Origin of the sequence: Ilyobacter polytropus DSM 2926, assembly GCF_000165505.1 — a bacterium.
Lineage (GTDB): Bacteria > Fusobacteriota > Fusobacteriia > Fusobacteriales > Fusobacteriaceae > Ilyobacter > Ilyobacter polytropus.
On the sequence record NC_014632.1, the window covers coordinates 1,209,237 to 1,324,579 of the forward strand.

The following is a 115,343-nucleotide window of genomic DNA, read 5'->3' on the forward strand; positions in this document are numbered from 1 at the left end:
CAAGGGGAAATTATATTTTAATTAATTTCTTATCATTACCTTATCTTATAAAATATTTTTTTACTTTTCCATTTGATATATCAAAAAACCTGCCTTTATCAGGCAGGTTAAACTTTAAAATGTTTTTTTTATTAAATTCTCAGCATCAAGTCCGGTATTTTTTTTAATTTCAGCTAGTATAGTCTTTACTTCTTGGGAATTTTCATTTAATTTTTCCTCTATACTTTCCCCAAAGCCATTACTCTCCTCTTTTATCTGATCAAAATACTCTTGACCTTTTTCTCCATATTTCTCTTGAAGAGTACTAGCAACCAGTTCACCGTTTGATTCAAAAGAGTTTTTAAGTGAGGCTGCCAATTTTTCAGGTAGGTTACTGTTGATTTTTAGCCTTTTATTGATGTTATCATACTGATAATTTGCTTTTATATCTTTCAGATTATTTATAGCTTCTGAGAAAATAATATCTATAATTTCCTGTCCACTGACTTTTACACTCTCGTTAGAGCTAAAGTCCAATATTTCTAACTCTCCTGTCAAAACAGGGGTATTCCCCTTTATACTTAGCTTTTGGTCTAGGTTAAATACAGCATCACCAAAAGAAATATCTTTTAAAAATTCTGAAAGCCTTAAATTTACCAGTTTTAGATTCAGCTGCTGTTCATTTGAAATCAGATCTACAAAGCCATCAATATCAACCTTAGAATCACCAGTAATCCCATTGATATTAAAATCAATTGGCCCTCTGCTTTTGGCAGGATCGCTCGGTATATTTGTAGCCTGACCCTCTATAGATACTCCGGCTATATTCATAGTCATTCTCGCCTTTTCTACAAAGACATCCACAGGGGGCTTTTCTTTTTCCCCTTCGCTGCTTTTTATTTTTTCACTTATTCCGTTAAAATCATTGGCCACTTTATAGATACTATCTCCTAATTCCTGACCCAGAATACGATTAATAAGATCTTCCAGCCCCTTTGAATCCATTTTAATTAGGTTAGAAATCTGATTTTTATCCATAAGCGTTAGTTCTTTATATTTTTCAGGAAGCGCCCTTAGTTCGTCCAAGTCTTTTTCAAACTCTTTTTTATCTGCTTCCATACTTTTGTATAATTTATCTGCCTCAGAATATATTTCTTTTAATTCCTTTTCTTTCCCAATTATTTCAAAGGGATTTTTTGTTGATTTTATATCTTCTACTAATTTTTCAGCTTTTACTTTCAAATCTTCAATTTTATTTTTATTTTCATTTGTTTTGAGTTTGTTTTCCCAGTACTCTTTTTTCTTAGATATTTTCTCACTGTCTTGCTGGTATTCTGCAGAAAGCTGGCTGTCAAAGTTGTTTATTACCCTGTCTAGTTCATTTCTTATAAGTTCCTGAGGAGATAATTTTTCAATCTCACTTTTCTTAAGATTTCCCATAAGTTCTTCATAAGACGAACTCTCTTTTGATATATCAGGGGTAAGCCCTGCTACTTTACCATCTTTTTCTCTGTCAGTTCCAAATTTTATTCCCTTTAGAAAAATGTCTTTTACAATGACACTTTCTTCTAATATATCTCCAAGATCCACATCTACAGACAAGCCTTCAGCCTCTAAAAGGTTTTTACTGGTATCTCTCACATCTGATACCTGTATTCTCCCTGTTGTAAGTTCATTACCAAAAACTCCATAATTTAGTTTATCAACTTCAACCAGAGCTTTATTAACCTTAGTAGCTTCTTTTTCTACTATCCTAGTTATTATTATGTTTCTTATAAAATATGCTGCTACTATGACAATTAAAAAAATAATTAATATTTTTCCAGTTAGTTTTTTAAGCACGTCTTCATCTCCTTATTGTTTATATTTTTCACTTCAAAACTATTAGTCGTTTAACTAAGGTTTTTTGTCTAAATTTAAATACTTCACTTAGACAATCTCGGTTAAGCTTTTTAATTTAAGTTTTTACTTATATTTTTTCAAAACAACTCTTTGCTTACCTTTCTTACTGACTCCAGTCACTTTTTCAAAGATAAATTTACCTTTTCTCCTAACTGTAATTATATCACCGTCTTTTATAGATGCATCTTTTTCACGTCTCACAGAATAATTCAAACTGACAGTCCCTTCTCTTATCAATTCTGTAGCCTGAGATCTCGATTTTTCAGTAATAGCTGCAACTATACTGTCTAAACGAAGGGAAGAGACCAGATATGTTATTTCTTCAAATTCCATTTCAGGTATATTTTTTTCCTCTGTCTCAGACACTTCTACCTTTATTTTACCTATAACTTTTAAATTGTTTTCTAAAAAATTAAATAAATCTCTGAAAATAACTCCGTAGCACACTCCTTCCTTGACTATCAGGTCGCCTAGCATCTCTCTCTTTATTCCTAGCCCCATTATAGCCGCCAGAAAGTGTCTGTGCTCCAACTCTTTAAATTTTGATCCTCCTCTTATTTCAAAATAAGCAAAAGGATAATCTTCGAAGTATTCTCCGTAAGCTAATGGCTTTATCAGAATAACTCTTTTTTCAGACTCCTGTTTCACTCCCTTACTCTCCACCTCTATACCCAGTGAATTTTTCATATTTTCAAGAGTACTCCACACCTCAGGTGGAAAAAATATTTTTGTATGTATAGGATATTGTATTTTTTTACACAGTTCTATATCTTCATAGAGTGATGCAAGTGCACCTGTATCATCTAATGTAAAATTATTTAAAAAATTTTTTTTATCCAAAATTTACCGCCTTATAAATTTATTTTAATTTAGACTCAAGCCCCATTTCACGGTTTTTAAAGAGGAGTCATTATATTGATTTTATCTTATTTGTATGTTAAAATCAAATCACTTTATAAGCACAGGAAAGGTGATAAAAAAAAATGAACAGAATAGAAAGAAAATATCTGGCACCAAATGCTATAACAGCTGCTAACATGCTCTTAGGATATATAAGCATTACCATGTCCATTAAAGGCAATTTTACACAAGCTGCATGGTTTATTGTACTTGCAATGGTCTGTGACGGATTAGACGGACAGACAGCTAGAAGACTAGAAGCATATAGTGAATTTGGAAAGGAGTTCGATTCTTTTTGTGACGCCATTTCTTTTGGACTGGCACCTAGTATACTGGCTTACTCACTTTTAAACATTTATTCAACTATAACTCATATAATCATACCAATTTCTTTTATATACGCTTTATGTGGAGTTATGAGACTAGTAAAATTCAATATTGTTACAACTGCATCAGATGAAAAAGATGATTTTAGCGGTATGCCTATTCCTACGGGGGCTGCCATAGTTTGTTCTTATTATCTTTTCAGTCATTATTTATTTGGAAAGCTTATGTATATAGAAATTTTTCAGATTGTTACAATTATATCTGCAATATTAATGGTAAGCACTATACCATTTAAAACTCCCGATAAAACTTTTAAGTTTATTCCAAAAAAACTTAGAATACCTTGCTTTATCGGTGTTATTATTACTATAAAATATGCCCTCTTTGTTGTTACTTTTACTTATGTTATGATAAATTTATTTAATCATATGCAGAGCATAAATTCCGCTGAAAATTAAATAAGAGCCGAGAGGCTCTTTTAATTTGATTCAGCTAAAATTATAAGTTGTTTTTCATTCATTTATTTTAATATCCATAATATTTTTCATTCTTGATACAGTTTATTCTTTATGTTATAATCTAGCAAACACTGTAAAGTTGAATTTCACAAGGAGTGGACAAATTATGCCAAATAGTAACATCAGCGACATTATGAAAAATTTGCGTCACAAAAAACTAGAGCTTTATTTTTTCGGGGCTCTTGTTGGGCTGTTTACGGGCATGGTTGTAGTATTTTATCGTTTAGCCTTAAATTATGCAAGTGAACTCCACGAAATTTCTTTTAACGCCTTGAGTGAAAACCTTTCACCGGGAAACATTTTTATCACCATATTATTACTGATTCTTTTCTCACTGATCTTAGGCTATATAAACACCTATGTCCCAATGGCCAAGGGAAGTGGAATACCGCAGGTAAAAGGGGTTCTGGTAAGACAACTAAGCTTTGACTGGTTGAAGGAACTTATTGCAAAGTTCTTTGGAGGAGTTGTAGCCATAGGAACCGGGATGTCCTTAGGAAGAGAGGGACCATCAGTACATTTAGGGGCAGAGATAGGAAAAGGTTTTTTCAAAGTTTTCAAAAGAGAGGATCCAGAAAGAAAATATCTTGTATCATGCGGTGCCAGTGCAGGACTTGCTGCGGCATTTAACGCTCCCTTAGCTGGGGCTATATTTTCAATAGAAGAGCTTCACAAATTTATGTCTCCTCTTCTTATTACATGCGTACTTATATCGTCAGTTGTAAGTGATTTTGTATCAAAGTATTTTTTTGGTTTAGAACCCTCCTTTACAATAAAGGTAGAAAGTGGTTTTGGACTTCACGACTATCATCTTATTATCATTTTTGCACTGATAGTAACAATAATTGGAAAATTATTTGGTGACTGGTTAGTAAAATTTCAGGAGATATTTGCCAAAATTCCTCTGCCACCAATTATTAAACCAATAGTAATAATTTTTATAGTATTTATGGTCGGAATTTTCTTTAGAGACGTTACAGGAGGGGGGCACCATTTAGCAGAAGAAATTATAAATCACCCTTTTTCCTATAAAACACTTTTTTTACTTTTAGCACTCAAGTTTTTATTTACTCTTATATGTTACTCTTCAGGAGCTCCTGGCGGTATATTTCTTCCCATACTGGTTATAGGGGCTATAAGTGGTAAAATATATGGAATGCTCATGGTGGATTATTTCGGTTATCAGGAAAGTTATGTGATTTATTTTATAATTTTAGGAATGGCTTCTTTACTCACAGCTGTTGTAAAAGCTCCTATTACAGGAACAATACTTATACTTGAAATGACTGGTTCATTCGAACACTTTTTTCCACTGATAACAGTTACAATGGTTACATTCTTAATAACAGAAATTCTGGAAATGATTCCGATATATGATACTCTCCTTGAACGGATGCTTGAAAATCATGAGATTGAAGAGGGAGATATCCATAATAAACTCACCATACGAATACCTGTAGGTCCAGATTCATATTTTGAAAACAAAAAAATATGTGAAGTCACCTGGCCCAACGACTGCCTTATTGTCGGTATTAAAAGAGGAGAAAAAGAGATTATCCCAAAAGGAAAGCATAGTATTATGAGCGGAGATGTGCTTATAATTCTTACCAACGAATCTACAGCTAAGGTTATAAAATTAGATCTTTTGAAAAAAGCACAAGAAGTTATATTATAAAAACAGGCTGAAAAAATCAGCCTGTTTTTTTCTATTCCTATATTTAAATTCTTCTCATTTCACCCCTAAAAGAGCTCAGATAAGAGGTAAGAGGAACTGCAACAAGTATTCCGATACTACCAGATAGGGATCTTAAGACTTCTACAGCCATAAATTCAAAATTTAATATTCTTATAATAGGATACTCTGTTCTTTGCATAACAATGAGCATTACCGTAAATAAGGAGCTGCCTATATAAGCCAATATCAGAGTGTTCACCATAGTTCCGATTATATCGCTTCCTATATTCATTCCCGACTTAAATATCTCCATTGGATGAAGATCAGGATTTTTTTGTTTTATCTCATCTAGTGCAGAAGAGATAGACACTGCCACATCCATAACCGCTCCCATACTTCCCAAAATAACTCCAGCAGAGACCAGCTCTCTGACCTTTATTCCTACTAACATTGGAGCATAATTTAAAGCATCAATATCACTATAACCGGTAATCCCCATTTTGATGCTGAATATATAGGATAAAATACCTGCAAAGGCCACTCCCCCTATACTCCCTGCCATAGCCACCTTTCCTTTATGATTAAATCCAGATATAAGGAATATGGTGACAAGAGATGCAAAAAATGCCATTATTACAGATAATAAAATCGGAGAATATCCATATATCACCCCTGGAAGAAAGAACTTAAATATTCCTGCAACTGTAATTCCTAGAGCCAAAATTGCTTTTAGACCTTTGAACCTAGACAAGATAAAAGTAAGTACTATAAACAGACCACCCAATAAAAGCATGTTGTTACGTTTATCAATATCAGAGATATAATAGACATTTTTCCCGTCATCGGCTATCTCTGTGTAAAGAACCACATCCATCCCCTCTTTTAACGGAATATTAAATGCAGATTCACGGTAAATTGGAAAATCCACCTCTATAACCTTCCCAGAATCTATCCCATCCTCTATGATAACATTATACACGTCAACCTTTACAACCTCGTCTTCAAACTCCTGAGGCTCATAGGATCGAACCTTTTGGGTAACTCTTCCCTTGATATAGTTATCTTTCTGATCTGAAAAAGAGATGGCAGAAAGTACAAAGATAAAAAGTAGAACAAAAATCTTTTTCATATAACCCCCCCTGTATTTTTTCCCCTAATTTTAACACAAACACCTTTTGGTTACAAACAGTAAAAAAAGGGGAGTTATCCCCTTATAAAAGCTTTTGCTTTTTCAACTATACTCTTACTGTCTAGTTTGTATTCCTCTAGCAGTTCATCTGCTTTTCCAGACTGCCCGAATCTGTTTTCCACACCTATTATTTTAACCGGGACTGGATACTCTGCGGATAAAACTTCACATACAGCTCCCCCTAATCCACCTATAACCTGATGCTCCTCAAGGGTCATTATCTTCCCGGTTTCTTTAGCACATTTTATCAGCAGGTCTCTATCTATAGGTTTTATACTTGACATGTTGACCACCCTAGCCTCTATACCATCAGATGCCAAAACTTCCGCAGCCTCTAAGGCCTTAGATACCATTAGACCAGTACCTACCAAGGTGACGTCATTTCCCTCTCGCAGTATTTCACCTTTTCCTATCTCAAAAGTTTTCTCTGGATCTGTTATAACTGGGTATTTTGCCCTGGCAAGCCTCAAATAAACAGGGCCATTATAATCAGCTATCTTCTCTACCATCTTCTTGGTTTCCACTGCATCAGCAGGGCAAAGCACCACCATGTTTGGCAAGGCCCTCATAATAGCTATATCTTCAAGCATCTGGGCACTTCCTCCGTCTTCTCCCACAGTAACTCCTGTATGAGTAGCCACTATCTTTATATTTAGATTATTATAGCATGCTAGCATCCTTATCATATCAAAGGGTCTGGTGGTAAGAAAAGATGCAAAGGAAGATACATATGGGATAAATCCCTCTAAAGCATACCCTGCCCCTATACCCACGAGATCCTGTTCAGCTATCCCTACATTTACAAATCTATCTGAAAACTCCTTCTGAAAAAGTATTGCTTTTGTTGAATCCTGAAGGTCTGCAGAAAGTGCGACTATTTTATTGTTTTTCTTTCCCAGCTCTAAAAGAGTTTCTCCGAAAGCATCTCTTGTAGCTTTTTCCATATATTTATCAACTCCTTAATCTTTAGAATTATCAAGCTGCAGCAGTGCCTCTAGATACTGGTCTGTATTAGGTGCTTTTCCATGCCAGTTGTTGTCATATTCCATAAAGTCTATTCCTTTTCCCTTGACAGTATTTGCAATTATCACAGTAGGCCTTCCCTTCTCCACCATGAAATCATCTAGAGCCCTGAATATGTCATCAAAATCATGACCGTCTATCTCAATTACATTCCAGTTGAAGCTCTTCCACCTTTCTCCTAGAGGTTCTAGGTTTTTTATTTCATTTACAAAACCGTTTTCCTGAACCTTGTTATAATCGATAATTGCACATAAATTTGAAAGTTTATGATGACCTGCACTCATAGCAGCTTCCCATACACTTCCCTCTTGTATCTCTCCGTCACCCATAAGCACAAATACATTATAGCTGCTTTTTTTTAGATTTGATGCCAGAGCCATTCCAACTCCCACAGAAAGACCCATTCCCAGTGATCCTGTAGAAAGCTCAACTCCCGGTATGTTTCTGTAAGCATGTCCCTGAAGCATCTTACCAAATTTTCTAAATCCAGATAGTTCTTCCTTTGGAAAAAAACCTGCATCTGACAAAACTGTATAGAGAACAGGAGTGGCATGCCCTTTAGACATTATAAATCTATCTCGTTCCTCCCATTTTGGATTTTTAGGATCATATTTCATCCTCTCTTTATAAAGGGCTAAGAGTATTTCCACTGCAGACAGAGATCCACCTGGATGACCCGATTGTGCCTCATATATAACTTTTAATATATCTTTCCTTATTTCCACTGATTTACGTTGAAGTTCTTTTATATCCATTAAAACACCTCCCCTATAGATATTCAAAGGAGGCAAAGGTTTCCTTCTTTCATTTTTTATATCCTTCAATAAAAAAACCTGCCTTTCGGCAGGAATATAACTTATATTTTAAAACTTTGTGAAAAGATTTTTTATAAGGGATTCCTTAAACTGATCATGGGAAATTTTAAGGCCCAACTCTTTTCTAAGGTTCTCTATTTTTTCAAAACTCAAGTATTTTTCATCAATTGTACTTTCAAGCCTTATCTCCTCTAAGTCCTCCTCAGAAAATTCATTTATAGCATTTAAAAATATCTCACCGTAATTTTTAAACTTTTGATTCCCAACACCTCTGACCTTTAACATCTCCCATCTATTTTTAGGTTTTTTCTCTCCCATCTCAATAAGAGTAGCATCTGAAAACACAATATAAGGGGCGATATCCTCCTTCTGGGCTATTTTTTTTCTCAGATCATTAAGTTTTTCAAATAAAGGATCTTCATAATAATCAAAACTGATAACTTCATTTTTCTTTCTTAAGATTCCGTCTTCTCCCTTTAGCACAGAAAAAGATTTTTCATTTAATCGAAGCACTGGATAACTTCCAGCACTCTGATCTAAATACCCTTCAGAAGTAAGATAATTTATAAACTCTTCTAGTTCATCTTTTTTATAGTGTCTCAGAAGTCCGAAGGTAGATAGCTTGTCTAAATCCTTCCTCTCAATCTTTTTATCCTTCTCACCCATCAAAATTTTTGTAATGGTAAAGCCCCCTAGGCTTCCCTTTACCCTTCCTATACAGGACAGTATCTTCTGGGCATCTACAGTTAGATCCACAACATCTGTTGCCACATGGCAGTTTTGACAACTCCCACAATAATTTTTTATCCTTTTATCACCAAAATATTTCAATATATATTCTCTCAGACAGGTATTTATCGATGCGTAGTTTACCATGGCGTCGAGTTTTTTCATCCTCTCTTTTTTCATCTTAGTTTCTAGTTCTTCATTCATATCTATAAAATACTCTTGAGTTCCCACATCTTCCTCATTATACAGAAGAATACACTCTCCTGGAGCTCCGTCACGTCCTGCACGCCCTGCCTCTTGATAATAACTCTCAAGATCTCTTGGAATATTTCTGTGAATGACAAACCTTACATTGGACTTATCTATTCCCATACCAAAGGCATTGGTAGCTATCATTACCCTTATTTCATCTTTCAGAAACTTTTCCTGAAAATCCTTTCTTTCGCTTTCTGACAAACCTGCATGATATTTCCCTACACTAAATGATTTTATTCTGAGATAGCTGTATAGATGGTCTACCTCTTTTCTTGTAGAAGCGTATATTATTCCGGGTTTTCTTCTGTTTCTTTCCAGGTAATCTATTATATATTTTTCAGGATCTTCACCCTTTTCCACATAAAATGAGAGATTTCCCCTGTCAAAACCGTCTACATAAGCTAGGGGATTTTTTAAATTTAACTTGTCTACTATATCTTCTCTGACTTTTGGGGTTGCAGTGGCTGTAAAAGCTGCTACCTGAATATTTCTCTCTAGAGCCTCTATAAATTTGGGTATCTCAAGATAACTTTTTCTAAAGTCGTGTCCCCATTGGGAGATACAATGGGCTTCATCTACGGCTATAAAAGATATATCGACACTCTTCATAAGATTAATAAACTTTGGACTTAATAGCCTTTCGGGAGCTAAATAAAGAATCTTTGTCCTTCCGACCCTTATATTCCTCATAGTCTTTATAAATTCCTCTTTCGAAAGAGAAGAGTTTACAAATGCTGCTGATATCCCAAGGTTATTAAGGGTATCTACCTGATCTTTCATTAACGATATAAGCGGAGATACCACTAAAGTTATGCCTTTAAACATAAGTCCAGGTATCTGATAACATATAGACTTTCCTCCTCCAGTTGGCATTACAGCAAGAATATCCCTTTTCATAAGAACACCCTTTACAACCTTCTCCTGACCGTATCTAAAGGAGTCGTATCCATATGTATTTTTTAAAATTCTCCTCGCTTTTCCCAGCATTTTATACCTCTTTTTTTTTCTTTATACTAAAATTATAACAAATATGCTGATAATTTAACAATTAAAAATTATATCAGAGTCCTATAAATGATTTTATAGTTTTCTGATTTTGGCATAAACAGTTAAAATCATCCTAAGTCGCACTTATAATATAATATTTTATATTTTGAAGATATATACATTTTTCAATTACAAACCAAACGAATAAATAAAAAATAGATAAAAAACTGAATTTATTTTAGTTTTATTTTTTTTACAAAAATAGTATACTTTATCTTTAGAGAAATTTTAAATAAACCGATTAAAGGACAGGGTGCACTTATAAAATGAAAAAATTTAAAAAAATATATGTAGAAATAACAAATATATGTAATTTAAGCTGTCATTTCTGCCCTAAGAGTAAAAGAAAACTCGAATACATGAAACTTGATTCTTTTGGGAAAATTCTTCGTGAGATAAAACCTTTTACAGATTATATCTATCTTCATGTAAAGGGAGAACCTCTCTTACACCCTCAGTTAGAGGAGTTTCTAGACCTAGCTTATGTCTATGGATTCAAGGTTAATATCACGACTAACGGGTCATTTATAAAGGGTACAGGGGATAAATTATTAACAAAACCAGCACTTCGTCAGATAAATTTTTCTCTACACAGTTTTGGTGAGAATCCAGAAAATATTCATAAAAATAATTATCTCCGAGACATTTTATTTTTTTCCAAAAAAACTCTGGAAAAAACTGATATCATAATATCTCTAAGACTATGGAACTTCAATAAAAAGATTAAGGATGAAACTCAAAAGGGAAATAATGAAATCCTTCAAATATTAGAAAAAGAATTCAAACTAGACTATAAGATCTCTGATATCCTAAATCCTGGAAGAGGTGTTAAAATTTCTGATAAACTCTACCTGAATTCAGACTACCAATTCAAGTGGCCAGATAAAGATGATATCTATGAAGATGCAACAGGCTTCTGTTATGGTATGAGAACACATACCGCTATATTAGTTGACGGTACTGTTGTTCCCTGCTGTCTTGATGGTGAAGGAAGTATAAATCTCGGGAATATATTTAATGATAGTTTTAACAATATAATTAACAGCAACAGATCCAAGGCTATTTACAGTGGTTTTTCAGAAAAAACAGCTGTAGAGAAACTCTGTAAAAAATGTCAGTTCAAAATCTGATCTTCATAGAAAATTAAGATAGAAAAATCAGGCAGTGTATCAAAGATACACTGCCTGATATGTTATGTTATAAACTTCTATACAATATCTTCCTCAGATTTTTTAACCTTTTCAGATTTTTTAAATCTATTTTTTAGTTTTTCACTAGCTCCCATAATTATTATATAAAATACCGGAACAAAGAATATTAGTAGTAGTGTTGCAGAAAGCATCCCTCCTGCAGTGGCAGTACCTAGCGACCGACGACTTTCCGCTCCTGCTCCTGTTGCATAGGTCAGAGGTAAAACTCCCAATATAAATGTAAATGCTGTCATCAGTATAGGTCTGAACCTCAAACGGGAAGCTTCAAGGGCTGACTCAACGATAGACATTCCAGAATTGCTTTCCTCTTTTGCAAACTCAGATATCAAAATGGCAGTCTTACATGTCATGGCTATGAGAAGCACGATACCCAACTGGGTATATACATTGACATCCATCTGTCTTACTGACAAGGCAACAACTGTCCCTAAAACAGCTAAGGGAACAGTTAAAACAATGGTGAGAGGAAGAGTCCAGCTCTCATACTGAGCACATAGTACAAGATAGACAAACAGCACTGCCAAACCAAAAATAAACACTATATTTCCTTCGGCGGCCTTTTCCTGATATGACATCCCTGTCCATTCAAATCCCATGGAAGAAGGCAGATTTTCCTTAGCAAGTTCTTCCATAATCTGCATCGCTTCTCCTGAACTTGTGAAACCGGCACCTTGTCCGCTTATACTTGCTGAAGGATACATATTATACCTCGTGATAATCTGAGGACCTACAGCCTCTTCTACAGAAAGAACTGTTCCCATGGGTACCATCTCGCCTTTCTCATTACGCACTTCTAGTTTTTTTATATCTTCAGCTGTTGCTCTGTAGTCAGCACTGGCTTGGGCTCTAACTTGGTAATTACGCCCAAACTGGTTAAAGTCATTGACATATGTAGAACCCAAATTCCCCTGTAGAGTATTAAATATATTAGACAGAGGTATTTTCAAAGTTTTAGCCTGTGTTCTGTCTAAAACGGTTAATAGTTGTGGTACGTTAGCTCTGTAAGTACTATAAACCCTTGTGAGTTTAGATTGTGAATTTGCATTCATAACTATATTCTGAACTGCTTTTTCCAAGTTTGCAGATCCGGCACTGGATCTGTCTTGTACTTGCATCTGGAAACCTCCGGCATTTCCCAGGCCTCTTATTGGTGGAGGTGTAAATACCAGAATTCTGGCTTCTTGAATATCACTTATACTTTTAGATACTTCACCCATAATTTTATCCATGCTGAGTCCAGCCTTTTTACGCTCTTCCCAAGGTTTAAAAACTAACCAGAAAGCAGCATTGTTTGAAGCTGCTGCTCCGTCCATAATAGAATATCCTGAAATGGCTATTCTGTTTTCAAGACCTTCTACCTTTTCTAGACGTTTGGTAATTATATCTACAACAGCCTTGGTTCTAGTAAGAGACGCAGCATCTGGAAGCTGTACATTTATCATGGCGTATCCTAAATCCTCTTTTGGGACGAATCCCTTTGGAAGAGAGTCATATCTCCAAAATACTCCCAATGTTAGAATTATAAAAGCTAGTATCATAATTGCTCCACGTCTTACGACAGAGGTTAGAATTCTTGCATAACCCTTCTGAGTTTTGGAAAAGGCTGAATTAAATGCTCTTGTGAATATATTATGTTTTCTGTTAGGATTCTTTGGTCTTAAAAATATTGCACACAAGGCCGGACTCAAAGTAAGCGCATTTATAGAACTAAATATTGTTGCAGTGGCTATAGTAAGTGCAAACTGTCTGTAAAGTTGTCCTGTTATTCCCCCTAGAAATGCTGTGGGAATAAAAACTGACAGTAAAACAAGAGTTGTAGCAATTACCGGACCGGTTATTTCTTCCATGGCTTTTATAGCAGCATCACGAGGTTCAAGATTATTCTCATCTATATTCCTTACAGCGTTCTCTACAACTATTATCGCATCGTCTACTACTATACCTATCGCCAAAACCAATCCGAAGAGTGATAATGTATTTATACTTACCCCTAAGGCAGCCATTACTGCAAATGTACCTATAAGTGATACAGGAATAGCAATTGTTGGTATCAGAGTAGCCCTCCAGTCTTCAAGAAATAAAAGAATAGTCAGAAAAACTAAGATTACTGATATAAAAAGTGTTTCAATTACTTCATTTATTGAAGACTTTACAAATGTCGTTGTATCAAATGGGATATTAGCTTTCATTCCCTGAGGGAACTTTTGACTTAATTCATCAAGTTTTGCTTTTACACCTTCTGCTACCTTTAAGGCATTGGCTTCTGGCTGCAGAAATACTGCTATGGCTGCTGAAGGTTGGCCATTGAGTTGGTTAGATATATTGTAACTCTGTGATCCAAGTTCAACTCTTGCTATATCTCTGACTCTTATCATTCCTCCGTCAGGTGTTGTTTTAACTATAATATTCTCAAATTCTTCTGTACTGTTTAATTTACCTCTCATATTTACAGTAAACTGAAAATCCTGATCCACAGGTGACGGTTCCTGACCGATCTGACCTGCTGCTACCTGGGTATTTTGTTCTCTGACAGCATTTACAACATCAGTACTAGTAAGTCCTCTCGCTTTCAGCTTGTCAGGATATAGCCATATTCTCATACTGTAGTCCCCGGCACCAAAGACAGTTATACCACCTACACCTTTTATTCTAGACAGCTCATCTTTTATATTAAGAGTAGCATAGTTACTCAGAAAAAGATCGTCATGCATAGAATTTTCTGATGTGAGGCTGGCAAAAAGTAGTATATTTGAAGATCTTTTTTCTGTAGTTACTCCCTGACGCTGAACCTCTTCAGGTAAGGAAGACAAGGCTTGAGATACTCGATTTTGAACTAGGTTTTGGGCCACGTCCATATCTGTCCCAACCTCAAAGGTAACACTCAGTGAATACTGTCCACTGTTAGAACTGTTACTAGACATATAAATCATGTTTTCAACTCCGTTGACCTCTCCCTCTATAGGCTGAGCCACGGTACGTGATATAGTCTCTGCATTGGCCCCTGGATAAACTGCCGATACCTGTATTGTTGGGGGAGCAATTTCCGGATACTGCGCTACTGGAAGAGATTTCATCGTCACAAGTCCAGCAATAACTATTACAATTGATATAACTCCTGCAAAAATAGGACGCTTTATAAAGAATTTACTAAACATTATTTATTCCTCCTAAATAGATTGATTTTCCGTTTTAGGACTTTTATTTTCTGAGTTTTCTTCATCTATAGGAGAAACTTCACGTCCTGGATAAGCCATCTGAATTCCTTTTACTATTATCCTATCATTTGGCTTTATTCCTGATTTTATTACCCTCATTCCGTCTATGAGATCTCCGATCTCAATGTGCCTGTACTCGACAATATTTTCACTGTTTACAGCTAGAAGATAATACCCTTGCTGGTCTCTTCCGACTATTTGATCTGGTACAAGAAGAGCATTTTTTATGGTTTTTTCGGGTATTTTAATATTGGCAAACATTCCAGGCAAAATACTATTTTTACTGTTTTCAAAGACCCCTCTTACCTGTATATTACCTGTTTCCGGGTTTACTCTGTTATTTATGTAGTCTATTTTCCCTTTGTGAGAAAAATCTTTATTTAATAAGCCTAAGTATATATCAGAAGAATCAGTTTCACCATTTAACAGATCAGAATCTATAATATCTCTTTCATTTACATTGAAATACACGTAGATAGACTCATCTTTTATAATAGTTGCAAGGAGAGTATTTTCTCCTGACCCTATTAGATTTCCTGCATCTACAAGATTTCTGTCGATACGTCCGCTTATAGGTGCATGTATTGTAGTATAAGACAGATCAAGCTCTGCAGTTTGCACTGCAGCTTTTGCAGATTTTATGGCAGCCTTTGCCACCTCAACATCAGCCCTTGCCTGGATAACACTTACTTCACTTACTGCACGCTCTTTATAAGCCATTTCCATTCTCTGAAAAGTTGCTTCAGCAGCATTAAGTTTTGATATTTCTATTGCCAATTGTGCTTTTGCTTCTCCAAGTTTCGCCTTATAAGGACGCTGATCTATAACAAATAGCAGATCCCCTTTCTTTACAAACGAACCGGGCTTAAACATTACTTTTTCTAAGTATCCCTCTACTCGTGGTCTTATTTCTACTGAATCCATTGCCTCAGTAATTCCAGTAAATTCCAAATAATTTGTAACATTTTTCTGTATAGGTTTATTTACTGTCACCTTAGCAGGAGGCGGCGGAGAATAAGTATTTTCTTTTTTACATCCGGTAAAAAGTGTCCCCATAATGAGAAGTGTAAAAATCAGGGTATAAATTTTTCTGTTTTTAGAATCCATATAAATGCTCCTTTTAAATTGTATTTTTAATATTTAGAATCTATTTTTGATTTTTTACAATAGAATCAGGATTCCATCCTCCACCTAGGGCTGCATAAAGACGTACAAAGTCTTCTGCACTGTCTCCTCTAGCTTGGGCTAACCTGTCTTCAGAAGTAAACTGACTTAATTGTGAATTTAAAACATTTTCAAAATCTACAAGCCCCTGTTTATAGAGGTTAAGAGAAAGCTTTACTGTTTTTTTAGATGCTTCCACTGTCTTTTCTAAATGTTTTAGACGCATACTGTCTTCTGTATATGCTGTCATTGTATTCTCCGCTTCATTTAGTGCATTAAGTACTATGCTCTCATACTGAAGAGCTTTTTGACGTACAATTGCATCCTGCACGTCGATTTGATTCAATATACTTCCCCCGGAAAATATATTCCATCTCAAAGAAGGCCCTATTGAAAAATAATTTCCTCCTGAACTAAATAAATTTCCACTTGATACTGATTGATATCCAAACGACCCAGAAAGAGAAAACTGCGGATAAAGGTCTGCCTTGGCAATACCTACACGAGCTGTTTCTACTGCTAATTGACGCTCTGCACTTCTGATGTCAGGACGTTGTCTCAGAATGTCTGCAGGGACCCCTATAGCCGCATCTGCAGGAGGCACAGGTATTGATTTTTTTTCAGACATCAACTGGTTTAGTTCTCCAGGATTTCGTCCTAGTAAAACAGCCATGGTGTTTATAGCTTCTGACAACTGTATTCTAAGAGGTGGCACAGTAGCTTCAGAACTGGCGAGAGCCTGTTCCGCCTGAGCTACTTCTAGAGCTGTGGCCAACCCATACTTAAATCTTGATTCTGTTATCCTCAAAACTTCTCTCTGAAGCTCTATATTTGAATTTGAAGCCTCTAGCCTAGCCTGATAAGTTCTTATTTTTATATAGTTAAGGGCTATTCTGGAGTTAATTGATATCCTCACATCATTTCTATCTTCCTGAACCACTTCATAATTGGCTTTGGCAGCCTCTATACTCCGCCTCACACGGCCAAAAAGATCTATCTCCCATCCAGCCTCTAAGCCCAGTGCTTTATAGGTATTTGTAGTTCCTGTATATCCAGCATTTTCACTGGTTTTTTGTCTAAGAAGGTCTCCTTCTACACCTATTGAAGGGTATCTTTCACCTGTTACCACACCCAACCTAGACCGGTATTCATCTACACGTGCCATAGCTTCTTTTAAGTCTAGGTTACTGACTGATGCTTCTTTTATGAGTTCATCTAACATGGGATCATCAAATAATTCCCACCACTGTTCAGACAACCTATTTTCATTATTAAAATTTACTGACTTTTCTCCGTTCCATTTTTCCGGTACTTTTACCTTTGGCGAGACATAGTCAGGTCCCACAGCAGTACATCCAGTAAAAACCAGTACAGCTGACAAGGTCAAGGCTGCAGGTAATTTTTTTAATCTCAGCTTTTCTTTTCCCCTCATTCTTTTCAACTCCGATATTTTAATTTTTTATCTATTCAAAATTTTTTGAAAACTAAATTTAGTTAATTTTTAACTAACTATTTTTATAAAAAAAATCAACCAAATAGTTTTATAAATAGTTTTATAAAACTATTCACTTCTTCATCTGTTAGAGAATCAAGTCTTTCCTCTGCAAATTTTTCTGCTGCCAGTTCTTTTAACTTCACTATTTTTTTGCCTTTTTCAGTAAGCTTTATGTAAAAAACTCTTTTATCTAATTCACTCTGACCCCTGTAAACACATCCAAGCGTTGTTAGTTTATTGATAATTTCAGTGACTGAAGGCTTTGTTATGTTTAATATTTCTGACAGTTCACTAGATGTCATGTTTGGAGTTTTATCAATCAAGGTCAGATAGTGAAATTGTTTTATCTGCATATCATATGAACCTAGTTCTTTAGAAGTTTCTATACTGCACTTAGACAACTCATTATAAAATTTTATTATTAGATTTGTTAACTCTTCTTTTTTATACATAAAAACCTCTTTTGAAAATTTTGTTAGTTTCAAACTAAATAAATTAAAGATTATCACTTTTAATTTAGCATGTCAAACTTTTTATAAAAAAGGTCCGTAACCTGCCAAACACAGGAAACGAACCCTTAATAATTAATCTTATAAAATTTTATTCAACCATTTTCTTTATGTCATTTGCAATAAACTGGGCTTTTGCTCCAAATATCGCCTGAACTCCGTTTTTACCAACCTTTAATACTCCAGCTGCCCCTAACTTCTTGAGTTCTTCTTCATTTACTGTAGCGGTATCTTTCACTTCCACTCTGAGTCTTGTGATACAAGCGTCTGTAGAGACTATATTCTCTTTTCCACCTAGAGCTGATATTACAAGAACGGCAACTTCATTTTCAGATAATTTTATCTCACTGGCTGCCTCTTCTTCCTCTTCTCTTCCTGGTGTCTTCAAGTTAAACTTCTTGATGAAGAATGTAAACAGCATATAATAAACTACAAAGTATACTGCCCCTACTACGATAACTAAATACCAAGGTGTTTTATTTGGAAGAACTCCGAAGGAGATAAAGTCGATTAACCCTCCTGAGAATGTCATTCCTATTCTTACATTTAACATGTTCATTAGCATAAATGAAGTAGCTGCTAACACACAATGCACTCCGTACAATACCGGTGCAACAAATAAAAATAAGAACTCAATAGGTTCTGTGATTCCTGTAAGGAAAGATGTAAGTGCTGCAGATAGCAGTATTCCTCCTGCTATTTTTTTCTTAGATGGCTTTGCCTGTTTGTACATTGCAAGAGCCGCTCCAGGAAGTCCAAACATCATAAATGCAAACTTTCCTGTCATATATGCTCCTGTGCTTCCAAAACTAGCCACATTGTCTTGAAGTTTCGCAAAGAATATAACCTGGTCTCCTCTGAATACCTGACCTAAAGAGTTTGTCCACTCTCCAAATTCAAACCAAAACGGAGAATAGAATATGTGATGAAGACCAAAGGGTATAAGTGCTCTTTCAATTAGTCCAAATACAAATGTTGAGAAGGCTGTTGGATTCTCTCCGATTACTGCAAGTGAGGCCAATCCAAGTTGAATTGGTTTCCACACATATGGAAATACCAGTCCCACAAAGAAAGATAAAAATGCGGTAGCTATAGGTACAAATCTTTTTCCAGAGAAAAACCCTAGGTAAGCTGGAAGTTCTATTTTATTAAATCTTTTATAGATCATGGCTCCGATTACCCCTGCAAGGATACCACCAAAGACTCCAGTCTGAAGTGTCGGTATCCCCATAACCTGTGCAAACGCCTTATTTCCTAGCTCTATCTCTGCTGCCGCACCTGTGGTTACACCCATAACTGTATTCATAATTAGTAGTGATACTATAGCTGCAAGCCCTGCTACACCATCTCCACCTGCTAGTCCGATAGCAGACCCTACTGCAAAGAGTAATGGTAAATTAGCAAATATTACTCCACCTGCAGCTGCCATCAAGGTAGAATTTAATACATTCGGTTGTCCAAAAGCAAGTAATAATCCTGCTGCAGGCAGTATGGCAACCGGTGTCATCAAAGCTTTACCTATCTTTTGTAGTTGTGCAAATCCTTTCATCTTTACCTCCTATTTATTTTTCAACTTAACTTTCATTAACAAATCCCCGACTTTTACATCTCCAGAAGCCACAATTTTTAAGTCTTCTACTTCATCCATTGAATTTATTACTACAGGTGTTATCACAGACTTAGCATTTTCTTTTATAAATTCTAAGTCATATTTTACAAGCTCATCTCCCGGTTGAACCTTGGCTCCCGTTTTCCCTACTCTTTGAAAACCTTCTCCACCTAGTTTCACAGTGTCTATCCCAAAATGCACTATGAGCTCTAAGCCTTTTTCTGTTTCAAAACTAACAGCATGATTTGTGTCAAATATATCAACTTCTCCTGCGACTGGTGAGTAAACCGATCCTTCACTAGGATCTATGGCACATCCGTCACCTATCATCTTTTGTGCAAAGGCCTCATCAGGAACCATTGAAATGTCCAAAACCTTACCGTTTAGTGGAGAATAGATCTCTATCCATTCTTCCTCTTTTTTCTTTTTAAAAAAATCAAATAAACCCATATTGACTCTCCTTTCTTCGTTTTTAAATTTATTTTCAAAAATATTATCTACAACTTATGTTCTATACAATATTAAGTATTCATTCAAATAAAATAAAAATATTTTTCTAAAAATTTGATCTAGTTTTTTGAGCCATTTTTTTGTTCCTGTTTTGAAGTTTGTTTTATATTTGCTTTATATGTTTCATTTTGATCTTTATTATCCTTATTTCGTTATACTAACATAATATCCCCCAAAAGATTTTTTGTCAATATTTTTTTCAAAAAAAATGAGCCTTTTTTCAAAATTTTGATTTATTAAAAATAATAATACTATATTCGTATATTTGACTTTTTTTAATAAAAATAGTAGTATCATAGTAAGTTTTATAAAGGAAAGGGGTATAGTTTTGGGAACTAAAAAGGGACTTTCTAAAGAAAGATATAAGATCATAGAGCCTTTTTTTAAAAAAAGAAAAAAAGCTCAAAGATATTGAAAATGAAAAAAATATATCCTATGCCACGTTGAAAAGATGGGTAAAAGCATACAAAGAGAACGGTATAGAAGGGCTCATAAAAAAAGAAAGAAAAGATAAGAATCAGTATAGAAGCCTTGATGAAAAAACCTATGAGTTTATTAAAGAATCTTATGAAAAAAATCCAGATATTAAAATAAGCAGCCTTTATGAGAAATGCTGTAAATTTATAAAAACTTTTAGTGATAACACCATAAGTTACCATACTGTTTACAGAGCTGTAAACAATCTAGATGATTTTGTAAAAAATCACGCCTCCATAAACATAGAAAAAATAAAAAAGAAACACCAGGCCTATAGAATTGTTCAGACACCTTTAAACATAAATATAAGAGATTTTCGACAAAATTCCATAAAAAAACCTTATCTTTATCTGATTTATGATATATCTACTAATGATATCTTAAATTATTACCTCAGTTTTACCAAATTAGATCTCAAAAAATCCGCCGCCTTTTTAAGAGACACAATCATAAAAAATTATAAGCCCAATGAAAATTTCTTTATAAAGCCTCAAAATCTTTTGATCGACTCTTTTGAAATAAAAAACAAAAGAAAGATAGAACAGATAAAAGAAATATTGGATATAAAAATAGAAAATTATTATGAACCAAATAAAGATATGGAAAAATTTATCAATTTTCTCAAATCAGATTTAAAAAATCTTTTGAAAGAAACTCATTTTACAAACTCTTTACATGATTTAGATAAGATTTTGTACTCTTATATTTTTATGAATAATATCAAAAATTTGAATGATGAAAGCCCCTTTTCTTCTTCAGGAATATTAAAAGATATTGATAAATTAGATATTTTGTTGGGAAGTGCTAAAAGAAAAGTTCAGGAATACGGGATAAGATTCAGAAATGGAATATATCGAAATCCAGATTTAAAACAACATACGGGAAATATTCTGGATATAAAATACAATGTCAACGACCTAAAAGAAATAAAGGTTTATTTTAAGGGATTTTTTTTATGTATGGCGTATCTTTCTGCTAATGAAAATTTCTAATAACAGAAAAAGGTCGCTCATGCGACCTTTTTTTATTGACTTTCTTTGACATTGTTTTTTTTCATTTTTATCTTCATAAGAAGGTCTCCTGCCTTTATCTCTCCCCTTGCTAAAACCTCTATACTCTCCACATCATCCATAGAGGTTATTATTATAGGGCTTATGGCTGACTTGGCATTCTCCCTTATGAAATCTAAGTCGTACTTTACAAGTTCATCTCCTATGTGAACAAGACTCCCAGGTTCTCCCAACCTTTCAAATCCCTCGCCGCCAAGATCCACCGTATCTATCCCTAGATGTACTATGATCTCTAAGCCGTTTTCCATCTCAAAGGTCACTGCATGATTAGTGTCAAAAATATCCACCTCTCCCTCTACAGGTGCAAAGACAGAGCCTTCAGAAGGATCTATGGCACATCCGTCTCCTATCATCTTTTTTGAAAAAGCTTCATCTGGAACATCTTCTAGATCCATAACTTTCCCACTTATAGGAGAATATATTTTTACATATTCACAATTTTTCCTGTTCTTTTTTAATAGTCCAAATAATCCCATCAAATTCACCCCATCTGTCCTCTATTGTTATTATATTAACCCAAGCTCACAATAAAAACAACCTTACAAAGCCTTTTTATTTATCCATTAAAATACCGGGATGCACTAGCACCCCGGTATTTATAATCTATTCACACTTTGAGTACCCACAGCTTCTGCAAGAATAGCATCCTCCTGATATCTCAAGTTCTTCCCCGCATTCTGGGCATTTCACCTTGTTCATATCTGTATAACCCTTTTCTCTCTCTATCTCTTGTTTTTCCCTTTTGGCCTTTCTTTCCTGGGCTTTTTCATAATCGTTTAAGCCCATCTCTTTTTCAAATTCCTTTAAAAGATAAAGTATCGCAAGCGGGCATGTATTCCCCTTTGTTAACTCCTCTCCTCTTCCTTTTGCAAGGGCAAAGGACGGACATCCACTTATACCCTCTATAGACCTTTCCATCATAAAGAGGTTTCCACCTAATCTCAACATTGCAGACATATATATTGCCACCGCCTGGATATTCTTCTCGCATCCACCCTGACCGCTTCTTATAACGTATATATCTTGGATAGACTTTGCACTAGGAGAATAACCTATCATTACTTTCAATTTCCCACAACCTATTTTTAGAGCTTTAGGATAGTATATCGTATCCTCCTCTATAGGTTTCATCTCTCCTCTTGGAAGTTCAAGAGTCTTAGGCTCACTTTTTACAGAAAGAATACCCTCTCTTGCACATCCAGCCCTGTAAATTGTCATTCCCTTTAAGCCTTGTTTCCAGGCTTCAATATAGAGATCTTCCACCTCTTCTATAGAGGTCTTATGGACTAGATTTATGGTAGAAGATATACTGGCATCTATCCTTCTCTGCCAGATTCCCTGCATCTTTATCCTGTCAAAAGGATTTAGATTTTGAGCTGTGACAAAATAATCAGGAAGGTCGTTTTCATCCTCTATACCATTTTCATCCATGTAATCCTTGGCTATAGGGGTGAACACCTTGTAAAATACATCCTCTCCGTGAAGACTCTCGGTTTTTCTGGTATAAAAAAATGCAAAATTTGGCTCTATTCCCGTACTTGTTCTAAGCATTGTTCCTATTGACCCTGTAGGGGCTATGGTAAGAAGCTGGGAATTTCTAAGACCGTATTTTTCTATAAGTTCTATTGTTTCATCACTTGCATTATCCTTTAGAAAAGGTGAGGCAAGAACCTTGTCCTTTTTGTATTTCGGAAAACTTCCCTGTTCTTTTGCCAATAGTGCACTGGCTCTCAAAGCATTGTCCACGATTGTTTTAGAAACTTTGTCACAAAACTCAAGGGATTCAGGGGAACCATATTTTAACTTCATATTTATAAGAAGATCCCCTAGTCCTAGTATCCCCAAACCTATCTGTCTCCAGTCTCTTACAGAGTCTCTCTGCTCCTCTAGCGGATGTAGAGGAAGTCCTTCATCAAGTACATCATTTAAAGCCTTTACTCCGTCTCTCACCCTCTCGGCAAGTCTTTCAAAATTAAAAACTTCTCCCTCTATAAAACTTGGCAGAACGATGGATCCTAGTAGACAGCTTCCACCTGGAGGAAGTGGTTCTTCTGCACATGGATTGGTTCCTGCATATTCAAACTCCTCATCCTCACTCAGAAGATTCCAGTTTGATATTGTATCCCAAAACAAAACTCCCGGTTCTGCGAAATTCCAGTTTTGTCTGGCAAGTTCTTTAAATAAAAGCCTTGCGTTGACTTTTTTGGTTATTGTCTCTCCTGTATCCCCTACAATAAATTCAGTCTTAAACATATCGCCTTTTTCCACAGCCTTCATAAACTCATCATTTATTCTCACTGATATATTGGCTTTTTGAATTTTATTTAGGTCCGACTTCACTTTTATAAAATCTTCCACGTCAGGATGATTTACATCTATAGAAAGCATAAGGGCTCCTCTTCTTCCCTTCTGCCCTATTATATCTGTGGTAAGGTTGTAGAGGTCCATAAAAGAAACGGCTCCTGTAGTATGTTTAGCTGAGTTGTTTACCTCAGATCCCTTTGGCCGTAGATTTGAGATATCCACTCCACAGCCTCCACCATATGAAAAGGTCCTTGCAAGTTTTTTTGCAGTTTCAAATATAGACTCGATGTTGTCATCAGGAGGTGTTATCACATAACAATTAGAATAAGTTATCTTTTTACCCACCTTATGAAGGCCCCTGTTAGAAAGAATCCTTCCAGCAAATATAAACTCTTTCTTCCATATCATCTCTTTGACTTTAGGGTCTCCTCCAGCCACTCTGTCTAACCACTGGACAAAAGTTTCTCCGTCAAATTTATATTTTTTCTCCCATATATCTATTCCCAGGGTATTGTCCTCTCCTAACCACTCTTTTATGTTTAAAACATCCATAATTTCTTCATCACCCCATATTGTATTTTTTTAATTTGATCACACTATATATTGTACCTTACAAATAATTTTACCTTACTTTTTGTTTTTTTCAAGTTAATTTTTTTCATTCACTTTTCAACAAGCCATTTTACTCTGTTCATTAAAAAATATTTTTATATAAATATTATAATATCTTTTAATAATTTATTTTTTCTCTTTACTCATTTACTGCTTTAGGTTAATATATATACAACTATTTATATTTTTCGGAGGTATCAATGCGTCAGGTTAGCTACAAAGAAATACTCAAAGAAAAAAATTATATTCTAATTGATGTCCGTACTCCAAAAGAGTATGCTGCAGAAACAATTCCAGGATCGGTTAATATCCCTGTCTTACTAGATAATGAAAGGGTAGAAGTAGGGACAGCATATAAACAGGTGTCAAAAGAGAAGGCAAAAGAACTAGGAATAGAATTTATATCCAAACGACTCCCTGAAGTTTTTCAAGAGATAAATAATCTGGATAAAAAGCACAAGAAACTGATATTTTTATGTGCCAGAGGAGGTATGAGAAGTAGCAGCATGACTGCATTATTCTCCTCACTTGGTTACAAATGCTCCAAACTTACAGACGGATACAAAGGATACAGAAAATTTATATCTGAAGATCTAGAGCGTGTGAACTCGGGTATAAAATATATTGTCCTTCACGGCAGAACTGGAGTAGGAAAAACTAAAATACTACAGCAGTTAGAAAATAAGGGTTACAGTGTTCTAGATCTTGAAAAATATGCTGACCATAAAGGATCAATTTTTGGTGCCATAGGTGAAAAAAGAAAACAGAGCCAAAAAAGATTTGAATCACTTATCTATGAACATCTCAGAGAAAACCACCATAACTATGTCTTGGTAGAAAGTGAAAGCAAAAGAATTGGTGATGTGTATCTTCCTGACACTATCTCAGAATCAATGAAAAGCGGTCTTCATCTTTTTTTAGACACTTCATTAGATCACAGGGTAAAAATCCTTATGGAAGATTATGCCGATGCTTCAGAAGAAGCCATCTTAAATTGTATTGATTTCCTTAAAAAATATATAGGAAAAGAAAAAACCGAAAGTTATTCTGAGCTGACTAAGAGCAATAATTACGCCCAGTTAGCCGGTGAACTTGTAGTAGATTATTATGATCCTTTATATGAAAAAAGTATTAAAAAATGGGAGTTTGAAAGTATCGTAAATTATGAAAATGTTGATGAAGGAGTTCAAGGAATAATAAACTTCCTTGATACTAAGGACTTTTCATAGTCCCTCCATTTCCTAGATCATCAAAAATATTTAATAAGTTCGAAAAAAGGGCTCTGTTCAAGAAATTTTTGAAAGGCTCTTTTTTTAATAAGCTTTGAATTAAATTATTGAGTTTATCGGGATTCGTTACTTTTCTCTTGAAAGAAAAGTAACCAAAAGTTCAAGAATTTTCAAATGTCTAAAAAGTAGATATTTATTTTATCGCCTTTGTAAGCTACAGTCCTCGGTTCCCTGCGGAACTTATTCTGTAGGACGGCTGAGTGCAGGTTCTTTCCTGTATAAGCCCTGCGACTTGAAAATTCAAAAACATAAGAACAACGTAATCCTAAATAAAAAGCATGCGCAGAGTTATTCCTTAATTTTTGACTATTCTTAACTCTGATTTTGTCAATGGCAATGGAAAAAGGATAAAAAATATCTCTCGCAAAAGAAATCGTATATAGTTTTCGTTTTAACTCTGTGAAGCTCTCTCTTTTTCTCTGTGGTCTCTGTGGCCAAAATCTTTTGTCCTTATTCGTGTTAATTTTTTTTCCTTAAATTGATTTTCATTCGTGACGAAATCTTTTGATTCTAATATTCTTATAAAGTCAGTAATTTATTCAGACATAAAAAAAGAAAGACTCCCTAAAGAATCTTTCTAAATTTAAATATTTTTATTCATACTTTATATTTTAATCTAAATTTTTGAATTTTCGCAAGGTTAAGGAGAACTTCTCTTTTCCTTAACACAAACAATCGAAACACTTGTCAAAAAGAAAGCCCCTCCGATAAAAAAATTACCTTCCTGTCCAACAACTATAGATACAAATCACTACTATATTAAAAAAATATATCAAGCACTTTTTCTTCTGGCTTTTTACCTACAAGTGAGCCCAAAATAAATGCAGTTAAAGATATTAATATAACAGGAACTATTTGATGCATGCCCATAGGTTTTATCTTACTGATGGTAAAGTAAAAATATGATCCCACTCCTGTAAGCATAGAAGCTATTGCTCCTGTTGAGTTTGCCTTTTTCCAATAAAGTCCTAGTACTATAGGGCATAAAAATGCTGCTTCAAGGCCTCCGAAGGCAAAAAGGTTTATCCATACCAAAAGTTTCGGTGGATTCATAGAAAGTAGAAAAACTATAATTCCCACTGTAAGAGATGTAAAAAGTGTGAGTTTCTTTATTTTTTTGTCATCGGCATCTTTATTTATATAGTGGATGTACAAATCCTTTACAATGGCCGCTGAGGACAGGATGAGCATAGAGTCAACTGTGGACATTGTAGCTGCTAGAGGACCTCCTATAAATATTCCGGCCAGTATAGGGGGCATATTTCTCAAGGCAAGTGTCGGTATTATTTTATCTCCCACATCTATTCCAGGAGCTACTGCTGCTCCCATAACTCCTATAAGGTGCATTCCTATCATCAAAAATCCTACCACAAAGGTTCCAACTATCATAGCCCTATGCATAGATTTTGAATCTCTGAATCCCATACATCTTATTGTAGTCTGCGGGAGTCCTAGTACTGCCACACCTACTAGCATCCAAAATGATAAAATAAAAGGTTTTGCTATGGCTCCCCCAGAAGTGGGAGTCAGGAGATCTGGATTTGTTTTCATCAGTCCCTGCATTATATTTTCCATGCCTCCGCCGTTTTTCAATATTGCAAAGAATAGAAAAGTAGTAGCAACCATCATCATTATTCCCTGAATTGCGTCAGTTAGAGCTACAGCCCTAAAACCTCCTAAAGTCGTGTATATTATAACCACTACACCAAAAAGCAAAAGGCCGGTGTGGTATGAAAGGCCGGTTACAGTTTCAAAAAGTCTGGCACCTCCGATAAACTGAGCTATTATAGAGGCTGCGAAAAATACAAGTATGGCTATAGAGGATAGTATAACCACAGTATCGCTTTTGTACCTAGCTCTGAGATAATCTGTTATGGTTACTGCTCCTATTTTCCTGGATATTATAGCAAATTTTTTCCCCAATATTCCCAATGTGAGAAAGGCCGTAGGAGTCTGTATGCAGGCTAACAGCACCCATCCCAAACCTAATTTATAAGCCACACCAGGTCCTCCTACAAAAGAACTGGCACTGGCATAAGTTGCAATTAAAGTCATAGCGAGGACAAAGCCTCCCATATTTCTGCTTCCTATAAAATACTCCTCTATAAAGTTGACTTCTCCTGAGTGTTTTATTTCGTTTGTTTTATATGCTATAAACAGCATTACTGCAAGATAAATTACTAAAGGTATCAGTATCATTATGTTATTCATTATTCCTCCTAGTCAAAGTCAACTTCTTTAAAAAATATCTTAATTGCAAAGTATACAAGGGTGCATATTACAAAAAATCCCACTATACACGAATAAAAAAACCATTCTGGAAGTCCCATTATGAATTTGTATTCCATAGGATTTTTATCCCCCATACCATAGGCAAAAAAATACCACCATGCAAAATAAACCAAATAAAGGATTACTGTTACCGTAGCTTCTTTTCTTATCTGTTTGTTCCTCTCTCTCATCTGTCCTCCCTACAAATATTATCTGGATTTACGAATAAAAATATCGACAAATTAATTTTAACAAAGAAAAATTGAGCTATCCTTTTCCGAGTTTTTTAAGAAGCTCAATCATTATCATCTGTTCCGCTTCTGTGAGCACACCAAAGGCTTTTTTTAAGTTTTCCAAATGCTTATCAAAAACTTCCTCCATAAGTGCAGTACCTTTTGGGCTTATTTTAATAATAAAAACTCTTCTGTCTTTATCGTCTCTTTTTTTAATTATAAGGCCCTCTTTTTCTAGATTATTTATTATCACGGTCATAGTCCCACCGCTAGAAAAAGTCTTTTCTATGACCTCTTTTATTGTAAACTCCCCTCTATGATATAAAAGCTCTAGTACTGAAAACTGTGCCTCTGTTACTCCCTGTTTTTTCATATCAGGGTATATCCTTCTGTTTACCGAGGCATAACATCTTGAAAAAGTCACTAAAAGTTTAAGATTTCTCCATTCGTCTCTATCATATTCTTTATTCATCATAGAAAAAATTATACTACTAATTAGTTTATTTTTCAATAATAAAATAGCTTATTTTTGTATAAAATTTCCTTCTCAATAGTTATAAATTATTACCATGATAAAAACTTTAAAAAAAACTATAATTCTTACATTAATTTTAAATATTTATTATTCTCCAATATAAAAAGAGGCCTAGGCCTCTTTCTAATTTTCTATAAACTTATATTAATTTACCGTGCTTTTCATAACTAGATATTTTTTCTACTTCATTGTGTTCTCCCATAAGAACCACTTTAGGCTGATGAGTATGTGCCTCCTTCTCGTCTACCATACAGTAAGCCATTATGATAATCTTATCATTCTTTTGAACCATTCTCGCTGCTGCACCATTTAAGCATACGATTCCCTTTTCATCTTCTGCAGCTATTACATAAGTTTCAAACCTAGCTCCATTGTTAATATTCACAATATGAACAAGCTCATATTCTCTTATACCTGCTGCCTCCATTATTGTCTTGTCAAGTGTGATACTACCTACATAATCAAGTTCTGCCTGAGTTACTGTGGCTCTGTGAATTTTCCCTTTTAAAAGTTGGATTTGCATTTTCACTCTCCTATTATCATATTATCTATAAGTCTTGTCTTCCCTATAAAAACCGCTGTTGCCGCAAGTGCTTTTTCTTTTACTACATCTATTTTTTCTAAGGTATCAGGATCTACTATTTCAAAATAGTCAATCTTTGCAATATCCATTGTAGATATTTTTCTAGATGCTTCTTTCTTAAGTTCCTCTACATCACTAGTTCCCTGATACACCATCTCTTTAATTATATTTAGAGCCTCTATAATAATAAGTGCCTTTCTTCTTTCCTCTTCAGAAAGTTTTGCGTTACGGGAACTCATTGCAAGCCCGTCTTCCTCTCTAACAATTGGACACCCTATGATTTCTACAGGAATATTTAGGTCCTTGGTAAATCTTTTTATTATAGCTAACTGCTGAAAATCTTTTTCTCCGAAGTAAGCTCTGTCTGGTGTAACTATCAAAAATAGCTTTGTAACTACAGTACAAACACCTCTAAAATGACCTGGCCTTGTAGCTCCACATAATTCTTTATCAAGACCCTCTATATCCACTAGAGTAGCAAATCCATCAGGATACATCTCCGCAGCAGTAGGAGCAAATATAATATCCCCTCCTGCACCTGCAATTAGTGCTTTATCCCCTTGAAGATTACTCGGATATGTTTCCAAGTCATTTTCGTTGTCAAACTGCTTGGGGTTGACGAATACACTCACAACAACCCTGTCATTTTCTGACGACGCCTTTTCTATTAGACTCTTATGTCCAGCGTGAAGATAGCCCATGGTAGGTACAAATCCCACAGAAAGTCCGTTACTTTTCCATTCATTAACTTTTTCCTTGATTTCACTGATGCTTCTTAGAACTTCCATTCTATCCTCCTAGTAAAGCTTTTCAAGAACTTCATCTTTTATTCCGAAAGTGTGCTCCTTTGCAGGAAAGGTTCCATCTCTCACTTCTCTAACGTAAGCTTCTAGACCTTCCCTCATTACTTTCCCTACATCTGCAAAGGTCTTTACAAATTTTGGCTTAAAATCCCCGTACATGTTGAGCATATCCTGGATCACAAGAACCTGTCCGTCACAGACATTTCCAGAGCCTATTCCTATAGTAGGAACAGAGACACTTTCACTTACAATCTTGGCTAGTTTTTCCGGCACACATTCTAAGACTATTGCAAAGACACCTGCTTCTTCAAGTGCTTTTGCATCTTTTATCATCTGTTTGGCTTCTTCTTCACTCTTGCCTTGTACCTTGAATCCTCCAAACACATTTACTGACTGAGGGGTAAGCCCTAGGTGACCCATAACTGGAATTTGTGCTTTTACTATGGCCTTTATTTTTTCCACCATATCAACTCCACCCTCTAGCTTCACAGCATGGGCTCCTGTTTCCTTTATCAATCTACCTGCATTTGCCACTGCTTCTGGTGTGGTATTGTGGTATGACATAAAGGGCATATCCAAAATAACTAAGGTGTTGTCCACTCCTCTCATCACAGCCTTCCCGTGATGAATGATATCTTCTAAGGTAACAGAAAGAGTCGAATCATATCCTAGACACACCATTCCGAGGGAATCTCCCACAAGAATGGCTTCTACTTCTGTTTCATCTATGATCCTTGCTGTCGTATAATCATATCCGGTGACTACCGAAAGCTTCTTTCCCTTTTCCTTTGAATTTCTGAAGCTTACTACTGTGTTTTTCATTCTTCCTCCTCTAAGAGTTTTTTTATTTCGCTGTAATCTCTGTCGTTGTCTTTCAATATTTCTAAAAGCTCCAGGGATGCTGCCTTATAAAGTTTCTTTTCAACTCCATGCTGCACTTCAAGGTGCTTCAAAATAGTGTCAATGTCTCCCCTCTCAAGAGGTCCTGTTATAGACCTAGAGGTGCCTTTTTCTTTTATATTTTCAATGGTCTTCTCTATTATAGGAAATATTATCTCTTTTCCAGCTTCAAGACCCGATTTTTCTATATTTTCTATTGCTCTATGGATTACAGATATTAAAAGATTTGATGCAAATACTCCTGCAAGATGATAGTTTACTTTTTTATCCGGAGAAATAGCAAACTTATTATTGGGAAGTTTTTCTAAAAAATATTTAAACTTTTCTAAATCCCCCTCTATAGTTAGGGGCATTTTCTCCATTTTTTCTATCTCTGTGTCTCCTCCTGCAAAAGTCATCATAGGATGGATTGACATGACCTTGCAATTCCTCTCCCTAGCTCCTGAAAAGACTTGACTAGAAAGTGCTCCACTGGTATGAACAACCAGCTTATCTTTTATTTTATAAGTTAAAAGGTTTTCCCAGACGGAATTTATAACTCCATCAGGTACAGTTACAAATATAATGTCACTTTGGTCAATTATCTCTCTATAATTTTGAAAAACAATAGTTTCAGTTTCTGCTGCTGCTTTATCTGCTAAAGATTTTGATATATCAAAATAACCGACAACTTTTAAATTTTTATTCACAAAATATCTTCCAAGAGATAAACCTATTTTTCCAGCCCCTATAAAAGAGATTTTCACTCTATTCCTCCCAACATTTTTACTGAGATATAATACTAGCTAGTATAATATCCTTATACAGATGATAATACTAACTAGTATATTGTGTCAACAAAATTTTATTTATAAAGTATATATTCTGTTTAAAAGTTGTATATATTTTGTTTATATATTCTTTTAAAAGCTCAATTTTTCAAGGACAATAACTGATAAGATTAATTATATTTTTTTCTCACTGGGTAATTTTTTTAAATATTTGTAAAAAATTTGATGCCGCCTCAGATAAACGTCGATCTCTGACCCAGACTATAGATGTGCCTGTTTCTAAGGAAAATTCTTCTATCTCTTTGTATTCTAAATTCATGAGATTTACAAACTCTTTAGAAGATTTTGGGACTACTCCCACACCCATTCCTATATCTACCCAGGACAATATCGTCCTAGTGTCCTCACTTTCACATAGTATTTTTGGACTGTATCCCTTCTGCTGGCAGGTTTTTATTATCATTTTTTCAAATCTTCTGTCTAGTATAAGTGGGAGGTCCTTTAGGTCATCTGCATTTAATTTTTTCTTATCCCAAATGAAAACTCCCTTAGGTTTTGTAACTGCGATCATTGGCTCGTTTGGAAGTTGTATAGAATCAAAATTTTCAGAATTAAAGGGAGTCCTCACTATTCCAAGCTCTATTACTCCATTTTTGAGAAATTCCAATATTCTATTGGTATTCCCCTCTCTTATGTCAAAACTTGTATCTGGGTAGGCCTCGTGATACTCTTGGATAAATTTAGGGTATATGATTCCCATAGATGATGCAACTACCCCCATAGAAAGAGTTCCTGTAAACCCCTCTCTGAAATTCTTTATATCTTTTACAGTTTTATCAAAGAGTTCTATTATCTGCTCTGACCTTGTTTTTAACATTTCTCCAGCTTCTGTTATCTCTAGTTTTCTAGTGCTTCTTTCTAATAATTTTACACCTAACTCCTCTTCCATGAGTTTTAGCTGATAGCTCAGTGGAGGTTGTGCCATATGAAGTTTTTCTGCTGCCTTTGTTATGTTCCCCTCTTCTACTATTGCCATAAAATACTTGAGCTGTCTTATATCCATTTATTTCATCTCCTTAATTGATATTTAAAAAGTATCAATTAGATACTTTTTAAATATTTTTTGTATTAATCTTTTTTAGGTATAATATACCAACAATAGATTAATTTGATAAGTTTTTTTTATTAAGTAAAACAAAGGAGATGATTAAAGGTGAAAACAGTAGGCATTTTAGGAGGAATGGGTCCCCTTGCAACTTCCGACTTATTCAATAAAATTGTAACACTTACTGATGCAAAGGATGACAATGATCACATTCATATAATTTTAAATAACTACCCGATTATCCCAGACCGGACAAACTATATTCTAGGAAATGGTGAAAACCCGGTAAAATATATGTTAGAAGCGGCTTTAAAACTACAAGTAATGGGTTCTGATGTTATCATCATGCCTTGCAATACTGCCCATTATTTCTATAAAGAACTCACAGAGCATCTAACGATTCCCTTTATAAACATGATTGAAGAAACTGCAAAGGAGATAAAAGAGATTGATCCTGAAACAAAAAAAATCTTTCTTTTTTCAACTCAGGGAACATACAAAGCCAAAATATACGACAAAGTATTTGAAAATTATGGCCTAGAAATACTTAGACCTGAAAAGTCTGTTCAAAGTGTTGTAACAGATATTATATACAGCATAAAAAAAGGAGATACAGCTCTTAAAAATATTGATAAAAACATTCTGACTTCATATATCGAGTCTATAGAAGGAAAAAATATAATTCTTGGGTGCACAGAACTTCCCGTTGCCTTTGATATCCTAGGAATCAAAAAAAATTGTATCGACCCTACAAAAATTTTGGCAAAGTCGGCAATACGCTTTGCAGGAAAAAATATAATAGAAGATTGATAGTTTGATTTTACCTGGCTTTCATGCTATAATCCTCCTTATGTAACTATTACAACAATAATTCTTCTATTTTAAAGGAGGTTAAAATGCCTATAGTGATTCCTAAAAAACTACCTGCCTTCGATACTCTCAAAGGTGAAAATATATTTGTGATGAATAAATCAAGAGCTTTTAGTCAGGATATAAGGCCACTGAAAATAGTCATTCTTAACCTTATGCCAAATAAAATAGTGACTGAGACCCAGCTTCTTCGCCTTTTAGGGAATACACCTCTACAAATAGAGATAACACTCTTAAAAACGAGAACTTATGCCTCTAAAAACACGAGTCAGGATCACCTTACTAGCTTTTACAAGACTTTTGAAGATATTAAAAATCACACCTTTGACGGTCTTATTATAACTGGTGCTCCAATTGAACACCTTCAGTTTGAAGATGTTGACTACTGGGAAGAGCTAAAAGAAGTTATGGAGTTTTCAAAATCCAATGTCACATCTACTATGCATATATGTTGGGGTTCTCAAGCTGGACTTTATTATCATTATGGAATACCAAAATTTCCAACAGACAAAAAAATATTTGGAATTTTCAAACATAAAATCTTTAATCTAAAAACTAAAATCACCAGAGGCTTTGACGACGAATTTCTCGTACCACATTCTAGACATACTACTGTTATGAGAGGTGATATCGAGAATGTTCCTGAACTGGAAATCTTGGCTGAGTCAGAAGATGCAGGCATCTGTCTTGTGGCAACTAGAGACAGAAAGCATATTTTCATCAGTGGGCATCTAGAGTATGAAAAGGATACCCTAAAAAGTGAGTATTTTAGAGATTTAGACAAGGGTCGTTCAATTGATATTCCTAAAAATTATTTTAAAGATGATAATCCTGAAAATGATCCTGTAGTTACCTGGAGAGCTCATGCTCACCTTCTTTTTTCAAACTGGCTCAATTACTGTGTTTATCAGGAGACCCCTTATATTTTAAAATAATTTTTTCAAGCAAAAATAATTTTATTAAAAAACACATCTTTAAAAGATGTGTTTTAATTTCTTTTAAAATAAATTTATTTTTACATAAAATTTTTTAAAAATCCAACCCGAAAAACAGTACATATTTGTACCAAGTTCGTTTATTTTGTTTTTTTTAAAAAATTTTAACTTGTAATAATTCCAAATTTTGTGTATTATAATCAAAGTACTCTTTTTATATAAACATAAATTTGTTTTAATGAATTTTTTATTTATGTTTGTTATAAACTATATATACTAAGCAAGTTAATATAGTAACCAATAGAACTCATTTATTTTGATTGTAGCAAAAGAGTTGTATCAGTTACTAAAAAAAATAGTATCACCAGGGAGGATATTTATGTCACACGATGCATCACAAGGAAACCCGGCAGTTGTTGGGTTGGCAGGATTTGGTCTCACGACTATGCTGCTTCAGTTTCACAATGTAGGATGGATGGGATTAGGTCCTGTAGTAGCTTCAGGACTAATCTTCGGAGGTTTAGCTCAGATGATTGCAGGTTTCCAAGAATTCAAATGTGGTAACAACTTCGGTTACAGTGCTTTTGTTTCTTTCGGTAGTTTCTGGATCTCTTTAGGTATTATGTTCCTTTTAAATCATTTTGGTATCTACAAAGCCAGCCATACTGATGTAGGATTTTTCCTAATTGCCTGGACTATGTATACAGCTATCATGACTATTCCGGCTATGAAAATTCACGCTGCGATGGGAACTACTTTTATCCTTCTACTAGTAGGATTTATACTTCTTGATCTTGCACACTTCGGTTACCCGGCATTGACTAAGGTCGCTGGTTACGAACTAATGGCTTGTGCACTTGGAGCTTGGTATATGATGGCCGGAGCTATTTATGCTCAGATTTTTGGAAAACCAGTTTTACCAATGGGAAAACCTTTAATTTAATAGTAATTTAATAATTTTTCATTAGAAAAGGTCAGCCTAATAGGCTGACCTTCTTTAATTTTATAAAATTAATCACAAAACAGATAATTTTTGATTTTTCATATCTGTTATAAACATATAACCCGGTGCATGGGTTATCATTATTTCAGGCTTAACCTTCATGGCAACTGCCTGAGGAGTAACACCACAGGCCCAAAACACAGGAATATCTTTATTTTTAATATCTACAGAATCTCCAAAATCAGGATTGCTTATATCCTCTATACCTATGCTTTGAGGATCACCGATGTGTATAGGCGACCCGTGAACACCAGGATATCTGGATGTTATCTGGACTGCTCTCACAACTTCAGAACTGGGAAGTGGTCTCATACTAACCACCGTAGGCCCCTCAAATATACCAGCCTTTTCACACTGTATATTTGTTATATACATAGGTACATTCTTTTCCTCTGAAATATGCCTAACTTCCATCCCCTCATCTAGCATGGCAGACTCAAAGGTAAAACTACATCCTATTAGAAATGATACAAAGTCATCTTTCCAGAAGGATTTTATGTCGTCAAATTCTCCGTAAAGTTCTCCCTTTTTATAAACTCTATATTTTGGGATATCTGTTGTTATGTCTGAGCCTGGAGCCATTTTAGCAAACTCCCTGCTACCCATATCTGACACTTCTAATATAGGGCACTGCTTTGGATTACGCTGAGCAAAAAGGAGAAAATCATAGGCATGACTCTTTGGAAGTATCACAAGGTTTCCTTGAACATATCCATGACACATACCAGCTGTATTGCTTTTTATTTTCCCCTTTCTTATCATCTTCCGAACTTTTAAAGGCTCTAAATTTTTAAAATTTTCCATACAACCATCTCCAAATATTTTTTAAATTGGCTGAGCTATTTATAATTTAAAATTTCTTAAACTTTACAGATATTACATAACTCCTAGTACTCTCAATATACCTCTGAGTCCTAGACCACAGGCTACCAACACTACTATTCCACCTAAAATATTTGTAAGTGGTGAATTAACATATTTTCCTAGTCTTTTCTTATTGTTCATGGCATATAACAGGAAAATAGCTATTATAGGAAGAAGTATTCCGTTTGCTGCCTGGGCAAATATAATTGCCGAGAGAGGTTTTAGACCCATAGCTGAAAATACTATTCCTATTACAATAACTGTTGTCCAGATAGCCTCAAATTTCTTGTCCTTAAAATCAGATTTCCATCCCAAAGCTCCTGCCGTTGCGTAGGCCGCCGCTAAGGGTGCAGTTATTGTAGATGAAAGTCCTGCAGCAAATAATCCAAAGGCAAAGAAGTATTTGGCCCAAGAACCAAGAAGTGGTTCTACTGATTTTGCCATATCACCTGCATTGTTTATAGCTATATTTGTACCAAAGAATGCTGCCGATGCTGTAATTATAACTGCTATGGAAATTAGTCCACCCAAAATTATTGAAAGAAAAATATCCGATCTAGATTCTTTTAATCCACTGGCATCTTTCCATCTTTCCTGAACTGCAGAAGAATGAAGAAAAAGGTTATAAGGAACTACAGTTGTTCCCACCAAAGCCATTATAAGAAATACAGAACCCTTAGGAACACTAGGAATAAACATTCCTTTTAATATCTCACTCCAGTCTGGAGCTACGATTATAGCAGTAGTTATAAACGTAGCACTCATAAGTACAACTAATCCTATAAGAAACTTTTCTACAAATTTATAGTTTCCGCTTTTTAAAAGGATGTAACCTCCTATTCCCATGATAGGGCCCCATACATTCATAGATATCCCGGTTACCGCCTCTAAACCAAGTGCTCCACCTAAAATATTCCCTGTTTCATAGGCTGCACATCCTATTCCTATTGCCGAAACTACCAAAAAGATACTCGCATATTTTGCTATAGGATTATTAAACTGTTCTCTCAGAGCAGATCCTAAACCTTTTCTAGTTACAATACCTATTCTTGCTGACATCTCTTGTAAAACTACTGTGGCAAAAATCGAAAATACCATAGCCCAGATAAGTGCATAACCGAATTTTGCACCTGCTATAGATGCTGTGGTGATAGTTCCCGGGCCGATGAATGCTGCAGTAACAATTGCAGCAGGTCCCATAGTTTTCAACTTTTGTAGAAACCCCTTTTTTTCTACTAGTACAGTTGCTGATTCCATAATAATTCCCCCTTTTTAAATTTAAACGTTCCACATATTAAACCGACGGTTTATTTAAATTGTATAATTAAAGTTCCCTTTGCCTCACCTTACAAAATCTACGTGGCTGACAGGAACTTATGTGTTCTTAATTGTGAATATAATAAAAAGTCGCTATACTTTCAAGGTAATAGTTTTGAAAGTAAAACGACTTTTAACTTTTCCAGTTTAAGAATAAAGGGTAGCTTTATTCTTGCCAGTAAGTTGCCATTTACTCTGTTTATGATCTTTCTATTTTCTATGTCTGAAGTATATGTTATTTTTCTTTTTATGTCAAATTTTTTATGAATTTTTTTTAATTTTAATCTTAACAATTTAAAATTATTTAATAAAATCCATTGTTTCTGGGCTTACTTTGACATTCTCTGTCCTGATATGCTATCTTATATTAAAAGGCAAAAAATAACAGGAGATGATGAATATATTATGACTATTAATGATAATAGCATTAATCAGAGCTTGGATAAGGCTTTGAGCCTACTAGAATATTTCGATGCTGAAAACCCAACTAGGGGGCTCAGTGAAATTTCTCGTCTTTCTTCTATTCCTAAAGCAACTGTATATAGATTGTTAAACACCTTTGAAAAAAACGGATATCTCATAAAAGTAGATACCGGAGGTAAACAGGGGCAGTACAAGCTTGGAATGAAATTTCTAGAAATGGGAACTGTTGTTTCTGAATCCATAGAGTTAAAAGAGATCGCTTTCCCTTATATGAAAAAACTGAGAGATGAGATAAATGAAGATGTACAGTTAGTAGTAAGAGACAAAGACCATGCTATCTATGTGGAAAAACTAATTAGCAAACATCCAGTGAGACTCTATACAAAAATAGGTCGGACTGCTTCCCTAAATGCCGGGGCGTGTCCAAGGGCAATTCTTTCTTTTTTGAAAGATGATGAAATACAAGCCATTATAGAAAATACAGAATTCGTAAAGTATACCGAAAATACCATTATGGACAAAGAAAAACTCTGGGAATCAATAAAAGAGAGCAGAAAAGACGGATATACAATAAGCTACAGTGAGATGGAGATGCAGACCATAGGTATAGGGGCGCCCATCTTTGACTACAGGAAAAATGTAATAGGAGCACTTAGTACCGCCGGCCCTGATCAGCGATTTACAGCTGATAAATTCCCGGATATAATCAAAAAAGTAAAAGATACTGCTATAAAAATTTCTAGAGAACTAGGTTACAAAGGATAATGAAGGGTTTTCCCTTCATTTTTTTATTTTTAAGCCATATTTTGTTGTATAATGTAAAATATATTACATAAACTTTCTAGACATCTGCATTTTTTTGTGTTATCATTCAGAAAATGAATAATAAACCATCGGTTCGATATTTAAAACGGATGATAAGTTAGGGGGAAGTTAAAATGTTTCAAGTCGACCTCAATAGTGATCTTGGAGAAAGTTTCGGTAACTATAAAATAGGAATGGATAAAGAGATTTTAAAATATGTCTCCTCTGCTAATATAGCCTGTGGATGGCACGGTGGAGACCCTATGGTTATGGATAAAACAGTGGAAATGGCTAAGAAATACAGTATCGGCATCGGTGCTCATCCTGGATTTTTTGATCTAATGGGATTTGGAAGAAGAAACATCGATGCATCTCCCGAAGAGATAAAAAATTATGTAAAATACCAGTTGGGGGCACTTATGGCATTTGTTCTGTCTCACGGTGAAAAAATTCAGCATGTGAAAGTCCACGGAGCGATGTATAACATGGCAGCAAAAAATAAAAAATATGCAGATTCCATAGCTCAAGCCATATATGAAGTGGATAAAAATATCATCCTTTTAGGACTGGCCAACAGTGAAATGATAAAATCAGGAAAAAAATTAGGTCTTAAAACAGCAAATGAAGTTTTTGCTGACAGAGCTTATAACAGTGATGGGACACTTGTCCCAAGAGGTATAGAGGGGGCTGTTATCCACGATGCTGAGCTAGCAATTTCAAGGGTTATAAAAATGATAAAAACTGGAAAAATAACTTCCATAACCGGAGAAGAGATATCTATAAAAGCTGATTCTGTCTGTGTCCACGGGGATAACCCAAAGGCTTTAGATTTTGTAAAAAAAATTCGAAAGGAATTAGAAAAAGAATCCATTAGAATAACTTCTATTTCAAATTTCATAAAATAATGTTTACTTTTTTACGTGAAAGATGAGGGTGATTAAAATTTATAAAGAAACTAGATATCTGAGTGCAGGGGACAGAGCCCTTGTAATAGAATTTGGAAATAAAATCTCTGAGGAGGTTAATTCTAAGGTTAGGTCTATGACCATCGCAATAGAAAAAGAGGGTATAGAGGGAGTCGTAGAGATCACTCCCACTTATCGATCTCTTACTGTTCACTATGACCCTATGAGTACATCATACTCTTCTTTGATAGAACACTTTGAATACTTAGAGAATAAGCTTGAAAAGATAGACATTCCTCTTCCTGAAATTATAGAGATCCCTACTTTTTACGGTGGTGATCAGTGCCCTGACATTGCCAACGTGGCTCAGCACAACTCTATTTCAGTTGATGAGGTAATAAACATCCACTCTTCAAAAGATTATCTAATCTACATGCTTGGATTCACACCTGGATTTCCATACCTTGGTGGGATGGATGAAAAAATCGCAACTCCGAGATTAGAGACTCCAAGAACTAAAATAAAAAAAGGTTCTGTGGGAATCGCCGGAAGCCAAACAGGAATCTACCCTACAGACAGTCCAGGAGGATGGCAAATCATAGGAAAGACTCCTGTGGACTTGTACAATGCTTATAGTGACTCCCCTATACTGCTAGATTCTGGAAATTATATAAAATTTGTCCCTGTCAGCTGGGATGAATATAAAAAAATAGAAAAAGCTGTCAAAGAAAACAGATATAAAATAAAAAAATACCCAAAGAAGGAGAGGCTGATATGAAACAATTTGAAATTTTGAGCCCCGGACCTCTTACTCTTATCCAGGATTGTGGTAGATATGGATATCAAAAATCTGGTGTCCCGGTATCAGGTTCCATGGATAGTTTTTCATATAATATTTCCAATATACTCCTTGAAAACAATGAGGATGAAGGGGTACTTGAATTTACAATGTTAGGTCCAAAAATAAAATTCAGATCCCAATGCACTATTGCCATAACAGGAGGAGAGTCTTCTCCAAAATTAAACGGAAAATCAGTTCCTCTATGGGAAACTATAAGAGTTAACCCCCAAGATGAACTCTCCTTTGAAATAATGAGTAAGGGGTGCCGTGGATATATCGCATTTGCCGGTGGGATTGACGTACCAAAAGTAATGGGAAGTCGATCCACATATATGAAAGGGAAAATAGGAGGATTTGAAGGAAGACAGTTAAAAGCTGGAGATATTTTAAAATTAAAAAATTCAGAATATTGCACAGCAGACAAAAAACTTCCACACAAATACAGACCCCTATACTCCAATCACTATGAACTTCGTGTAATATTGGGTCCTCAAGATGATTATTTCACCTCTGCAGGTATTGACACTTTTTTATCAGATAAATACACCGTTACCAACGAATGTGACAGAATGGGAATAAGATTAGAGGGAGATAAGATAGAGCACGCTTCAGGAGGCGATATCCTGTCTGACGGAATTGTCCCTGGTTCCATACAGGTTCCCGGTCAGGGAAAACCAATCATTATGATGGCTGACTGTCAGACAACAGGGGGCTATGCAAAAATAGCTACCGTCGTAAGCTCGGACCTAAAAAAACTTGCTCAGGCTAAACCAGGGGATACCCTGAGTTTTAAAAAAGTTACTGTTGAACAAGGACAAAAAATATTTAAAGAAAATATAAAACTTATGAAAAGAATTAAAAATGAAATATTCTTAAAAAAAGATTTTTCTGGAAAAACTTTTAGAGTCTCTGTAAATTCAAAAATCTACAACATAGAAGTTTTTGAGGTTTAGAAAGCACATAAAAATAAATATCATATGAAAAAAGGGTGACCCACATGTATTTTTAATACCTGGGGCACCCTTTTTATATTTTCAGTATATATGTAGTTTTTAAATTAACTTTTTATATTAGATAGTTAAAAGGGAATATATTACCCCTATAGATCCAGCTATAGTTAGTCCTAAAACAATTTTAGTAGACATCTTTCCTTCATTTTCTGCAGCTTTACCAAACATTCCAAATACCAACGGATGAACTAGGAAAGGCATTGCAAAGATAAATGCTATCAGACCTGCTGCTGTTCCTCCAAACATTCCTCCCTGTACTGCTGCAAATAAACCAAAGTGAGAAAGTGCTGAAGACACTGCTATTGAAACCTGTTCTAAAGGCATTCCTGCAACGTTTAGCATAGTGAAACTTCCGAATACAGCAACTACCTGCCATCCAAATGCAAACTGCATAAGACCCTTTACTTCTTGTCCGTCGTCACCATCTGCTTTTCTTAAAGTTCCAATGGAAAATACAACAATTGCAAGACCTACACATATTAAAGGCAAAGTCCAGGCAACTATAATGCTCCCACGCTCTGCACTAGCAGCAAGGATAGAGAATACGAAGACATGTCCAAAGAACGGAATGTTTATCATTATAGGGGCTCTTGAAGCCGCCTTTTCTCCTAAGTCTCCACCGGTACAAGCACCTGTCAGTCCAGAGTGAGAAAGTGCTCCTGCCATTCCCGGAGCCAGATTTCTTACATTATTTGATTTACAAAGGAATATAAGTATTGCAAGTCCAGAAAACATCCAGAATACCTGACCTGAAAAACCATAAATCATAACATTTTTAACCCCTGCTATTTTGAAGGCGTCAGCCATTCTAGATCCACCTACTAGAAAACTTCCTGCCAACACTACTGGAATTCCTGCAAATAAAAGTGCATTTAAAGTCGGTCCAAATTTCCAGTTTGAAAATATCATACCTAGACCTGCCGATATAAGCATAGCGAAGAAAATCTGAGGAAGTGCGATAAATGGCTTAACCATTGATGCTATTTTAAGAGAAAGCATAAGAATACCTAGTATAGCTACCATCTCAACAAAACCTTTTCTTATATAAACTTGCTTGCTTGCTATTTTTGCCTTATTATCGATAAATATTATAGCCAGTACAATACTCAGGTAAGCCAAGAGCATATATGATTTTCCTAATACGCTATCTCCCTGAACCCCAACTATTAAGCTGTGAGTAGTTTGTATACCTATTAAAATAAAAAACGCTCTTATCAAAAAGAAAATCTGTGTACTGTTTGTTCCAAGAATTGTCTCATCCTTAGACGGTATCATTATATCGTCTACTTTGAGATCTTCCTTACAGAATATCTTTTTTATCTCTTGTCCCCCTACAAAGAAAGATGCTATAAGTGCGATAACCGTTGTTTTACTCGCCAATACTACCATTGGGAATTCAGCCAGTCCCGGAGTTGCCATTTGACTTTTTACCAATAGATATCCCATTGCCAGTCCAAATACAACAATTATTAGTATCGAGGAATATTTAGTCCCCGCTACAACTGTCCTTGATACCAACACCATAGTTATTAGTATTAGCATAGTGATAAAAAAATGATTCAGAGCTGAAATGTGTACAATTTGATCCATAACTTGTTCCAATTTTTGTTTACCTCCTTGAAGTTTTATGTTTAAGAAAGTTTAAATCGACACTAGGTTTTATTCTGTAGAAAAACTTCATTCTCTACCAAGAACGCTTTCCACATTTTTTAGTTTGAGTATTTTCCATTCGAATAATGATGAAATACTTTTTTAAAATTAACTTTTTTAAAAAATCGCATAAAAAAATAGGCCAACACAAAGAGATTACTTTGTAGTGGTCTATTAAAGTCTTGGCATACGCCTTCTCTAATCTTTACCGACAAAACAATATACTATAATTAGATTATTAAAATGTTCAAACTTCTGTAAAATATACTAATAGTCTTTTGACTTATTCAGTACTTTTATTAAAATCGATTTATTATAACTTAAATTTTGTACAATGTCAATTCATTTTTACATTTATTCTAATTATTCAGACAGACCCTTTTTAAAAAGGGTCTGTCTGAATATAAGGTTTAGGCTTCCTTTAAATACCCCGTATTTTTAGAAACTTTATTTTTATTGATAACTAGAACAAGGGAAACTATCCCCACAATCACTCCACCAAAATAAGGAACGGATCCTGTCATTCTTAGACCTTCAGGAGCCATAAGAATATAACAAGTCATTACCCCTGTCATAAAAGAAGCAGGCACTCCAGTGACAAACATGTTTTTATTATTCTTAATCAAAAAGTATGTACACATCCAGAGGGTGAATGTTGCTAGTATTTGATTTGTAAACGCCACATATCTCCAAAGAGTTGTAAATCCAAGCTGAGACATAAAACCAGCTACTAAAAAGAGCGGAGCAGAAACCAAAATACGGTTTTTAAAGGATTTTTGCTCAATCCCAACTGCATCTGCTATAGTTAATCTTGCACTTCTAAAAGCAGTATCTCCTGTGGAGATAGGCAGTGCAATTACTCCAAATCCTACTAAAATAATACCGGCTTTTCCGAGAAGTGACTTGGATATCTCACTTATAGCTACCATTCCTCCGCCACTTTGTGCCAGTCCCTCTGTACCTCCGAAAAATGCTATTGCTATTGCAGCCCATGTAAGAGCCACTATCCCCTCTATAATCATCGCACCATAAAAGGCCTTCCTTCCGGAAAATTCACTTTTAAGGCATCTCCCCATGAGTACACTCTGGGTAGAGTGAAAACCTGAGATAGCTCCACATGATATTACCACAAACATAAATGGGAAGATAGGCTTTCCTGCAGGATGAAGATTCTGAAATGACACCTCAGGAATGCTGTACCCTTTTATTAAAAGTGAAGCCATAAGAGCCACAACCATTATTATCAAAGAAGCTCCGAAAATTGGGTATATTTTACCGATTATTTTGTCAATTGGAAGCATAGTAGCAATGATATAATATATTGCTATCAAAAAAAGCCAGATTTCCTTTGATATTCCTGTATAGCTTTTCATTATTTCTGCAGGACCTGTTATAAATGCTATCCCAACTATTATCAATAAGATTACAGTGACAATTTTTATAAATCTCTCTGCACCTTTTCCAAGATACTTTCCTATAAGTTCAGGAATATTTTTTCCAGAATGTCTCATCGATATAAGTCCTGCATAATAGTCATGTACAGACCCGGCAAAAATACACCCGAATACTATCCAAAGAAAGGCAGCAGGTCCCCACATAGCTCCTGCTATAGCACCAGTTACAGGACCTAAACCTGCTATATTTAAAAATTGAATCAAAAGAGCTTTTTTCCAATTTATCTCAACATAATCCACTCCATCATTCATTGTCGTTACCGGAGTATCTCTAGAATCCACCCCAAAGTTTTTCTCAAGATATTTTCCATAAATAAAATAAGCTGAAATCAGCATCGCAACACTTATAAAATAACTATACATATTTATCCCCCTATAAACACCATCATAACTTTTTATTTTTAAATTTTAACCACCTAAAATATTATTAAGGCAGTTGCCAAAAAGGATAATAATATCCTCAGCAACTGCCCTTTAAGCCATTTAAATATCAAATCTCAGCTTATTTTTTAAGCCAAGACATCATTCCTCTTAACTCATTTCCTACTTTTTCTACCTGGTGTTCTTGCTCAGTTTTTCTCTTTTCGTTCATGAATTCCATTGTTTCACATTCTTTTATAAAGTTTCTAGCAAAAGTACCGTCTTGGATATCTTTTAATACTTCCTTCATTCCTTCTCTAGATTCTTTAGTTATAACTTTAGTTCCAGTGATGTAGTCTCCGTATTCAGCTGTATTTGAGATAGAGTCTCTCATAGATGTGAATCCACCGTCTATGATCATATCAACAATAAGCTTCATCTCATGCACACACTCAAAGTATGCCATTTCAGGCTCGTATCCAGCCTCTACAAGAGTTTCAAAACCAGCTTTCATTAGCTCAGTAACTCCACCGCAAAGAACTGCCTGCTCTCCAAAAAGGTCAGTTTCAGTTTCTTCTTTAAATGTAGTTTCGATAACTCCTGCTCTTGCTCCTCCAAATCCTTGTGCCCAAGCAAGTGCGATTTCTTTTGTGTTTCCTGAAGGGTCTTGCTCTATTGCAATAAGTCCTGGCGTCCCTGTACCTTGAACAAAAGTTCTTCTAACCATGTGTCCTGGTCCTTTAGGTGCTGCTAAGAATACGTTTAGATCTGGTCTTAAGTTTACGATATTGTAAAGAACGTTGAATCCGTGTCCAAATCCTAGGTAAGCTCCCTCTTTAAGATTTGGTTCAATCTGCTCAGCGTAGATTTTACCTTGAGACTCATCTGGGATAAGTATCATTACAACGTCTGCATCTTTTACTGCATTTGCTATAGTATCTGCTTTAAGACCTGCAGCTCTTACTTTTTCCATTGTCTTTGAACCTTCTCTTAATCCTACTGTAACATCTACCCCTGAATCAAAAAGGTTTAAAGCATGTGCATGTCCTTGGCTTCCAAACCCAACTACTACTACCTTTTTCCCCTTTAAGATATCGATGTTACAATCCTTTTCTGTGTACACAGTTACTGCCATTTTTTTATTCCCCCTTATTTATTTTTGATTTATTTTAATGGTGTTGAAAACATTATATTATATCTACACTTACTATATCTACTATTTTGTATAAATTTATTTTTATCTGTTCTAAGAGAGCTTGATCACTTTTGACGACGGCTAAAGTCATTTTTATATTTTCAGGATCTTCTTTACAAGTGTGTGCAACAACACTTTCTAAATTATATCCTTTCTTATTAAATAGATTATAAATTCTCGAATGAGTACTTATTTTATTTTTCGCCGTTATCAAAAGTTCTCTTTTCATATCTTCGCTCCTTATTTTTAAATATTTGGATGAACTAGTGTCTGATATACATTCTTTTTTCTGTCTAAGACACATTCTATTATTACAGGTTCATCAGTGTCAATATTTTCATCACAGGCTTTTACAAGCTCTTCTTCATTGGTTACTTTTATGCCTTTTAAACCATAGGCTTTTGCTATCTGGATAAAATCAGGATTGACATCTAGATATACTCCAAAATGTTTTCCACCTTTGAATGTATCCTGAAGTTGTTTTACCATTCCTAAGGTGCTGTTGTTTATAATTAATATTTTAATGGGAAGTTTATACTGTTTTAGCATAATTATTTCCCCTACACACATCTGGAATCCACCGTCTCCCACAACAGATATAACTGTCGTATCAGGTTTTTTTATCTTGGCGGCTATTGCTGCAGGTATACCAAATCCCATAGCTCCTGCTCCACCTGAAGTTATAAAGGTTTTCGGTTTTCTAAACTTGTAATACTGAGCTACCCACATCTGATGTTGCCCCACATCTGTAGTTATTATAGCATTTTCATCAGTCTTTTGGCTCAGAATTTCAAAAATTCTTCTCGGCTCTAGAGAATACTTCTCACTAAACTTTGTAGGTGAGTATTTACCTCTCAATTCGTCTACCCTGTCTAACCAACGCTGTTCTTTTTTCTCGGAACTCATTTCCGACATTTTACTTAAAACCTCTTTTGCATCACCTTGTATAAATATATCCGCTACAATTATTTTTTTATTTTCAGCAGGGTCTATATCTATATGAACCACTTTGGCTTGATCTAAAAATCCTTCTGTATCACATGTAAGTCTGTTATCTAATCTGGTTCCCACTGCCAAGACGAAATCAGCTTCCTGAATTATTATATTCGTGGCTATACTTCCATGTACTCCTCCCATTCCTAGAAAAAGATTGTTGTCTCCTGGAAAGCCTCCCAATCCTAATAATGAAGAAGTCACTGGTATATTATTTTTAATAGCAAATTCATAAAGTTCATCTGCTGCTCCACTTCGTATTACTCCGGCTCCTGAAATAATTAAAGGCCTTTTAGCAAGTTTAAGGAGTCCTACAGCCTCTTCAACTTTAGTCATGTCCAGCTTTGGAATATGAAGAGATGGAAAAAGATTTAGCTTCTGGTTCAAAAGTATTCTGAACCTCTCTTCACTCATCTCTTCGTTTTGAATATCAGCTGGAAGGTCTATAAGAACCGGACCTGGTCTACCAGTTGTGGCAATATGAAAAGCCTCTTTTAATATTACCGGAAGTTCTTCAATAGATTCTACACTATAATTGTGTTTTGTTATAGGAAGAGTGACTCCTACAATATCCACTTCCTGAAATACATCTTTACCCTTATTAGACCTAGATACCTGACCTGTTATGGCTATCATTGGAGAAGAATCCATATAGGCAGTCATTATCCCCGTAACCAAATTGGTAGCTCCTGGACCTGAAGTGGCCAAGCATACCCCAGGGATGCCCGTAAGCCTTCCTGATGCATCGGCCGCATGAGATGCTCCCTGCTCATGTCTTGGGAGAATAAATTTTATATCATTATCCTCTCGAAGAGCTTCAAAAATGGAAAGTACTGCTCCTCCAGGATATCCGAAAATTTCTTTTATTCCCAGATGTTTCAGAGTCTCTAACAGAATTTGTGCCCCTTTCACGTCTAATGCACCCCCTATCTATTCTATTTATCAGACTACCCTTCGATTGCCCCACTGTAAGCCGATTTAACCTTTTCAGAATACTTTTTCAAATATCCACTTGCCTCTTTTTCAACTATAACTAATTTAGATTTTCTTTTTTCAAGTTCATCTTCGTCTATTACAAAATCAAGAGTCCCTTTGTTTATATCTATTTTTATAGTATCTCCTTCTTCTATAAGACCTATAGGCCCTCCCTCTGCTGCCTCAGGAGAAACATGTCCAATAGCTGCTCCTCTCGTAGCACCGGAGAATCTACCATCAGTAATAAGTGCCACTGTCTTGTCTAGACCTAATCCCACAAGTATGGATGTCGGAGTGAGCATCTCTCTCATTCCAGGTCCTCCCTTTGGACCTTCGTATCTTATTATAATTACATCTCCATCTTTTATCTGTCCGCCCATAAGAGCTGCTACTGTATCTTCTTCACTGTTAAATACTCTTGCAGGTCCGCTGTGAACCTTCATCTCTTCCACAACTCCACCTGATTTTACAACTGCTCCAAGAGGTGCGATATTTCCTTTTAGGACAGTAAGTCCTCCTCTTTGGGTATAGGGGTTAGAAAGTTCTCTTATTACAACTTTATCTGTCACTCTATGTCTTTTTAATACTTCTGACAATTTTCCGTTAACTGTTGTTTCATCTTCTAATATCTTTCCATCTATAAGCTCTCTCATCACTGCATGTACTCCACCTGCACGATCGAGGTCTTCTATAAAATGACTTCCTGCTGGAGAAAGTTTTGATATTTGAGGTACACTCTTGCTCACTTCATCAAAATCATCAAGGGTAAGATCCACGTCAGCATCATTTGCAATAGCTAAAAGATGAAGTACTGTATTTGTAGATCCTCCTAGAGCCATGTCCACTCTAACAGCGTTCATAAATGCTTTTTTAGTCATTATCTCTCTTGGTTTAACCCCGTTTTCAAGAAGTTCCAAAACTCTCATTCCGGCTTCTTTTGCCATCTCCATTCTTTTGGAGAATACTGCAGGAACAGTTCCATTTCCAGGAAGAGCCATACCCAATGCTTCTGTCAGACAGTTCATTGTATTTGCAGTATACATCCCAGCACAAGAACCGCATGTAGGACAGGCCTTTCCTTCTACTTCTGTAAGTTCATCTTCTGATATTTCTCCAGTCTGATATTTCCCTACATATTCAAAAACATCACTAAGAGCTATTTTTTTACCTTTATGAACTCCAGCTAGCATAGGTCCACCACTTATAAAGATAGCTGGTATATTAAGCCTTGCTGCAGCCATAAGCATTCCAGGTACTACTTTATCACAGTTTGGTATAAAAACTAAAGCATCTAAAGCTGCTCCTCTTACTTGAACCTCTATAGTATCAGCGATTATATTTCTAGAAGGCAGTGAATATCTCATTGCATCATTGTTCATAGCCAGTCCGTCACAAACTGCAATTGTAGAGAATTCAAAAGGAACTCCTCCACCCATTCTTATTCCATTTTTTACCGAATCAATTATTGTTTTTAGATGTACATGTCCAGGTACAAGTTCATTGAAGGAACCTACAACCCCTATAAACGGAGCCTGTATCTCTCTCTCTGTAAGTCCTAAAGCCTTTAAAAGACTTCTGTGTGGCGACCTTGCCACTCCTTTTTTTACTACATCACTTTTCATACTTTCCCCTTCCCTTTTTCAATATGAATTACCTATGTTTCACGAAAGATTTTTCTACTTTTGCAGAAGAACCTCTATCTCTTCCATAATTTTTTCTACTACCTCTTTAGTTCCTACGAGTTTTTCCGTTCCACTATAGATGTCACCTGTTCTATATCCTTTTTCAAGTACAAGCTCCACAGATTTTTCTATAATTTTTGCAGCTTCTTCCATATTGAAAGAATGTCTTAGCATCATAGCACCAGATAATATTGTAGCCATAGGGTTAACCTTATCCTGACCCGCGATATCTGGAGCTGAACCGTGAATAGGTTCAAAAAGTCCTACGCCCTTTCCAATACTTGCTGAAGGAAGCATCCCTATAGAACCAGAGATTACGCTAGCTTCATCAGATAATATATCTCCAAACATATTACTTGTAAGTATTACGTCAAACTGTCTAGGATTGATTACAAGCTGCATTGCAGCATTGTCTACATACAGATGACTGAGCTCTACCTCGGGATATTTCTTAGCCACTTTTTCCACTGTTTCTCTCCACAGTTTTGAACTTTCTAGTACATTTGCTTTATCTACACTTGTTACTCTTTTGTCTCTTTTAGAAGCAGCCTCAAATGCTATTTCAGCAATTCTCTCTACTTCTTCAGCAGAATAAGACATTACATCATATGCCTTGTCTCCCTCTCTGCCTTTTTCACCAAAGTAGATACCCCCTATAAGCTCTCTGACTATTAGGATATCCAGGTTATCTCCGATAATACTCTCTTTTAACGGGCTCTTGTCTCTTAGAGAACTATGGATTTTTACAGGTCTTAAGTTTGCAAAAACTCCCAGTTCCTTACGGATCTCAAGTAGTCCTCTTTCCGGTCTTAGATTAGAAGCAACGTTATCCCATTTTGGTCCCCCTACAGCTCCCAAAAATATCGCATCACTTTCTTTACATATATTTTTTGTGGCCTCTGGAAAAGGATGTCCTGCTTCGTCAAGACCTGCTCCCCCTATAGCCCCTCTTGTAAACTGAAGGTCTACGTTATAGGCCTTCCCTACTCTCTCCATTATCTTTACAGCTCCTGAAGTTATCTCTTCCCCTATATAATCTCCAGGTAAAAGTGCTATCTTATATGTTTTTGTATCATTACATTTTGTTTTTTGCATACTTAAATATCCCCCCGGCTTTTACTATTTCATAGGCATCACCCATGGATTTCAAAGAGAACTCTTCTCCTGTTGTTAGGTTCTTTATTGTGCTTTTCTCACCATCTAGTTCTATTTCATCTCCAGTGGAGAATTTATCAAATATTTTAGCTGCCGATTCATATGGTACTAAAAATGCACCATCTATGGCGTTTCTATAAAAGATTCTAGCATAGCTTTCAGCAATTACAGCCTTAACTCCTGCTTTTTCAAGGCACAGAGGTGCATGTTCTCTAGAAGAGCCACAGCCGAAGTTTTTCCCTGCTAACACCACTGTATAGTCACTTGTAAACTCCCCCTCTTTTACAAAAGGGCTGTCTTTTTTTATATCAACTGGAAGTCCTGAAAGTGCATATTTACCATAAAGTTTTGATTCTTCAGGATCATCTACTCTATACACAAGATATGAAGCCGGAATTATCTGATCTGTATCTATATCGTCTCCTAATACGTAAACTTTTCCTTTTATAATATCACTCATCTCTTACTCCCCCTCCATGAACTTTCTCGGATCTGTAATATAACCTGTGACAGCAGACGCCGCTGCTGTATATGGTGATGCAAGATATACTTTTGATTCCATCGATCCCATTCTTCCATGGAAGTTTCTGTTTGTAGTAGAGATTACTACCTCGTTTGCATGAGTTCTTCCAAAGGTATCTTCAGGCCCTCCAAGACATGCCCCACATGACGGTGGCCCTATTAAGCATCCTGCTTTTTCTAGTATTTCCATAAGTGTTTCGTCACCGATTTTTATCTCATTAAGATCTTTTTCTACCTTGGTAGTTGCAGGTACTATAAAGGTATCAACAACTGTTTTTCTTCCCTTTAATATTTCCGCAGCAGCATAGAAGTCTGTAGTCTTTCCTCCTGTGCAAGACCCTATATAAGATCTTGTTATTTTTACATCTTCCAAATTTTTAGCTTTTTCTACATTTGCAGGTGAATAAGGCTGAGCTACCACAGGTTCCATCTCTGCTGCCTCATAGATATGCTCACTCTTGTATGTCGCGTCTGCATCTGAGTGATATACATCAAAAGGTGCATCTGTTCTGGCTTTTACATAATCTATAGTTGTCTGATCTGGTTCGATTATCCCGCATTTACCACCGGCCTCTATAGCCATATTGCAGATAGTCATCCTTTCATCCATATTCAAATCACCTATAGCTTCTCCGTCATATTGCATACAGCAGTAAGTCGCACCGTCAAATCCGATGTCCCCTATAGTCTGAAGAACAATGTCCTTTCCCATTACATATTTAGGGAATTTACCGTTAAAAGTAAATCTTATTGTTTCAGGAACCTTTACCCAAAGTCTTCCTGTTCCCAATATAAATCCAGCATCTGTATTTCCTATCCCTGTGGCAAACTGTCCGAAAGCTCCTGCAGTACATGTATGAGAATCTGTCCCAAACATAACTTTTCCTGGCATTGCATGTCCCTCTTCAGCAAAAGCTATATGGCACACACCTTTATAATCTGATGTAAAAGGCTCATAGTAGTATTTTAGATCTTGTTCTTTCGCAAACTCTTTTACTATTTCAAGATTTCTCATTGCATATTTATCTTTTGTAAAAATATAGTGGTCTGGAATAAGTATAACTTTTTCCTTATCCCACACTTTTGCATTTTCACCAAATTCACGTTTGAATATGGAAGCTGCCCCAGGACCGCAAACGTCATGGGTAAGCAGGTTATCAACATCTACCCAAATGTTCTCACCTGGAACCACTCTTTCTTTATTTGATTTTTTAGCAAGAATTTTTTCAACAATTGTCATTCCCACAGTTTCCCCCCCTATTTATTTACATTTATTAAACTTCTGTTTATAGCATCTATATAAGCTACGGCACTTGCCTCTATTATATCAGTTTTGATACCCTTACCAATATATACTTTACCATCTATTTCCACTTCTACTCTTGCTTCACCTTGTGCATCAGAAGCACTTGTTATACTTTTTATAGAGTAATCTTTAAGTGTGCAATTTTTACATCCAGTTATTGTATTTATGGCGTTGTACACAGCACTTACCGGTCCGTCACCCTCTGCAATTGCAGTTCTTATTTCACTTTTGGCTACCATTTTTACCTCTGCCTGAGTAGTATGTCCCGGTATTCTAGTGATATTAAAACTTGTGAGATCATAAGATTTTTCAACGGTTCTAAGTCCACCAAGGGCTAGAGATTCAATGTCTTCATCTAAAATTTCTTTTTTAATATCTGTAAGTTTTTTAAATTTTTTGAAAATATCGTCTATTTTTTCCTCAGACAATTCATATCCAAGTTCAATTAGCTTATCTTTAAAAGCATGTTTTCCAGAATGTTTTCCGAATACAAGCTTATTTTTTGCTCTTCCTATACTCTCTGGAGTCATTATCTCATAAGTACTGCTGTTTTCCAATACTCCATGCTGATGTATACCAGATTCATGGGCAAAGGCGTTGTCACCTACCACAGCTTTGTTTGGCTGTATATCCACCCCAGTAAGCTTGCTTACTGTCTTACTTACGTGATAAATCTTGCTGTGATTTATTCCGCATTCTACACCATAACCTTCAGGTCTTACCTTAAGCGTCATAGCAAGCTCCTCTATAGCTGTGTTTCCTGCTCTTTCTCCTAGACCGTTTACAGTACACTCTATCTGTGCTGCCCCTGCACGAATTGCAGCTAAGGCATTTGCTGTAGCCAGTCCAAGATCATTATGGCAATGAACTGCGATTTCAGCTTTATCTATGTTTGGTACATTTTCTTTTATACCTTTTACTATCTCATAAAATTCCTCAGGATACGTAAATCCAACTGTATCTGGAATATTTACTACTATAGCTCCTGCATCGATAACTCCCTCTAAAACTCTGTAAAGGAATTCAGGTCTTGTTCTAGAAGCATCCTCGCATGAAAATTGAACTTCACAGCCTTTGGATTTTGCATACTTTACCATCTCTACAGCCTGGTTATATACTTCATCTTCTGACATCTTAAGCTTGTATTTCATATGAATATCGGATGTCGCTATAAAAGTATGTATTCTTGGATACTTTGCTTCTTTTACTGCATCCCATGCTCTGTCTATATCTTTTTCAGTTGCTCTGGCTAGAGAAGCGACTTTACATTTTTTTATAGTCTTAGCCACTTCTTTTATTGCATCAAAGTCGGCTTGAGAAGCTATGGCGAATCCAGCCTCTATAATGTCCACATTTAGTTCTTCCAGATTTTTTGCAATTGTTAACTTTTCTTCGATTGAAAGGTTTACCCCTGGTGTTTGCTCCCCGTCCCTAAGAGTTGTGTCAAAAATCTTAACTTTTCTCATTTTTTCCCCCTTTATTCTTCTCAAACTGTATAAAAAAAGCAGCCTAGTAGGCTGCTTAATAATCCCAAATTCTCGTTTTTCCCCATTCATCAAAACCCGTACCTGGTTATAACGAAACAAACCCTCTGTTTAAAAGGGCTGGAGATAAATGACTTAAGCTCCTAACACTGTTTATCTCTATTCTACTTTGTTGGTTTAGGACTAGCAGTAGGACCAGCAGCAGAGATAGCAGTAGAGATATTGAAATCGTGTAGGATATTATCATTTTTCTTCCTCCTTTTCGTTAATTGCCATTGTTTTTCGTGTTATGTAGAATTTTAACAAAATGGAGTTATAATGTCAACTAAAATAATGAAGTACAGTTAAACTTTTTATCTGATAAAGAGAACTTTTCAATATAAAATAACATTTTATATATCGCTCCCTACTAAAAAACCCTTTATTTAAAAAGAATAAAAAAATTTATTTGAAAATAAAATTACATATTAAATTTATTTTCACTCTTGTTTTTTTATATTTTTGTATTAGATTTATTTTACACTTGTTTACCTCAAAAGAACTTTTTTAATTTTTATCTGACACTGCATACTTTACATTTAAATGAGGTTTTATACCAAGTTTTCCTAATTCTGTATAAAAATTAATTCTAAACTCATTCTTAAAAGACCAACCGTTAGCAGGAGTATCTGTAAGGGCAGCAACCCAGCATTTTATATTTTCTGAAGTCATTTCCATAACCCAAAAGTAGGGTTCACTGGTTAGATTTACATGTGTATTTTTTTTTGCCAGTTTTATAGCAAGTTCTTTTACTGTAGCTATGTCAGCTTCATATGATATCCAGAACTCTACCTTAGACCACTGGGATTGATCTACAAGAGAATAATTTATAAAATTCTCTTTGAGCATATTCACATTAGGTATTACAAATCTTTGCCAGTCCCACAACTTTACTATTGTATGTGTCATATTTATATCTTCAACCACACCGTATTGATCTTTTATAAGTATCGTGTCTCCTACATTAAACTGTTTTGAAAGTGTTATTACCATCCCGGCGATAATATTTTCTATAAAGGGTTTGGCTGCAAATCCTAAAAATATTGTTCCAGTAGATGCAAACACAGAAAAGACACCTTTTGAAAAATTCCCCAAGAAAGGATAAAGTAATAAAAATACCGTTATTACAAACCAAAAAAGAAAAAGCGACCTTCTTATAATTGTAAATCTGGTTCCTATATTTTTTAATGCCTTTTCTTTAGATCTTTTGAGAGTTTTTTTTAGTACTGATGATCCATTTCTCATAGCACCAAAATTTTTATTTTCCTCAACATTCCCCTTGAAATGCTTTTCTAAAGTCCGAAGTCTAATCAAAAGATAAATTAAAGTGAATACCAAAACCAAAATAGCAGCAACATAGTACGACATTAAACCTAAACACCACCTAAATATTTTATAATTTTCACTAGTATGATTGTAACATATTATGCTTTATATGAAAATTTCCAAAACAATCCTTTATCTAAGATACTAAAATTAATATCTCTTTATCAGCTGCTGCCTCTCTGCATAGAATTCATCTTCAGAAACAAATTCTTCCTCTATAAGCTTTTTCTTTATCTTTTCATAACATTTTTCCCCAAATGAATTTTTTATGGTATCTTGGTATGAAACAATAAGAGGTCTATAGTCGTTCTTATGAAACCCTTCTGGATTTGTCCTTTTAAAAGAAGCGCTGGTTCCATATTCGTAGTTTATACAAGCCTTGTTGTAATAATCTTCAATTGTAAAGCCATTAGTAAAATCATCTGGGAGGGTGATATAAAGCATAGAAAGATCCTCCTCAGCTAAAACCTCTATAGGCCATAGATTGCATATCAGCGGCTTGTGATTCAATATATCAGAAGCTTCCATACCCTTTTCTAAACATATAGAGTGGGCCGAACACAAAGTCGTACTGTTATTCGGTCTAAAGGCACAGGTGCAAAGTTCTATCTCTTCCCCTATATGATCTTCTGGTATCATGAGATCATCCTTTTGGATACTTTCCTCTATACTTTTTCTTTCATAGCCTAGTTCCTCAAGAATATCTATATTTTTAGTCAAATTATTATACTCATCTATATTTCCCAAAATAAGTTTTCTTGTAGCATCACTGAATTTTGACGGTGCATCTCCACAGCAGGTATCCAAACAGTTAAAACAGTCAAAATTGGTCATGGCAGAAAAAACTCCGTAATCTATTGTCGCCCTGTAAATTTTTCCTTTTATCTCTACATCACTCTCTATCATATCTCCACTAGAGAAATACCTTCTTGCCATTTTTTCCTTCTCAGAAGGCATTTTATACAATTTTTCTCCCTTAGGATGGTTTAAAAATAAAAAATAAATCATAATTTTACCTCTCTTAAAATAAATCGACATTCAATATATCTAACTTTAATAATCACATTTAAACAAAATTAAAAAAAACAGCTCCGAAAAGCTGCTTTAAGTCCTTATTGGTGCGGAGGGGGAGACTTGAACTCCCACGTCAAAGACACTAGATCCTAAGTCTAGCGCGTCTGCCAATTCCGCCACCCCCGCGTAGATAAGTATAAAATTGTTGGAGCGGGAAACCAGGTTCGAACTGGCGACATTCAGCTTGGAAGGCTGACGCTCTACCAACTGAGCTATTCCCGCAAATGGTCGGAACAGCAAGATTTGAACTTGCGACCCCCTGCTCCCAAGGCAGGTGCGCTACCGGGCTGCGCTATGCTCCGTTATATTTTGTCTCTCAACAGGAATAATAATAACATAACAAAAAAACTTTTGCAAGAGTTTTTTTGTTTTTTCTTTTATTACTGCCATTTACAACCACAATTAATTACTCAGAAGCTATTAATTCCAAGGAATTTTAAAGTAAAAAAATCCTCACTTCTAAAAACTTGAAAAATAATTTTCTTTATGTTATTTTGTATATATATACTTCAAAGAGTTAGGAGCTTAATATGTTAGGACTTTTTATCATCACTTTTATAATTTTGGCTTTAATATTTAGAGATTATTTAATTTATGTAGTATTATTCTTTGCCTCTTTAATCGCTGCAGACTGTTTTTTATATTACCACATGATCAAGCCTTGTCTCAGGAAGTTTTTTTAGAATTTTTTTTCACTGATTATGTCTAATTTAAATAGAGGTAAGAGTCTAAATAAACAAACTGAATTGCTATCTTTAGTTAAGGTTCAAGTATTTAATTTATAAGGATTCGTTACTTTTCTCTTGAAAGAAAAGTAACCAAAAGTTCAAGCCTGTGAAAAATCAGCTAAATAACCTTGAAAATCCAAGAAAAACTCGAAACTCGCTACGCTCAGACAGTCGATTTTTTCTAAGGATTTTACTGCAGTTATTCTTAACGCTGATTTTGTCAATGGCCAAAAGAATTTCAAAAGATTTAAAGAAAATCATTTAAGATTTTGAATTCCCCCTTTAAAAAATACCGTTAAGAAATCATCTTGTGAAATCCACTTTCATTGAAATAAGGAGGTTTACCGACTATATTTCAATAGAAAGTTAGTTCAGAAGTGATTTGACTTAGAAAATAATGAGTGGAACGAATATATTTTCTAGTTCTTGTAAAATTTATTTTTACAAGTTTCATTAATTTTAATTGGGTGCCTTTTCTTTGGTTACTTTCTTTGAGCAAGCAAAGAAAGTAACACGGGTTTTCAGATAAATTCAGTAATTTATTTGAACCATCAACTTTTATAAATAACCAACCTAATTTATTGTCACTTTTCTTTGAAAGATAATCTTCCAGTATATTCATAATCATTGTTTAAAAATTAGAAAAAATTTAATTGACTAAATATAAAAGAAAGGATTTAGAATCACTTAATTTCAAGTGATCTAAGTCCTCTCTTTTAAAAAAACTATTCTGAAACTTTTATCTTCCCTTTAATAATATCATTTTTTATCTTATTAAGTTTAGCCATTCTTTTTTCCCCTATTATATCTTTTGTATATTTGAAATCTGTAAGTGAGACACCATTGCTTGCAAGGTTAGCCTGAGTATAACCAGGAACAAATTTATCTTTTATCAGGTCTGATACAAGACTGTACACAGCATTATCTATCCTTACTCTCACAGATGTCAGAATAGTCCCTGGAAGAACCCCATCCTCATCTACATCGCAGCCTATTGCGTATACGCCTCTTTCTTTTGCAGCCTGGAAAAGACCTCTTCCTGTACCTTCTGCCACGTGCATAATTACGTCTGCTTTTCTATCCATCATCATAAGTGAAATATTTTTACCAGTTGCCGGATCGTTAAATGGGTTGCTGCTTGTAGTAGGCATATAAGTGTTAAATACCTTTACCTTTGGATTGACATATTGTGCCCCCTGTCTAAATCCATTTTTGAATCTGTTGAAAGACCTGTTATCCATTGCAGGAATTGTTCCTACAACTCCAGTCTTACTCATCATTGCAGATAGTGCTCCAGCCAAAAATGACATCTCCTGTTCAGCAAAGTCTATAGTGACAGTATTTGGTATCTCTATTGTGGCCCCTACAAGTCCAAACTTTTGATCTGGATACTCTTCTGCGGCTACTTTCAAAGATTCAGCTACCACTGTTCCCATTCCGATAATAATATCATACTGACCGGTACTTGCAAAATCTCTCAAATACTGAAGATCCTCATTTATATTTGAAGGTTCAACATATTTAAATTTTATTTCCCCCTCGTCTTGCAACTTTGTCAAAGCCTCATAAGCCATATGGTTAAATCCCGTACCTAAGCCCCCTGAGGACAATACCAGTCCTACCTTTGTTTTTTCTGCTCCAAAGGCTGTAAAAGTAAAAATGATAATTCCTGCTAAAATACCCAATAATCTCTTCATGAAAATTCCCCACCTCGTAAATTAAATTTAGACCTTTAATTTATCATATTTTTGAAAAAATATGCACTTTTAAAATTCTCAATTGTTCCGGTACAATTATCATTTTTTAATGATTTATATACGGAGTAAAGAGTATAGAAGACAACGAAATAATTAAAATTAACATAGTTTTAAAACTAAAAAACCCGCCTTAAGGCGGGTTTTAATTATCTATGGGATTTGATTTTTTCAGCCATAGCTCTTGCAATATTTTCAAGCTTTTCATAGTCTTCCAAAGTAGGATTCCCTCTTACTTCAACAGCCTCTGCTACAATCTCATTTCCGTTTAGTGCATCAGCGAAAGCCTGTATTCCTCTTACTCCTCCACCACTCCACATCATATTTCCAAATATACCTAAATATCTATTTTTTAATCCGTAATTCTGTAGTTTATGAAGTAATGGTTGTACCTTTGGATAAAGGGCATTGTTGTGTGAGCATGAACCAATAATAAGTCCCTTATACTTCCATATGTCACTTAAAATAAAAGAGTGATCTGTTTTAGAAGCGTCATAAACTTTTACCTCTTTTATTCCCTGAGCACTTAGTTCTCTAGCTATGGCGTTTGCCTGTTTTGCTGTATTACCATACATAGTTCCGTATACTATAACTACACCTTCTGATTCTGGCTCAAGCCTAGACCAGTAGTCATAATGCTTTATAACTCTTTTTATGTCAGTTCTCCATACTATACCGTGTGATGGACATATATATTTAATCTCAAGAGGACTTAATTTTTTTATTGCATTTTGAACCTGCATACCATATTTCCCAACTATGTTGGCATAGTATCTTCTCATCTCATCTTCATAAAAATCAAAGTTTACTTCATCATCAAAAATTCCACCGTCTAAAGCTCCAAAACTTCCAAAGGCATCATTTGAGAAAAGTATTTTTTCTGTTGTATCATAAGTAACCATACTTTCAGGCCAGTGAACCATTGGCATCATAGCAAAAGTAAGTTTATGATGTCCTAAATCTAAAACATCCCCCTCTTTTACAATATGAAAATTTTCCTCATTTGCTTCGTGAATAAATGCTTTCATCATAGGGAATGTTTTAGCATTTCCCACCACCTTTGCATTAGGATATTTTTTCATAAGATCTCTAAGACCACCTGAATGATCAGGCTCCATGTGATTCACCACAATATAATCAAGATCTTTACCATCTAAAACACACTCAAGTTTCTCCATGAAAAGTCCCTCTACACCGAACTCTACCGTATCGATAACACAAGTCTTCTCATCTTTAATAACATATGAATTGTACGCTACTCCCATCGGAAGAGGCATGTAATTTTCAAATCTCTCAGTTTTTCTATCATTTGCTCCAACCCAATAAACACTATCGGTTACTTTTACTAAATTATGCATTTTTACCTCCTTATAAAATCATTACAAACAGTCTATTTAATTACAATAATATCAAAATTATATTTTTTTCACAAGATTTTTTTGTAAAACATAGCTTTACAAAACTACTCTTTCACTCTTAAAATTATACTTTTATATCACAGAAATTTCAAGTTTTTAAAAATTAGTTTCAAAAACTGATTTCTTTTGCTATTGCCACTTTATTTTTTTGTGATATAATCTTTTTAAAGTCTATATTTCAGGAGGACAAAATGGATCCAATACTATTTGAAATCGGAGGCTTCAAGTTAAGATATTACGGCCTCATGTATGCACTAGCATTTTTTATAGGAATAGAGATAGCAAAAAGAGAGGCAAAGAGAGTGAATATGTCTCCAGCCCTTTTAGAGAACTTTGCCATAACGGCTATGGTGTCTGGACTTATTGGAGGCAGACTTTACTATGTACTTTTTAACCCTCATTATTACTTTAATAATCCCATGGAGATACTCGCTGTTTGGAACGGCGGAATGGCAATTCACGGTGGGATTATCGGTGGGATTATCGGTACCTTTATCTTTGCCCACAGAAATAAAGTCAGCCCTTGGAAACTTGGAGATATTGCCGCAGCTCCATTTATTCTGGGACAAGGTATAGGTAGATTTGGTAATCTTATGAACGGGGAGATTCACGGAGTACCTACCTTTACACCTTGGAAGGTTATATTCACACTGAAACCTGGTTTTTATACATGGTATGATCAGTATAGGTCGATGAGTATAGAGGCTCAGATGAAGTACAAGGAACTGGTTCCCTGGGGAATTGTTTTTCCTGAATCTTCACCTGCAGGGAGTGAATTTCCAAACCTTCCGCTGCATCCGGCTATGCTATACGAAATGTTCTTAAACTTCACAGCTTTTTTACTTATCTGGTTTTATTTCAGGAAAAAAGAGTATGCTGCCGGTACTGTTTGGTGGATTTATGTAATTATGTACAGCCTCATAAGAGTTTTTGTAAGCTTTTTTAGGGCAGAAGATCTTATGATCGCAGGATTTAGAGCTCCTCACGCAATTAGTATCATCTTCGTTTCTGTTTCCATAATTATGATTAAATATTTGAATAAAAGAGATATTTAAGAGGGATAATTCGTCCCTCTTTTTTAATGAACTTTAGGATATTAAGCTGATAAAGTTTAACTTTGGATAAAAATATTTAACTGAAAGATTTAAATTTGAAAAAATTTCTAATTAGTAGTATAATTTTCTTAAAAAATTACTGCTATTATTGATGAGGTGAAATTCAATGAAAAAAAACGTATTACTGGGAGTTACAGGTGGGATAGCTGCATATAAGGCTGCAAATATAATCTCTCTCCTTAAAAAGAATGGGTGCAATGTCAGAGTCATCATGACAAAAAGTGCCACAGAGATAATAACTCCTCTCACCCTTGAGACCCTTGCAAGAGACAGAGTTATAGTAGATATGTGGGAAAAAAAGCCCAATCTTGAAGTAGAGCATATATCTTTCGGAGAATGGGCAGATGTGGTTTTAGTTGCTCCGGCTACATATAACATGGTGGGCAAGGTAGCAAACGGAATCGCAGACGATATGCTTTCTACAGTTATATCTGCTACAAAGGCACCTGTATATTTTGCCCTGGCAATGAATGTAAATATGTATGAAAATCCTATTTTAAAGGACAATATCGACAAATTAAAAAAATATGGGTATAAGTTTATAGAGGCTGATGAAGGATTCCTAGCATGCAATGTAAATGCCAAAGGAAGATTAAAAAAAGAAGAGGATATTGTAAATATCATCAAAACTGAATTAAACCCGATAGAAAAGTCACTTAACAATAAAAAAATTCTTATTACTGCAGGAAGAACAGAAGAAGCAGTAGATCCTGTAAGGTACCTTTCAAACAGATCCACTGGTCAGATGGGATACTCCCTAGCCTCAGCTGCAGCACAATTAGGTGCAGAGGTAACTTTAGTTTCAGGCCCTACAAATCTATCTGTTCCTGAAGGTGTTAAAAACTTTTTACAAGTTAGAAGTGCACAGGAAATGTTTGATACAGTCATGGAATATTACGACAGTCAGGATGCAGCTATTGCCTGTGCTGCTGTGGCAGACTATAAGGTAAAAGAATACTCCACACATAAGATAAAGAAAAAAGATGATGACATGGTTTTGGTCCTTGACCGAAATCCTGATATTCTTTATGAAATGGGTCAAAAGAAAAACAAGCAGTTTCTTATAGGATTTGCCGCAGAAAGTGAGAATTTGATAGAAAATGCCACAAGAAAACTCCAAAAGAAAAACTTGGATCTCATCGTAGGAAACTTAGTTACATATATGCAAAGCTCAAACAATCAGGTTACATTACTTAAAAAAGATGGATCAAAAATAGAAATACCTGAAATGAAAAAACAGGAACTTGCATTTAATATTTTAAAAGAGATCAAATTCTAATTCAGATAATATTATATATTAAAATTTTTAAACAAGATTTACTAAAAAACATATTGTTTATAGAATATAAAAATGTTATAATAATTGTGCTTTAATTCTTCAGGTTCACAAATAAAATATCTTATGGCTTAACGCCTACCGCATATACAAGCATAGATTGTAAGACTGGTTTTAAAAAGGTATTTTAGCCTAGAGTTATAAGCACAATAATTTTGGAGGTGCTAAAATGCTAAAAGGAACAGTAAAATGGTTTAACTCAGAAAAGGGATTCGGATTCATCACTTCAGAAGAAGGAAACGATTTATTCGTACACTTCTCTGAAATCAACAAGCCTGGATTCAAAACTCTTGAAGAGGGAGAAGAAGTTACATTTGACGTAGTTGAAGGACAAAAAGGTCCACAAGCTGCTAACGTAACTCCTGCAAACTAATAAGTTCAGAATAGCCTCAAAGCAACTTTGCTTTGAGGCTATTTTTTATTCTTATATTAAATTAGACTTTTAACACTTTTTGCTTATATATAAATTTCTCCTTTTAATGTTATTATAAAATCCCCTATAATTTCTAGCCTTCTATCTTCTCTTAATTTCAAAAGCATTTCCCCGCCTCTTTTTGACGCCTGATAGGCATTTAATACATTTTTTCCTAGTATTTCAGACCAGTAAGATGCCAATAAAGTGTGTACAGAACCTGTAACAGAGTCTTCGTCAATGCCAGCCCAGGGATTGAAATATCTCGAGATAAAGTCATAATCTGCTCCTATAGAGGCAGTTACACCGAGTCCTTTTATCCCCATGACATCTAGCTGTCTCATCAATTCAAAGTTTGGATTTAACTTTAAAACTTCCTCATGATTTTTCAGGTGTACTACGAGTTTTTTTGTGTTTTCGCCTAAAAAAATATTTTCATACTCTGATATACCCACAGCTTCAAGTAGTTTTTTATTTATGGGAAAGCCTTCAAATACAGGTGTATCCAACGGAAAATCCAAGACAATTTTATTTTCTTTTTTTCTGGCAATTAATTTCCCAGATTTAGTTCTATAGATTATTTCATCAGTCTGCACATGAAATTCATCAAACAAGATTGCTGAAGCAGCAAGGGTTGCGTGTCCGCACATTGATACTTCGACTTTTGGAGTAAACCAACGTAATGAGAAAACATTTGAACTTTCCAAAAGACTATTTTTTTCAGGAATCAAAAATGCTGTTTCAGAAAGATTCATCTCTGCAGCTATAGCCTGCATTATCTCATCTTCTATTGGTTCTTCTAATATACAGACTCCTGCGGAATTCCCATGAAAGGCTTTATCTGTAAATGCATCCACCTGATAAATTTTTAATGCTTTTATTTTTAAACTCATCTTTTCTCCCTTTTATAGACTAAAGGATTTTTTTTCTTTTATTTCAACGATATGATTCCAAGTGCCCCAAATATCCCTATCACTGAAACTGATAAACCTATAAGATAATACAGCGCAGTGGTACCACTATCACCGATCAATTTTCTCATGCTCTTGGCCTTCCTACTCTCCCAGTAAAATGAAGGTTTGTAAAAAGTACAAACCAGGGTAAATATTCCTAAAAATAATAAAATCATTTCTACCTCCTAGTGATATATCTAATTTTTTTAATTTAGGTATACACTTATCTTGGTTTCATTTTTATGAATCTAAATGGATCCAGTATCTGAGGGTTGTTTCCCCTTCGAGTTCTATTTTATCATATAAAATCCCGTTGGCACTTTCTATTGTTTTTGCCGAGGCTATATTGCCTTCATCACAGGTTATTAAAATATTATTATACCCTTTTGCTTTAACTATATCTAGAAGCAGCAGCAGCATTTTTAAAGCGTACCCATTCCCTCTTTCTGAAGGTCTGATGCCATAGCCTATGTGTCCCCCTTTGCAAAGAAGATCATCATTAAGCTCATGTCTGAAATGTATGGCTCCTAGTACTTTTTTCTTATTAACTAAAAAATAAAGTGTCGACGGAACAAATCCCTTTTTATAGACCTCGTCTGTTTCGTCAGTTGTCCATCTTGTGAGCAGTTCATGAAAGCTTGCATCTTCTTGAGTAGCTGCCATGGGTACAATTATCTCCTCTGAAAATTCCCAATCATTTATATATTCTAAATACCCAGATTCAGACAGCTTGTTGTATTTTACTATTTTCATCCCCATGATATTCCTCCACATATATCTAACTCTTTACTGAATAAATTATTTTTCTGCAATTATCAGCATCTCAAAATCCTCTGTTGTAAGCTTATCTTTTCTGCTAAAGGCACCTAATTTTGCTCCATAGATGTCAATAGTCTTAAAACCCAGTGATTTTAAAATCCAGGTTATTTCAGATGGTGCATAATATCTCTCATTGCAGTGAAGTTCCATTTGGTTTCCAGAATCATCCTCTAAAGAGGTGGTATTGTGTTCACGAAAGGTCATTAGATCAAAGGAACTTTTCTCACAGCTTGCATTTCCTTCTTGCTTTTGGGACTCTATAAAATCTTTTACTGAGTGGTATAGAGGAAATAAAGCATTTAGTGTTGTAAATATTAATTTCCCATTTTCCTTTAGTGACTTGGCAGCACTTTCAAGTATCTGGTAATTCATCTCATCAGTTTCCATAAGGGAAAAAGCTCCCTCACAGATCATAATAGCCAGATCAAACTCCTCTTTGAAAGTAAGATTTCTGGCATCTGCCTTTTGAAAATAAACATCTACTTTTTCTTCTTCGGACTTTTCTTTTGCTCTTTTCAGCATAGACTCTGACAGATCAATCCCAGTTACATAATAACCACGCTTTGCTAATTCTATAGAATGACGTCCAGTGCCACACCCAATATCTAAAATTCTGATATTTTTATTGTGATAGATCTCATCTTCAATAAAGTTGCACTCTCCAATAGTCCCCTGTGTAAAGCTTTCACTGTCATATTTTTTACCATAGTTTTCAAATAAGGTTTCATACCACTGTTTCATATTACTCCTCCTATTTTTAAGCTGAGACATCTAAAGATTTTCGGTAATTCTCAAAAATAAATTTAACTTTCAGTTTTAAAAGTCCAGGCTAAGATCCTGCTGATCTTTTGTCCTTGACTCATCTCTAATATTTTTATATCTTTAGCCCCTAGTTTATACAATAACTTCTGGGTTGGCTTTATATTGTCCTTGTTGGAAATCAGGGATGTAAACCAGGTAACTTGGGAAGAAAACCTAAGACTTTCCTCGGCCATTTTTTTCAGGAAAAGGCGCTCTCCACCAGGACACCATAATTCAGCTTTCTGTCCACCGAAATTCAATCCTTTTTTTACTTTTTTATTTTCTTTATTGAGATTATTCACTTTTCTTTTATTTGCCTTTAAGGCATCCTCTAAGGAAGCATGAAATGGAGGATTACACATGGTCAAATCAAATTTATCATTTTTTTCGATTATCCCTTCAAAAATATTTTCCCTATTTTTTTGAAGTTTTAGAGTTATTTTATTTTTCAAAACTTTATTTGAGTTCACTATTTTTTTTGCATTTTCTATGGATTTCGGGTCTATCTCTGAAGCTACAAAATCCCAATTATAACTTTGACTTCCTATAATAGGGTAAATGCAGTTTGCACCTGTTCCTATATCTAATACTTTTACACCTTTTCTTTTCCCTTTTAGCAATCCTGCTATATAGTGTATATAGTCTGCTCTCCCAGGAATAGGGGGGCATAAAAAACCCTTTGGTATATCCCAGTTGTCTATATCGTAGTAGGTTTTTAAAAGTGCCTTATTTAAAAGAATGACCCCTTTGTTGTCACTAAAATCTATAGTTTCTTCCCCTCTTGGATTTTTTTTCAGGTACTTTTTCAATTCCGGCAGATTTTTTACAAGTAATTTAAAATTATATTTTCCTTTATGGGGATTTTTTGGATGCAGTTCCCCTTTTTTCTTTATCTTTTTCACTTTGCACTCCTTATTAATTGAATGTCTTTAATATCACAGATTAAATTGTAGCACGCTTGATTATTCCAGGCAAGGAAAAGCAAAACACAAGAAATAAAAATGATATTAGAAAGACACCTTCTAGCTCATAAGAAGGTGTCTTTCTATGTTATTATTTCATAAATCTCTTTCTTCTAGAATCGTATTATATTCCAAGCTGTCCTCTGTTTTGAAAAATTCTGTTTTTTTCACCATGAGTAAAAACCACCCCACAAGAATCACACCCTTTAAAATACTTGTTATAGTGAGTGTCCACCAAACTCCATTTAATCCTAGCAAAGATTCAGAGGAGAGAAATATAGACAAGGGGATCCTCAGGGCATTAAAGACTATGCTGACTATAGAGGGTGGTGATGTCTTTCCAAGACCATTGAAAGCCCCTGCTGTAACTATCTCTATACACATAAACAATTGAGAATATCCAAGTATTTTTAAATACTCCACACCGAATTTTACAGCTTTTTCCTCTGGAATAAAAATTGAAAATATCGGTTTAGCAAAAACAATCAGAAGAAGAGTGGCAAAAACACCAACTACAGAAATAATCGCGATCCCAGTTGCATAACCTTTTTTTATACGTTTTGGCTGTTTTGCTCCGTAATTTTGTCCCACAAAGGTAGAAACTGCAACCTGAAATCCACTAGCTGTCATCCAGGATATGGCTTCTATCTGAGAGCCCACCTTTTGTACTGCCATAGGAAGAGGCCCCCACTGTGCTATTATTCTGGCTATTACCATTGTAAAAAATGTAAAAAGCCCGTTGTGAAGAGCCACAGGCAACCCCAGCTTTATATATTCTTTCATAATATATGGTTCAGGTTTATGGTGAAAATCTAGAGAGCTCACCACTCCTTTTCCCTTATTTATATATATGAGAAAAGTTGTAAATACCGTAAAATGTGCCAAGACTGTGGCAATTGCAGCCCCCTGTACTCCCATTGCAGGAATAGGTCCTATTCCAAATATAAGAAGAGGATCCAGTAAAAGATTGACCCCTATACCGATTGTATTTATATAAAATGGTGTCTTACTGTCTCCGTATCCGTTAAAAATCCCTGTAAAAACAGGATTTGAAAAACTAAATATCATCCCTAAAACAATGATCTTGAGATAGGATACTGCCATGGATATAACACTCTGATCTCCCAGATTGAAAAATCCTATTAATTTATCACTAAAAAAATAAACTAGAGTTCCATAAAAAACGGAAAGCATAAAATTCATTTGAAGAGCGTTTCTTGCATAGTCTTTTGCCCGGGAAAAATTTTTCCCCCCTATACTCTGGGAAACTCTCACCTCTGCTCCTATTTTTGATACAAGTATAAATGCAAAACTAAACCACACATAAAACCCTGCACTTCCAACTGCTGCCACAGAACTGCTCCCAGTCCTTCCTATCCAAAACATATCAGTAAGGTTATAGGCCATCTGAAGAAAAGATGTTGCCATTACAGGAAAGGCCATTTTCAATAGCCCCTTCGAGATGCTTCCCTGAGTCATATCTATTTTTGATTTCATTATTACCCCTTTCAAAACAACATAAAAAAAAGATATCACATCATACAACCTTTGCATAGCCATTTTTTCTAACTGTAAATTGTTACAGTTTAAAGTCAGCTGTTTTTAGATCTATATGGGATACCTTTATACAATATATTTACTTGTTATATTTTTATTTTTTATAAAGGGAATATGATTCTTCTATACCCTAACTTGAATAGCTACTAACCTTTTCGATTAAATTACTGAATTTATCCAAAGATCATAGTCAAAAGATTTTGTCACGAATGAAAATCTTATAAAAGATAAAAAAAATTAACACGAATAAGGATAAAACCTTTTGGCCACAGAGGACACATAGAAAAAGAGAGAGATTCGCAGAGTTAAAACCGAAACTATAAACACTCTCTTTTGCGAAAGGGGTTTTTTTATCCCTTTTCTTTTGCCATTGACAAAATCAGCGTTAAGAATAACCGCAGTGAAATCCTTAGAAAAAATCGACTGTTTGAGCGTAGCGAGTTTCGAGTTTTTCTTGGATTTTCAAGGTTATTTAGCTGATTTTTCACAGGCTTGAACTTTTGGTTACTTTTCTTTCAAGAGAAAAGTAACGAATCCCGATAAATTCAATAATTTATATTAATTTAGTACCCGGCCTCTAACTCAATAAAATACCTATAAAATTCTGTATTCACAGGAACAGGGACATTGTGTTTTTTTCCAAGCCTTACAATGGTACCTGCAAACAACTCAACTTCGCTATAACGTTTTGCTTTTACATCTTGTGCCATAGATGGCATCCCTGCTGGATTAAGTCCATCCATAATATTCAGCCAATAATCAATCTCTCTATCTTCGAGGATAATACCCTCTTTTTGAGCAACCATCTGCACCTCTTTCATAGCTGCTATCATCATATCTCTCTCAGGACCTTCTTTCTGAATAGTTTGATTTGTTGTATTAAAATATGCAACTGTCTGATTGACTCCCACATTTATCATCAATTTACTCCAAAGTTTTACTGCCATTTGATTATTTATCTCATAGGGCATCTCCACCTTATCAAAAACCCTTTTCAGACATTCTACTTTTTCTGTATTTTTATTTTCATTTAGTTCACCGAAACACAGCATACCCTTGTGCTTATAAGTCATCTGGTTACCAACTTTAGCCGCTGTCATCCCCTGGGCCACACAGTATAAGTTATGATCTTCTCCGTAAACCTTTGCAATATCCCTTTCACTTTCAATACCATTCAGTACCGATAGAATAATTGTGTCCTCACCAACGTGATGTCTGACTGCCTCGATAGCCTCTTGAAGATGAGTATATTTTACAGCGAATATAAGAAGATCAGATGGTTTTACTATTTCATCTGGAGTCACATAATTAAAATGACATTTTTTACCATTGCAATATATTCCCTCTTCTTTATAACGGTCTATCCTCTTTTGATCTGCTATGATCCTTAGGTCTTCAAATTTCATTTTCTGGGACAGGTGTTCTGCGTACATTACACCTAAAGCCCCTAATCCGATTATCGATACTTTTTTAATAGAATGATTCATAATTCCCCCACTTTTATTATCTTAATCCCAGTTATTTTTTACCATTAATTTATATATAATACCAACTTATCCAAGTTATCAAAATAACCTTTGCTTTATATATCTTTTGCCAGCAACAACGGGCTTTTCTTTTCTCAATGTTATCTTTTCATCCCCGTTGACATTACCAATCAACAAGGGAGAATTTATATCGTGTAGTTTAGCATTTTTATCTACCAATTCGCAACTAAAGTTTGCATAGCAATATATGCATTTATTAGGACAGGAGTTATAAACCCCTATATCAACTGATTTTATACAGCGGCATTCTTCTCTCTGACTTTTATCTTTCTGAGCAGATATTCCTTTTCCCAATACCTCTCCAATTAGTTTATCGTCTATGCATTTAGTGTGTTCAATGCCATATTTTGACAAGTCAATTTTTTCAGCACAAGTCTCTATTTTTATATTGTATTTTTCTCCAATTTCTTTTATATGTTCTGCCAGACGAAACTTTTCTTTCTCTGTTAGTTCTCTTATATTTTTTCCACTACAATTCTTTTTAGTTTTAGAATACATATCGATAAAACTGATTATACATTTTTCTGTGTAGTCTGATAATTCTTTTGCGATTTTTTCAAAATATATCTTATGATAATTTATATCTATTTTATCATTTAAAAGAATCGGATCGTACCTCCAAATAACCCTTTTTTTGCCAATTTTTCTAGAAAGTTCTTTAAAACTCTTAATAATAATATTTTTTTTAGGCACTTCAGGTTCAATCTCTTTATCGTAAGGGTTGACTGTAAATTGAAAATAATAATTATATCCTTCTAACTTTTCAAGTTTATTCAGCATTGGAGAAGGATTTTTTGTCCAGAATACAATAAATTCAGTTTCTTCAGGTGATATAATAACCTTGCTGATCTGTTTGGGATTCATGGGATTTCTAACATAAAGAAATCCCTCTTCCACCCTTTTAAAAAACCATTCACTATAAAATGCTGGAATGTCAGTTCTTCTGCTTACACTTAAAATCATCCTATTACCTTTCTGAATTATAATTAACAAATACTTAGAATTATTGAAGCCAAATTATTTCATAGTTGAATTTTACTGACCCGTGTATTCTGAAATATTAAAACCGATGTAATTTAGTATAATAAATCACTCTATAAAAATACTGACTACATATATAATTAGGAAATTAGCGTAAATAAATTAAGATTTTTATTTTTATATTACCCGGTAATTAAGCTTATTACTCCCCTATATACTCACCGTATTTCCAGGTTCCTACTTTTTTGCTCCCGTCTGAATAATAGTAAGTTCCCTGCCCATGCTTTTTGCCGTCCTTCCATTTTCCTTTATAGATATTTCCATTAAAATAATAATAAGTACCATTTCCGTCTAAACTACCATCTTTAAAGTCACCCCTATACTTAGCTCCATTAGACCAAGTATAGGTTCCTTTTCCCGTTCTGCTGTTATCCTTCCAGTCGCCTTCATATTTTGCTCCGTCTGACCAGGTATAAGTCCCTTTCCCGTGCTGGTTGCCATTCTTCCAGTCGCCTTCATACTTTGATCCGTCAGACCAAATATAAGTCCCGTATCCATTCCTCTTGTCGTGGTCATTTACCTTTCCAAAATAGTATCCGTTATTATATTCTATTCTTTTCTCCCTTTCCCCCTTTTCCCATATGCCAGTTACTACTTTACCCTCTGCTAAAGTAACTGTTCCTCCTCCATGCCTCATGTTATTTTCCCAGCTGCCTTCGTATTTGTCGCCGTTTAAATAATAATAGGTTCCGTATCCACTCGCATTACCATCTTTCCAGTCACCTTCATATTTTTCTCCGTTAAGAAGAGTAATGGTCCCGTATCCATCTATTTTATCATCCTTAAAGCTACCTTTATATTTACCACCTATAGCTAGAATCAAAGTCCCTTCTCCATTGGCTTTGCCAAACTTCCAGTCGCCTTCGTATTTATCTCCGTTAGCTAAAATTATTGTACCGTATCCGTGATGATAACCATCTTTAAAATCACCTTCATATTTAGTCCCATCAGTTAAAATTAGGACACCGTATCCGTGATAATAACCACCTTTAAAGTTACCCTCATATTTATTACCGTTAGCTGAAGTCAGTATACCATATCCATTTATTTTATCGTCCTTCCACTCACCTTCATACTTCCCACCATCTGACCAGACATAAGTCCCTTTTCCTTGGTGTATATTTTCCTTTTCACTCTTTACTTCACCTATGTAGTAGCCGTTATCATAAATCCAATAGGCTTTTTCAGATTTAATTTTTTTACCCTTTTCCCAGTAAGCCTCTATCCAGCTGCCATCCCTAAGAATGAGTTTACCATTTCCATTGGCTAAACCGCTGAATACTTCACCTTCGTATAAGGCAATCCCCTCATGCTCATCGATTAGTTGTTGCCTTTCTGGAGAAAGTTTAAAATATTTCTCCACATTATTTCCCCTAGTTAATCTAACAACATCAGAAGCCGATATAGTTAAATTCAAAAGAACAAAAACCAATAAAACCAAAATAACAATTTTTTTCTTCACCTCTTCCCCCTTCTAAAATTTATTTTGTCTAACGCCTTTAATATCAATAATTACATCTGATAAAAGCATGAAAACATACACAACCAGAGCTAAATTCAAAAAAAATTCAAAAAAAATCCTCCTATATACACGAGATTACCACAATCCTAAGAAAATTTCACCTCTATCATATTATTTTTTATAAAATAAAATTTGACATTTCTATCTTTTGGGTATTATAATCTGAAAAGAAAAACTGAATTTTATATAGCGAATGTTGCTAGGGGAGCCTTTTGGCTGAGAGGAGAATTCCGACCCTTAGAACCTGATCTGGATAATACCAGCGTAGGGAAGCAGCGGAAATCTTTTATACGATCACTGGGGAAGTCTCATTTTCCTGTCAGGTGGATTCTGCTGCTCTGTACTTTGGTACAGGGCTTTTTTTATTTCCCTGAAAAATTCAGTCAGTTTCAAAAGAAAAAGATTAGAATATCTCGTCACGAATGAACACGAATAAAAGATTAAAAATTGGCAGGAATAAAATCAATAAACAAAAAAAATTAAACACTTTACCACAGAGTACACAGAGAGGGTGTAGCTATTAGGCTAAAGATAGAAATTCCAAAATCAAAGATATATTTTCTCTGTGCAACAAAAATTTGATGTTGGCTCTCTTTATAAAACTCTATGCCCTCTGTAACCAAAATATTTTAGATTTTATCTTTATTCGTGACATGTTCTTTCCTCTATTCGTGTTCATCCGTGGAAAAATATTTTGAATCTGTATTTATTCATTACGTTAAAAACTCAAATTAAAATATAATTTTACAGGAGGATTAAAATGTCTTATATGACTCAGATGGAAGCTGCAAGAAAGGGTATATTCACTAAGGAGATGGAGATCGTATTGAAGGAGGAATCAATCTCTAAAAAAGATCTCATGGAAAAAATGGCTCAGGGAAAGATTGTAATCCCTGCAAATAAAAACCACAAATCTCTTTCGCCTAAGGGTATAGGGGAGGGACTCAAGACCAAAATCAACGTAAATTTGGGAGTTTCAGAAGACTGCTGCGATCAGGAGTTAGAACTTGAAAAGGTTATGAATTCAATAAAACTCGGAGCAGATGCAATAATGGATTTAAGTACATTTGGGGACACAAGAGGTTTCAGAAGAAAGCTGGCAGATATGTCTCCCGCAGCCTTAGGGACTGTGCCCATGTACGATGCCGTTGCAAAATACGGAAAAGATATAGCATCTATGACTGTAGAAGACCTTTTCAAAGTAGTAGAAGAACACTGTGAAGACGGTATGGATTTCCTCACAATACATGCAGGTTTGAATCTTACCTGTGTAGAGAGACTTCAAAAGAATAACAGACTTACAAAGATTGTCAGTAGAGGGGGATCTATCTTATATGAATGGATGATAAAAAATAATAAAGAAAACCCATTCTACGAGCATTATGACAGACTTCTCGATATATGCAGAAAGTATGACGTAACCCTTAGTCTAGGAGATGGACTAAGACCTGGAAGTTTAAAAGATGCTACAGATGCACCTCAAATCCAGGAGCTTATAATCTTAGGAGAACTCACAAAGGCAGCGTGGGAAAAAGATGTACAGGTTATGATAGAAGGTCCCGGCCATGTCCCTTTAAATGAGATAGCTACCAATATGCAGCTTGAAAAAAAACTATGCCATGGTGCACCATTCTATGTATTAGGTCCTATTGTTACAGATATAGCTCCAGGTTATGACCATATCACTTCTGCAATCGGGGGAGCTATCGCTGCATCTAACGGAGCTGATTTCCTCTGCTATGTAACTCCTGCAGAACACCTTAGACTTCCTACGGCTGAAGATGTAAAAGAGGGAATCATAGCCTCAAAAATTGCTGCCCACGTAGGAGATATTGCCAAGGGAATCAAAGGTGCCATCGATTGGGATCATGCTATGAGTGAGGCCAGAGGAACTCTCAACTGGCAAAAGATGTTTGATCTATGTATTGACCGTGAAAAAGCCATAGAATATCGTCGTTCTGTAATAGAATCTTCAAAAGGAGAAGCATGTACAATGTGCGGCGACCTCTGCCCCATTAAAAGATGCAATGAGATTGCCTAAAGAGATCTTTAGAGTTAAGATAGCAAATCAAAAGATCCTTATGGAACTAACAGACACAAAGACCCAGATGCAACTATTGAAAAAATTGATCTCTGTATATGAGAAGCGAGGGATCATTAGAGGTGCAAAGGATCTAATCAATATTTTAAAAGGATCTTTCTCATTTATCTTTCCTTTTGGTAAAGGACAACTTTTATACTGTGACTTTTATAATCAAAATACAATTTTCAAGGCAAATAAAATCTGTAGTGAAAAATGCAGGGGAAAGCTTATTTATATAGAGGGGAAAAAATATATAATTTTAAATATTTTTCACCCTTTAAAAAAGGATTGGGAGCCGGAAAAAATTTATGAGGAGGTCTTATGGAGATAATATTAAACGGAGAAAAGACAACAATTCCCACGAAAGAAAATCTTTTACAATATATCAAAGAACTGAGCCAACAGTGGGAAATCAGTTTAGATGGTGCAGTAGTTCTTATAAATGATCAGATAATAAAAAAAGACAATTGGAAAAACACACTGATCAGTGATGGTGATTTATTGGAAGTTTTATCGTTTGTTTCAGGTGGATAAAAAAAGGAGTTTATAAATATGAACAACAAACTTATTTTAGGCGGACACGTTTTCCAAAGCAGACTTCTCACAGGAACTGGAAAATTTTCAGATAAAAACCTTATTGAACCTATGTTAGATTCCAGCAATTCTCAAATAATAACAATGGCACTAAGACGAATCGACTTTAAAAATCCAAAGGAAAATATATTAAATTACATTCCTAAAAATGTAACACTTTTACCAAACACATCAGGGGCTAGGACTGCTGAAGAGGCAATCAAAATAGCCCGTATAGCAAGGGAAGCAGGATGCGGTGACTTCATAAAAATAGAAATTATAAACGATATGAAGTACCTAATGCCTGATAATCAGGAAACTATAAAGGCGACTAAAGTCCTTGCTGATGAAGGTTTCGTTGTGCTTCCATATATGATGCCAGATCTCATAGCCGCAAAAAAACTAGAGGATGCCGGAGCCGCCGCAGTTATGCCTTTAGGAGCTCCCATCGGATCTAACAGAGGTCTTGAAACAAGAGCTCTTATTGAGATGCTAAATGACAACAAGAGAGTACCTATAATTGTCGACGCAGGAATTGGGAAACCCTCTCATGCTGCTGAGGCAATGGAAATGGGATGTGATGCTGTACTCGTAAACACTGCCATTGCAACTGCTTATGATCCTGTAAAAATGGGAAGGGCATTTTCTCTGGCCGTAGAAGCCGGTCGTGAAGCTCACCTTGCCAAAATGGCAGAAGAAAAAAAATATGCAAGTGCCAGCTCTCCCCTAACAGGATTTCTTTTTAGAGGTGAAGAAAAATGAGTTTCTACGACTTAATGAAAGGGTGGGAGGATTTTGACTTTGAAGCTTATTTTTCTGAAGTTTCTCATGAGGATATAATAAGAACACTTCAAAAAGACAAGTTGGAAGAACTAGATCTTTTAAACTTACTCTCTCCACAGGCCCAATATTTTTTAGAAGAGATAGCTAAAAAATCCTATGCTGTGACGAGACAGCACTTTGGGAATATTATCTCACTTTATATCCCCCTATACGTCTCAAACTACTGCACAAACCACTGTATTTACTGTGGATTTAACAAAGAAAACAAAATTATAAGAAAACACCTCTCCCTAAAAGAGGTTGAAAAAGAACTTGTAGCTATATCCAAGACTGGGATGTCCCATATAATCCTTCTCACAGGGGAGGCAGAAGGTCTTATCGATATAAATTATCTCAAGGGAATTGTTGAAAAGGCGACAAAATATTTCCCCTCTGTGTCTATAGAGGTGCTTCCTCTAGAAACCGATGATTACCAAGTTTTAAAACAATCCGGATTAGACGGTCTAACAGTATACCAAGAGGTCTATGATGAAGATATCTATGATCAGGTTCATATTTCAGGAGGTAAGAAGAATTATAGATTTCGTTTAGATACCCCAGAAAGAGGTGCAAAGGCAGGTCTTAGAAATATCAATATTGCTCCTCTTTTTGGACTTGGAGAGATAAAAAAAGAAGCTTTTTTTGCCGGCCTGCATTTGAAATATCTCACTGATAAGTATCTAAATACTGAATTTGGAGTCTCTCTTCCTAGGATAAATAGTGCAGAAGGAGGCTTCAAAGCTTTTCATAAAATGGATGATACAGCCTTTATCCAGGTGATGATGGCCTATAGATTATTTCAACCTAAGGCAGGAATAACTGTTTCTACAAGGGAGAGTCATGAGTTTAGAAATAATATAATGCCGCTAGGAGTTACAAAATTTTCGGCAGGGTCTAAAACAGGAGTCGGAGGCTATGCAGAAAAAGATTTGTCCACGTGCCAGTTTGAAATAAGTGACAAGAGCAGTATAGAGGAAACTGAAAAAGCCATAAGAGAAAGGGGGTTTCAGCCTGTCTACAAAGACTGGCACACAATATGAAAATAGGTATAGCAGGAGCCGGAGGAATAGGGTCAAATGTTGCAGTCCACCTTGTAAGAACGGGAATATCAGAGCTAAAAATAGCAGATTTTGACATTATAGAAAAATCAAATCTAAACAGGCAGTTCTACTTTCACCATCAGATAGGCGCCTCTAAGGTAGAAACTCTGAAAAAAAATCTGTTGGATATAAACCCCGATGGTAATTTTTATGTTGAGAATATAAAGCTTAACAGGGAAAATATGTCAGATTTTTTTTATGATTGTGACATTGTAATAGAGGCCTTTGATAAATCAAAATACAAAACAATGCTTATAGAGGAGATATACCCTCTAGGTAAGTTAATTGTCTCAGCATCGGGAATAGCCCACTGGGATCTTGGAAATATAAATATAAAAGAAGTAATGCCAAACCTTTTTGTGGTGGGAGATTTTGAGAAGGGAATCGAAAATTTTAAGACATATTCTCCCAAGGTGTCCATAGCAGCTGCAATTATGGCGAATATTGCCCTCGAAAAAGGAGGTTTTTATGAGAAGTAGAATAACTATCCCGACAGGTCTTTACGGGATCACAGGAGAGGCCTTTTCCAATGGAAAAAGCAATCTGCAGTGCGTAGAAAGCATGATCAAAGCAGGGATAAAGATAATACAGTACAGAGAAAAAGATAAACCTCTAAGAGATAAGATCAATGACATAAAAAAGATAAGAGAGCTCTGCAGAGAAAATGAGGTTCTTTTCATCATAAACGACCATGTGGATATGGCAATATTAGTAGATGCCGATGGTGTACATGTTGGACAGGAAGATATGCACCCTTCAGATGTCAGGCAGCTAATAGGCCCTGATAAAATCATAGGTCTTTCTACCCACTCACAAGAAGAGGGACTAGCATGCCTAGAAGAAGATATCGATTATATAGGTGTAGGACCCGTATTCCCTACTACTACCAAGGACAGAAAAGCAGTTGGACTTGAATATTTGGACTTTGCAGTTAAAAACTTGGATATTCCTTTCGTGGCTATAGGAGGAATAAAAGAGCATAACATAGAAACGATATTAGAGGCAGGGGCTAAAAGAATCTGCCTGGTGAGCGAGATTATAGGGGCTAAAGATATAACCAAAAAAATTCAAAAGCTAAATCAAATAATAGAAAAAAAATATTAATCTTTTTCATTTCACAAAAAAAGTCCCGGAATTTCCCGGGACTTTTTACAATATTAAAATTTTGTATTTTTTATAGGTATGTTTGCTATCAAAGCTGTTTTCCTGCTCTGTTTATCATCCTCTGATATCTCGATGTTCAGACTATCTATATCTATGTCCACATATTTGGAGATTACAGTTATCAGATCATTTTTCATATCATCGAGAACTCTTGGAGATAGCATAGCTCTATCATGAATTAAAACAAGCTTCAATCTATCTTTGGCTACATTTTTAGAGCCACTCTTCTTAAACATATCGAAAAAACTCATCTCTCCACCTACCTCTTAAAGATTCCTCTTAATTTATTAAAAATCCCCCCTCTTGAAGGGAGCTCTAAAAAGCTTACCTCGTTTCCTATGACCCTTTGGGATATATTTCCATATGCCTTAGCAGCCAAAGAACTTCCTTTAAATATAAGAGGTTCCCCTTTATTTGTAGATATTATAATATTTTCATCATCAGGAATGATCCCCATTACGTCTACTGCAAGAATATCAACTATGTCTGATATATCAAGCATATTCCCTTCTTTTACCATGTCCACTTTTATACGGTTTACTATAAGTTTAGAATCTTTTATCTCATTTGCATCCAAAAGACCGATGATTCTATCTGCATCCCTCACTGCTGATATTTCAGGAGTTGTTACAATTAGAGCCTGATCTGCTGCTGAGATTGCATTTTTGAATCCTTGTTCTATACCTGCTGGACAGTCAACTATTATGAAATCAAAATCTTCTTTTAGAGCCTCTATAAGTGTCTTCATCTGCTCAGGGTTAACTGAGTTTTTATCCTTTGTCTGAGCCGCAGGAAGTAGAAAGAGATTGTCACACCTCTTATCCTTTATAAGAGCCTGCCTTATTCTGCAGTGTCCCTCTATTACATCAACAAGATCATAAACTATCCTGTTTTCAAGTCCCATAACAACATCTAAATTTCTTAATCCGATATCAGCATCAATAAGAAGAGTCTTCTTGCCCTGAAGAGCAAGACCCACACCCAAATTTGCCGTAGTGGTGGTCTTTCCTACTCCACCTTTACCAGAAGTTATAACAATTACTTTTGCCATTTTTATCACTCCCAAAAATAACTAGATTTTCATAATGTCTCTCAGTGTTATCTTGTTAAAATCCTCTATATGCATCTTTCCGTCTTTTATATATGCTACTTCCAAGCTGCCTTCTTTTTTTACCCTATTTGTGACAAGCATGTCCTCTGCTGGATTTCTGGCAATATTTTTCCCTATTCTCAGCTGGATGGGGTTCATTTTTAAGGCACTTATAAAAGCCTCATCTTCATCCTCTATACCTGCGTAGGCCGTACCGTTTAGATAGCCCAAAACTACTATATTTCCTTTTGCAGTTACTATGGCTCCGGGATTTATGTCCCCTAGAACAACCAGATTCCCTTCATAGTGTACACTTTGACCGGACCTCAGGTTCCCCTTATAAAATTTTGTCACTCCTTCATCTATTATAGTTTCAGGTATGATAAAGTTTCCTATAAAGGATTTACCATTTGACATAATATAAGTTATTTGGATATCACTTTCCCTTCTGATTATTTCAACAAGCTGATTTTCCTCATGCTCTGAAAGACTTCTATTTGAAAACTCTATGGCAACTTTTGCATTTTTCAAAAATTTCTCTGCTTCTCTGAGTTTTTCTTCAAGATTTTTCTTCAGTGTTTCATAATCAATTTCAGCATCTAAATGAATTACAAGTCTGTCCTCTTTTCCCTTTAAAATAACATAATTATCCATCGGCTCCACCCTTCATAAAGTGTGTTCAATTTAAGTATAGCATACCATTTTTGCCTTATCAACTAAAGGCTCTAAAAAAAATAGCTTTTTTCTCGGTTTTTTGATATGATTTTATTTAATAGACAAAGGAGGTCCTCTATGCGTGGTATCTATCTTGCAGGCGAATCTTTTTTCGAAGCTTTTTCTGTGATCAAAAAAGGTAAAATGAGAAAATTCTATCTCTTACCCGGTGTTATAAACCTCATACTTATTAACCTTCTTTATAGATTGAGTAAGTATGTTTCATTTAATATTTTTTCAAAACTTGAAACTTATTTCAACCTAAGTAATTATGAAAATATCGCTTTTATGGTCATAAAGGTCATAATTATAGTTCTATCCTTCTTGTTGTATTTTCTCATGTACAAGGCTCTTCTTCTGATAGTTCTTTCACCCTTTCTGAACTATATCTCAGAAAGAACCGAGAGGACACTGGACAACAGGAAATTTGAATTTTCCTTCAGAGATAATATAAGATTTATCTGGAGAGGTATAGTTATTTCCTGTAAAAGTTTTTCAAAAGAGATGATAGGAACTCTAATTCTTTTACTTCTGGGAATAATACCGTTTTTAAGTCTTACGATTCCTTTTTTCATTTTCCTTCTTCAGGCATATTATATTGGGTTTTCATTTATGGATTATACCCTTGAAAGACACAATTATTCTTCAGAGGAAAGTCTGATTTTTTTGAAAAAAAACTGGGTTTTTTCAGCCTTTAGCGGAGCTTTATTTACCGTGGTATTTCTGATCCCCCTTGTTGGAGTCTTTATAGCACCTTTAGTTTCCTGTGTTGCCGTTACCCTCGGAACTCTGAAAATAATAAACAATGAAAAATATAATTAATTTATTAGAAATAGAAAAAATCCCTCTTTTAAAAGAGGGATTTTTTCTATTTAAGCTAGATTTTCATTTAACTCACTCTTTACTTCCTTATCTCTCAATATATAGATAAAAGCAAAAACAGCCAAAATATGTTGATACCAAAGAAGAGGTATTACTTCAAAAGGTGTTACAGTTCCCTTTGAAAAGCTAAGAAGTATGAGCATCTGAGCTCCATAAGGTATGACTCCCTGCACAATACAGGAAAATATATCAAGAAGTGCAGCACTCCTCTTGCCTTCTACACAGTATTTTTCAGAAACCTCCTTGGCCAGAGGACCGTTTATGATTATAGCCACTGTGTTATTGGCAACAGCAGCATCTGTCATAGCGACTAAGGCTGCCACTCCAAACTGAGCACTTCTTCTGCCTGTAATTTTCTTCTGAACAGATTCTAAAAGCCACTGTATCCCACCTGCTTTGGTTACCATTTGAGCTAATCCACCTGTAAGAAGAGATAATAAAAATATTTCCTGCATTCCTGAAAATCCATTATAAATTTCATTGGAAAAACTAAGAAGGGTAAAGTCACCTTTAAACAGTCCTATTAGACCTGAAAGAAGAATTCCACCTGTAAGTACTGCAAAAACATTTACTCCTGCAATTGCCAGAACTAAAACCACAAGATACGGAATTACCTTTACTACATCATAGTTATAAGTTGCAGCCATATCTATCATACCCTCAGGTCTTCCCAAAACAACTAACATTATTATAGTTATTATGGCAGCAGGAAGAGCAAGAGATATATTCGCTCTAAATTTATCCCTCATCTCTACACCTTGAGTTCGTGTAGCAGCTATTGTGGTGTCTGATATAACTGACAAATTGTCTCCAAACATTGATCCTCCCATTACAGCAGCCAGAGTCAATGCCATAGAAATCCCAGAAGACTCAGCTAAGCCCACAGCAACTGGTGCTATGGCAACTATAGAACCAACAGAAGTTCCCGTTGAGGTAGATATAAATGCCCCTATAACAAAGAGTCCTGCAGGAATATAGTGCACCGGGATAAATGTCAGACCCATGTTTACCACCGAATCTACCCCACCCATAGCATTTGACACTCCTCCGAAAGCCCCTGCAAGAAGATAGATTATACACATTACCATAATATCTTCATGGCCGCAGCCTTTTATAAAGTCTTTGAATTTCTCCTCTATACTTCCTTTAAATAAAATAAAAGCAGATATTATCCCTGCAAATGCTGCAATGGGAGCCGGAAGTTGATAAAAGCTCATTTCTACTCCTGCCATCCCTAAGACAATTCCACTTCCTAGATATATTGTCACAAATATTATAAAAGGTATCAGACCTTTAAATTCACCTTTGGTTTTCATCTTTACTCCTTATTTTTAATTTTCATCATAAATAAAAAAAAGCTGCAATGCAGCCTTTTTTTAGAATATAGGCACTACTCCACCTTGATACTTATCTTCGATAAATGCCTTTACTTTTTCACTCTTTAAAGCTGTCATAAGAGCAGTTATTTTTTCAGATTTTTCTTCCCCGGTTTTTACAGCGACTATGTTCACATATGGAGATTCTGCTCCCTCTATAAGAAGGGCATCTTCTACAGGGTTCAGTCCGCTTTCTATTGCATAATTTCCGTTTATAACAGCTGCATCTACATCTGAAAGAACTCTAGGAAGTTGTGCTGCTTCTAAGGCTTCAAACTTAAAGTTTTTAGAGTTTTCTGTTATATCATACTCTGTTGCTTTTAATCCGGCACTCGGGTCTAACTTGATAAGGCCATTTGTTTGCAAAAGAATAAGAGCTCTAGCTCCATTTGAAGGGTCATTTGGTATTGCTATTACAGATCCATCTTTAAGGTCTGCTAAATCTTTAATTTTCTCTGAATAAAGACCCATTGGTTCTACATGTACTCCACCAGCAGAAACAAGATCAAGATTTCTTTCTTTGGCAAATTCTTCTAAATAAGGAATATGCTGAAAGAAGTTTGCATCTATTTCTCCATCTGAAAGTGCGAGATTTGGTGTAACATAATCTGTAAATTCTACTACTTCAAGAGAATAACCTTTTTCAGCCAATTCTTCTTTTGCTATCTCAAGTATCTCTGAATGAGGTACAGGAGTAGCTCCTACCTTTATTTCCTGTGATTTTTCTTCAACTTTTTTCTCACCACAAGAAGTTAATCCTACGATAAATAAAATTGAAACTGCAACTAAACTAATAATTTTTTTCATATTTCTCTCCTTTTTATCCTCTTTTTTTTCTTATATTATAAACTATTTTATCACCTAAAAATTGTATCCCCTGAACCAGTATTATTATAGATGCCACTGAGACTATCATAATGTCAAGTTTGAATCGCTGATATCCGTATCTTATGGCAAGGTCACCTAGACCTCCTCCACCTATTGCTCCGGCCATTGCAGAATATCCTACAAGGGTTATTACTGTTATTGTCAGACCATGAATCAAAGAAGGCAGGGATTCAGGTATAAGTACCTTTGATATTATATCTTTTCTAGATGCTCCGAGAGATATAGAGGCTTCTAAAAGACCTCTGTCCACCTCTTTAACTGCCCCTTCTACGATTCTCGCCACAAATGGAGCTGCAGCTATGGAAAGAGGCACTATGCTCGCTGTAGACCCTATTGTGGTCCCCACTATGAACCTAGAAAGTGGAAGAACCAATATCATCAGTATAATAAAAGGTATTGATCTAAAAATATTTATAAGGCCGTCTAGAACCTTGTTTAATTTTGGCATTTCAATTATATGATTTTTATCTGTTATTACCGCAAGTAAACCTATAGGCAATCCCATAATGGTAGCAAATATTGTTGAAAGTACTACCATGTATATAGTTTCTGCCATAGCAGGTATCAGCAAAGCTATTATCTTATCCATTATATATCACCTTTATCTCTACATCCTCTTTTTTTATCCAGTTCAGTGCTTCTTCCTGTCTTTCTCCAGAAAGTTCTAGTATCAGATGACCTACATTCTGGGTGACAAGCTTATCTATACTTCCTGATACAATATTTGCATCTATATCAAACATTCTAACCATCTGTGATATAACTGGTTTTTCAACTGTGTGTCCTATATATGAAAGCTTTATTATTTTTTTACCTGGACTCTTTACAAAATCTACCTCTTCTGTTTCTTCTGGTATCAAATGAGATATAAATTCCTTTGCCATCTCTGTTCTTGGATTTGAAAAAATCCTGTCCACACTTCCCTCTTCGATAACTTCACCCTTATCCATTATAGCTGCTCTGTTGCACACACTTCTTATTACTTCCATCTGATGTGTTATAAGCACTATCGTAAGTCCGAGTTTTTTCTGAAGATCTTTTAGAAGGTCAAGTATAGACTTGGTAGTCTTAGGATCAAGAGCACTAGTCGCCTCATCAGATAAGAGTATCTTAGGATTGTTGGCGAGGGCTCTCGCAATTGCAACTCTCTGTTTTTGACCACCTGAAAGTTGGCTCGGAAAAGCTCTTTCTTTATCTTCTAATTCTACAAGGGTCAAAAGTTCTTTTACCCTTGATGGAATATCATTTTTATCCCAACCTGCTATCTCTAGTGCAAAGGCTATGTTCCCGAAAACATCCCTTGACTGAAGAAGATTAAAGTGTTGAAATATCATCCCGGTTTTTTTTCTATACTCTTTTAATTCTGTATCATTAAATTTGAGAATATTATTTCCCTCTACGAGAATCTCACCGCTGCTCGGCTCTTCTAATCTATTTAAAAGTCTTATAAGTGTTGATTTACCTGCACCACTCAGACCCATTATCCCGTATATATCATCCTCTTTTATGTTTAAGTTAACATTTTTTACAGCAAGGACATCTCCGATGGCACTGCTATAAAGTTTATTGAGATCTTTTATCTCTATCATCTATTACCACTCCTCAATTGTATATAAAAAATCCCTTCCAACAACATTTTGTAAAAAGATTTATTAACTGGCTTATAAACTTAATTTATCTATAATTGTTTACCGGTTTTCTAAGAGTTTTATTTTGTAAATAAAAAAAACTCTTCTTTTAGAGAAGAGGTTTCTAGTAATCTATTGCAGATTAGCCTCATCTCGCTGGAATTAGCACCACACCCCTTACGGCAGGTTGCTGAGGTTTCAAAGGGCCAGTCCCTCCACCTCTCTTGATAAGTAATTCATTTATACTAGAAAAAGTATATTACTTTTGACTAACTCTGTCAAGAATTTTTTCATTATTGTATAACTATCAATGGAATATTTTCTGAGTATTATTTCACACCGCAACCTGAAATTTATATGAGGTATTAGATTTATAAGAATCCATCCATTTTGTCTTGGAAAAAAATTACACTAGAGAAATTAAAAACATTATTTCAAACAACTCAGCTCAATTACTCGGCTTGTGCAAAAAATTAAAAATAGGAAATTCTTGAATTATTATTGCGGTAACGACACCAAAACACCTCAAGGAGTTGCCTACTTAATGAATATATTAGCCCTTAACTCTGATTTTTTCAAATATATTTTCATGTTTAAAAGTTCACTTTTTATTTTGAAAGTTTAAAGTCCAGCAACTTTTCCCGTATATCTTTATTCAGTTGCAATGTTTTAAAAAGTCTTTTTCCTGCATTTTGTGACTGCTTTATTGCAGTTTTATTTTCTTTTGCCTTCCCTCTCTCAAATAGTCCAAGCACCTTTACTATGTCTATAACCCTGTAACCTAGAGCTTCTAGTGGTTTTGCCATTGCCTCACCTGTGTACCCCATATCTTCTGGTGAATGTTGTTCGCATACTGCTATCACAGAAGCATAACGACCTCCTAAAACTTCATTTATTCCCATCCATACAGAACGGTCTTCTTTTGACATAACTTCAAAACAATAACATCTGTCAATAAAAACCTTTACGTCAGCGGTAACATTATAAAAATATGTCGGTGATCCCAAAATTATTGCGTCTGATTCCATTAATAGTGGATATATCTTCTGCATGTCGTCATTTATTACACATTTATAAGTGTCTCTGCATCCTTCGCAGCCTGTGCAGCCTTTTATAGAATAATCTCCTAAAAATATTACTTCAGTTTCTATTCCATCTCCCTTCGCACTTTCTAAAGCACTCATCACAAGGGTCGAGGTATTACCATTTTTTCTCTTGCTTCCCACTATACCTAAAATTTTCATATTTAAAAAACCTCCTTGCAGATTATAACATAACTTGGCTTTTGCAAAAATTAAAAATAGACAATTCTTGAGGTAATATTACGGTAAAGACACCGAAATATCTCAAGGAGTTGCCTACCTAATGAATATATTAGCCCCTAACTCTAATTTTTCAAATATTTTTTCACGCTTAACTGTAAATGGTCTCTTTCACAAAATCGACATTTTTCTACTTTTGTTTATAGAGTCATTAATTCTGATGAAAAGAAAAATCTTTCAAATATATGGATAAACTCTTTTAATTCCAAAGATAGGAGTATTTTCAATAAGTTTCCCTTTACTCTCCGTGGAATGAAAAAAACTTAATCTGCAAAGAAAAAAGGACGTTCTATATGAACTGGTTACGGCTGGAAAGAAAGATCCTTTCTTCTTTTCTATTGATGACACTCTTTCGACTAAGGAAATTTATTCTAAAAATATCTAGGGGATGAAGTCTAACTATTCACATGTTTCTAATAGAAATGAGTGGTCTCACTGCATAGCTTCTTTACATGGACACTCTAAAGAATTATCTCTGTCTTTGGATTATAACATATCTTTCAGAAGAATCAGACGCAAAATTAGAGGAACTCTATGAAGAATTGAGACTTCTGCTTAAATTTGCACAAGTCGAGTCAATTATTCAAGATAAACATTAATTTAGAAATTTAACTTGCTTCTTTTTCTAAAAAATTGACAAACTAAGACAAAAGCTTTAGAATATATTAAAATATTTTTGGTCTATTTTTAGTCTATGAAAAATAAATAAAATATAAATTTTCGAAAGGGGGCACTGCATATCTTATAGATATTGCAGGAACAGATGAATATATTGATGGCTTTATCTCAGCTCGAAGTTACAGGAGCAGAGGTTTACGCCGCTACTTTAAGTGACAGGCTTATAAAGAAGGGGCACAAAGTTTTCATTGTATCTGATACTTTTACCAAAGAAACCGATGGAGAATACCACAAATTAGAATTTAATAAACGTAGTCTTGGAAAACGAATATCACAAATTAAATTTTTAGTTGATTTCATCAAAAAAAACGATATTCAAGTGGCCCATGCCCACTCTAGGGCATCTTCATGGAGCACATCTATAGCGTGTTCTATGACAGGGATACCTCTTATTACAACCATTCACGGAAGACAGCCTGTACATCTTAGCAGAAAGATTTTTAAGGCTTTTGGAGATTATTCTTTTGCTGTATGCGAAAACATAAGAGACCACTTAATAAAAGATTTAGGAGTAAAAGAAGATAAAATAGAAATCCTGAGAAATGGTATTGATATAAACTCATATGTTGAGACTCCTCTCCCTGAAAACGAGAAAAAAATAATCTCTATTATAGGTAGACTTTCAGGACCTAAGGGTGAAGTTACATATAAATTATTGGAAAAGGCACTAGATCCTGACCTCTATCAAATACGAATAATCGGTGGGAAAAATATCCCTGATAAATTTAAAAAATTTACAGATAAGGTGGATTTTTTGGGATATGTGAATAACATCCCTGAATTCATAAAGGAATCTGACCTTGTGATAGGAGCAGGAAGAGTCGCTGTAGAGGCTATTCTTTCTGGAAGACCTGTATTAGCAATAGGTGAGGCAAAATCCATAGGATTAATAACTAAAGACAATATTGCAGAGGCTCTCAGCTCAAACTTCGGAGATATAGGAGTTAAGCTAGAAGAAAGTTTCAACTGGGACAAGATGCTAGAAGATATAAGAGCAGCTTTTGAATTAAATGACAACGAGCTTCATGAAATTAGGCATAAAGTAAAAAAAGAATTCGATCTGAAAAAAATAGTTAGAAATCTTGAGATAGCCTATCAGAGGCAGATTGTTCTAAAGAAAAAATATGAAATGCCAATTCTTATGTACCACAGAGTAATAAAAGAAGACAGTGAAAAAGGGGTTCACGGAACCTATGTAACAGTTGAGCAATTTGATGAACATATGAGTATTTTAAAAAATATGGGCTACGAAACTGTTGTATTTGATGACCTAATTAAAAATAAATTTAAACAAAGATTTGATAAAAATAAAAAACTTATTATGATAACTTTTGATGACGGATATGAGGATAACTACAAATACGCTTTTCCTATTCTAAAAAAATACGGGTTTAAAGCTGTCGTATATCTTGTTTCACACCTTGATTATAATAAATGGGATGTGGAAAATATCAACAACCCTGAGAAAAAATACAAGTTAATGACAAAAGATCATCTATTAGAGATGCAAAGATACGGTATTGAGTTTGGTGGGCATACAAAAACCCATGCAAAACTTTCACGTATTGAGCCTGAAGAGGCGAGAGACGAGATTTTTGAATCAAAAGAAACTCTTGAGAATTTTTTGGATAACAGACTTATATCCTTTGCATACCCTTACGGAGATCTGAACGACAGGGTAAAACAGATGGCAGAAGAGGCAGGATACAAATTTGCAGTTTCTACTGATTCTGGAAGTGTTTGCTTTTCTGATGACCTTTTTCAGATTAGAAGAATAGGAATATTTCCCACAATAAATTCTTTTGGTTTCAAAAGAAAAATCAAAGGAAATTATAATTTTATTAAGATCAAAAGAGAGCAAAAGAACGAGAGATGACTTTGTCATCTCTCTATTTTTTAGTTGATTAAATACTTTTATTTGATTATAATTTAGATATAATTTTATACAGGGGGAGAGATATGAAAAAAATTTTAACAGTTATTCTAATTTTAGCTGCGGCCCCGATTAGCATTTTTGCTTCTGAAACCAACCTAAGCATAGGTGGGGGAGCAGGAGTAGGCACAAGCCCTTACAAAGGGGTTAATTACAATAATTTCTTTGTTCCTTACTTTGATATTACATATAATGATTTTTACCTAAGAGGGGTAGAGCTTGGATACAATATGTATCAGGAGGATGCCTTCACTATGTCCCTTTTTGCCAATCCCATGGGAGGGTACAAAGTCGATGCTTCTGATTTAAGCAGCGGCTATGATAATATCGATGACAGGAATTATCAGATTGAAGGTGGGATAAAAATCATATACGACACTAGCTGGTATGATCTTAAGTTAGGAGGATTTGCTTCTTTAGGAGAAGAGGGGGGAAGTATAGAGGCTTTTGCCTTTAAATCTTATTTTTTAACTGACCGTTTCTCAATTATACCTAAGGTATATATAAAATATCTAAGCGAAGAATACACCGACTATTACTTTGGGGTAACCCAGACAGAAGCCAGTAAAAATTCAAAAATAAGCAATTCTTACTCGCCAGAACAAACATACACATTTGGGGTAGATTTAGGAGCAGAATATATTGTCACCGAGCATATATCCCTTGTTGGATTTTTCGGATTAGAAAAACTTTCAGATGAAATATGCGACTCTCCTATAGTAGAAGAAGATATCCTCTACAAGGTGGGAGTGGGAGCAAAGTATATATTCTAATCTTCATAAAACTGTTACTCGGGAGGTGCTATTTTTGCAAGTAAAAAAAGAATCAGTTTATAAAGATATTTACAACTCTGCTTTAAATGAGTTTTGGAAAAATGGTTATGAAAAAACTACAATGAGAAGTATCGCAGAAAGTTCTGGTATAACCTTAGGAAATATATACAGATATTTCCCAAATAAGGCCTCTCTTTTTGAGACAATTATCGGATCCACTTATGTTAATTTTTTAAATATCTTTGATTCATATCACAATAAATTATCAAAAATGACTCATGAACAAAAGCTTTCATTTTATGTAGAATTAATCTCAAATTTCCTCATATACAACAAGAAAAAACTTGCTATACTTTTTGCAGGTAGTAAAGGAACAAAATTTGAAGATTTCGAGCAAAAAATTATTGAAAATTTTAAAAATATCTCTATAAAAAGAGCTGAAATTTTAAATACCGAAGAGGGTATTGTTATTGAAGATCAGGAAATACACTCTTTTATAGCTGAAAGTTTGTTTTTTTCCCTAAAAAAAATTGCCTTTATCTTTGAAGAAGAGGAGAAAATACGAAAATATTTAACAAAAATAATACCAGGTTCTTATACAGATCTTCTGAGGAAGATGGGAAGTAAAAGCAGCGATTAAAATTCCCCTATAGGGGATATTTAATCGCTGCTTTTTTTAATACATTATTATGCTTTCATCTTTTCTCGAACCAGGATCCACTTTTATCATGTTAGAAAGTCTTTTTATCTCCTCCATGACCTCTATACTCATCTTTTCATCCTTCGACTCTATTCCCAAAATCTCAGCTATATCTTTCATTTTTGTGTCTATTGCCTCCATATCAAAGGCAGGAGTGTGAAAACCACTTGTCCTTTCTACCTGACCTGGAACTACAGCAATATTATTAAATGCCATATTAGCAAGATAATTTGCATAAGTTAGCTGTTCTCTTATTTCTTTAGAATTTTTTCCTTTAATAAACTCCTCTAAATTTTTCTTCAAAATTTTAATAGCTTCATAAGCAAAGGTATCACTGATAAGAGTGGCACCTGTAGATACAAGTGCTTCCACCGAATAAGTAAGAGAGTCTATCCCTACCGATGCCATTGCATCAGCAGGTAGATTTCTAATTAGTTCAGAATCTATCACCACCATAAAAGGGTTTACAGTTTTGTTGAGCTTTACCTTGTGTTTGTGATACTGATATATGCTGTTGTCATCATTTATCCATGAATTTATAACCACCGCTGCAAAAGGTATCTCGGCATTTATATAGCAGTTTATGGAGTTATTCTCTTCATAACATTTCAGACCCATGGCTATCCCCTTGGCACATTTTCCAGTATCTCTGCCTCCAAAGGAAATTATAAAGTCGCAATTACTTCCTGAAAAATTTTTTATTCCGTCCTCTATTATATCCAAATCTGGATTTATGTTTTCTATGGAATACACTGTATAATCCAACAAATTATGCTCAAATATATCAGTTAAATTTTTTAACAATCCATTTTCAAAAAGAGCTTTTGATATAACTATGAAACCTTTTTTAAGTCCTAGTTTTTTAAGCTCTTCACCTGCTTCCTTAAGTGCTCCTGAACCAATAAGACTTATTGGTGACATAAGCTGTTTTCCCATAATCTTACCTCCCCAGTCCCATGACTTCAATATTCTATGTTGAAACCATCGTATTTTTTACCATCAAAGACGTCTTCCTCTATACCCTTTACCCTAGAAGAAGCTGGACCCTCCTCCAAAAGTTTTTTAAATACCTCTATATACTTGGACTCCCCCTGGGCTACTATCTCCACATTTCCGTTCCAGAGATTTTTCACCCATCCTTTTATCTTATATTCATTGGCTATATGATAGGTAAAAAACCTAAAGCCTACTCCTTGTACACGCCCTTTCACTATAAAGTGGTGCGTAAGCATATTACCACACTCCTTTTTTAGCTTTCCATCATCCCCTCTAAAATATCATTTTCAGAAACTAATATTTCATCTCTTTCTAGAGTTTCCATTATCCATTTCAGAATAAAAGTCCCTGCAATTATTACTTCGGCACGTTTAGGGGGAAGTCCTTTTATTTTTTTTCTTTCCTCTATATTTTTTGATAAATATAACTTTATATTTTCTTCTACATTGGCCATTGTAAGATTATACATGTGAACCTTTTCAGGATCATAATCAACCATTTTTTCATAGACAGTTACATTAGTTGTAACTGTCCCGGCAACTCCTACAAGAATAAAATCCCTTTTACTTAAATCCTTTGCCTCTTTTATCTGACTCTTGACCCACTGTTCAGCAAGTTTTATATTTTCTTCACAATGATTGTCATTTACAAAGAATTTCTCTGTTACTCTGACAGCCCCTATATCAAAACTTTTCATAAAGTTTATATCGTTTTTAGAACCGTTTATAAACTCTGTGCTTCCTCCTCCTATATCAATCAAGAGAAGCTCTCCTTCTATATCATCTGAGGCTCCTTTAAAACTTAAGCTTGCCTCTTCATCTCCTGTGATACATTTTATCTCAAGACCTGACTCATTTTTTACCTTCCTTATAAAGTCTTCTCTGTTTGATGAATCTCTGGTGGCAGAGGTTGCACACACCAGTTTTTCTGCTACTCCATAGCTGGCCATTTTTTCAGAATAATTTTTCAGTACATCCACAGTTCTGTTTATTGCGCTGTCTAAAAGATAACCGTTTTTATTAACATCTTCTCCTAGTTTTGTTATTTCAAGATATTTACGAAATTTTCGTTTTATAGAATATTTATTTTCGTTTTTCTCCACTTCAGATATAAACAATCTGCAGGAATTTGTTCCTATATCCACAACTCCCTTTATAACTCTATTATCAATTTCTTGATTTATTTCTCTTATTATATCTTCAGATACATCCTCTACAGATACAGTTCCCTTTCCTGTAGGCAGTACGAACTTTATTTTCCCGCCTGTGTTTTTCTTATCTTTCTTCATAAGGGCAATAAGTCTTTCAATCTCTATTTTTACAGGCTCACAATCAATTTCATACTTATCAAATATAATTTTACCTCTATCTAAAAATTCTTTTTCTACATAACCTAACTTTTGGGACAATAGTATCTCATATATTATCCCCTTTGCAACAGCTTCACCGTGGGAATATCCTTTGTATTCAGTTGCCGTCTCTAAGGCGTGGGCATAAGTATGTCCTAGATTTACGATTGCTCTTATCCCTTTTTCTTTTTCGTCCTCTTCTACTATATTCTTCTTTATCACACAAGATCTTTTTATTACTTCTATAATTTCTTCTGGCTGCAGATCTTTCACAGCCTGTGCATTCTCCACTAGATAATCATAATAATCATCATCTTTCAAAAATGAATGTTTTATAATCTCACCCATTCCTGCCTTAAATTCTTTTTCAGGAAGAGTTTTCAAAAAGTCCACATCGATCAAAACAAGTTTTGGCTGATAAAAAGCCCCTATAAGATTCTTGGCTTTAGGATGGTTTACAGCTACCTTCCCCCCTATACTTGCATCTACCTGTGAGAGCAGGGATGTAGGAATCTGTATAAAGTCAATTCCCCTCATGTAAGTCGCAGCTACATATCCACCTAGATCTGTTATCACTCCACCTCCAAGACTTATTATAAGGGAGCTTCTGTCAAAATCATTTTCCACCATAAAATCATATATTCCAAAGGCACTCTCTATGCTCTTATGTTCTTCTCCGTCACTTATCTCAAAATAACTTATATTTTTCCCGGTGTTTTCCAGAATATCCAAAACTTTTTCAGAATAAAGAGCTCCTACTTTTGTATTTGACACCAAAATTATCTTTTCATATTTAGTTACATAATTTTTAAGTTCACCTATTATTCCTTTATCTAAAAGTATCGGATAGCTCCTATCCCCCAAGTCCATTCTTATCTCTTTCATCATTTACCATCCCTTCCCATAAAAGTTTCCTTAAATTATACACCAATAAACCAGTCATTACAACGGAACAAAAAAAAATTGGGATACCTTCAGTACCTTAGTTTTTTTAGTATCTTATATTATTTTTACCCTACTTTTAAAGCTACTTTTAATGTTTTTCTCTCAATAGTTTCTGAATTTTTTTAGATTACTTATTTTTTTCAAAATTTCACATTGTTTTCGTTCTATTTTTAATCACCATTTCATCCAATTTTTTTTCCTTAAAAAATTTCAAACAAATGTTATAATTGTGTATACTTAAATATAGTTAGTCAAGACTGCTGATTATGAATTCTAAAAATAATTTTCAAAAGGAGGAGAAAATAATGATAACATCACTCAAAAATGAGAATATTACCATCCAGGTAAAATCCCTCGGTGGAGAATTGACAAGTCTAAAGAAAAATGGCTCTGAATATGAATACATCTGGACTGGAGATTCGAAATATTGGTCAGGTCAATCACCGGTGCTTTTCCCTATAATAGGTTCTCTATCTGGAGGAACCACTGAAATCCAAGGCAAGACTTACTCTATGGGAAACCACGGATTCGCCCGTAGGGAAGAATTTCAGTTAATAGAACAAAAAGATAACCGGTTGGTCTACTCTTTAAAATATAATGAAAAAACTCTGGCTATGTATCCCTATAAATTTGAGCTGCAGATTATATATACCCTTGAAAATTCAAGTGTAAAAATCTCTTACAGGGTAATTAACCTAGATGAAAAGACAATATATTTTCAGCTAGGAACTCACCCAGGTTTCAACTGTCCAATGAAAAACGAACTCTATTTTTCAGATTATTTCCTAGAATTTGATCAAGTAGAAACAGCAAAAAGGTATTACTGTGACGCAAACAACCTTCTAATTGAAAATCGTGAAGAATTGTCTATAAAAAATTCCAAAAGAATGAACCTAAATCATGAAATTTTTTACGAAGGAGCTCATTTCCTGAGAGACATAAAATCAAAGGATATTACTTTAAAAACTGAAAAAGATTCAAAATTCATAAAGGTTTCCCGTGAAAATTTCCCTTACCTAGGTATCTGGCAGCCAAAGGATGCTCCCTTTTTGTGTATAGAACCATGGCACGGATTAGCCGAACCTGCTAGTTTCTCTGAAGATTTTAGTAAAAAAGAACTTATTATTTCATTAGAAAAATGTCAGGAGCATTCAGCATCGCTAACATTTACTGTATAAAGATTATCAAAAAATTTTCATACAAAAAAACTCCGGAAAATTCCGGAGTTTTTACTTTTATTCTATACAAGTTTTTTTATAGCTTCTACCTTATTTGTTCTTTCCCAAGGAAGATCTATGTCTGTCCTTCCTATATGACCGAAGGCTGCAAGATCCTGATACTTAAAGTTTCCTGATCTTAGCTCTAAGGCTAGTTCTATTCCTCTAGGACTTAGGTCAAATACCTTTTGCACTATCTCAGCTAATTTTACCTCTTCTATCTTTCCTGTTCCAAAGGTATCTACTTTTATAGATGTAGGCTCTACTACCCCTATAGCATAAGAAAGCTGTATTTCACACTTTTCTGCAAGTTCTGCAGCAACTATATTCTTAGCTACCCATCTTGCTGCATAAGCGGCAGACCTGTCCACCTTTGAAGGGTCCTTTCCTGAGAAAGCTCCTCCACCGTGTCTAAAGTATCCACCGTAAGTATCTACTATTATCTTTCTTCCTGTAAGTCCTGCATCTCCGTGAGGTCCTCCGATTACGAATCTTCCTGTTGGATTGATATGATAATGCTTTACTCTTCCAGGGTTCATCTTATATTTTTCAAGGACAGGTTTTACTACCTTTTCTATTATTGTTTCATGGATCTCTTCCTGACTTACTTCAGGGTTATGCTGTACAGATACTACTACTGTATCAACATGATCTACAGTCCCGTTTTTATTATACGCAAGAGTTACCTGAGACTTTGCGTCTGGTCTTCCCCAGATTATCTCTTTAGATCTTGCCATTCTTGTATATTTTACAATTATCTCCCTTGCAAGAACAAGGGCTAAAGGCATAAGTTCAGGAGTTTCTTTTACAGCTCCTCCGAACATTATTCCCTGGTCTCCTGCTCCTCCGATATCTACACCCATGGCTATATCAGGTGACTGTGAGTGAATTGCATTAAGCACTCCGCAGTCTGAGTCAAATCCCATTCCCTGCTTGTATCCGATCTCTTCTATCTTGTCTCTTACTATCTTTTGTACATCTACATATGTATTGGTAGTTATCTCTCCTCCTACCACTACCTGACCTGTTGTACAAAACACTTCGCAGGCTACCCTAGAATTTGGGTCTTCTGCTATGCAGGCGTCTAGCACTGCATCTGATACCTGGTCGGCTATCTTATCAGGATGGCCCGGTGAAACACATTCTGAAGTAAAAAATATTTTGTTTTCCATTTATATAAATCCTCCTGATTTTTTCATCTTTTCATAATTTGGTTCCACTTATAGCTTAATTAAAATAACCTAAGTTGCTTTTTTATTTTAAATTAAAGTATTAAATTTATCCAAAGTTCCGCAGGGAACCGAGGACTGTAGCTTACAAAGGCGATAAAAGAAATATCTACTTCCTAGACATTTGAAAATTCTTGAACTTTTGGTTACTTTTCTTTCAAGAGAAAAGTAACAGGTTCAAATAAAGTCAGTAATTTATTGGAATTCTTTTCGAGTAACAACTTAAATTAAAATATCTAAAAAAAATTTATTCAGACTCTTCGAGCATTTCCTTTACGAAAGTAGGCAGAGCAAAGGAAGCCTTGTGAATCTCAGAATTGTAATATTTAGTTTTAAGTCCAAATTTTTCCCACTCTTCAGGTTTATGATCTGCTATAGGATCATATTTCTTAGATGCAAATCCAAAAAGCCAGTGTCCTGAAGGATAAGTGGGAATATGAAATTGATATACCTTGGAAATTGGGAAAAGGTCTTTTATTCTCTTGTGAGCCCTTTTCATCTGTCCTGCCTCTTTATCAAAATAAGGACTTTCGTGCTGGTTTATAAGAATCCCATCTTCAGAAAGAGCTCTAAAACAGTTTGTGTAAAATTTCTTTGTAAAAAGACCCTCTCCAGGACCTATTGGATCAGTAGAGTCAACAAGTATAAGGTCATAACTTTTTTCTTTTGCATCTTCTACAAACTTCAGTCCGTCTTGAAAATAAAGGTTTACCCTAGGGTCCTCTAACTTGCAAGATGTCTGTACAAGATATTTCTGACAGAGTCTGACTACTCTTTCATCTATCTCCACCATATCTATTTTTTCTATGTGAGAATATCTAGTTATCTCCCTCACAGTTCCTCCGTCTCCACCACCAATAACAAGAACTTTTTTTATATTTGGATTAGTTGCGAGGGCCACATGTGAGATCATATCATGATACACAAACTCATCCTTTTCATTGGCCATCATAATTCCGTCAAGGGTAAAGAACTTTCCAAACTCATAAGAATCAAAAAAATCCAACTGCTGAAAAGGACTTTTTTCTGTATGAAAATGCTCTTTTATTTTTATAGAAAATCTACACTCTGGTGTCCACTCCTCTGTAAACCAAAGATTAAGCATTAAGTTACCTCCTGATTGTTTTCATTGATATAATTTTTTTATTTATTCAGCATCTGGTTTGAATACTATTTTACCCAGATCTTCTCCATTGGGGTGAAATTTTTTTATTTTTTCAGTCATACCTCTAGGTACCTCGATAGACTCACTTCTGCTAGCCCCAAACATTTTTTCTAAGTAATCAAAGGCTGTCCAAGGATTGATCTTGTCCCCACATGTGAATACATCAACCGATGCGTAACCATACTCTGGCCATGTATGAATTGCCAAGTGTGATTCAGATATTATTACAGCTCCTGAAACTCCGTAAGGGTTGAAATGATGAAATACGGAATTCACTATCGTTGCATTTGCAATTCTAGCCGCTTCATTCATGTGTTTTTCAATAAGTTCAGGGCTCTTCAATACTTCTTCGTCACAGTTGTAATACTCTATCAGAATGTGTCTCCCTAAAGTTTCTAATTTCATAATTTCCCTCCTAGTCTATTCTTAAGACATAAATTAATTTTTATATTAACGCCCTGATTCAGGGGCTATTTATAGCTTTAAAAAAAACAGAATTTCTTCAGTTTTTTTGTTTAGTCACAATAAATTAACTATTATAGTTAATATTAGTAAACTTATTTACAAAAAAAATGCACATTCTTATAATTTTTAGAACTCTTTTTAAGCTAACAAACTTCCTCTTAAAAAGCCCATTTTTATTAGAATATACGACATTATTATTTTTGGATTTGACAACGTAAAGTTTACTATAAATAAAATTTTATGTCAATTATTTTTTTATCAATTATCTGAAAACTTGATTTTTCCAAATGGAGATTATATAATGTACCGGTGAAACACTTTAGACAATAAAATTAAAGGGGTTTAAACTATATGATAATTGGTGAAAAAATAAAAAGGCTGCGACAGGGGAAGCTCCTTACACAGGAGGAACTAGCAGACAGATGCGAACTTTCTAAAGGTTTTATCTCACAACTAGAAAGAGACCTTACATCTCCGTCTATAGCTACACTTGTGGATATATTAGAAAGTCTCGGGACAAACTTGAAGGAATTTTTTAACGAAGAGGAAGATGAGAAAATCGTATTTTCAAATGATGATTTTTTTGAATTTGAAGATAACGATCTTAAATACAGAATTGACTGGATAGTACCAAATGCCCAAAAGAATGCCATGGAGCCTATTCTTATAACCTTGGCTCAGGAAGGCTCTTACAAACTAGAATCTGCCCACGAGGGAGAGGAATTCGGTTATGTTTTAAAAGGAAATATCTATGTTCATTTGGGAGATAAGAAACACAAGGCGAAAAAAGGAGAAAGTTTTTATTATAAGGCAAAAAAAGACCATTATATATCCAATGCAGGAAAGGTTGAAGCCAAGGTAATATGGGTAAGCACACCTCCTTCATTCTAAAATAAAAACCAGCCCTAGGGCTGGTTTTTATTTTAATTCTTTATTTGGAATCTTATATTGTCCTGACTGACCTTTTTCAGCTTTGTGAACAAGGTATCTCATCATTGCTTTAAATTCTTTACTTGTACTTGTAGCTCCTGCTATTGAATCAATTTCCTCTATATCTTTTGATTTCATAAAATCTCTCTCAAGCTTTGAAACGGCGTCTTTAATTCCTATTCCCTGCTTCTTTGCCATACTCTGATTATACTTTTTATCCTTTGTGGCAATTTCACCTTTTTTGTTTTTTCTGTCGTGTTTAACTTCTATTATTTCAGAATTTTTAACGACCATATAGGTAAAAGGTTTCCATCCCCATTCTGCCTTTTCAGCTTCAACATAATACTTTCCATCTTGTAGTTTTCCAAAAGCCAGTGAAGAAATAACAAAGATACCTATTAATATTTTTTTCATCATAAACCTCCTAAAAATTTACTCTCTCTAGACTGCCCATTTCTTTCAGCCATCTTTTGGGTATAGTGGCTTCTGAGTAGGCCCCTATAATCATCCCTGCTATTAGGCCCCTAGCTGCAGAGTCCCCTCCTGACATAACGTTTTTTATCATTGCCTCTTCATAATTATCAGAATACTTGAGTATCAGCAGTATTGTTGCAGGAAAGGCTCCCTCTATACTGCACGACTGACCCAATTTTTTTACCGCCTCTACAGTTTCTGTTTCTATCAGTGACTTTGCTATTGCTAATTTTTCTGATATCCACTTATTTTCCATCTGTGCAGATACCTCTTCCATTGCCTTATCGGGTTTTATCCCCTCTAAAACTCTATATGCTGTTCTTGCAAAAAATTCAGAAGCTGCGATCACCTGCTCATTGTCATGGGTTATCTTTGTCTGAACTTTAGAGTATTCTACCCCTTTATCCTGAGAAAAGCAATATATTATAGGTGCTATCCTAGAAGCGCCGGCCAGATCATTGGAATCAGAACCCCATTCCTCGCCGGTTTCTATCATTTCCAGGGTTTTTTTTGTGGCGTGATCCATATAACCGTCATATTTTTTCATATGAAATTCCCAGAAATCTCTGAAACTATTTTTATCAAACTCATTTTTTTCTGCCAAGTATTCCAAAAGAAGAAGGGTCTGATCTCCATAGTGGGTATGTTCCCCTTTTTTTCTGTTTTTATGAAAGCTGTCAGGAAGAGGATCATTGAGATCATTATACTCCCCAAACTCATTTTTTATCTTCTCTGTGTCATATATCCAGTGTCCTCCCAGGGAAAAAGCATCTGCCAAAACCGACCCTAAAAGTAATCCTTTTTTACTCATGAAAAACCCCTCCTTTTCATAAATTTTACTGTCTGAGGTTCTTCTTTCCTTTTTTATAGCACACAACCATTTGACGTCTATAATTCAAAAATAGTTTTTAAAACTTTTCGATATACGAATCTATATCCACTATCTCATCCTCACAGTTATCCTCTATATAAGCTACCATTTTACCCTCTATACTCTGTGCGAGACTGTAACTTCCAGTCACAAAGGAAAAACCTAAAACAGTAAAATTTTTATTGTCCTGAAGTTCCACCTCTGTAAGCTGGGTCTTAAATTTTGATGTAAATTTATCCTTTATACTTCTAAGTCTCATCCTCTTGTCTTTCAGGGAAAAACTGATGACAAATCTTATTTTAATCTTCACTGCAGCCACATACATAGGTTACTTCCCCCTTTTTTATTAAAAATTTTCTTTACTTATGAATGGTTTATAAGTAATAATTTACTATGATACACTATTTAAGAGGAGGAATGCAATGGAAAGAACAGGAATAATAACCATGAAGGGAAATCCACTTACACTATTAGGAAACGAGATCAAGGCGGGAGATAAAGCCCCTGATTTTACAGCTCTAAAAAATGACATGAGTCCTTTTTCTCTAAGTGATCTCAAGGGAAAGGTAGTCATCATCTCAGCTATGCCTTCTGTAGACACACCTGTGTGTGAACTTCAGACAACTATTTTCAACCAAAAGGCAGGAGAAAATCCTGAAATATCTGTAGTGACAATATCTGTAGACCTTCCCTTTGCACTAAATAGATTCTGTGCAAATGAGGGAATCGAGTCTGCTGTCACTCTTTCAGATCACAGAGATCTTGATTTTGGATCAAAATACGGATTCAATATAAAGGAACTGAGACTTCTTGCAAGGGGTGTTGTGGTAATAGACAAGGAAGGTACCATAAAACATTTAGAGGTTGTCTCTGAGGTAACAGATCAGCCAGATTATGATAAGGCCCTTGAGGTTGCCCAGTCTCTTATCTAAAACAAGGAGGGGATCCATATGGAATTTTTATCGTCATTTCTCGGCCTTATTGCAGTGGGAGCTCTTATGTTTTTCACTGTGAAAATAGCTGAAAAATACAAGAAAGAACCCGATACAAAGGGCGGTAAAAATAACAGAAAGTCAAACAGAAACTCAAGAAGACATAAAAGATAAAACCGGGAAATAAACTCCCGGTTTTATCTTTTATTATATAGAATTATAATTTATTTTTCGTAATCTACAACTGCTGTGCTGATCTCATTTTCAACTAAGAATTTTTTTATCTCTACATGAGGCGGAAAATTTTGATAAAAATCAAGATCTTCCCTTGTCTCAAATTCTGTATATAAAGACAAGTCATAGGCCCTTGGAGACCCGTTGAAATCAATCCCTACTTCTAGCTTTTTCAACTGACTTAACTCTAAAGCTTCTAAATCCTTTTTTAATTTTTCCATATTTTCCTTTTTCTTTTCCTCTTTAAATTTAAAAAATACTACGTGAACTACCAATCTAACTCCCCCTTTATTGTTATATTTATGTTATGTATAAAAATTATTTAAATTCAGAAACTTCTTTGTACCTAAAACATGAAACAATATGGTCATTTACAAGTCCAGTAGCCTGCATGTGAGAATACAATATTACAGGGCCTAAGAATTTAAAACCACGTTTTTTCATGTCCTTTGCCAGGGCCTCTGACTCAGTTGTCTTTGCCGGAAGCTCCTCTATACCTTTATAAGAGGAAATTATCTGCTTTCCCCCTACAAATGCCCAAATATAATTGCTGAAACTTCCAAATTCCCTTTGAATATCCATAAAAATTTTTGCATTGTTTACTGACGCCTCTATCTTTTTTCTGTTTCTTATTATCCCTTTATTCTGCATAAGTTCTTCTATCTTGTTTTGATCAAATGCTGCAACAATTTCCGGATCAAAATCTTTATAGGCTTTTCTGTAACTCTCTCTTTTTTTGAGGACAGTAAGCCAAGAAAGCCCGGCCTGGGCAGATTCTAAAACTAAAAACTCAAAATGAACCCTGTCATCATATACAGGGACTCCCCACTCTTCATCATGATATTTTATGTATAGGGGATTGTCCCCACACCAGCCACATCTCATATTGATCCTCCTCAGTAAAATATGCCTAAAATCTTAGATATATTATTTTTTTCTATAAGAGGTTCGACCGTCAGCCTGATGATTAGAAGTCAAAGTAAGTTCGCATATCTGTACATTCAACGGTAGATTTGTTGCATAAATTATTGTATCTGCAACATCTTCAGCCGCAAGGGGTTCTATCCCTTCATATACTTTGTCGGCTCTTTTTTTATCACCGTCAAATCTCGTAATGCTAAAGTTGGTTTCTACCATCCCTGGATTTATAGTCGTAACCCTCACAGGAGTATCTACAAGATCTATCCTCATACCGTCGCTCAGCATCTTTACAGCCGCTTTAGAGGCACAGTAAACCCCTCCTCCTGAATAGGCAGCCTGGGCAGCAGTCGAGGCTATATTTACAATATGTCCCTCAGGACTATGTTCTAACATATAAGGAACTACTATCCTTGTTATATATAAAAGTCCCTTAACATTGGTGTCCATTATTGTATCAAAACTATCAAAACTGCTTTCATGGATTTTATTTAACCCAAGAGCCAAACCGGCATTATTGATCAAAATATCTATTTTTTTAAATTCCTCTGGAAGGTTATTTACTTCATCTTTGATCTTTTCCAAATCCCTCACATCAAATTTTAGTACATACACCTTTATGTCATACCACTCATGAAGTTTTGCTTTTATCTCTTTCAGGATCTCTATATTTCTACCTGCAAGAATAAGGTTGGCTCCCATTTTTGCATAAGCCATAGCCGTTGCCCTTCCAATTCCGCTAGTGGCTCCTGTGATAAAGACCATTTTTTTTGATATTCTATTCATTTTTATCCCCCTTTATACAAGTTCAAAATAATTATACCCCTTTACTTTGACAGCGTAAATAAAATTTTAAATTAATATTTTATTTATCAGAAAATAAATACTATATTTTTTTAATATAGTTAATAAAAAATGAAGGGATTTTTACCCTTCACTGCAAGGTTTTCTATAAATTATAAGAGCATGATATTTTCCGTCTCCCACAGAAAACTGTATATCCACTATTTCCTTTTCATTGTCACTCAGGAGAATTTCAAGTTTGTTTTCCATATCTTCTTTTTTCTCTTCTGTTATTATTTTTATCCTTCTCATGAGTATCTCCCCCTGTGCCTATACTTAAAGAACTTCACTTATAATAAGAACTGTTGATAATAAAAAGAAAGCCGTAAATACTCTTTTCATATTTCCTCACCTCTTTATTTTACAACTACTTATTATAGAGTTTTTTTCCTTTATTTCTTTAAAAAGAACTTTTAATATTTAAAGAAACTGATTATTAATTCTTTAGCTATTTATATAAGCCGCTTTTATTTTGTCAACAGTGTCGTATATATTGGTATCACTGTTTATTTCAACCTTAAAGTCAGAAGATATCTTATACAGCAACATTCTCTTTTCATATAATTCTTGGATCGTCTCAAACATATTTTCAACATTTAGAAGAGGCCGGTTTTTCCTTCGCTTCACACGGTTATATATACATTCTATATCACAGTCCAAAAATACCACAAAAGAGGTTTTTCTCAGGTTTTTTATATTGTCATTATCTATGATAACTCCGCCTCCAGTAGAGATAATGACATTGTTGTCTTTTGATTCTTCTATAACTATATTTTTTTCAAGCCTTCTAAAATATCCTTCACCCTTCTCACTGAATATTTCTGAAATATTTTTACTCTCTTTTGCTGCTATCAATTTGTCTATATCTACAAATTTCATCTCAAGGGCCTTTGCCAGCTGTCTTCCCACAGTGGTCTTACCACTTCCCATGAAACCAATGAGAGCTATGTTGTCCTTCATCAGATCACCTCTTTTAATGATTATATCATTTTTTTTATTTACTGTTAAGTTGACTTTTTACTGCGTGAAAAATATAATTAAGTATGTTCTTAAATTTTGTTGAGGTGAATAATATGGTTTTGAAAGTATGTGTGGGAAGTGCCTGTCACATAAAAGGCTCTGAACAAGTGATCCAAATTTTACAAAAATGTATAAAAGAATCTGACATGGAGGATCGGATAACTCTGAAAGCCTCGTTTTGTCTTGGCAATTGTACTGAAGCTGTATCTGTTACAGTTGATGACGGGGAAGAAGTATTTTCACTCTCTCCGCAAAATACCGCTGAATTTTTTAAAAATATTATGAAAAAGGTGATTTGATGCAGGTAATGAATTTTTCAGAAGCTAACTGTAAACATTGTTATAAATGTGTAAGAAAATGCGAAGTAAAGGCTATAAAAATAGAAAATGATCAGGCACATATTATGGAGGATAAGTGTATCGCCTGTGGTCAGTGTTTTGCCATCTGCCCACAAAATGCAAGGAATATAATGTCTGACCTTGATTTTGTAAAAAATGCCATATCTTCTGGAAGAAATGTAAATATCTCAATAGCTCCTTCTTTCAGGGGGTTTTTTGAAGAATCCCAGCGTTTTGTCTCCGCCATAAAAAAACTGGGCTTTAACCAGGTAGAAGAGACTGCTGTGGGAGCAGATATGGTTTCACAGGCCTATGAAAAATATCTTTCCTCACAGGAAAACGGGGCATTTATAACTACATGCTGTCCATCGGTGGTATTTCTTATTCAAAAATATTACCCATCCCTTGTAAACAACCTTATACCATTTGTGTCTCCCATGATAGCTCATGGAAAACTATTAAAAAAAGAGCGTCCAAATGACTTGACTGTATTTTTAGGTCCCTGTGTTTCAAAGAAATGTGAGGCTATTTCAAAAGAAAACAATGGAATTATAGATGCTGTCTTAACTTTCGACGAGATAGCCAATTGGCTTTCTGAGGAAAATATAGATTATTTTCAGCTCACTCCTTCGGATCCTCACAAGTACGGTTCTGCCAAGGGTAAGCAATATCCAATTGTAGGAGGTATCCTAGAAGGAATAAAAGATGAAATTTCTAAAAAAGGTCTTATCTCTATGAGAATAGACGGAGTGGATGAGTGCAAAGAGGTATTTAAGGAGATAATAAACGGGCATGTAGAAAATACCTGTATAGAGGTAAGTGCCTGTAAAAAGAGTTGTATAGGGGGACCGGGAGGACACCACATCTCATCATCTATCTTCTCAAGACTTCAAAACGTAAAAGAGTATCTTATGTCAGCCAAAACCGAAGAAGCTCCTCCAGAGGGCAGCGTATCAGAAAAAGAGCTGAGAAAGATTATTTCTAAAAACCCATTAGAGCAGATGGTGATAGATGAACATAAGATAAAAGAAATTCTTGCTAAAATGGGTAAATTCAGCAAAGTCGATGAGCTAAACTGTGCTAGCTGCGGTTACAATACCTGCAGAGAAAATGCAATTGCTATTATTAAAGGAATGTCTAGTATCGATATGTGCATGCCTTTCATAAAAAGCAGAGCTGAAAGAATTTCCAATGAGATCTTTGAAAATTCTCCAAATGCTCTTCTTATTGTAAATGAAAACCTTGAGATCATAGAATCCAACATATCGTTTTCCAGATTTTTTGGAGTGACTCCCTCAGAAAGTAAGGGGCAGAAAATAGATAATTTCATTCCAGGGGATGATCTATCTTCGGTATTTGAAAACAAGGAAAATTTGCTTTGGAAAAAAATCCATATTTCAAAATTTAATCTTTATATGAAAGAGAGTGTTATTCATCTAGACAACCAAAATGCTCTGCTGATTATTCTTTCTGATATAAGTGACGAGGAAAAAAGAAGAGGAGAACTTTTTGAGCTCAAAGAAAATACACTAAATGTAACCCAGGGGGTTATAGAAAAACAGATGAGAGTAGCCCAGGAGATAGCCAGCCTCCTAGGAGAGACAACTGCCGAAACCAAAGTCGCTCTGACAAAATTAAAACATGTCCTTGAGAAAGAAGGTGCTGAGCTTTGACAGAGTACTTTATAGATGCCTCCTATAAAAATATCAATAAATTCGGGGAAGAGCTCTGCGGTGACAATGTAGAAACTGTAAAGACAGATGACGGAGTCATACTCGTCCTTGCAGATGGACTAGGAAGTGGTGTCAAGGCAAATATACTAGCTACCCTTACCTCAAAAATAGCTGTGACTATGCTGAAAGAAGGAGCCAGTATAGAGGAGACCATAGACACCATTACAAACACTCTTCCTGAATGTAGTGTTAGAAAGCTGGCTTATTCGACATTTACAATTATAAAAATAAAAAATAACGGTGAGACCTATATGGTGGAATATGACAACCCACCGTGTTTCTTCTTTAGAAAGGGATGTGACTATCCATTAAATAAGGTTGAGCGGGTAGTCAACGGAAAGAAGATACACGAATCCCATTTTAAAATGACCACTGAGGATCTGCTTGTGGTAACAAGTGACGGTGCCGTTCATGCAGGGGTGGGAGAACTGCTGAATCTCGGATGGCAGTGGGAAGATATAAACGACTTTCTGAGAAGTCTCTCGGGAAAAAATTATTTCTCCGGAGAAGTTTCAGAAAATCTTCTGGCTGTGTGCAATAAACTCTACAACAACAAACCAGGTGATGATACCACAGTCTTATCGGTAAAGCTGCAGTACAGAAAATATCTTGATCTCTTCACAGGTCCACCTGCAAACCCTGAAGATGATGATATCTTGCTAGAAAAAATTAGAAATGCAAAGGGCCTAAAAATACTTTCTGGAGGAACTACTTCCAACATTGTTTCAAAAGCCTTTGGTGAAGAGGTATTTATCAATCTGAAAGATTATCAAAAATACGATGTCCCCCCTGTGGGATTCATGAGGGGAGTTGACCTAGTTACAGAGGGTCTTATAACCCTTAATAAAACAGTAGATTTGGTAAAAAAATTTCATGACGCCACCTATTCTGGAGAAAATTATCCTCTAAATGAAGAGGATGGGGCTACTCTTATTTCAAGAATGCTCTTGAAAGAATCCACACATATAAACATTTGGGCAGGAACAGCTGTAAATCCAGCACATCAAAACCCAGATCTCCCTACTGAATTTAACATTAAATTAAAAGTTGTAAGAGATTTAAAGTTCTGGCTTGAAAAACTTGGAAAAACTGTAAATTTGATATATCTTTAAAATTATTTTTTTAAAAAATCTATGTCGGTATCAAGATTAAAATTTATTTTTTTCTCTTGATACCGGATTTTTTTTATTTTCTGAGAAAGAATATAATCCAATAATTAAAATAAAATTATAATTATGTAGGAATAGAAAACAAACTTTCTAATATTACTAGTAATTTGATTTTATGATTTTTAGATTTATATCACTAATCTTTAAATAAAAAAAATAACGGAGGTATCCTATGAACCGAGTGGGGAGGGAGGAACTAAAAGAAAAAATCGCATTACTGGTATCTAAATACGGTAATGATCGAGCATCTATTTTGCCTGTTCTTGAAGATATAAGCAGGGAATATGGTGAGATCGACCTCTATGCAATGCAGACTTTGGCGTTTTTAGTCGATATACATCCTAGTGAGGTGTTCGGCGTAGCAACTTTTTATAACTTTTTAAAATCCGGTAAAAAACACGGAAAATATGTCATAAGGCTTTGCAGAACTATATCTTGTCACATGAAAGAAAAAGACAGAATCGCAAAACAGCTGAATAACGAACTTGAAATAGAATTTGGAGAGATCACCTCTGACGGCTTATTTTCCCTTGAGTACTGTAATTGTCTTGGAATGTGTGATCAGGGGCCGGCGATGTTAATCAACGATATCCTCATATCCAAGGTAAAACCATCTGACATCCCTCTTATTATTCAATCTTGCAGAAGAGGTGTTCTAGGGAAAGAATATAAAACTCCCTTGGTATCCAAAGTAGTGAAAAAAGGTCCCCTTCTAGAGGAAAATTTTATCCCGGGAAGTGTCCTTAGAGAAACAATAAAAAGGGATAAAGACAGTATTTTAGAGGACATAGAAAAATCAAACCTCAGAGGAAGAGGCGGAGCAGGATTTCCAACTGGATTTAAATGGAGACTAGCCAAAGAGGAGAAAAAAGATAAAAAATTTATTGTTTGTAATGCAGACGAGGGAGAACCTGGGACTTTTAAGGACAGGTACATTTTGCACAAGAATTTTCAGAGAGTTTTGGAAGGTATGAGCATTGCCGCCTATGTAATAGGGGCTTCAAAGGGATTCATCTATCTGAGGGGAGAATATACATATATTAGAGAAACTCTGGAAAAAGAGATCGAAAAAAGGCGGAGAGCCGGACTTTTGGGAAATGAAACAGAAAAGGGCTTAAACTTTGATATCGAGATAAGAATGGGAGCCGGGGCTTATATCTGCGGTGAAGAGACAGCCCTTATAGAATCTCTAGAAGGAAAAAGAGGGGAACCTAGAAATAAGCCTCCATATCCTGTGGACACTGGTTTCATGAACTATCCCACCCTTGTAAACAATGTAGAGACATTTTTAAATGTAAATCTGATATGTGAAAAAGGAGTTGAATCCTTTGGCCAGTATGGAACCGATAGTTCAAAGGGAACAAAATTTTTTAGTATCTCTGGTGACTGTAAAAATGAGGGAATATATGAACTTCCCTTTGGAGTCACAATAGACAAGGTAGTCGCTCTGGCAGAGGGGAAAGATATTAAAGCTGTACAGATCGGAGGAGCTGCAGGTGAATGTGTCCAAAAAAATGATTTCTCAAAGCGTATCGCTTTTGAGGCGGCATCTACAGGAGGATCCATTATTCTTTTTAACGAGAACAGGGATATGCTAGACATTGCCGAAAACTTCATGGAATTTTTTGTAGAGGAATCCTGTGGTCAATGTACTCCGTGCAGAGAAGGTACCTATAGAATACTAGAGGGGATAAGGCTTTTGAAAAAGGGTAAATGCTCTGTTACTTATCTAAATAAACTTCTCGAACTGTGTGAAACCGTAGAATTAGCATCTAAATGCGGATTGGGTCAGCTCAGCACAGTGGCCTTTAGGTCTATTGTGGAAAACTTCAAAGAGGAGATCCTTGGAAGGCTCCCAGAGGAGGTATAATACTATGATAAACAAGTGTGATACAGGCAGCTGTAGAGTTCCTAAAACTGAGATGCTAAGAGATGCCTGCGAGGGACAGGAGGAAAAGTGTAAGTTAGAACTCATCGACATAGAAATAGACAACAAAAAGATGCAGGTAACTAAGGGTACCACCATACTAAAGGCTGCTAAGGGTATAGGGGTAAAAATACCAACTCTCTGCAATCATGATGACCTATGCCTTGCTGGAGTCTGTCGAATATGCTTAGTGGAAGTGGAGGGATTTAAAACTCTTCAGGCCTCATGCTCATATTCGATCTCCCAGCCTATAAAAATAAAAACAAATACAGCTAAGATAAGAAGAGCCAGAAGAAACGTATTAGAGTTGATTTTGGCAGATCACGTGGGAGAATGTTATTCGTGTATGAGAAACGGAAACTGTGAACTGCAGGACCTGGCAATGGAATATGGTATAACCTCCTATCCCTACGGACATGACAATATCAGGAAAAAAGGAGTGGATTTTTCAAGTCACGCAATAATGAGAGATTTAGACAAATGTATTCTTTGCAGAAGGTGTGTCAGAAGCTGTATCGACCTGCAGGAAGTTGGAGTCTTTAGTATAAAAGGAAGAGGAAAAGATTCTACCATTACAACCTTCGGTAATAAACCCATGGATGAAATAGTTTGTATAAACTGTGGTCAGTGTATAAACAGATGTCCCACTGCTGCTCTCTATGAAAAAGATGAGAGTGAACTTGTATGGAACGCCCTAGAAACAGAAGGAAAACATGTGGTTATACAGACAGCTCCTGCACCTAGGGCTGGTATAGGAGAAGAATTCGGACTAGAACCCGGTACTCCTATGACACTTAAAATGAACACCGCACTTAGACGTTGCGGGTTCCACAAGGTTTTTGATACTTGTTTCACAGCTGATCTTACAATTATAGAGGAAGGAACAGAGCTTGTGAAAAGACTTTATGACAATATAGAGGGGGATGGTCATACAAAACTTCCTGTTTTCACTTCATGCTCTCCTGGATGGGTAAAATACTTAGAACATTTTTTCCCTGAATTTATAGAAAATCTCTCTACAGCAAAGAGTCCACAGCAGATGTTTGGAACTATTATAAAAACTTATTATGCTGAAAAAAACAATATAAACCCTGAAGATATAGTTACTGTGGCTCTCATGCCTTGTACTGCAAAGAAATATGAAGCTGGAAGGCCGGAAATGTGCCAGTCAGGATATAGAGATGTCGATTATGGAATTACAACTAGAGAAATGGCAAAAATGTTTAAAGAAACGGGAATAGACCTGCCAAATATCGAAGATTCAGATTTTGACGATCCTTTTACAGGAGGCAGCGGTTCTGGAGTTATTTTTGGTGCTACAGGGGGAGTAATGGAATCTGCCATAAGAACACTATACGAACTGGTTACAGGAGAAAAGGTGGATTCTCTTTTTGAATATGGAGATATAAAACCTGTCAGAGGTTTTGAAGATATTAAATCTCTAGAACTAAAAATAGATAAGGTAACCGAAGTTCCAGAGTTGTTGAAAGGTCAGCTTAATTCCTTTGAATTTCTAAAAAATCAAACTTTGAAAGTCGCCATATGTCACGGAACCTCAAATGCCAAAAGAGTCCTTGAGGACATAAAAAACGGTGGAGAGTTCAGTACCTATCATTTTATTGAATTTATGGCGTGTCCAGGTGGCTGTCTAGGAGGTGGAGGTCAGCCTATTCCAACCAATGAAGAAATAAGAATAAAAAGAGCTAATGCAATATACAGCGAGGATAAAAAAGCCTCTGTTAGAAAATCCTATGAAAATCCAGGAGTTTTGGAACTTTATAAGAATTTCTTTAAAGAGGGTCCAGGAAAGGAAAAAGCCCATAAATTACTTCATACACATTATAAAAAACGCGGAAAAGAGATCCTATAAAATACAAAGGAGAAACCTAAAAGTTTCTCCTTAATTGTTTTTTTTAAGTAAAAATAATTTCACAGGATAAAATAAGCTAAGTTCTTTATAAAACCTCCTGAAAGTGATATAATTAAAAAAAACTTTAGGGGGATTTTCATGCATAAAAAAATTATGATACAGGGAACAGGTTCTTCTGTAGGAAAAAGCCTTGTGACAGCAGGGCTCTGCAGAATTTTTTATAAAGACGGATATAAAGTCAGCCCTTTTAAATCTCAGAACATGGCTCTGAACTCTTTTGTCGATGAAGACGGACTTGAACTTGGTAGAGCCCAGGTTGTACAGGCTGAGATGGGCGGAGAAAGACCTAGGGCCTATATGAACCCCATACTTCTAAAACCTAACGCAGATGATCATTCGCAGGTTATATTTATGGGAAAGCCCTGTGGAAATGTAACTGCAGTAGAATATTTTTCTCAGACAGAAAAACTGAGAAAAGTAGCTTTAGAGGGATATGAAAAAATAAGAGAAAATTATGATATATGCGTACTCGAAGGTGGAGGAAGCCCTGCAGAAATAAACCTCAGAGAAGTAGACGTTGTAAATATGGGAATGGCAGAATTAGTAGATGCCCCTGTAGTCCTTGTTTCTGACATAGAAAGAGGCGGTGTCTTTGCCCAGATTTACGGTACAATAATGCTTTTAGAAAAAAATGACAGAGACCGTATAAAAGGCATTATTATAAATAAATTCAGAGGAAATAAAGATATATTAGATCCTGGAATTGAGATGATAGAGAAAAAACTAAAAGAGGATGGGGTAGACATACCTATACTAGGTGTTCTTCCATTTCTTGATGTAAAAATTGAGGAAGAGGATGTCCTAGCAAAAAAACTTACTGCAGAAAAAACTAAAAATGATATAACCATCTCGGTAATTAGAACTCCTAAGATTTCAAATTATACCGATTTTGATGTTTTTGAATTTTACGATGATGTGGCTCTAAATTATGTTGACTCTCCTGAAGATATAGGGGACGAGGACATGATTATTATTCCTGGAAGCAAAAATACTATAGGGGACTTGATTTTTATAAAGGAAACTGGAATTTATAAAAAAATTATAGAGGAGTCCCAAAAAGGAAAACTAATTTTTGGAATCTGCGGTGGTTTCCAGATACTAGGAAATAAAATAATGGATCCTCTCTGCATAGAGACTCCCCTTGGAGAAGAAGAAGGTCTAGGGCTTTTAAATGTAATAACCACAATGGGAGAAGAAAAGGCAACCTATCAGGTAGAAAAAAAATTAATTAACTGCAAAGGTATCCTTACCGGCCTTGAAGGATCAACTGTAAAAGGATATGAAATTCACCAGGGTCAGACAGAGGGAAAAGAAGAGATGTTTTTAGACGGAGAGCTTTATGTGGGAGTCTATAGAGAAAATGTCATGGCAACTTACCTTCACGGAATATTTGACAACGGATTATTTACAAGACATATTTTAAACTATTTGAGAAGAAAAAAAGGACTTAAAGAAAATGAAAATATAATTGATTATGAAAAAGTTAAGAACAAAGAATTTGACAGATGGGAAGAACATCTAAGAAAAAATTTGGATATAGATAAAATATATGAGATATTAAAATAGGGGCCGTAGGCCCCTATTTTAATTCCAAACTAAACTATATTTAATTTTATAAAAGAAGGCTTATTAAGTGGGGAACAGGCTAGTGTTCCCCGAGGAAGATATAAAAATGTCAATTTGACTTGATGGCAAAAGTATAATTAAAATAAAAAATCTCCTATCAAGATACGCCTGACAGGAGAAGTATAAAAAACAATACAATAAAATTATAATGTCTCTCACACTTCCCGTCCTCGCAGGCTAGCATAAATCTTTTCATGGCAGGTCTCCTGGCTTAACTTCAACCTAATCACAACCCTTCCCGGAAAATCCAGTGGTAACGTCGCTTTCGTCAGCTTCACAGTGGCGGGACCGCAGAGGATTAATACCTCACTTCCCTTTTAATCAATAAATCGAACCATAAAAGTATTATTCTTTTCAGTTGAGATATTATCTCAATTTTAGGGAAAAGTCAATATATAAAAATATAATTTTTTTAATTTTAAAAAATTAAAAATTTAAACTCCTTAAAACTCCTTTCAATTGGTGGATAGTAGTGATATAATTTTTTTAGTTGAAAACAACTTACCCCTATACGCATATAGTGGTTAAGTGCTAAAATATACATATTTATACTACAGCTTTTTTACTTAATTTTATTAATGAGGTGATATTTTTGGAAATTGGAAAATTAAAAGCTTCTGACCTTGAGAAGCTCATATTTAAAAATATAAAACACAAAAGGTCAGAAATACTAACAGATCCCAAAATAGGGGGAGATTGTGCTGTCCTTGACTTCGGAGACAAGGTGGCTTATATCTCTAGCGACCCTATTACAGGTGCCACTGAAGAGCTTGGAAAACTTGCTGTAAACATAAATTGCAACGATATAGCCACTGCAGGAATAGAACCGGTAGGACTTATGCTTACTATTTTGGCTCCTGAGGGAACCAAGGCCGAGGAAATAGAAAGAGTTGTGTCTGATGCCCATGCAGAATGCGAGAAGCTCAATGTATCTATCATGGGTGGCCATACTGAGATAACAAAAGTAGTAAACAGGATGGTTGTGTCTGTAACTGCCATCGGAATAGGAAAAAAAGAGGATTATACAAAGAGGGGGAAAGTTGAACCTGGAGACTGTCTGATTCTCACCAAAGGGGCAGGTATAGAGGGTACCGGGATAATAGCCTACGAAAAAAGTGAAGAGATCAGAAAAAATCTGGGAGAACAAACTTTAAAAGAAGCAAAAAATATGTTAGACAAGATAAGTGTTGTGAGAGAGGGAATTATTGCATCGCCTTATGTAAAAGGGATGCATGACGTAACAGAGGGAGGAATCTTAGGTGCAATATGGGAAGTAAGTGAATTCTATGGTTTGGGATCAGAGATATACCGGGAAAAAATAGAAATTGCAGATTGTACAAGAGCTATCTGCGATCACTTTAATATAAATCCACTAAAACTAATATCCAGTGGGTCGATGCTTTTGACCGCCGATCCTCTCAAAGGATCAAAGATAGTCGAAATATTAAAAAGCGAGGGAATAGAATCTCAAATTATAGGAAAATTCATAAAGGATAATTCCAAATCAATAATTTCTGGAAACTTTGTCGAAGAGATCTCAGAACCTGAGAGTGATGAATTATATAGGGTGGTATAGAGGCAAAAGGGGGGCAATAAAATGAAAACACCATTTTTAATGACAGCTGGACCTACTAGGGTAAGAGAAAATGTTAGACTGGCAAGGGCAAAAGAGTGCTCAAATCCTGATTTAGATTTGAATTTCTATGATTTTTATAGGAATTTGTGCATTAAAATCGGTAAAATCATTGAGACTAAACAGGATGTAAGAATTCTATCGGGGGAAGGAATTTTAGGTCTTGAAGCTGCATGTGCATCTTTCACAGAGCAGGGAGACAGAGTCCTTGTAGTAGACAATGGGATTTTCGGGGAAGGCTTTGGGGATTTTGTAAAAATGTACGGTGGTAAACCTGTTTACTTTAAGGGAGACAGAGAGCACGGAATAAATATCTCTGATCTTGAAAATTTTCTAATAAAGGACAATGAATTTAAATATGCAACGATAGTTCACTGTGACACCCCATCTGGAGTTTTGAATCCACTTAGAGAAATCTGTAAAATTCTAAAAAAATATGGAATAGCAACAGTGGTCGATGCTGTATCTTCCATAGGAGGAGAAGAAGTAAAGGTCGAC

At 35.2% G+C, this 115,343-nt stretch carries 106 protein-coding genes, 3 tRNA genes, 1 pseudogene and 3 riboswitches (1 of these 113 only partly in view); of the genes and pseudogenes, 38 read left to right on the forward strand and 72 right to left on the reverse strand.

The features are described 5' to 3' along the window. Positions 1-114: 114 nt before the first annotated feature. Both ILYOP_RS05630 and ILYOP_RS05635 read right to left on the reverse strand, forming a co-directional pair. Positions 115-1,821 carry a hypothetical protein gene (locus ILYOP_RS05630; protein WP_013387567.1) on the reverse strand — a complete coding sequence of 569 codons (1,707 nt, stop codon included), beginning with the start codon at positions 1,819-1,821 and terminating at the stop codon, positions 115-117. Between the two features lie 123 nt (positions 1,822-1,944). Beyond that, positions 1,945-2,721, reverse strand: coding sequence for a YlmH family RNA-binding protein (locus ILYOP_RS05635; RefSeq protein ID WP_013387568.1), 777 nt, complete (start codon positions 2,719-2,721; stop codon positions 1,945-1,947). A gap of 143 nt (positions 2,722-2,864) precedes the next feature. Between ILYOP_RS05635 and pssA the strand changes: the two genes are divergently transcribed. Together pssA and ILYOP_RS05645 are read left to right on the forward strand one after the other, a co-directional pair. After that, positions 2,865-3,566, forward strand: coding sequence for a CDP-diacylglycerol--serine O-phosphatidyltransferase (gene pssA / locus ILYOP_RS05640; RefSeq protein ID WP_013387569.1), 702 nt, complete (start codon positions 2,865-2,867; stop codon positions 3,564-3,566). Between the two features lie 166 nt (positions 3,567-3,732). Beyond that, complete coding sequence (locus ILYOP_RS05645) at positions 3,733-5,301, forward strand: ClC family H(+)/Cl(-) exchange transporter (RefSeq protein ID WP_013387570.1); 1,569 nt, start codon at positions 3,733-3,735, stop codon at positions 5,299-5,301. A gap of 43 nt (positions 5,302-5,344) precedes the next feature. Here the strand turns inward: ILYOP_RS05645 and ILYOP_RS05650 are convergent, their stop codons facing one another. The 4 genes from ILYOP_RS05650 to recQ form a co-directional block, all read right to left on the reverse strand. Beyond that, the gene (locus tag ILYOP_RS05650) at positions 5,345-6,430 is read right to left on the reverse strand and encodes a YibE/F family protein (RefSeq protein ID WP_013387571.1); all 1,086 of its coding nucleotides are present in this window, start codon (positions 6,428-6,430) and stop codon (positions 5,345-5,347) included. A 74-nt stretch (positions 6,431-6,504) separates the two neighbouring features. Next, positions 6,505-7,434 (reverse strand): transketolase family protein, encoded by a 930-nt coding sequence (locus ILYOP_RS05655; protein WP_013387572.1) that lies wholly within the window; start codon positions 7,432-7,434, stop codon positions 6,505-6,507. Between the two features lie 15 nt (positions 7,435-7,449). After that, the gene (locus tag ILYOP_RS05660) at positions 7,450-8,268 is read right to left on the reverse strand and encodes a transketolase (protein WP_013387573.1); all 819 of its coding nucleotides are present in this window, start codon (positions 8,266-8,268) and stop codon (positions 7,450-7,452) included. Between the two features lie 108 nt (positions 8,269-8,376). Next, on the reverse strand, positions 8,377-10,299 hold the full coding sequence (recQ, locus tag ILYOP_RS05665; RefSeq protein ID WP_013387574.1) for a DNA helicase RecQ: 1,923 nt from the start codon (positions 10,297-10,299) through the stop codon (positions 8,377-8,379). A 326-nt stretch (positions 10,300-10,625) separates the two neighbouring features. Here recQ and ILYOP_RS05670 point away from each other — a divergent pair, with 326 nt between their 5' ends. Beyond that, complete coding sequence (locus ILYOP_RS05670; protein ID WP_013387575.1) at positions 10,626-11,489, forward strand: radical SAM/SPASM domain-containing protein; 864 nt, start codon at positions 10,626-10,628, stop codon at positions 11,487-11,489. Between the two features lie 77 nt (positions 11,490-11,566). On the opposite strand, the gene ILYOP_RS05675 is transcribed toward ILYOP_RS05670, so the two are convergent. From ILYOP_RS05675 to ILYOP_RS05700, 6 genes are all read right to left on the reverse strand, one after another. After that, positions 11,567-14,725, reverse strand: a complete 3,159-nt coding sequence (locus ILYOP_RS05675) for an efflux RND transporter permease subunit (RefSeq protein ID WP_013387576.1) — start codon at positions 14,723-14,725, stop codon at positions 11,567-11,569. A gap of 12 nt (positions 14,726-14,737) precedes the next feature. Then, entirely contained in the window at positions 14,738-15,892 is a 1,155-nt protein-coding gene (locus ILYOP_RS05680) for an efflux RND transporter periplasmic adaptor subunit (RefSeq protein WP_013387577.1), read from the reverse strand. 40 nt (positions 15,893-15,932) lie between these two features. Then, positions 15,933-17,381, reverse strand: coding sequence for an efflux transporter outer membrane subunit (locus ILYOP_RS05685; RefSeq protein WP_013387578.1), 1,449 nt, complete (start codon positions 17,379-17,381; stop codon positions 15,933-15,935). 95 nt (positions 17,382-17,476) lie between these two features. After that, positions 17,477-17,896, reverse strand: a complete 420-nt coding sequence (locus ILYOP_RS05690) for a MarR family winged helix-turn-helix transcriptional regulator (RefSeq protein WP_013387579.1) — start codon at positions 17,894-17,896, stop codon at positions 17,477-17,479. Positions 17,897-18,044: 148 nt separating this feature from the next. Beyond that, a complete protein-coding gene (gene ptsG, locus ILYOP_RS05695) occupies positions 18,045-19,502 on the reverse strand; it encodes a glucose-specific PTS transporter subunit IIBC (protein ID WP_013387580.1) in 1,458 nt (485 codons plus the stop codon). Between the two features lie 9 nt (positions 19,503-19,511). Beyond that, a complete protein-coding gene (locus ILYOP_RS05700) occupies positions 19,512-20,012 on the reverse strand; it encodes a PTS sugar transporter subunit IIA (RefSeq protein ID WP_013387581.1) in 501 nt (166 codons plus the stop codon). A 470-nt stretch (positions 20,013-20,482) separates the two neighbouring features. Here ILYOP_RS05700 and ILYOP_RS05705 point away from each other — a divergent pair, with 470 nt between their 5' ends. Beyond that, positions 20,483-21,541, forward strand: coding sequence for a Mu transposase C-terminal domain-containing protein (locus tag ILYOP_RS05705; protein WP_342633609.1), 1,059 nt, complete (start codon positions 20,483-20,485; stop codon positions 21,539-21,541). Positions 21,542-21,573: 32 nt separating this feature from the next. On the opposite strand, the gene ILYOP_RS05710 is transcribed toward ILYOP_RS05705, so the two are convergent. After that, the gene (locus ILYOP_RS05710) at positions 21,574-22,095 is read right to left on the reverse strand and encodes a PTS sugar transporter subunit IIA (protein WP_041921012.1); all 522 of its coding nucleotides are present in this window, start codon (positions 22,093-22,095) and stop codon (positions 21,574-21,576) included. 127 nt (positions 22,096-22,222) lie between these two features. Continuing rightward, positions 22,223-24,475: an adenosylcobalamin-dependent ribonucleoside-diphosphate reductase gene (locus ILYOP_RS05715; protein WP_013387584.1), complete on the reverse strand. Its 2,253-nt coding sequence runs from the start codon at positions 24,473-24,475 to the stop codon at positions 22,223-22,225. Positions 24,476-24,735: 260 nt separating this feature from the next. On the opposite strand from ILYOP_RS05715, the gene mnmH reads away from it, so the two are divergent. Then, a complete protein-coding gene (mnmH, locus tag ILYOP_RS05720; RefSeq protein WP_013387585.1) occupies positions 24,736-25,764 on the forward strand; it encodes a tRNA 2-selenouridine(34) synthase MnmH in 1,029 nt (342 codons plus the stop codon). A gap of 819 nt (positions 25,765-26,583) precedes the next feature. On the opposite strand, the gene panF is transcribed toward mnmH, so the two are convergent. The 9 genes and pseudogenes from panF to ILYOP_RS05760 form a co-directional block, all read right to left on the reverse strand. Then, positions 26,584-28,035, reverse strand: a complete 1,452-nt coding sequence (panF, locus tag ILYOP_RS05725) for a sodium/pantothenate symporter (RefSeq protein ID WP_013387586.1) — start codon at positions 28,033-28,035, stop codon at positions 26,584-26,586. Positions 28,036-28,043: 8 nt separating this feature from the next. Beyond that, the gene (locus ILYOP_RS05730; protein WP_013387587.1) at positions 28,044-28,286 is read right to left on the reverse strand and encodes a YhdT family protein; all 243 of its coding nucleotides are present in this window, start codon (positions 28,284-28,286) and stop codon (positions 28,044-28,046) included. A 76-nt stretch (positions 28,287-28,362) separates the two neighbouring features. Next, positions 28,363-28,803: a MarR family winged helix-turn-helix transcriptional regulator gene (locus ILYOP_RS05735; protein ID WP_013387588.1), complete on the reverse strand. Its 441-nt coding sequence runs from the start codon at positions 28,801-28,803 to the stop codon at positions 28,363-28,365. 199 nt (positions 28,804-29,002) lie between these two features. Next, complete coding sequence (panD, locus tag ILYOP_RS05740; RefSeq protein ID WP_013387589.1) at positions 29,003-29,386, reverse strand: aspartate 1-decarboxylase; 384 nt, start codon at positions 29,384-29,386, stop codon at positions 29,003-29,005. Positions 29,387-29,388: 2 nt separating this feature from the next. Then, on the reverse strand, positions 29,389-30,234 hold the full coding sequence (gene panC, locus ILYOP_RS05745; protein WP_013387590.1) for a pantoate--beta-alanine ligase: 846 nt from the start codon (positions 30,232-30,234) through the stop codon (positions 29,389-29,391). Between the two features lie 9 nt (positions 30,235-30,243). After that, a complete protein-coding gene (gene panB / locus ILYOP_RS05750; RefSeq protein ID WP_013387591.1) occupies positions 30,244-31,071 on the reverse strand; it encodes a 3-methyl-2-oxobutanoate hydroxymethyltransferase in 828 nt (275 codons plus the stop codon). Next, positions 31,068-31,565, reverse strand: coding sequence for a DUF2520 domain-containing protein (locus ILYOP_RS16260; RefSeq protein WP_425364870.1), 498 nt, complete (start codon positions 31,563-31,565; stop codon positions 31,068-31,070). Before ILYOP_RS16260 ends, panB begins: the two co-directional genes overlap by 4 nt. Further along, positions 31,563-31,901, reverse strand: a pseudogene (locus ILYOP_RS16265) (NAD(P)-binding domain-containing protein); the annotation flags it as partial. The gene ILYOP_RS16260 and the pseudogene ILYOP_RS16265, both read right to left, overlap by 3 nt. A 205-nt stretch (positions 31,902-32,106) precedes the next feature. Beyond that, the gene (locus tag ILYOP_RS05760) at positions 32,107-32,982 is read right to left on the reverse strand and encodes a LysR family transcriptional regulator (protein ID WP_013387593.1); all 876 of its coding nucleotides are present in this window, start codon (positions 32,980-32,982) and stop codon (positions 32,107-32,109) included. Between the two features lie 150 nt (positions 32,983-33,132). On the opposite strand from ILYOP_RS05760, the gene cuyB reads away from it, so the two are divergent. The 3 genes from cuyB to ILYOP_RS05775 all read left to right on the forward strand — a co-directional run bounded on the left by cuyB (position 33,133) and on the right by ILYOP_RS05775 (position 35,772). Further along, positions 33,133-33,834, forward strand: coding sequence for a cysteate racemase (cuyB, locus tag ILYOP_RS05765; protein WP_013387594.1), 702 nt, complete (start codon positions 33,133-33,135; stop codon positions 33,832-33,834). A gap of 86 nt (positions 33,835-33,920) precedes the next feature. Then, positions 33,921-34,829 carry a homoserine O-acetyltransferase MetA gene (gene metA / locus ILYOP_RS05770; RefSeq protein ID WP_013387595.1) on the forward strand — a complete coding sequence of 303 codons (909 nt, stop codon included), beginning with the start codon at positions 33,921-33,923 and terminating at the stop codon, positions 34,827-34,829. A gap of 334 nt (positions 34,830-35,163) precedes the next feature. Further along, positions 35,164-35,772, forward strand: a complete 609-nt coding sequence (locus tag ILYOP_RS05775) for an acetate uptake transporter (protein ID WP_280985348.1) — start codon at positions 35,164-35,166, stop codon at positions 35,770-35,772. A 72-nt stretch (positions 35,773-35,844) separates the two neighbouring features. Here the strand turns inward: ILYOP_RS05775 and ILYOP_RS05780 are convergent, their stop codons facing one another. Continuing rightward, entirely contained in the window at positions 35,845-36,636 is a 792-nt protein-coding gene (locus ILYOP_RS05780) for a putative hydro-lyase (protein ID WP_013387597.1), read from the reverse strand. 72 nt (positions 36,637-36,708) lie between these two features. Next, a complete protein-coding gene (locus tag ILYOP_RS05785) occupies positions 36,709-37,953 on the reverse strand; it encodes an Nramp family divalent metal transporter (protein WP_013387598.1) in 1,245 nt (414 codons plus the stop codon). A 465-nt stretch (positions 37,954-38,418) separates the two neighbouring features. On the opposite strand from ILYOP_RS05785, the gene ILYOP_RS05790 reads away from it, so the two are divergent. The 4 genes from ILYOP_RS05790 (at position 38,419) to ILYOP_RS05805 (ending at position 41,939) form a co-directional block, all read left to right on the forward strand. Next, on the forward strand, positions 38,419-39,201 hold the full coding sequence (locus ILYOP_RS05790) for an IclR family transcriptional regulator (protein ID WP_013387599.1): 783 nt from the start codon (positions 38,419-38,421) through the stop codon (positions 39,199-39,201). Between the two features lie 173 nt (positions 39,202-39,374). Continuing rightward, entirely contained in the window at positions 39,375-40,145 is a 771-nt protein-coding gene (locus ILYOP_RS05795; RefSeq protein ID WP_013387600.1) for a LamB/YcsF family protein, read from the forward strand. 22 nt (positions 40,146-40,167) lie between these two features. Then, positions 40,168-40,923, forward strand: coding sequence for a 5-oxoprolinase subunit PxpB (gene pxpB / locus ILYOP_RS05800; RefSeq protein WP_013387601.1), 756 nt, complete (start codon positions 40,168-40,170; stop codon positions 40,921-40,923). Next, on the forward strand, positions 40,920-41,939 hold the full coding sequence (locus tag ILYOP_RS05805) for a 5-oxoprolinase subunit C family protein (RefSeq protein ID WP_013387602.1): 1,020 nt from the start codon (positions 40,920-40,922) through the stop codon (positions 41,937-41,939). The genes pxpB and ILYOP_RS05805 overlap by 4 nt, the downstream gene beginning before the upstream one ends. Before the next feature lie 117 nt (positions 41,940-42,056). On the opposite strand, the gene ILYOP_RS05810 is transcribed toward ILYOP_RS05805, so the two are convergent. The 17 genes from ILYOP_RS05810 to ILYOP_RS05890 all read right to left on the reverse strand — a co-directional run bounded on the left by ILYOP_RS05810 (position 42,057) and on the right by ILYOP_RS05890 (position 61,051). Beyond that, entirely contained in the window at positions 42,057-43,598 is a 1,542-nt protein-coding gene (locus ILYOP_RS05810) for a hypothetical protein (RefSeq protein WP_013387603.1), read from the reverse strand. A gap of 458 nt (positions 43,599-44,056) precedes the next feature. Beyond that, entirely contained in the window at positions 44,057-45,463 is a 1,407-nt protein-coding gene (locus ILYOP_RS05815) for a carbon starvation CstA family protein (protein ID WP_013387604.1), read from the reverse strand. A 139-nt stretch (positions 45,464-45,602) separates the two neighbouring features. After that, a complete protein-coding gene (gene ilvC / locus ILYOP_RS05820) occupies positions 45,603-46,595 on the reverse strand; it encodes a ketol-acid reductoisomerase (protein ID WP_013387605.1) in 993 nt (330 codons plus the stop codon). A gap of 52 nt (positions 46,596-46,647) precedes the next feature. Further along, entirely contained in the window at positions 46,648-46,884 is a 237-nt protein-coding gene (locus ILYOP_RS05825; protein WP_013387606.1) for an acetolactate synthase small subunit, read from the reverse strand. Between the two features lie 17 nt (positions 46,885-46,901). Then, a complete protein-coding gene (ilvB, locus tag ILYOP_RS05830) occupies positions 46,902-48,560 on the reverse strand; it encodes a biosynthetic-type acetolactate synthase large subunit (protein ID WP_013387607.1) in 1,659 nt (552 codons plus the stop codon). A gap of 35 nt (positions 48,561-48,595) precedes the next feature. Next, the gene (gene ilvD, locus ILYOP_RS05835; protein ID WP_013387608.1) at positions 48,596-50,245 is read right to left on the reverse strand and encodes a dihydroxy-acid dehydratase; all 1,650 of its coding nucleotides are present in this window, start codon (positions 50,243-50,245) and stop codon (positions 48,596-48,598) included. A gap of 54 nt (positions 50,246-50,299) precedes the next feature. After that, positions 50,300-51,400, reverse strand: coding sequence for a 3-isopropylmalate dehydrogenase (gene leuB, locus ILYOP_RS05840; RefSeq protein WP_013387609.1), 1,101 nt, complete (start codon positions 51,398-51,400; stop codon positions 50,300-50,302). After that, the gene (locus ILYOP_RS05845; protein ID WP_013387610.1) at positions 51,381-51,920 is read right to left on the reverse strand and encodes a LeuD/DmdB family oxidoreductase small subunit; all 540 of its coding nucleotides are present in this window, start codon (positions 51,918-51,920) and stop codon (positions 51,381-51,383) included. Before ILYOP_RS05845 ends, leuB begins: the two co-directional genes overlap by 20 nt. A gap of 3 nt (positions 51,921-51,923) precedes the next feature. Beyond that, on the reverse strand, positions 51,924-53,222 hold the full coding sequence (locus ILYOP_RS05850; protein WP_013387611.1) for a 3-isopropylmalate dehydratase large subunit: 1,299 nt from the start codon (positions 53,220-53,222) through the stop codon (positions 51,924-51,926). A 17-nt stretch (positions 53,223-53,239) separates the two neighbouring features. Then, entirely contained in the window at positions 53,240-54,754 is a 1,515-nt protein-coding gene (locus ILYOP_RS05855) for a 2-isopropylmalate synthase (protein ID WP_013387612.1), read from the reverse strand. Positions 54,755-55,318: 564 nt separating this feature from the next. Further along, positions 55,319-56,179 carry a mechanosensitive ion channel family protein gene (locus ILYOP_RS05860; RefSeq protein WP_013387613.1) on the reverse strand — a complete coding sequence of 287 codons (861 nt, stop codon included), beginning with the start codon at positions 56,177-56,179 and terminating at the stop codon, positions 55,319-55,321. A 108-nt stretch (positions 56,180-56,287) separates the two neighbouring features. Further along, positions 56,288-57,145 (reverse strand): hypothetical protein, encoded by an 858-nt coding sequence (locus tag ILYOP_RS05865; RefSeq protein ID WP_013387614.1) that lies wholly within the window; start codon positions 57,143-57,145, stop codon positions 56,288-56,290. A 108-nt stretch (positions 57,146-57,253) separates the two neighbouring features. Beyond that, a tRNA-Leu gene (locus tag ILYOP_RS05870) sits at positions 57,254-57,337 on the reverse strand. A gap of 20 nt (positions 57,338-57,357) precedes the next feature. Continuing rightward, a tRNA-Gly gene (locus tag ILYOP_RS05875) sits at positions 57,358-57,433 on the reverse strand. 3 nt (positions 57,434-57,436) lie between these two features. Next, a tRNA-Pro gene (locus tag ILYOP_RS05880) sits at positions 57,437-57,513 on the reverse strand. A 1,151-nt stretch (positions 57,514-58,664) separates the two neighbouring features. Then, positions 58,665-59,636, reverse strand: coding sequence for a BMP family lipoprotein (locus ILYOP_RS05885; RefSeq protein WP_013387615.1), 972 nt, complete (start codon positions 59,634-59,636; stop codon positions 58,665-58,667). Between the two features lie 206 nt (positions 59,637-59,842). Next, positions 59,843-61,051: an FprA family A-type flavoprotein gene (locus ILYOP_RS05890; RefSeq protein ID WP_013387616.1), complete on the reverse strand. Its 1,209-nt coding sequence runs from the start codon at positions 61,049-61,051 to the stop codon at positions 59,843-59,845. 233 nt (positions 61,052-61,284) lie between these two features. On the opposite strand from ILYOP_RS05890, the gene lgt reads away from it, so the two are divergent. From lgt to ILYOP_RS05905, 3 genes are all read left to right on the forward strand, one after another. Continuing rightward, positions 61,285-62,166, forward strand: coding sequence for a prolipoprotein diacylglyceryl transferase (lgt, locus tag ILYOP_RS05895; RefSeq protein WP_280985349.1), 882 nt, complete (start codon positions 61,285-61,287; stop codon positions 62,164-62,166). Between the two features lie 166 nt (positions 62,167-62,332). Continuing rightward, a complete protein-coding gene (gene coaBC / locus ILYOP_RS05900) occupies positions 62,333-63,505 on the forward strand; it encodes a bifunctional phosphopantothenoylcysteine decarboxylase/phosphopantothenate--cysteine ligase CoaBC (RefSeq protein WP_013387618.1) in 1,173 nt (390 codons plus the stop codon). Positions 63,506-63,731: 226 nt separating this feature from the next. After that, complete coding sequence (locus ILYOP_RS05905) at positions 63,732-63,935, forward strand: cold-shock protein (protein ID WP_013387619.1); 204 nt, start codon at positions 63,732-63,734, stop codon at positions 63,933-63,935. An 83-nt stretch (positions 63,936-64,018) separates the two neighbouring features. On the opposite strand, the gene ILYOP_RS05910 is transcribed toward ILYOP_RS05905, so the two are convergent. The 8 genes from ILYOP_RS05910 to ILYOP_RS05950 all read right to left on the reverse strand — a co-directional run bounded on the left by ILYOP_RS05910 (position 64,019) and on the right by ILYOP_RS05950 (position 73,116). Next, on the reverse strand, positions 64,019-64,867 hold the full coding sequence (locus tag ILYOP_RS05910; RefSeq protein ID WP_013387620.1) for a PhzF family phenazine biosynthesis protein: 849 nt from the start codon (positions 64,865-64,867) through the stop codon (positions 64,019-64,021). A 300-nt stretch (positions 64,868-65,167) separates the two neighbouring features. Continuing rightward, positions 65,168-65,686: a GNAT family N-acetyltransferase gene (locus ILYOP_RS05920; protein WP_013387622.1), complete on the reverse strand. Its 519-nt coding sequence runs from the start codon at positions 65,684-65,686 to the stop codon at positions 65,168-65,170. A 39-nt stretch (positions 65,687-65,725) separates the two neighbouring features. Next, complete coding sequence (locus ILYOP_RS05925) at positions 65,726-66,517, reverse strand: class I SAM-dependent methyltransferase (protein WP_083789101.1); 792 nt, start codon at positions 66,515-66,517, stop codon at positions 65,726-65,728. A 32-nt stretch (positions 66,518-66,549) separates the two neighbouring features. Beyond that, complete coding sequence (rlmF, locus tag ILYOP_RS05930; RefSeq protein ID WP_013387624.1) at positions 66,550-67,449, reverse strand: 23S rRNA (adenine(1618)-N(6))-methyltransferase RlmF; 900 nt, start codon at positions 67,447-67,449, stop codon at positions 66,550-66,552. A 156-nt stretch (positions 67,450-67,605) separates the two neighbouring features. Next, positions 67,606-69,069: an MATE family efflux transporter gene (locus ILYOP_RS05935; RefSeq protein WP_342633585.1), complete on the reverse strand. Its 1,464-nt coding sequence runs from the start codon at positions 69,067-69,069 to the stop codon at positions 67,606-67,608. Between the two features lie 560 nt (positions 69,070-69,629). Beyond that, positions 69,630-70,553, reverse strand: a complete 924-nt coding sequence (locus tag ILYOP_RS05940; protein WP_013387626.1) for a ketopantoate reductase family protein — start codon at positions 70,551-70,553, stop codon at positions 69,630-69,632. A gap of 78 nt (positions 70,554-70,631) precedes the next feature. Then, a complete protein-coding gene (locus tag ILYOP_RS05945) occupies positions 70,632-71,576 on the reverse strand; it encodes a DUF1848 domain-containing protein (protein WP_013387627.1) in 945 nt (314 codons plus the stop codon). 220 nt (positions 71,577-71,796) lie between these two features. After that, positions 71,797-73,116, reverse strand: a complete 1,320-nt coding sequence (locus ILYOP_RS05950; RefSeq protein WP_013387628.1) for an MORN repeat-containing protein — start codon at positions 73,114-73,116, stop codon at positions 71,797-71,799. Between the two features lie 251 nt (positions 73,117-73,367). Beyond that, a riboswitch (TPP riboswitch) is annotated at positions 73,368-73,464 on the forward strand. Between the two features lie 472 nt (positions 73,465-73,936). Between ILYOP_RS05950 and thiC the strand changes: the two genes are divergently transcribed. The 6 genes from thiC (at position 73,937) to thiE (ending at position 78,858) form a co-directional block, all read left to right on the forward strand. After that, a complete protein-coding gene (gene thiC / locus ILYOP_RS05955; RefSeq protein WP_013387629.1) occupies positions 73,937-75,217 on the forward strand; it encodes a phosphomethylpyrimidine synthase ThiC in 1,281 nt (426 codons plus the stop codon). A 363-nt stretch (positions 75,218-75,580) separates the two neighbouring features. After that, positions 75,581-75,793 (forward strand): sulfur carrier protein ThiS, encoded by a 213-nt coding sequence (gene thiS / locus ILYOP_RS05965; RefSeq protein ID WP_013387630.1) that lies wholly within the window; start codon positions 75,581-75,583, stop codon positions 75,791-75,793. Between the two features lie 18 nt (positions 75,794-75,811). Beyond that, the gene (locus ILYOP_RS05970; RefSeq protein WP_013387631.1) at positions 75,812-76,594 is read left to right on the forward strand and encodes a thiazole synthase; all 783 of its coding nucleotides are present in this window, start codon (positions 75,812-75,814) and stop codon (positions 76,592-76,594) included. Further along, the gene (thiH, locus tag ILYOP_RS05975; RefSeq protein WP_013387632.1) at positions 76,591-77,694 is read left to right on the forward strand and encodes a 2-iminoacetate synthase ThiH; all 1,104 of its coding nucleotides are present in this window, start codon (positions 76,591-76,593) and stop codon (positions 77,692-77,694) included. The genes ILYOP_RS05970 and thiH overlap by 4 nt, the downstream gene beginning before the upstream one ends. Further along, the gene (gene thiF / locus ILYOP_RS05980) at positions 77,691-78,233 is read left to right on the forward strand and encodes a sulfur carrier protein ThiS adenylyltransferase ThiF (RefSeq protein ID WP_013387633.1); all 543 of its coding nucleotides are present in this window, start codon (positions 77,691-77,693) and stop codon (positions 78,231-78,233) included. The genes thiH and thiF overlap by 4 nt, the downstream gene beginning before the upstream one ends. Then, positions 78,223-78,858: a thiamine phosphate synthase gene (gene thiE / locus ILYOP_RS05985; protein WP_013387634.1), complete on the forward strand. Its 636-nt coding sequence runs from the start codon at positions 78,223-78,225 to the stop codon at positions 78,856-78,858. The genes thiF and thiE overlap by 11 nt, the downstream gene beginning before the upstream one ends. A 53-nt stretch (positions 78,859-78,911) precedes the next feature. Here the strand turns inward: thiE and minE are convergent, their stop codons facing one another. The 3 genes from minE to ILYOP_RS06000 are packed head-to-tail and all read right to left on the reverse strand — an operon-like array spanning position 78,912 to position 80,662. Continuing rightward, positions 78,912-79,169, reverse strand: a complete 258-nt coding sequence (minE, locus tag ILYOP_RS05990) for a cell division topological specificity factor MinE (protein WP_013387635.1) — start codon at positions 79,167-79,169, stop codon at positions 78,912-78,914. Between the two features lie 8 nt (positions 79,170-79,177). Then, complete coding sequence (gene minD, locus ILYOP_RS05995) at positions 79,178-79,969, reverse strand: septum site-determining protein MinD (RefSeq protein ID WP_013387636.1); 792 nt, start codon at positions 79,967-79,969, stop codon at positions 79,178-79,180. A 21-nt stretch (positions 79,970-79,990) separates the two neighbouring features. After that, on the reverse strand, positions 79,991-80,662 hold the full coding sequence (locus tag ILYOP_RS06000; protein WP_013387637.1) for a septum site-determining protein MinC: 672 nt from the start codon (positions 80,660-80,662) through the stop codon (positions 79,991-79,993). A 138-nt stretch (positions 80,663-80,800) separates the two neighbouring features. Between ILYOP_RS06000 and ILYOP_RS06005 the strand changes: the two genes are divergently transcribed. After that, positions 80,801-81,544 carry an EI24 domain-containing protein gene (locus tag ILYOP_RS06005; protein WP_013387638.1) on the forward strand — a complete coding sequence of 248 codons (744 nt, stop codon included), beginning with the start codon at positions 80,801-80,803 and terminating at the stop codon, positions 81,542-81,544. 50 nt (positions 81,545-81,594) lie between these two features. On the opposite strand, the gene ILYOP_RS06010 is transcribed toward ILYOP_RS06005, so the two are convergent. The 5 genes from ILYOP_RS06010 to ILYOP_RS06030 all read right to left on the reverse strand — a co-directional run bounded on the left by ILYOP_RS06010 (position 81,595) and on the right by ILYOP_RS06030 (position 86,740). Next, a complete protein-coding gene (locus tag ILYOP_RS06010; RefSeq protein ID WP_013387639.1) occupies positions 81,595-82,920 on the reverse strand; it encodes a Na+/H+ antiporter NhaC family protein in 1,326 nt (441 codons plus the stop codon). 60 nt (positions 82,921-82,980) lie between these two features. Then, positions 82,981-83,787: a MetQ/NlpA family ABC transporter substrate-binding protein gene (locus ILYOP_RS06015; protein WP_013387640.1), complete on the reverse strand. Its 807-nt coding sequence runs from the start codon at positions 83,785-83,787 to the stop codon at positions 82,981-82,983. A gap of 13 nt (positions 83,788-83,800) precedes the next feature. Continuing rightward, positions 83,801-84,457, reverse strand: coding sequence for a methionine ABC transporter permease (locus ILYOP_RS06020; RefSeq protein ID WP_013387641.1), 657 nt, complete (start codon positions 84,455-84,457; stop codon positions 83,801-83,803). Continuing rightward, positions 84,450-85,457, reverse strand: a complete 1,008-nt coding sequence (locus ILYOP_RS06025; protein WP_013387642.1) for a methionine ABC transporter ATP-binding protein — start codon at positions 85,455-85,457, stop codon at positions 84,450-84,452. The genes ILYOP_RS06020 and ILYOP_RS06025 overlap by 8 nt, the downstream gene beginning before the upstream one ends. Before the next feature lie 184 nt (positions 85,458-85,641). Continuing rightward, positions 85,642-85,730: riboswitch (SAM riboswitch) on the reverse strand. 374 nt (positions 85,731-86,104) lie between these two features. After that, complete coding sequence (locus tag ILYOP_RS06030) at positions 86,105-86,740, reverse strand: flavodoxin family protein (RefSeq protein ID WP_013387643.1); 636 nt, start codon at positions 86,738-86,740, stop codon at positions 86,105-86,107. 530 nt (positions 86,741-87,270) lie between these two features. Here ILYOP_RS06030 and ILYOP_RS15980 point away from each other — a divergent pair. The 4 genes from ILYOP_RS15980 to ILYOP_RS15165 all read left to right on the forward strand — a co-directional run bounded on the left by ILYOP_RS15980 (position 87,271) and on the right by ILYOP_RS15165 (position 90,842). After that, on the forward strand, positions 87,271-87,417 hold the full coding sequence (locus ILYOP_RS15980) for a hypothetical protein (protein WP_222838844.1): 147 nt from the start codon (positions 87,271-87,273) through the stop codon (positions 87,415-87,417). A gap of 164 nt (positions 87,418-87,581) precedes the next feature. Beyond that, positions 87,582-89,372, forward strand: coding sequence for a bifunctional glycosyltransferase family 4 protein/polysaccharide deacetylase (locus ILYOP_RS06035; protein ID WP_013387644.1), 1,791 nt, complete (start codon positions 87,582-87,584; stop codon positions 89,370-89,372). 83 nt (positions 89,373-89,455) lie between these two features. Continuing rightward, complete coding sequence (locus tag ILYOP_RS15160; protein WP_013387645.1) at positions 89,456-90,202, forward strand: MipA/OmpV family protein; 747 nt, start codon at positions 89,456-89,458, stop codon at positions 90,200-90,202. A 34-nt stretch (positions 90,203-90,236) separates the two neighbouring features. Continuing rightward, positions 90,237-90,842, forward strand: a complete 606-nt coding sequence (locus ILYOP_RS15165) for a TetR/AcrR family transcriptional regulator (RefSeq protein ID WP_013387646.1) — start codon at positions 90,237-90,239, stop codon at positions 90,840-90,842. A gap of 36 nt (positions 90,843-90,878) precedes the next feature. Here the strand turns inward: ILYOP_RS15165 and ILYOP_RS06050 are convergent, their stop codons facing one another. Genes ILYOP_RS06050 through aroB form a run of 3 tightly spaced genes read right to left on the reverse strand, consistent with a single transcriptional unit; the run spans position 90,879 to position 94,131 of the window. Further along, positions 90,879-91,838 (reverse strand): iron-containing alcohol dehydrogenase, encoded by a 960-nt coding sequence (locus ILYOP_RS06050; protein WP_013387647.1) that lies wholly within the window; start codon positions 91,836-91,838, stop codon positions 90,879-90,881. 26 nt (positions 91,839-91,864) lie between these two features. Then, the gene (locus ILYOP_RS06055) at positions 91,865-92,113 is read right to left on the reverse strand and encodes an acylphosphatase (protein ID WP_222838845.1); all 249 of its coding nucleotides are present in this window, start codon (positions 92,111-92,113) and stop codon (positions 91,865-91,867) included. Positions 92,114-92,151: 38 nt separating this feature from the next. Beyond that, the gene (gene aroB / locus ILYOP_RS06060) at positions 92,152-94,131 is read right to left on the reverse strand and encodes a 3-dehydroquinate synthase (RefSeq protein WP_041921182.1); all 1,980 of its coding nucleotides are present in this window, start codon (positions 94,129-94,131) and stop codon (positions 92,152-92,154) included. A 365-nt stretch (positions 94,132-94,496) separates the two neighbouring features. Between aroB and ILYOP_RS06065 the strand changes: the two genes are divergently transcribed. After that, the gene (locus ILYOP_RS06065) at positions 94,497-95,369 is read left to right on the forward strand and encodes an aldose 1-epimerase family protein (RefSeq protein WP_013387650.1); all 873 of its coding nucleotides are present in this window, start codon (positions 94,497-94,499) and stop codon (positions 95,367-95,369) included. 62 nt (positions 95,370-95,431) lie between these two features. On the opposite strand, the gene metK is transcribed toward ILYOP_RS06065, so the two are convergent. The 3 genes from metK to speD all read right to left on the reverse strand — a co-directional run bounded on the left by metK (position 95,432) and on the right by speD (position 98,207). Beyond that, positions 95,432-96,580, reverse strand: a complete 1,149-nt coding sequence (metK, locus tag ILYOP_RS06070) for a methionine adenosyltransferase (RefSeq protein ID WP_013387651.1) — start codon at positions 96,578-96,580, stop codon at positions 95,432-95,434. Positions 96,581-96,884: 304 nt separating this feature from the next. After that, complete coding sequence (speE, locus tag ILYOP_RS06075; RefSeq protein ID WP_013387652.1) at positions 96,885-97,742, reverse strand: polyamine aminopropyltransferase; 858 nt, start codon at positions 97,740-97,742, stop codon at positions 96,885-96,887. Between the two features lie 42 nt (positions 97,743-97,784). Continuing rightward, on the reverse strand, positions 97,785-98,207 hold the full coding sequence (gene speD, locus ILYOP_RS06080) for an adenosylmethionine decarboxylase (protein ID WP_013387653.1): 423 nt from the start codon (positions 98,205-98,207) through the stop codon (positions 97,785-97,787). A gap of 411 nt (positions 98,208-98,618) precedes the next feature. On the opposite strand from speD, the gene ILYOP_RS06085 reads away from it, so the two are divergent. Beyond that, positions 98,619-99,158: a helix-turn-helix domain-containing protein gene (locus ILYOP_RS06085; protein WP_013387654.1), complete on the forward strand. Its 540-nt coding sequence runs from the start codon at positions 98,619-98,621 to the stop codon at positions 99,156-99,158. 27 nt (positions 99,159-99,185) lie between these two features. On the opposite strand, the gene ILYOP_RS06090 is transcribed toward ILYOP_RS06085, so the two are convergent. From ILYOP_RS06090 to ILYOP_RS06100, 3 genes are all read right to left on the reverse strand, one after another. After that, a complete protein-coding gene (locus ILYOP_RS06090; protein WP_013387655.1) occupies positions 99,186-99,611 on the reverse strand; it encodes an FMN-binding protein in 426 nt (141 codons plus the stop codon). Between the two features lie 10 nt (positions 99,612-99,621). After that, complete coding sequence (locus ILYOP_RS06095) at positions 99,622-100,482, reverse strand: ADP-ribosylglycohydrolase family protein (protein ID WP_013387656.1); 861 nt, start codon at positions 100,480-100,482, stop codon at positions 99,622-99,624. A gap of 97 nt (positions 100,483-100,579) precedes the next feature. Then, positions 100,580-100,867 (reverse strand): DUF503 domain-containing protein, encoded by a 288-nt coding sequence (locus ILYOP_RS06100; protein WP_013387657.1) that lies wholly within the window; start codon positions 100,865-100,867, stop codon positions 100,580-100,582. Positions 100,868-100,964: 97 nt separating this feature from the next. On the opposite strand from ILYOP_RS06100, the gene tpx reads away from it, so the two are divergent. Next, positions 100,965-101,474, forward strand: a complete 510-nt coding sequence (tpx, locus tag ILYOP_RS06105; RefSeq protein WP_013387658.1) for a thiol peroxidase — start codon at positions 100,965-100,967, stop codon at positions 101,472-101,474. An 18-nt stretch (positions 101,475-101,492) separates the two neighbouring features. Next, positions 101,493-101,648, forward strand: coding sequence for a hypothetical protein (locus ILYOP_RS15780; RefSeq protein ID WP_013387659.1), 156 nt, complete (start codon positions 101,493-101,495; stop codon positions 101,646-101,648). Positions 101,649-101,698: 50 nt separating this feature from the next. On the opposite strand, the gene ILYOP_RS06110 is transcribed toward ILYOP_RS15780, so the two are convergent. From ILYOP_RS06110 to ILYOP_RS06125, 5 genes are all read right to left on the reverse strand, one after another. Beyond that, a complete protein-coding gene (locus tag ILYOP_RS06110) occupies positions 101,699-101,983 on the reverse strand; it encodes a Dabb family protein (RefSeq protein WP_013387660.1) in 285 nt (94 codons plus the stop codon). 43 nt (positions 101,984-102,026) lie between these two features. Further along, positions 102,027-102,593: a DNA-3-methyladenine glycosylase I gene (locus tag ILYOP_RS06115; protein ID WP_013387661.1), complete on the reverse strand. Its 567-nt coding sequence runs from the start codon at positions 102,591-102,593 to the stop codon at positions 102,027-102,029. A gap of 42 nt (positions 102,594-102,635) precedes the next feature. Beyond that, on the reverse strand, positions 102,636-103,412 hold the full coding sequence (locus ILYOP_RS06120; RefSeq protein WP_013387662.1) for an SDR family NAD(P)-dependent oxidoreductase: 777 nt from the start codon (positions 103,410-103,412) through the stop codon (positions 102,636-102,638). A 141-nt stretch (positions 103,413-103,553) separates the two neighbouring features. Continuing rightward, positions 103,554-103,721 (reverse strand): hypothetical protein, encoded by a 168-nt coding sequence (locus ILYOP_RS15785; RefSeq protein ID WP_013387663.1) that lies wholly within the window; start codon positions 103,719-103,721, stop codon positions 103,554-103,556. Positions 103,722-103,913: 192 nt separating this feature from the next. Then, positions 103,914-104,429, reverse strand: coding sequence for a shikimate kinase (locus ILYOP_RS06125; protein ID WP_013387664.1), 516 nt, complete (start codon positions 104,427-104,429; stop codon positions 103,914-103,916). A gap of 83 nt (positions 104,430-104,512) precedes the next feature. On the opposite strand from ILYOP_RS06125, the gene ILYOP_RS06130 reads away from it, so the two are divergent. The 8 genes from ILYOP_RS06130 to ILYOP_RS06165 all read left to right on the forward strand — a co-directional run. Then, the gene (locus ILYOP_RS06130; protein WP_083789103.1) at positions 104,513-104,788 is read left to right on the forward strand and encodes a (2Fe-2S) ferredoxin domain-containing protein; all 276 of its coding nucleotides are present in this window, start codon (positions 104,513-104,515) and stop codon (positions 104,786-104,788) included. Beyond that, positions 104,788-106,500 carry a [Fe-Fe] hydrogenase large subunit C-terminal domain-containing protein gene (locus ILYOP_RS06135; RefSeq protein ID WP_013387666.1) on the forward strand — a complete coding sequence of 571 codons (1,713 nt, stop codon included), beginning with the start codon at positions 104,788-104,790 and terminating at the stop codon, positions 106,498-106,500. Before ILYOP_RS06130 ends, ILYOP_RS06135 begins: the two co-directional genes overlap by 1 nt. Further along, positions 106,497-107,672: a SpoIIE family protein phosphatase gene (locus ILYOP_RS06140; RefSeq protein ID WP_013387667.1), complete on the forward strand. Its 1,176-nt coding sequence runs from the start codon at positions 106,497-106,499 to the stop codon at positions 107,670-107,672. Before ILYOP_RS06135 ends, ILYOP_RS06140 begins: the two co-directional genes overlap by 4 nt. A gap of 229 nt (positions 107,673-107,901) precedes the next feature. Beyond that, positions 107,902-109,599 (forward strand): NAD(P)H-dependent oxidoreductase subunit E, encoded by a 1,698-nt coding sequence (locus ILYOP_RS06145; protein WP_013387668.1) that lies wholly within the window; start codon positions 107,902-107,904, stop codon positions 109,597-109,599. A gap of 4 nt (positions 109,600-109,603) precedes the next feature. Beyond that, positions 109,604-111,526, forward strand: coding sequence for an NADH-dependent [FeFe] hydrogenase, group A6 (locus tag ILYOP_RS06150; RefSeq protein ID WP_013387669.1), 1,923 nt, complete (start codon positions 109,604-109,606; stop codon positions 111,524-111,526). 138 nt (positions 111,527-111,664) lie between these two features. Next, positions 111,665-113,152: a cobyric acid synthase gene (locus ILYOP_RS06155; RefSeq protein WP_013387670.1), complete on the forward strand. Its 1,488-nt coding sequence runs from the start codon at positions 111,665-111,667 to the stop codon at positions 113,150-113,152. A 239-nt stretch (positions 113,153-113,391) separates the two neighbouring features. After that, positions 113,392-113,566: riboswitch (cobalamin riboswitch) on the reverse strand. 238 nt (positions 113,567-113,804) lie between these two features. Further along, on the forward strand, positions 113,805-114,788 hold the full coding sequence (locus ILYOP_RS06160; RefSeq protein ID WP_013387671.1) for an AIR synthase family protein: 984 nt from the start codon (positions 113,805-113,807) through the stop codon (positions 114,786-114,788). Positions 114,789-114,809: 21 nt separating this feature from the next. Beyond that, a protein-coding gene (locus ILYOP_RS06165) for a pyridoxal-phosphate-dependent aminotransferase family protein (RefSeq protein WP_013387672.1) crosses the window boundary here: on the forward strand, positions 114,810-115,343 show its beginning. 600 nt of this gene lie beyond the right edge of the window; the window shows 534 of its 1,134 coding nt (coding positions 1-534); it begins with the start codon at positions 114,810-114,812; its stop codon lies off the right edge, out of view.

Bases quoted from the DNA above. Each gene is read 5' to 3' on its own strand.
- pssA (WP_013387569.1), top strand. From the start codon at position 2,865: ATGAACAGAATAGAAAGAAAATATCTGGCACCAAATGCTATAACAGCT.
- ILYOP_RS05645 (WP_013387570.1), top strand. From the start codon at position 3,733: ATGCCAAATAGTAACATCAGCGACATTATGAAAAATTTGCGTCACAAA.
- ILYOP_RS05650 (WP_013387571.1), bottom strand. From the start codon at position 6,430: ATGAAAAAGATTTTTGTTCTACTTTTTATCTTTGTACTTTCTGCCATC.
- ILYOP_RS05655 (WP_013387572.1), bottom strand. From the start codon at position 7,434: ATGGAAAAAGCTACAAGAGATGCTTTCGGAGAAACTCTTTTAGAGCTG.
- ILYOP_RS05660 (WP_013387573.1), bottom strand. From the start codon at position 8,268: ATGGATATAAAAGAACTTCAACGTAAATCAGTGGAAATAAGGAAAGAT.
- recQ (WP_013387574.1), bottom strand. From the start codon at position 10,299: ATGCTGGGAAAAGCGAGGAGAATTTTAAAAAATACATATGGATACGAC.
- ILYOP_RS05670 (WP_013387575.1), top strand. From the start codon at position 10,626: ATGAAAAAATTTAAAAAAATATATGTAGAAATAACAAATATATGTAAT.
- ILYOP_RS05675 (WP_013387576.1), bottom strand. From the start codon at position 14,725: ATGTTTAGTAAATTCTTTATAAAGCGTCCTATTTTTGCAGGAGTTATA.
- ILYOP_RS05680 (WP_013387577.1), bottom strand. From the start codon at position 15,892: ATGGATTCTAAAAACAGAAAAATTTATACCCTGATTTTTACACTTCTC.
- ILYOP_RS05685 (WP_013387578.1), bottom strand. From the start codon at position 17,381: ATGAGGGGAAAAGAAAAGCTGAGATTAAAAAAATTACCTGCAGCCTTG.
- ILYOP_RS05690 (WP_013387579.1), bottom strand. From the start codon at position 17,896: ATGTATAAAAAAGAAGAGTTAACAAATCTAATAATAAAATTTTATAAT.
- ptsG (WP_013387580.1), bottom strand. From the start codon at position 19,502: ATGAAAGGATTTGCACAACTACAAAAGATAGGTAAAGCTTTGATGACA.
- ILYOP_RS05700 (WP_013387581.1), bottom strand. From the start codon at position 20,012: ATGGGTTTATTTGATTTTTTTAAAAAGAAAAAAGAGGAAGAATGGATA.
- ILYOP_RS05710 (WP_041921012.1), bottom strand. From the start codon at position 22,095: ATGGGATTATTTGGACTATTAAAAAAGAACAGGAAAAATTGTGAATAT.
- ILYOP_RS05715 (WP_013387584.1), bottom strand. From the start codon at position 24,475: ATGGATGTTTTAAACATAAAAGAGTGGTTAGGAGAGGACAATACCCTG.
- mnmH (WP_013387585.1), top strand. From the start codon at position 24,736: ATGCGTCAGGTTAGCTACAAAGAAATACTCAAAGAAAAAAATTATATT.
- panF (WP_013387586.1), bottom strand. From the start codon at position 28,035: ATGAATAACATAATGATACTGATACCTTTAGTAATTTATCTTGCAGTA.
- ILYOP_RS05730 (WP_013387587.1), bottom strand. From the start codon at position 28,286: ATGAGAGAGAGGAACAAACAGATAAGAAAAGAAGCTACGGTAACAGTA.
- ILYOP_RS05735 (WP_013387588.1), bottom strand. From the start codon at position 28,803: ATGATGAATAAAGAATATGATAGAGACGAATGGAGAAATCTTAAACTT.
- panD (WP_013387589.1), bottom strand. From the start codon at position 29,386: ATGCAAATCCAACTTTTAAAAGGGAAAATTCACAGAGCCACAGTAACT.
- panC (WP_013387590.1), bottom strand. From the start codon at position 30,234: ATGGAAGTTCTAAGAAGCATCAGTGAAATCAAGGAAAAAGTTAATGAA.
- panB (WP_013387591.1), bottom strand. From the start codon at position 31,071: ATGAAAAACACAGTAGTAAGCTTCAGAAATTCAAAGGAAAAGGGAAAG.
- ILYOP_RS16260 (WP_425364870.1), bottom strand. From the start codon at position 31,565: ATGTCAATCCATCCTATGATGACTTTTGCAGGAGGAGACACAGAGATA.
- ILYOP_RS05760 (WP_013387593.1), bottom strand. From the start codon at position 32,982: ATGGATATAAGACAGCTCAAGTATTTTATGGCAATAGTAGAAGAGGGG.
- metA (WP_013387595.1), top strand. From the start codon at position 33,921: ATGCCTATAGTGATTCCTAAAAAACTACCTGCCTTCGATACTCTCAAA.
- ILYOP_RS05780 (WP_013387597.1), bottom strand. From the start codon at position 36,636: ATGGAAAATTTTAAAAATTTAGAGCCTTTAAAAGTTCGGAAGATGATA.
- ILYOP_RS05785 (WP_013387598.1), bottom strand. From the start codon at position 37,953: ATGGAATCAGCAACTGTACTAGTAGAAAAAAAGGGGTTTCTACAAAAG.
- ILYOP_RS05790 (WP_013387599.1), top strand. From the start codon at position 38,419: ATGACTATTAATGATAATAGCATTAATCAGAGCTTGGATAAGGCTTTG.
- ILYOP_RS05795 (WP_013387600.1), top strand. From the start codon at position 39,375: ATGTTTCAAGTCGACCTCAATAGTGATCTTGGAGAAAGTTTCGGTAAC.
- pxpB (WP_013387601.1), top strand. From the start codon at position 40,168: ATGAGGGTGATTAAAATTTATAAAGAAACTAGATATCTGAGTGCAGGG.
- ILYOP_RS05805 (WP_013387602.1), top strand. From the start codon at position 40,920: ATGAAACAATTTGAAATTTTGAGCCCCGGACCTCTTACTCTTATCCAG.
- ILYOP_RS05815 (WP_013387604.1), bottom strand. From the start codon at position 45,463: ATGTATAGTTATTTTATAAGTGTTGCGATGCTGATTTCAGCTTATTTT.
- ilvC (WP_013387605.1), bottom strand. From the start codon at position 46,595: ATGGCAGTAACTGTGTACACAGAAAAGGATTGTAACATCGATATCTTA.
- ILYOP_RS05825 (WP_013387606.1), bottom strand. From the start codon at position 46,884: ATGAAAAGAGAACTTTTGATAACGGCGAAAAATAAAATAAGTACTCAT.
- ilvD (WP_013387608.1), bottom strand. From the start codon at position 50,245: ATGAAAAGTGATGTAGTAAAAAAAGGAGTGGCAAGGTCGCCACACAGA.
- leuB (WP_013387609.1), bottom strand. From the start codon at position 51,400: ATGCAAAAAACAAAATGTAATGATACAAAAACATATAAGATAGCACTT.
- ILYOP_RS05845 (WP_013387610.1), bottom strand. From the start codon at position 51,920: ATGAGTGATATTATAAAAGGAAAAGTTTACGTATTAGGAGACGATATA.
- ILYOP_RS05850 (WP_013387611.1), bottom strand. From the start codon at position 53,222: ATGACAATTGTTGAAAAAATTCTTGCTAAAAAATCAAATAAAGAAAGA.
- ILYOP_RS05855 (WP_013387612.1), bottom strand. From the start codon at position 54,754: ATGAGAAAAGTTAAGATTTTTGACACAACTCTTAGGGACGGGGAGCAA.
- ILYOP_RS05860 (WP_013387613.1), bottom strand. From the start codon at position 56,179: ATGTCGTACTATGTTGCTGCTATTTTGGTTTTGGTATTCACTTTAATT.
- ILYOP_RS05865 (WP_013387614.1), bottom strand. From the start codon at position 57,145: ATGATTTATTTTTTATTTTTAAACCATCCTAAGGGAGAAAAATTGTAT.
- ILYOP_RS05885 (WP_013387615.1), bottom strand. From the start codon at position 59,636: ATGAAGAGATTATTGGGTATTTTAGCAGGAATTATCATTTTTACTTTT.
- ILYOP_RS05890 (WP_013387616.1), bottom strand. From the start codon at position 61,051: ATGCATAATTTAGTAAAAGTAACCGATAGTGTTTATTGGGTTGGAGCA.
- coaBC (WP_013387618.1), top strand. From the start codon at position 62,333: ATGAAAAAAAACGTATTACTGGGAGTTACAGGTGGGATAGCTGCATAT.
- ILYOP_RS05905 (WP_013387619.1), top strand. From the start codon at position 63,732: ATGCTAAAAGGAACAGTAAAATGGTTTAACTCAGAAAAGGGATTCGGA.
- ILYOP_RS05910 (WP_013387620.1), bottom strand. From the start codon at position 64,867: ATGAGTTTAAAAATAAAAGCATTAAAAATTTATCAGGTGGATGCATTT.
- ILYOP_RS05920 (WP_013387622.1), bottom strand. From the start codon at position 65,686: ATGGGGATGAAAATAGTAAAATACAACAAGCTGTCTGAATCTGGGTAT.
- ILYOP_RS05925 (WP_083789101.1), bottom strand. From the start codon at position 66,517: ATGTCTCAGCTTAAAAATAGGAGGAGTAATATGAAACAGTGGTATGAA.
- ILYOP_RS05935 (WP_342633585.1), bottom strand. From the start codon at position 69,069: ATGGCTATGCAAAGGTTGTATGATGTGATATCTTTTTTTTATGTTGTT.
- ILYOP_RS05940 (WP_013387626.1), bottom strand. From the start codon at position 70,553: ATGAATCATTCTATTAAAAAAGTATCGATAATCGGATTAGGGGCTTTA.
- ILYOP_RS05945 (WP_013387627.1), bottom strand. From the start codon at position 71,576: ATGATTTTAAGTGTAAGCAGAAGAACTGACATTCCAGCATTTTATAGT.
- thiC (WP_013387629.1), top strand. From the start codon at position 73,937: ATGTCTTATATGACTCAGATGGAAGCTGCAAGAAAGGGTATATTCACT.
- thiS (WP_013387630.1), top strand. From the start codon at position 75,581: ATGGAGATAATATTAAACGGAGAAAAGACAACAATTCCCACGAAAGAA.
- ILYOP_RS05970 (WP_013387631.1), top strand. From the start codon at position 75,812: ATGAACAACAAACTTATTTTAGGCGGACACGTTTTCCAAAGCAGACTT.
- thiH (WP_013387632.1), top strand. From the start codon at position 76,591: ATGAGTTTCTACGACTTAATGAAAGGGTGGGAGGATTTTGACTTTGAA.
- thiF (WP_013387633.1), top strand. From the start codon at position 77,691: ATGAAAATAGGTATAGCAGGAGCCGGAGGAATAGGGTCAAATGTTGCA.
- thiE (WP_013387634.1), top strand. From the start codon at position 78,223: ATGAGAAGTAGAATAACTATCCCGACAGGTCTTTACGGGATCACAGGA.
- minE (WP_013387635.1), bottom strand. From the start codon at position 79,169: ATGAGTTTTTTCGATATGTTTAAGAAGAGTGGCTCTAAAAATGTAGCC.
- minD (WP_013387636.1), bottom strand. From the start codon at position 79,969: ATGGCAAAAGTAATTGTTATAACTTCTGGTAAAGGTGGAGTAGGAAAG.
- ILYOP_RS06000 (WP_013387637.1), bottom strand. From the start codon at position 80,662: ATGGATAATTATGTTATTTTAAAGGGAAAAGAGGACAGACTTGTAATT.
- ILYOP_RS06005 (WP_013387638.1), top strand. From the start codon at position 80,801: ATGCGTGGTATCTATCTTGCAGGCGAATCTTTTTTCGAAGCTTTTTCT.
- ILYOP_RS06010 (WP_013387639.1), bottom strand. From the start codon at position 82,920: ATGAAAACCAAAGGTGAATTTAAAGGTCTGATACCTTTTATAATATTT.
- ILYOP_RS06015 (WP_013387640.1), bottom strand. From the start codon at position 83,787: ATGAAAAAAATTATTAGTTTAGTTGCAGTTTCAATTTTATTTATCGTA.
- ILYOP_RS06020 (WP_013387641.1), bottom strand. From the start codon at position 84,457: ATGGATAAGATAATAGCTTTGCTGATACCTGCTATGGCAGAAACTATA.
- ILYOP_RS06025 (WP_013387642.1), bottom strand. From the start codon at position 85,457: ATGATAGAGATAAAAGATCTCAATAAACTTTATAGCAGTGCCATCGGA.
- ILYOP_RS06030 (WP_013387643.1), bottom strand. From the start codon at position 86,740: ATGAAAATTTTAGGTATAGTGGGAAGCAAGAGAAAAAATGGTAATACC.
- ILYOP_RS15980 (WP_222838844.1), top strand. From the start codon at position 87,271: ATGGACACTCTAAAGAATTATCTCTGTCTTTGGATTATAACATATCTT.
- ILYOP_RS06035 (WP_013387644.1), top strand. From the start codon at position 87,582: ATGAATATATTGATGGCTTTATCTCAGCTCGAAGTTACAGGAGCAGAG.
- ILYOP_RS15160 (WP_013387645.1), top strand. From the start codon at position 89,456: ATGAAAAAAATTTTAACAGTTATTCTAATTTTAGCTGCGGCCCCGATT.
- ILYOP_RS06050 (WP_013387647.1), bottom strand. From the start codon at position 91,838: ATGGGAAAACAGCTTATGTCACCAATAAGTCTTATTGGTTCAGGAGCA.
- aroB (WP_041921182.1), bottom strand. From the start codon at position 94,131: ATGAAAGAGATAAGAATGGACTTGGGGGATAGGAGCTATCCGATACTT.
- ILYOP_RS06065 (WP_013387650.1), top strand. From the start codon at position 94,497: ATGATAACATCACTCAAAAATGAGAATATTACCATCCAGGTAAAATCC.
- metK (WP_013387651.1), bottom strand. From the start codon at position 96,580: ATGGAAAACAAAATATTTTTTACTTCAGAATGTGTTTCACCGGGCCAT.
- speE (WP_013387652.1), bottom strand. From the start codon at position 97,742: ATGCTTAATCTTTGGTTTACAGAGGAGTGGACACCAGAGTGTAGATTT.
- speD (WP_013387653.1), bottom strand. From the start codon at position 98,207: ATGAAATTAGAAACTTTAGGGAGACACATTCTGATAGAGTATTACAAC.
- ILYOP_RS06085 (WP_013387654.1), top strand. From the start codon at position 98,619: ATGATAATTGGTGAAAAAATAAAAAGGCTGCGACAGGGGAAGCTCCTT.
- ILYOP_RS06090 (WP_013387655.1), bottom strand. From the start codon at position 99,611: ATGAAAAAAATATTAATAGGTATCTTTGTTATTTCTTCACTGGCTTTT.
- ILYOP_RS06095 (WP_013387656.1), bottom strand. From the start codon at position 100,482: ATGAGTAAAAAAGGATTACTTTTAGGGTCGGTTTTGGCAGATGCTTTT.
- ILYOP_RS06100 (WP_013387657.1), bottom strand. From the start codon at position 100,867: ATGTATGTGGCTGCAGTGAAGATTAAAATAAGATTTGTCATCAGTTTT.
- tpx (WP_013387658.1), top strand. From the start codon at position 100,965: ATGGAAAGAACAGGAATAATAACCATGAAGGGAAATCCACTTACACTA.
- ILYOP_RS15780 (WP_013387659.1), top strand. From the start codon at position 101,493: ATGGAATTTTTATCGTCATTTCTCGGCCTTATTGCAGTGGGAGCTCTT.
- ILYOP_RS06115 (WP_013387661.1), bottom strand. From the start codon at position 102,593: ATGAGATGTGGCTGGTGTGGGGACAATCCCCTATACATAAAATATCAT.
- ILYOP_RS06120 (WP_013387662.1), bottom strand. From the start codon at position 103,412: ATGAATAGAATATCAAAAAAAATGGTCTTTATCACAGGAGCCACTAGC.
- ILYOP_RS15785 (WP_013387663.1), bottom strand. From the start codon at position 103,721: ATGAGAAGGATAAAAATAATAACAGAAGAGAAAAAAGAAGATATGGAA.
- ILYOP_RS06125 (WP_013387664.1), bottom strand. From the start codon at position 104,429: ATGAAGGACAACATAGCTCTCATTGGTTTCATGGGAAGTGGTAAGACC.
- ILYOP_RS06130 (WP_083789103.1), top strand. From the start codon at position 104,513: ATGTTCTTAAATTTTGTTGAGGTGAATAATATGGTTTTGAAAGTATGT.
- ILYOP_RS06135 (WP_013387666.1), top strand. From the start codon at position 104,788: ATGCAGGTAATGAATTTTTCAGAAGCTAACTGTAAACATTGTTATAAA.
- ILYOP_RS06145 (WP_013387668.1), top strand. From the start codon at position 107,902: ATGAACCGAGTGGGGAGGGAGGAACTAAAAGAAAAAATCGCATTACTG.
- ILYOP_RS06150 (WP_013387669.1), top strand. From the start codon at position 109,604: ATGATAAACAAGTGTGATACAGGCAGCTGTAGAGTTCCTAAAACTGAG.
- ILYOP_RS06155 (WP_013387670.1), top strand. From the start codon at position 111,665: ATGCATAAAAAAATTATGATACAGGGAACAGGTTCTTCTGTAGGAAAA.